The organism is Nitrosospira sp. Nsp1 (genome assembly GCF_900100985.1).
Lineage (GTDB): Bacteria > Pseudomonadota > Gammaproteobacteria > Burkholderiales > Nitrosomonadaceae > Nitrosospira.
The window spans coordinates 1-92,450 of sequence record NZ_FMUF01000013.1; the positions used below are offsets into that span (position 1 = coordinate 1).

A 92,450-nucleotide genomic window follows, 5' to 3' on the forward strand; every position below is an offset into this window, starting at 1 on the left:
TGTCTTCAGGATGGGACGGCTTCCCCAGTGAACTGATGATGTTACTTGCACCTTCAATCAAAATCAGAACAATTTCAATCATACAAGGATGGGTGGAGCAAAGCGCAACCCATCATTTGGGCTTAGCACACTTAACAAGAGCGGCGATATCAGCCGCGAATCGATGTGTATGTTGCCGGTTTTGATGGGTTACGCTTCGCTCCACCCATCCTACGAAATTTGTGGAACGGGATACGCAACCTCACCATCGCTCGCAATGCTGGGCACGGTCCTTCAACCGTGGCAATGGCCCCGGACGCCGCGCTTTTCGAAATAGTGCTGATGATATTCCTCCGCGGGATAGAACTCGGAGGCCGGCAGAATTTCCGTGACGATAGGCTCGCGCCAGCGCCCGCTTTGCTGCAATTTTTCCCTGGACGCTTTGGCCACAATCTCCTGCCCGGGCGTGTAAAAGAAAATCACCGAACGGTATTGCGTACCCACGTCCGGTCCCTGCCGATTGGGCGTGGTAGGATTGTGGCAATTCCAGAACGCATCAAGCAACTCATCGTAACCAACCTGGGATGGATCGTATGCCACCTGCACCACTTCGGCATGGCCGGTCTCACCCGAGCATACATCGCGATAGGCAGGATTCTTGACATGACCGCCGGCGTATCCGCTTATCACCTCATCCACGCCCTTGACTGCCCGAAAAACAGATTCGACGCCCCAGAAACAACCTGCTCCAAAAATTGCTTTTTCTGTTGTCATTCCGGCACCTCCTCAACGTAACCACGCTTAACCACGTAACCGATTTATATGCCCATGCTGATGTCGAACGGATCGCCACCGTAACCGGCGGATAGCTTTCGTTCTCAATCATAAATCCAGAATACCATGCTGGCTGCAAGGCCATCAAACACAATGGAGCAAAATTTAGTGCCAGTGCCGGCCCACTCTGGAGCCCATCATGGATAACATGCAAAAATCACTAAAAAGTCCAACATGGCTACCTCGGCTTCCGTGGCGCGTTGGCGAATAGGCGGTCATAAAGAAAATTTGGGAGGAATCTTAAAACCCGGGCGACGATGGCCATTTGCCAGGGAATCACGGCGAACAGCACCTTATTCTCGATAATGCGCACGATTTTTTCAGCAACCTCTTCTGCTGTCAGAAGGAAAGGCATGCGGAAGGGATTATTCGCCGTCATCGGTGTCGCGACGTAGCCGGGACAAATGGTGATGACCGATACGCCATTGCCGTGCATCTCGACCCGCAGGCTTTCGAGATAGCTGATGGCGGCAGCCTTGGAGGCTGAGTAAGCGCCGCTTCCTGGAAGACCCCGATAACCCGCAACGCTGGCAATGCCAACCAGGCTGCCTTGTCCGGCTGTCCTCATTACAGAAATAAACGGCTGGAAGAGGTTTACCATGCCAATGACATTGGTGGCGAGGATGCTTTCAAAAACTTCACGATCTTCGGCATATTCGGTAAGCGTGCCGCGGCTGATGCCCGCGTTGGCGATGACGACATCGGGGCAACCATGACGGCGCATGAAATCGTGCGCTGCGGCTCGCATTGCCTCGGCATCACGGACATCGGCCGCGTAGATGGATGCACCCGATAATTCTGCCGCAAGCGTTTCCAATAAATCCACGCGCCGTGCGATCAGGCCCAGCGTTGCCCCCAGACCGGCATAGTGCCGTGCCAATGCGCTACCCAAGCCACTGGATGCTCCGCTTATGATTACTTTCAATGGCATCAAACAGCGTCTTGATATCGCACTATTTCTTTACCCGCTCCTTGCGCACCTTCTCAATCAACTCATCCATCGTTCTGATGGTATCGTCGGGCGTGCCACCCATTTTTCCGCTGGTGAGGTATCTACCGTCCACCACTATCGCCGGCACGCCTGTGAGGCTGTAATCCTTGGACATATGTGTTGACCGCGACGCCTGGTTTTGTACGGAGAAAGAGTTGTAGGCATCAATAAATTTCTTCCGGTCTATCCCCTGCTTGGCCATCCAGTCGAACAATACCTCGTCCTTGGTCAAATCGATCTTGTCGCGATGAATGGCCTCGTAGACCTTATCGTGCAGCCGGTCTGTTTCGCCAAGCGCTTCCAGCGCATAGAAGGTTTTTGCGCCGGGAATCCAGTTTGCGCGAAAGATGGCGGGAACGTAACGAAAGTTCACATCTTTAGGCTTCCGCTTCAGCCAGGCTTTGATTCGCGGATGAAGTTCGTAGCAATGCGGGCAACCGTACCAGAAGAATTCTATGACTTCAATCTTGCCATCACTGTCGGTCGGTCGAGGTTGGGGCAGAATAGTGTAATCCGTCCCTTCAACAATTTCGGCGCGAGCGGCCGAAATACCGGTGACACTGATGCCGACCAGAAAGAGGACCGCCGCAAGCAAACGCAATGAATTCATTTTGTTCTCCTGGAAATAGACTGTATATTTATTCGCGCCGAAAGCGAGACTGGAAGTCCCTGTTTTACTGCACCCCTTCATGTATTTTGATGAGACTGCTTTGCACGCCGCTTTGTTGCAGAGATGCGCGCACCCGGTCGCCATCTGCAGCACTGGAAAAAGGGCCTACGCGTACTCTGTGCCAAGTACCTTTTTCCGGCAAATTGGCGGCTTGAACCGACGCTTCTACCCCGAGCATGGCGAGTTTCGCTTTCAAATTATCCGCGTCATCGGCATTCTGGAAAGACCCTGCCTGAAGAAAATACTTATCCTGCGAAGAAGTCCGCTGCGCAGCCTGCTTGATCTGGTGCTCCGGCACAGGCTCCTCGGCATCGGGCAGTATCTTATAGAATTCAAAGCGTGGTTTGGCATCGGCAACGTTGGCCGGTTTGGCTCCCGTGCCGGAGGATTGTGCCGCCCTTTCAGTTTGGGTTGCGGCGCTATCCACCACTTTATCCTGGGATATAAATGGGCTGGGCGCCTGATTGATATACATCCAGGTGCCAATGGCGCTGAGTAGGCCCAACGCATAGCCGATAAATACCCCCAGGAGAAGCGTACTCCTGCTTTTGGCGGAAATTGAAGAGTTGGTGTGGGTTTTATAATCTCGGCTCATGGGAGGCATATTCAATAGAGTGGCTACATCTTGGCCGGCGCGCTTACGCCCAGCAGTTTCAGACCGTTGCTCAATATTTGCCGTATTGCGGCAACCAGCCCTAACCGGGCCAGCCGCAGCGGAATTTCCGGAACGAGAAAACGGGTAGCATTATAGTAACTGTGAAACTCACCCGCCAGTTCCCTGAGATAGAAGGCGATCAGGTGAGGAGAAAGTTCCTTCGCCGCTGCCTCCACCATTTCAGGATAATCGATCAGCTTCTGCAAAAGAGATAATTCAGCGGGGTCTATAAGTGGAGACATATCCGCTGTGCGAAGCACCGCCGGGTCTTCACCCCATTGTTCCAGCACGCTGCAAACCCTTGCATGGGCATACTGCACGTAATAAACGGGATTATCGTTGCTTTGCGATTTAGCCAAGTCCAAGTCAAAATCCAGATGCTGGTCGCTTTTACGCAATACGTAAAAAAAACGTGCTGCGTCGTTTCCTACTTCCTGGCGTAATTCACGCAACGTGACAAACTCCCCCGAACGGGTGGACATGGGTGCTTTTTTTCCGTCGCGGTAGAGCACCGCGAACTGCACCAGCGCAATTTCAAGTTTTCCGGGATCGATAGCCAGCGCTTTCATCGCGCCTTTTACCCGTGGAATATATCCGTGATGGTCGGCCCCCCAGACATCGATGACGCGTTCGAAGCCGCGTTCGAACTTGTTGAGATGATAAGCGATATCTGAAGCGAAATAAGTAAACTGCCCGTTTTCCCGCTGAACCACCCGGTCTTTTTCATCGCCGAAATCGGTTGATCGGAACCACTGGGCGCCATCCTGCTGATATAGATAACGCCCCTGTTCGAGTAATTGGACCGCATGTGCCACGTCACCGTTATCGAACAACGATTGCTCGGAAAACCATGTATCAAAAGCGACACCGAATTCCATCAAGTCATTGCGACAGTCGCCCAATTGCTCGGTCAGGACGAAATTGTGAATGTATGCGTAATCCTGCCCCAGCAGTTTTTTGGCTTTGGCGATCAGCCCGTCGAGGTCTGCTTCGGTACCGGTCTCCGCTTCCTCCGAGATACCTTCGAACAGCAGATCAGGCCGATGAACATACCGCCCTGCATGCGCCTTGTAGATCAGGCGTGCCATATCGCGCACGTACTGGCCTTGGTACGCATTGCCGGGGAAGCGCGAAGTGACCCCATTCAGCTCCAGATAACGCAGCCAGGTGGAAAGCGCAAGAATATCCATCTGACGTCCGGCATCATTGACATAATACTCACGCGCGACGGAATACCCGGCCGCCGCCAGCACATTGGCAAGGCTTGCGCCGAATGCCGCACCTCGCCCATGCCCCACGTGCAAGGGTCCGGTCGGATTGGCCGAGACGAATTCCACTTGTACCTTTTTACCTGCGCCCAGATTAACATGGCCGAACTGCTCGCCACTTTCCAGCACGTAACGGGGAAACTGCTGCTTGGCGGAAGTCGTGAGAAACAAATTAATAAAGCCGGCACCCGCGACCTCTATCTTTTCGAGATAAGGTGAGGCGGAAAGCACGTCGACGAGCAGCGCGGCGATCTCACGCGGACTTTGGCGCAGCGGCTTGGCCAATTGCATCGCCAGGTTACAAGAGTAATCACCATGGCTCGCCTGGCGGGGGCGCGCAAACTCTATATTCGCATCCAACGCCGAGGGTCCCATTTCGCTCAAGGGCGTCCGCAGGAGCTCGGCAAAATGGGATTTAAAGTTGGGCTGGACTGGAGGAATCATGACGATAGCGAAAGGTTGGCAGCGGTTATTATAACGACGTTGGGATGAGTTACGCTGCCAGTTTGCTTGGCGCAGCGATGAATGAAAGAGGAAAAACACCGCTAATTCGCTGTGGCGGCGCGCTCCAGGGGATTGCGCATATTAAGAATAGCGTAAAATTGGCTATTTACCGGGCAAGCGCCGGATCAATTCGGCATAAATCAGCGTATCAGGCAATGAGCCAGGCCGCCCCTTTCACCATTGCAATCTGAGGTAGCCTTCTTTTTCAGCGAAATTGAAGCGTATTATATTAGCGCCACGGTTTATCCGTGGCCGCTGAGCGAGAGCCTTGTACGGACCTACCGCTGAGATGGATCGCTCCATGCGAAGCCGTCGTTGGCGCGGCGAAAAAATGTGCAATTCGAACTGACCCGCACGAATTTCTTTCAGTTCCGGAGCGAACGGCTGGGCCAACGGTTCGCCCACAAACACGCCCTCGCCCGGCCATGCCACGCTCTTCCAGTAAGATTCGATGGCGCTTTCGCCAAGCGCGTAGTGAAACATGGCAACGGCGGGAAAAGGGAACTTCTGCATATGGTTGCATGGCTCGACCACGGTCCCGTAACTTGCGGTGGCGCCCGCTTCCAGCCAGCGCAGGCTGCTCATCTGCATTGAATCGGTAAGCTGGCCGCCGGCTGAAGTCAAATGATCAGCCAACGCGCCCGGCAGAAAATCCAGTGTATGGAGTTGCGGCACGTTGACCAGGCCGGTGAAATAAAAAAGAACATCGTGCCGGCCTGAAATTGCTTCGGTTTTCAGGATTTCGATGGGGAAAACACCGGCCAGTTCTTTTTCGGCCAGCTCGAAATAGCTGGCCCGCACACTGCGTGCCTTGTCGGGCGTTATTACCAGGTAGGCGTGTCCTTTGGGAAAACTGCGATCAGAGGCGACTCCCCGATCGATCAGTGCCTTGACCTGCTCGAAATCGGTGCCGGCCAGCATCATAGCCGGTCGTATATTATGATCGTTGACAGGATGAAGACTGGACGAGTTGAAGTATGGACTGGGTCTGGTAGCACCACACTCGGACGAGCAATAGTGCTCGTCGAAGCCAAAGGCCAGCGCCGAAGTCAGCGACATGCAAGCTACCCGGTAGGGAAGTGTCCACGCGACCGCATAGGCTTGAATGTGAGGGGGCGTGGCCTGATCGATTTCCGCCTTCAGTTGCTGAAACTCATCCCTTGAGAGGGCGTTCCGGCCGGACGGAAAGTTCAGATGAATCATGTTGGCTGCCGGGATATGGCGCGCCTTCTGGTAGTAATCACCCACTTCAAGGGATTGGGGATCGCTGTCGTTAATGATGACAGCAAGCTCATCCGGCGCCAGCCCCGTGCGCGGCAGCTCGATTCTTGCTTGAGCATGGACAGGCAGTGGCCCGGACATCAGAGCGATCAGCAGGACGGGGAGACAGGTCAGAAACTTCCAGCTTGCGAATCGCGGACGGGCAAGGCGTCCCATCGAAGATGCACGTAGAGGCGCCCATTCCCAGGCGAATAACCTCGGCCCTGAAGCCGGGGCCGGCAAATTCCGGTTTTGAGAAACGTCCTTATTCCCCAAGCATATAAAATAAGCAGGCTTCATCCTCGTGCATAATAAACCTAAATCCGGTAATTGACCGCTCATTTGATGGATCAGTATTATGGTTAATAACAATATTTCATATTATTTTACGCTCACCTTCCGGGTGAGGGCGCTACGGGGCGAATTGCACAGTTTTTGGGGCACATGGCTGCGTTGCAACTCCTTGGAATGGAATGGCGCCCCGAAGCGTCGCCCGAGGGGCCCCGCGAAGCGGGGATCGGGCAGCGCAGGGGATGCCGCGATCGCGCTCTACACGCAAGGGGGCGCCCGCATCCCGATTCGGGGTCGCACCTTCCTGCGGAAGGCACTGCTCCGCCCTGCGCGGTCGCATTCCGCGTCGTTGCGCCTTGCCCTGCACCCCAAAAACCGTACACTTCACCCCGTCCAACTACCGGATTTAGGTTAAACGCTCCACGAAAATGCGTCCACTGTCCCATGCTGCCTCTACATGATCTTCTCCGCCAGCGGTTGCCTGGTATTCCCGTTACCAAACTGCTGGTCGCCGTCAATCTGCTGGTCTTCGCCGCCATGCTCGTGGGCGGAGCGGGGTTGTGGCATTCATCCAATAGCGTGCAATTGGCCTGGGGCGCAAATTTTGGTCCGGCTACGCAAGACGGCGAATGGTGGCGCCTGGGTACCGCGCTATTCCTCCACTTTGGCGCCGTCCACCTGACGTTGAATCTCTGGGCGCTCTGGGACGCCGGGCAACTCGTTGAACGGATGTACGGGCACGCCCGCTTTACCTGCATCTATTTCGCCAGCGGCCTGACGGGTAACTTGCTGTCACTCGTTGCCCATAGAGGATTAGCCATTTCCGGGGGCGCTTCAGGCGCCATTTTTGGCCTGTTTGGCGCCCTGCTCATATTTCTCTGGCGCGAGCGCCACAATCTGCATCCGAAGGAATTTCGCTGGTTTTTCTGGGGGGCTGCGGGTTTTGCCCTTGCCAGCCTTGTCCTCGGCCTTTTGATTCCCGGCATCGACAATGCGGCGCATATCGGCGGTTTTTTTTCCGGAATACTCGGCGGAATCATACTTGCACAGCCTGCCGGTAGAACAGAACGTCGATTCCGCCACATCCGCCCGCTTGCCGGAGCCGCTTTTGCACTTGCAATTATCATCCTCGTCAGCCAAGTGCCCGTGCGCACTTATCGCTGGAGCGAAGAGGTGCTGGCGCGCAAGGAGATCGGAGAATTTTTGCGGGACGACGCAGCGATCACGCAGTCCTGGCAGAGCATACTCGATAAGGCCAGGCAAGACGGCATCTCATTCGACGAACTGGCAGGACGTATCGACACATCGGTTGCCGACCGCTATGAAGAAAGCTTTGAGCTGCTCTCCGAGCTTCCGCCCAACCCTGCCCTGCCTTCCGCCGCTACCGTGGAAATACTGCGCCATTACGCCGAGCGCCGCAGGGATGCGTCACGCGCCTTGGCGGAGGGATTGCGCGCCAACAAGCCCGAACAGATCCACGACGCCCTGGAAATGGAAAAACAATCGCGGCAGCTCACTCAACCTGAAAAAGATGAGCTTTCCAGGCCAAGGCGCGCAGAGCAAGATAAAGACAAAAATGCGAACTGAAATGAGCGGGATAACCACTATTGAATTAATTGACCGAATAATTCGGAATTATTTGACCAATCAACTCCAACTGAAATGAGTGGGGTAACCACTATTGAATTGATGCACACGTAGTACCCGGATCAATGTTTCATATGCCTCCATACGGTTTTAGCAGGATGGGTGGAGCGTAGCACAACCCATTATTTGGTTATTCTCACACCAAAGTGAAGGTGATAACGTCATGGTCCTGGTCTATGATAATGAAACATGTAAACGGCAAGCGATAAGCGTTACCGCACCCGGGCACGAGGCAGTGCCGCGCACTACCGGCAACCCGGACTTCAGCCCGCCGGCATGCTTTAATTCCATGAAAAGCTTTTGACATACCTCAAAAAATATTGCACTGTGTGCACTAGTTCTAGTAAAATGTATCCAATCTTGATACTAGATGTAGTGGTTTAAGGATTTATCGATATCCACAGCCACCCGCTTCAGCCATAGGGAAGAAGCCGCTTTCCCAGTATAGATGAGGAGAATCCGACATGCAGCTTGCAACAGATCACATGAACCGTCCGGCAGTAGCGGGGCACGAACTTTCTTCAACCCTTCCCACCCAGGACACCCGGTACTCCCAATACAAAATCATTCGTCGCAATGGTTCTGTGGCCGCGTTCGAGCCGGCCAAGATTTCTATTGCCATGACAAAAGCATTCATCGCCGTCAATGGCGGCCAGGGTGCAGCTTCCGCCAGGGTACGGGAACTGGTGGCACGGCTGACCGATGACGTGGTCAATGCATTGATACGTCGCCAGCCTTCGGGCGGGACTTTTCATATCGAGGACATTCAGGATCAGGTGGAACTCGCGCTGATGCGCTCTGGAGAGCATGATGTGGCGCGCGCTTATGTGCTCTACCGCGAGGATCGCGCACGCAAGCGGGCGAGACAGAAAGAAATGGGCGTGGTGGAAGCACCGGCCAGCGTTCTGAATGTAATCGAGAACGGTATCAGGATCCCCCTGGATACGGCGCGCCTGCTGACGCTGATCGAATCTTCCTGCTCAGGCCTGGGCGAAGTGGTGAACCCGGCGCTGATACTGAAAGCCACATTGAAGGACTTGTACGATGGCGTCCCTCTGGAAGAAGTAAGAAAATCGCTGGTTCTGTCGGCACGCGCGTTAATTGAAAAAGAGCCGGCCTACAGCCATGTCACTGCACGGTTGTTGTTGCATTCCCTCCGTTTCGAAGTGCTGGGCGAAGAAGTCCTGCAACAGGAAATGTCCGATCGCTATGCAGCGTATTTTCCTGAATTCATCAAACGCGGCATCGATGCGGAATTGCTGGATGAGCGTCTGGCGCAGTTTGACCTGCCGCGTTTGGCCAAAGCGCTGGATGCCAACCGCGACCTCAAATTTGGCTATCTCGGTTTGCAAACTTTGTATGACCGTTATTTCCTGCATATACAGGACAGTCGTATCGAGCTGCCGCAGGCATTTTTCATGCGCGTGGCAATGGGGCTTGCGCTGAACGAAATTGACCGGGAGGGACGCGCGTTGGAGTTCTACCACGTGCTTTCGAACTTCGACTTCATGAGCTCCACTCCAACCCTGTTTAATTCGGGAACCCGCCGTTCGCAATTGTCTTCGTGCTACCTCACCACGGTGCCGGATAACCTCGACGGTATTTATGAGGCAATCAAGGAGAACGCCCTGCTCGCCAAGTATGCCGGGGGACTGGGCAATGATTGGACGCCGGTACGGGCCATGGGCTCGCACATCAAGGGTACGAACGGCAAGTCGCAAGGCGTGGTGCCTTTCCTCAAGGTGGTGTCCGACACTGCGGTAGCGGTAAACCAGGGCGGCAAGCGCAAAGGCGCAGTTTGCGCCTACCTGGAATCATGGCACCTGGATGTCGAGGAGTTTCTGGATTTACGCAAGAATACCGGCGATGACCGCCGCCGCACTCATGACATGAATACCGCCAATTGGGTTCCCGACCTGTTCATGAAGCGCGTCATGGAGGGCGGGGAGTGGACACTTTTTTCACCCTCGGACGCGCCCGACCTGCATGAAAAATTCGGCAAGCCGTTCGAGCAGGCTTATCTTGCCTACGAGGAGAAGGCCGCGCGCGGCGAACTCAGCCTGCACAAGAAGATTCCCGCGCAGCAGCTATGGCGCAAAATGCTCAGCATGTTATTTGAAACCGGACACCCATGGATCACTTTCAAGGATGCCTGCAATATTCGCTCGCCGCAAAGCCACATTGGTGTCGTGCATAGCTCCAATCTCTGCACCGAGATAACCCTCAATACCAATGATCACGAAATCGCCGTGTGCAATCTGGGGTCGGTCAATCTGGCGGCACATATTGCCGACGGCGAACTCGATGCCGTCAAGCTCAAGCGCACTATCAGCACCGCCATGCGCATGCTGGACAATGTGATCGATATCAATTTCTACGCCGTCGCCAAGGCGCGGAATGCGAACCTCAAGCATCGTCCGGTGGGACTGGGCATCATGGGCTTCCAGGATTGCCTGCATATGCTGCGCATCCCCTATGCATCAAATGAGGCGGTGGAATTTGCCGATCACACAATGGAAGCGGTTGCTTACCACACCTATTGGGCCTCCACCGAATTGGCCGAAGAGCGCGGACGTTATGCTTCCTATCGCGGCAGCCTGTGGGATCGCGGGATTCTGCCTCAGGACACGCTGGATCTCTTGCGCGAAGAGCGCGGCGGTTACATCGAGGTAGACAGGTCGGCCACGCTTGAATGGGATGCGCTGCGCGAACGTATAAGAGAGCATGGCATGCGCAATTCCAATTGCCTTGCAATTGCCCCAACCGCGACCATTTCCAATATTATCGGCGTATCCGCCAGCATCGAGCCGGCCTTCAAGAACCTTTACGTCAAGTCCAATTTATCGGGTGAGTTCACCATGGCGAACGAATTCCTGGTGAACGACCTGAAAAAACTGGGACTCTGGGACGAAGTCATGATTTCGGACCTGAAGTATTTCGATGGCGCCCTGGGCCAGATAGACCGGGTGCCGGCCGATATTCGCAGGCTATATACCACTGCCTTCGAGTTCGATCCACAGTGGTTGATCGAGGCGGCTGCGCGGCGGCAGAAGTGGATCGATCAGGCACAATCGCTCAATATCTATATGGCGGGGGTGTCCGGAAAAAAACTGGATGAGACTTATAAGCTGGCCTGGCTGCGCGGCTTGAAAACCACCTATTATTTGCGCTCGCTCGGCGCGACTTCAGCGGAAAAATCCACGGGCAGGGCAGGCTCCCTGAACGCGGTGCCAATAGAAGGAAACATGCCAGTGAGTGCAATGGCAACTGACGTGAGTTATTGTGGCATTGATGATCCCGAGTGCGAGTCATGCCAATAATAATTCGCAAGGAATCGGAAAATAAAAGGAGAAGGATATGCTGACATTTGAGGACGATACGGTGCAATCGGGAATGCCACGAATAAATGGTGCGTCGAGCGATGCAAGAGTGCTGGCTGCATCCAGGCTGAGCCCGCAAAGCGCCGGTTCGAATGGATCTGAAGTGCAGAATGGCGAAAATAATGATAGCCCCGTTGCCGGTAATATAAATCGGCGCCTATCGGTTGAAGACAAGCGCATCATCAATTGCAAGGCGGACGTCAATCAACTGGTGCCGTTCAAGTACAAGTGGGCATGGGAGAAGTATCTTTCCGCCTGCGCTAACCATTGGATGCCGCAGGAAATCAACATGAGTGCAGACATCGCCTTATGGAAAGACCCCAATGGGCTGACCGAGGATGAACGCCGCCTGATCAAGCGGAACCTGGGCTTTTTTGTTACCGCTGATTCGCTGGCCGCCAACAATATCGTACTCGGCACCTATCGCCACATCACCAACCCGGAATGCCGGCAGTATCTGTTGCGCCAGGCATTTGAAGAAGCGATCCATACGCATGCTTATCAATACATTGTCGAATCGTTAGGTCTGGACGAGGGGGAAATTTTCAACGCTTATCATGAGGTGGCGTCAATTCGGGAAAAAGACGAGTTCCTGATTCCATTCATCGACACGCTCACTGATCCGGCGTTCGAGACCGGCACACCTGAAGCCGACCAGAAGTTGTTGAGGAGCTTGATCGTATTCGCCTGCATCATGGAAGGACTGTTCTTTTACGTGGGTTTCGTACAAATTCTGGCGCTCGGCAGGCAGAACAAAATGACCGGAGCGGCGGAACAGTATCAATATATTCTGCGCGACGAATCCATGCACTGCAATTTCGGCATAGATGTCGTTAACCAGGTCAAAATGGAAAATCCGCATTTATGGACCAAGGCGTTCCGTGATGAAATCAGCGCGCTGATGCAAAAAGCGGTGGAACTGGAGTACCGTTATGCGGAAGATACGTTGCCGCGTGGTGTCCTCGGATTGAATGCGCCGATGTTCAAGGAATACTTGCGCTATATCGCCAATCGCCGCTGTCAGCAGATCGGTCTGGATATCCTCTATCCGGGCGCCAGCAATCCTTTTCCCTGGATGTCGGAAATGATCGACCTGAAAAAGGAAAAAAACTTTTTTGAAACCCGCGTTACGGAGTACCAGACCGGGGGAGCGCTAAGCTGGGATTAAATAGAGAAACCGAATCAATATGCTTGATCTTTATACTGGCCGGTAACGTTGTGGAATCTGCATATGGCGATAAATGTAGTAGTGTGACATGCTGTAAGCCCTGAGTAATCTTACCTGGAGGTTGAAATGGCGACTACCAAGAAATCCGCTACAAAGAAACCGGCCGTGGCGAAATCCGCAACCGTAAAAAAGCCCGCAACCAGCAAAAAAACGTCAATCAAGAAAGCAGCAGCGGAGGAGTCAGCCGAGAAAGCCGAGAGCAAGACCGCTGCTTCAATCAAGAAACCTGTAGCAAGAGCGACCGCTTCCACAACGGCCTCGGCTGAGCAAGAAAAAACGGCAGCCCCAAAGTCGGTTAAAAAAGCGTCCAAGAAAGCAGTCGAGGAACCCGCGGAGAAAAAAACCGAGAAAAAAGCTGAAAAGAAGGCCGAAAAGAAGGCCGAAAAGAAATCTTCCGCCTCAACCAGCAAGTCGGCAGCAAAGGAAGATACGGCGGAAAAGACAGTCTCTCCAGGCAAAAAAGCCAGCGCGAAAAAATCCGAAGGGAAAGCGGCTTCGGCTAAAACCGGAATTGAGAAAAAGACGAAGAAAGCAACCGGCAAAAAAAAAACGACTAAAATCAGCTAAAACCAACAGCCCAGCTCCGAGCTGGCCATTCCCCTTTTCAGGATCGGACTCCTGAATCTGGGGTTGGCATTGCGGATTAGCCTGCTACGGAGAAGTGATAAGCCGGTCCGGCAGTCATGGATATAAACACTGCCTTCTCTTTTTAGTAGTTCACACATTGCAATACCGAAAATCGATTGCTTTCTGTCGATCGAAAGTAGCTCCCGACTTCCTATTCCCATATGTGCCACCGCGCAACCGACCCGTCAATAATCATTATCTTTTCTCTGCACTGATTATTTACGCTGGTAAAATTTTGCGGACGAGGTTAACATTAAAGCCAGTTCAACCTGTAAATCCTAGTGGAGGTAGTCATGGATTATAAAATTCCACCAGCGTCACGCGATTACGACACCAAGCGTATTGTCGAACGTCCCGATGGTTTTTATTGGCATGATGAGCAGGAGAGCGGCAGGATTTTTGGTCCCTTTCCAACGCTGCTCGAAGCTACGCAGGATATGGAATACAATGCGGAATCCGATTATGAGCCTGGGGAAACCCTGGAGCAGGCGGAGGAAGAGATTGGAATATCCGACTGGATCGATCCTGAAACCGGCCAGCCTGGTGAAGCTTCATTCCGTCTTGAAAATTGACCTGCGCGGTTTTGATTTTGGAGATTGATCGCTGGCTCGGCATGAGTTGGCCGAAAATCCGGAAACAAATCTATCGATTCGGCCAGCCTGGGCGCTCGTGATGGTAAACCTTGGAAAGAGGCCTGAAAACCAATCTCGACCGCTTGTCGTGCGACTTCCCGGCACCGCGCTTTATCCTCTGGCACCGAATCAGCCACTAAATTCGGCTTCCGTTCTGGCCATGTGTTCAGAACTGCCTCACCTGTTTATCTAGCCGAAGGTCTGCATGAGTTACCGCGAAGAACGCGACAGCATGGGCGTGATGCAAGTGCCTGCCAGCGCGCTGTGGGGCGCGCAGACGCAGCGTTCGCTGCAGAACTTCAGAATCTCCTTCGAACGCATCCCTTTCGCACTGCTTCACGCGCTCGCGCTGGTAAAACGTGCAGCAGCCAGCGTCAACCGCGATTTAGGTCTGCTGGATGCCGATGTCGCTGCTGCCATTACACAGGCTGCCGATGAGGTGGTTTCAGGTCGCCATGATGCGGAATTTCCCCTTGTAGTATGGCAGACAGGCTCCGGTACCCAGACCAACATGAACATGAATGAGGTACTGGCGAACCGCGCTTCCGAGTTGCTCGGGGGCGGGCGCGGGGCCGAATGCAAGATCCATCCCAACGACGACGTGAACAAGGGGCAATCGTCCAACGACGTGTTTCCTTCAGCGATGCATGTGGCGGCGGTACGCTCTATCGATCAACGATTGATACCCGCCATCGTTGCGCTGAGGCAGACTTTGGCTGCCAAGGCGGAGGAATTTTCCGGTATCGTCAAAATCGGCCGCACTCATCTGCAGGATGCGACGCCCCTGACATTGGGGCAGGAGTTCTCGGGTTATGTTTCGCAACTGGATCACGGACTGGCGCATGTAAACGCATCGCTTCCCCATTTGCATGAACTGGCCTTGGGTGGGACCGCGGTGGGAACAGGTCTGAACACCCATCCTGAATTTGCCGGCCGCATAGCAGCGGAATTGGCAAGACTGACGAATCTGCCGTTTGTCACCGCGCCCAATAAGTTTGAGGCGCTCGCTGCTAATGATGCGCTGGTTCATGCCCATGGCGCACTGAAGACGCTGGCCGCATCATTGATGAAGATCGCTAATGATATCCGTTGGCTCGCTTCCGGCCCCCGCTGTGGTATCGGGGAATTAAAAATCCCTGAAAATGAGCCGGGCAGTTCCATTATGCCGGGAAAGGTCAATCCTACTCAATCGGAAGCGATGCTCATGATTTGTTGCCAAGTAATGGGTAACGACGTAGCGATTAATTTTGGTGGGTCCATGGGGAATTTTGAGCTAAACGTCATGAAGCCGCTTATCATCCATAACTTTCTGCAAAGCATTCGCCTGCTTGCGGATGGCATAGTGAGTTTCAACGACCATTGCGCGACAGGGATGACAGCCAATATCGAACGTATCGATGAGTTGGTGCATAATTCGTTGATGCTTGTGACAGCGCTCACGCCCTATATCGGCTATGATGTCGCAGCGGAAATCGCCAAGAAAGCGCATCGCGAAGACACGCCGCTGAGAAAAGCGGCGATTGCCTCGGGGTACGTTACAGCCGAGCAATTTGATGGCTGGGTAAGGCCGGAGAATATGATAGGGACAGGTAGGCGGAATTAAAATTACTCCTCCCGAATTTTCCAGAGCGGCCACGGGTCGGGGCATCGTCGGCGTGGATCTACAATCCATATACCGTGAATTGTCCGGGATTCCGGAAGTTATGTGCTGCTGCAGGCTGTCGAATATCAGAAAAATTTTTGCTCGCGGCGATCTTGCATGAAGCGTCATAAACAGGAGCAGGCTGCGGGTGAATGAGTTCAATACGGCCACCGTCGGCGCCGCCTAAGGTCGGCCTTGTGCTGACTGGCGGCGGCGCGCGCGCCGCCTACCAGGTGGGCGTATTGCGGGCCATCGCCGAAATGTTGCCGAAGAAGACGCGCAATCCCTTTCCTGTGATTTGCGGTACTTCCGCCGGGGCATTCAATGCCGCAAGTCTTGCAGTTTCGGCCCGGAATTTTCACGACGGGGTGCGCGATCTGTCGACGGTGTGGGAAAATGCGCATGTCAGCCAGGCTTATCGTTCCGATCCCGTCGGCGTATATGGAAACGCGGCGCGCTGGTTGGCTTCGCTACTGATTGGCCGCTTAAGAAAACGCAGCGTAGTTTCCCTGCTGGACAATTCGCCACTGGCTCAACTACTGGAACACAGCTTGCCGCTTCATGGCATTCAGAGAAGCATCGAAGCAGGCGCTTTGCATGCGCTGGGCATCACCGCCTGGGGCTATACTTCGGGCCAGTCGGTTACGTTCTATGAGGGCGTTGACGGCATAGCACCCTGGAAACGGGAACGCCGCATCGGCATATCGGCGCGTATCGGGGTTGAGCATCTGATGGCGTCCTCCGCTATCCCTATTCTTTTTCCGGCAATGAGGCTCAATCGCGAATATTTCGGCGATGGGTCCATGCGCCAGCTCGCACCCATCAGTCCCGCGCTGCATCTGGGCGCGGAACGGGTGCTCGTAATAGGCGTACGCGCGACGGTCGAAGCTCAACCTGAGCGCGCCAGAGTCGACAGCTACCCTACGTTGGCGCAGGTAGGAGGCCATATTATGGGCAGCCTTTTTCTCGACAGTCTTTACGTCGACCTGGAGCGCCTGCAACGCATCAACAATATTATCGGGATGATCCCGGATGAGAATTTGAAAAATAACGGCTTGCCGCTACGCCAGATCAAATCGATGGTAATTTCTCCCAGCGTGGAAATCAATAAAATCGCCGAACAGCACGCGCACGCCCTACCACGTACCGTACGGCTTTTTTTTCGCAACATCGGCGCAATGCGACGAGACGGCTCTGCGCTGCTGAGCTATGTTCTGTTTGAAGAACCCTTCTGCCGTGCATTGATTGAACTGGGATACCAAGACACCACGCCGCGCAGATCGGAAATTCTTCAATTCATTCACGCAGAGGGCGAGTGAGCGAGACGCTGGTATAATTGCGAGAACGGCCCATTCAAGGAGGACTATATATCTTCTTGCCTAAGTTTTATGTAGCCACCTAATTTTCAGAGATTTACTTATGGACTTCGCCAGTCCGCAATTCTGGGTCGCGGTACTCCAAATCATCGCCATCGATATCGTCCTGGGCGGTGATAACGCAGTCGTCATCGCGCTTGCATGCCGAAGGTTGCCGGAGAAGCAGCGAAATCTCGGGATTTTCTGGGGAGTATTCGGCGCAATCGCGCTGCGAGTATTGCTGGTTTTCTTCGCCCTTAATTTGCTGGCTGTTCCATTCCTGAAGATTTTAGCCGCGCTGTTGCTATTATGGATCGGCACCAAGCTGCTTCAGCCCGAGCCACATGGTAATGGGCATAAAGTTGATGCCAGCACAACGCTATTGGGGGCGATCAGGACTATCATTATCGCCGACGCGGTGATGAGCCTCGATAACGTCATTGCGATTGCAGGCGCAGCCAAGGACAGTATCGAGCTGGTCGTTTTCGGGCTGGTGGTGAGCGTGCCCATCATCGTTCTGGGTAGCAAGCTGGTGATGAAGCTGATGGACCGCTTTCCTGTCACCATCGCCATTGGTGCCGGCTTGCTGGGCTGGATCGCGGGAGATATGGGCGTTACCGACGCGGTCAGCAAGGAATGGGTCAATACGAACGCGGCTTATCTGCACTGGCTTGCCCCTGCCTGTGGCGCACTGCTGGTTGTGGTAACCGGCAAGTGGCTTGCTGCGCGGGCGCAGGCAAAAAGTGTGGCCGGTGTGGATCTGGTGGATGATGTGAACAAACCGTTATAGCTGCCGTTTTGGTGGGGAGAACATATGCTGAAATTCTTGTTGCCGGTGGACGGCTCGGACGCTTCCGATAGAGCGATTGCGGAATTCATCACCCTTATCGATTGGTACAAGGAAAAACCGGAAGTCCATTTGCTGAACGTGCAATTCCCCCAGCGCGGGAATGTACCTCTGTTTATAGACAAAGAGAGTATTGAACTGTATCAGCAGGAAGAAGGGATGAAAGAACTTCGGACAGCACGTGAATTGCTGGATCAGGCGGGCATCGGCTACCAGCTTCATATCACGGTAGGAACTCCGCCGGACATGATCCTGCGTTATGCAAAGGAATTAAACTGCAATCAAATAATCATCGGGCCGCGAGGGCTGGGGGCGGTCAAGGGGATCTTGCTGGGTTCGGTAGCCAGCAAGGTTATTCAGCTATCAACAATACCAGTGCTACTTATTAAATGACAACTGGAGTGAAAAGTACTGGATATGGCATGAGTTCTAACCAAAGGAGCTTTATCAGGATGGCGCTGGACAAGAAGGGTTTGACCTTGATTGAATTGATGATGGTGTTCGCGATTATCGGTATTCTAGTAACCGTTGCGATTCCGCCTGCATATCTGCTTTATCAGGATTCCCAGGCTCGGACTCAAGTTGACGAAGCGGTTGATCTTCTGGATAGTGTAAAAACGCCTGTCTCCGCGTTTCATTCAGATAACGGCGGATGGCCCACAAAAGCGGAGTTTGATACCCTTGTGAAAACACAGGCTGGAAAGTATGTCGCAAGCCTGACACCTGCGACCCTGGCTTCCGGCTTTCAGGTAACGGCAACATTCAAGAATAATGGAGTAAGTCCGGAGCTCTTGAAGGACGGCACTGGCAGAACGCTGGTTTTGGCGACAACCGATGGCGTAAAGTGGATTTGCAACGACAACGCTCACCCCGCTGCCGGCGTACCTGGTCTTACCGCAGGGAACGTACTACCTCAACATCGTCCCCCATCTTGCAAATAGCGCCGCGGTAAATGTTAACCTTGCGCATGACCGATACTCGATAACCAGGTATTGGTGTATTGGTGGCTGTAAAATTATTTTGTATTCTTATGCAAATGCTAACCTGTACGATAGTGGATGAGAGGCATCCCCGCTCGGCAACGGAGCTACCCGTAAAGGGCGGATGTCGATTATTCGAAATAGCTGAATTCATGACGGGCAATTGACCACGACGTCCCAAAGCTTATAATCTTCAGGTAATACCCTCCAAGCAGGATTGAAATCCTGTTGCGGCTCAGTTTATTGAATTTATCATCAGCGCAGCATAAGAGGCAGGGGTAATATCAAGGCGCCTTGAATTGGAAGAAACAGGAAACAAATGGGCAAGCCGTTATGCCCGCTCGAATATTTTTGTAGCAGGACAAGACAACCGGAAAGAATATATGAATGAAGGTAACGACACTATCGCACCGTATGACCAGATAGCGGCATACTTCAATCAAGTACCCATGTGGCCCCTGGTTCTGCTCGCCGCCGCGACCGTTGTTGCGGGGATTTATGAATTATATTATCGCAAACGCCGGAATGAGGCCGCCGAGGAATTTCGTTCAGCTATTCTTCATACGCTTTCCGGCCTGTATCCCGAGCCTGTCAACTGGCCTAGAAGCATAGATACCTATCTTTGCGCCAGATTGCCGGTAATGCAGGACATTATCGATGACTTCAAGCCCAATATCCGCCAGGAGGACATACCGGCCTATAACAGGGATTGGGATAACTACTACCAGTTTTGCCGGACTGAGGTAACGGACGAGAAATGTACCGCAGCGGAGAGGGACGGTCAGGTACCAGACCCAAAAAAAACTTTTCACACGCTTGTTTCCAAACTCTTGCGTTATGGGAAGTGAGTTCTCGACAAGACTTTGTACGTGCCAGCCAGAGAAATTCCAAACACGATGTGCGTCACCACTGTGATCCAGTCGCGCGCTTCTGAAAACCAGGGAAAAAAGGCCGTTGCGCCATACATGTTTACTGTATATATCAGCAACCCGTAGAGGGAACCCGCTAGCAGGGAAAACACCGTTCCGATACGAGAAAGCACGCGGGCCAGAATCAGGCTGTACACAATGGAAATCACGAAGTGAATAACGGTCGCGATTATTATCACTTTCCAGTCGAACGTGGCCGGTGGCGGTAGAACGCTTTGCCCCAGGAGGATAGCCGCGGTAAAGCGTGCATCTCTATAAAAGATGTGCGGCAACGCGTCCGTGAACACCCGCCACAGGAAAATCTGGGCTCCCGTGGCAACCACGCCCGCGACAATGCCGGAACTGACCGCTGCTCTCCAGTTCAATGGCATATGTCGTAAAAAAATTCCGGCTTTTTACCCCTCATATCACTCAAAACTCCCATTATCCATATCATGCGCCAAACCGGAATCTCCGGGCTTGCATTCCCTGATTGAACGACAATTGTCGGGGAAGTAGCGGGTACTACTGATGGGGCGGGTTCGCCGAGTCGGAGCAGCTTCGATTTCTTCAAAACGTACTACTGAAAACGGATTCGTTCTACAATGATAGCAAAGTCGTTTTGCAGGCACAGGCGCGAAATGCCGGCGGGTAATAAATTATATTGTTACCCGAATGCTCGTGAAAAATGACCCTGGCTGCAACTAAACGGGAAAGCCGGCAGTCCATGGATCAGGTGCCGGCAAATTCAAACTCTAGAGATATCTCATAGCGGGATGCAATCAGCCTATCCATGCAAAGCGTCAACTTGACCCATCATTTTCTGATCGCCATGCCCGCCCTGGCAGACCCCTTCTTTTCCAAGACGCTAACGTATATCTGCGAACATAGTGATCAGGGTGCCTTGGGTCTGGTGGTTAACCGGCCCATCGACCTTACTCTCAAGGACCTGCTGGATCAATTGGATATTTCTTCCGATGACCAGGCGGTAAGCGCGTTGCCAATCATGTTTGGCGGACCGATACAACTGGATCGCGGCTTCGTACTGCATCAGCCTGTCGGTGACTGGCAATCCACCATGGTAGTACATGATAAGGTCGGGCTGACTACTTCGCTCGATATTTTGCGAGCGATAGCAAGCGGAGAAAGCCCAAAAGAATTACTCGTTGCATTGGGTTATTCGGGATGGGCTCCGGGCCAGATAGAGCATGAATTATCGCAGAATACATGGCTCACCGTGCCCGCGTCACCCAATATCATTTTCGAATTGCCGGCTGAGGATCGTTTGACGGCAGCAATGCGTCTGCTTGGAGTCGATCTGTCAAGCCTGTCGGATGAAGTGGGGCATTCTTAATAGCCGCATTCTATTCACCGGCAACCCTCCACGGTGGCATGCGGGCTTGTCCAGTGACTCCCGATCATGAATATTGAAACCCATCTTGCCGGGACGGTTTTGGCTTTCGATTTTGGCGAAAGGCGCATCGGCGTGGCGGTGGGGAACCTGGAGTTGGCTTTAGCGCATCCGCTTGCCACAGTGAGCAACAAGAATGCAGCGGAATGCTTCGAAAGCATCGCTCAGCTGATTGATGAGTGGCATCCAGCGCTGCTGGCAGTGGGTTTGCCTACTCATGCAGATGGTACGGAACATGAATTGACCCGGCGGAGCCGGCGCTTTGCGCGGCGTCTTGAAGGTCGTTTCGGCATCAAGACAGTACTGGTGGATGAGCGTTATACTTCAATTGAAGCCGGCGCGGCACTGCAGGAAGCCGGCATTAATAAAAAGAAGCAAAAACCGCTATTGGATCAGGTAGCGGCTCAACTGATATTGCAAACTTATTTTGATGGACGAAATGCAACTACCTGATGCAGAACAATTGCTGGCCGAGCTAACCGGAAGGATACGGCCTGATGTCGAAACGAGCACCGCGCTCGTCGGAATCCACACCGGGGGGGTATGGCTGTCGCAACGGCTGCACCAAGATTTGAAGCTTTCGCTTCCCTTAGGTGCGCTGGATGTTTCGTTCTACCGGGACGACTTTGGTCAGATTGGCCTGCATCCTCAGGTCAAACCCTCGGACATCCCATTCGAGGTGGAAGGCAGCCACATAATTTTGATAGATGACGTGCTTTATACCGGACGCACCATACGTGCCGCTATCAATGAATTATTCGATTATGGCAGACCGGCAAGCGTCCGCCTCGCTGCATTGGTAGACCGGGGCGGCAGGGAACTCCCCATCGCCGCCCAATATGTTGGAGCAGTGCTCGACTTGCCCTCGGATAAAATGCTCGCGCTCGAAAAAGCCGACAACGGAACATTGAGCCTGAGCCTGTATGACAAACGCCGGGATAATGAATAATCCGTGAATAATCCGCAACTGAACAAGAACGGCGAATTGCAACACCTGCTTACCACCGAGGGACTGTCCGCCGCTATTCTGTTGAATATCCTCGATACCGCCGAGTCTTTCGTCGGGGTTACGGAGCGCGATGTCAAGAAGGTGCCCTTGCTACGCGGTAAATCCATATTCAATTTATTCTTCGAACCCAGTACACGCACTCGCACAACCTTTGAAATCGCGGCAAAACGCTTGTCTGCCGACGTGGTCAATCTCAACATTGCCGTTTCCTCGCAATCCAAAGGCGAAACGCTGCTGGATACGGTAAATAATCTCTCCGCGATGCATGCCGACATGTTCGTGGTGCGGCACTCGCAAAGCGGAGCCGCGCACTTGATCGCCCGCCATGTCCGGCCCGAGATTCATGTCATCAATGCCGGGGATGGCCGTCATGCGCATCCTACACAGGGGTTGCTCGATGTATTCACCATTCGCCATTACAAACCCGACTTTCGTAATCTTCGAGTAGCAATAGTCGGCGATATTTTGCACTCGCGCGTGGCACGCTCCCAGATTCATGCGCTTACGACACTCGGTGTGCCGGAAGTGCGGGTCATTGCACCAAAAACACTGCTCCCTTCCAAGGTCGAACGTCTCGGCGTACATGTCTATCACGAGATGGCGCATGGGCTAAAAGATGTGGATGTGCTGATGATGCTGCGTCTGCAAAGCGAGCGCATGTTAAGCGCACGTCTCCCCAGTACCGAGGAATACTTCAAGTATTATGGACTCACGCAGGAGAGACTGGCGCTGGCCAAGCGAGACGCTATTGTTTTACACCCCGGCCCGATGAATCGGGGCGTTGAAATCGATTCCGCGGTTGCCGACGGCAAGCAATCGGTAATTCTGCCGCAAGTGACATTCGGCATTGCGGTACGGATGGCGGTAATGTCGATTTTGGCAGGCAATTGAAAGAGATGAAAAAGATTATCAGGAGCGGCCGTTTCATAGACCCGAAGAGCGGGACCGACGCCATCATGGATGTATTCATTGCGGCAGGAAAAATCGTCGGCCTGGGCGAAAGCCCGCCTGGTTTTCATGCCAATCGGGAAATAGATGCAACGAACATGATAGTGTGCCCGGGCCTGGTGGATTTATCGGCGCGGTTGCGCGAACCGGGTTTTGAATATAAAGCCACCCTCGAATCCGAAATGGCTGCGGCGGTAGCCGGCGGTATCACCAGCCTGGCATGCCCTCCCGATACGGATCCCGTACTGGATGAGCCAGGGCTGGTGGAAATGCTGAAGCACCGTGCCAGGAGTCTCAATCAGGCCCATGTTTATCCGGTCGGCGCACTTACTCAGGGCTTGAAAGGTGAACGGCTGACGGAAATGGCTGAATTACGTGATGCTGGGTGTATCGCTTTTGGCCAGTCGAATATGCCGCTTCCGAACATACGTGTGATGATGCAAGCAATGCAATATGCTTCCACCTTCGGCTTCGTGGTTTGGCTTCGCCCCCAGGATATGAATCTTGCCGACGGTGGCGTGGCGCATGACGGTGAAGTGTCGACGCGATTGGGCTTGCCTCCGGTTCCTGTTTGCGCGGAAACCGTAGCGTTGGCGAATATTATCCTGATGACGAGGGAAACGGGCGCCAGGGTTCATCTATGCCGTATCTCCAGCGCGGAAGGCGTCGCCATGATTCGTGCGGCCCGGCAGCAAGGCCTGCCCATTACCTGCGATGTATCTGCCAACCATATCCATCTTTCCGAAATGGATATCGGCTTCTTCAATTCCAATTGCCATCTCATTCCACCTCTACGGGCGTTGGGAGATCGTGACGCGCTACGGGCCGGGCTTCTCGACGGCACGATAGATGCGATATGTTCGGATCACGCGCCGGTGGATGAAGATCACAAATTATTACCTTTCGCCGAGGCCGAAGCCGGCGCCACAGGCATGGAACTGCTGTTGCCGCTGACCTTGAAATGGGGGGCTGAAAAAAGAGTTCCGCTGGCCCGGGTATTAGCGAAAATCACTGTGGAACCCGCTCGTATACTGGGGGTGGAAGCCGGCTGCCTGTCTCCTGGCGCTACCGCCGATTTGTGCATTTTCGATCCCGAACAATACTGGAAAGTGGAAGCCGCCGCACTGAAAAGCCAGGGCAAGAATACCCCGTTTCTCGGTATGGAACTGCCAGGCAGAGTAAAATACACTCTGATCAACGGTAACATCGTACACGAAGGTTGAGGTTTTGAAGTTGCGCCACAACCATGCGCTGTCATTTTCGTACCCCCGCAACTGAACTGACTACTCTCGACAATATGATGAATCCTCTGCTTGATTTTTCCGGACTGCCGCGCTTTGCGGATATTCGAATCGAACACATCACCCCGGCGCTGAAACAATTACTGGCCGATGGCCGCAGCACTATCGATCGGATACGTGATGATGACGCCATGCCGACCTGGCAGAATTTCGTGCAACCGATAACAGACGCCAATGAACGCCTGTCTCGAGCATGGGGGCAGGTGTCACACTTGAATGCGGTGGCGAATACCCCGGCGTTGCGTGAGACATACAACGCCAACCTGCCATTGATCACGCAATATTATGCGGAGTTGGCACAAGACCCCGCCCTCTTCGAAAAATTCAAACAACTCCGCAACAGCCAGGCGTTCGAAGGCCTGAATCAAGCTCGAAAGAAGATAATCGAAAATGACTTGCGGGATTTCCGCCTGGGTGGGGCGGAGCTACCGCCCGAGAAGAAAAAGCGGTTTCTCCAGATTCAGGAAGAGCTGTCGGCGCTGGGTTCCAGATTCAATGATAACCTGCTGGATTCCACCAATAATTTTGTATTGCATATACAGAACGCGGATGAGCTTTCCGGCATTCCCGATGATGCAGTGCAGGCAGCGCGGGAAATCGCGGAAAAGGATAATACCCCAGGTTGGAAATTTACGCTGCACGCCCCATCATACATGCCCATCATGCAGTATGCCGACAACCGGGCACTGCGCGAAACAATGTATCGCGCATACTCCACGCGCGCCAGCGAGATCAAGTCACCGGCTCCGCAAACCGGAAACGCTGTCGATCTGGATAACACGCCGCTTATCGCGAAAACACTCGAACTGCGCAAGGAAGAGGCGCAACTGCTGGGATTTGATTGCTACGCCGAAGTCTCGCTTGCGACCAAAATGGCCTCGACCCCAAAACAGGTGCTGGATTTTTTGGGTGAACTCGCCGCCAAGGCAAGGCCTTATGCGGAGCGCGATCTCAAAGAATTACGTCAATTTGCCGCCGAAAAAATGGGATTGGAAAATGTCGAATCATGGGATCTGGCTTATGTAAGCGAAAAGCTGCGCCTCGACCGCTATGCATTCTCGGAGCAAGAAGTGAAGCAGTACTTTCCTGAAACCAGCGTGCTGCCGGGCATGTTCAGGGTAGTAGAGAATCTTTATGGCATTACCATTGCCCGGGCAGAGGCTGCCGACATTCAGCTCTGGCACACCGATGTAAAGCTTTTCAATATCACGGGCATTCAGGGAAATCTGATCGGCCGGTTTTATCTTGACCTCTACGCGCGTCCAGGCAAACGGGGCGGAGGATGGATGGATGACGCCATAAGCCGCCGCCGTATCGGCGGCGGTGAAGTACAGGGGGAAGAAAGCATTCAGGTACCGGTTGCATACCTTAACTGTAACTTCTCCGCACCTGTTCATCTTGACGGCCAAGCGCGTCCTGCCTTGTTCACCCATGACGAGGTGATCACGCTATTTCATGAATTCGGTCATGGTCTGCACCATTTGCTTACCCAGGTGGAAGACCTGGGCGTGTCGGGTATCCACGGCGTAGAATGGGATGCAGTGGAACTACCCAGCCAGTTCATGGAAAATTTCTGCTGGGAATGGGAAGTCCTGCGTGACATGACCAGGCGCGTAGACACATTACCGCAAAGCGACAGCTTACAGGAAACGCGCCATGCTCCGTCTCCCGCCCCGGATGGCTTTGCCAACGCCATGTCGGCGGAGCGCGAGGGTAGCAATCAATCTATTCCGCGTGATTTATTCGAAAAGATGCTGGCGGCGAAGAATTTCCAGAGCGGCTTGCAAATGCTTCGCCAGATAGAATTCGCGCTATTCGATATGCACCTTCATGCCGATTTCAGCCCCGGTGGAGAAAAAACGGCACAGCAACTACTCGATGAGATCCGTGAACAGGTTGCGGTAATTATTCCCCCTGAATTCAATCGGTTTCCCAACAGCTTTTCACATATTTTTGGCGGAGGCTACTCTGCCGGCTATTACAGCTACAAGTGGGCGGAAGTGTTGTCTGCCGACGCCTACAGTCTTTTTGAAGAAAATCCTGCCGGGGTTGTAGTCAATCCGGAAGCCGGCGCCCGCTTCTGGAATGAAATTCTCGCAGTGGGTGGAAGCCGCACTGCGCTGGAATCATTTATCGCATTTCGGGGTCGCGAGCCAAAAATAGATGCCCTGTTGCGCCACCACGGAATGGCGCCTGCGTGAAAAATATGCCGGAAAGGCTCGGCCGCGCGTAAGCATTCAGCAATCTTTCAGCTCCCGGGAAATTGGGTGCGGCAGGACAAGTTTGAAGGAATTGGCCGAGGGACCGAGCATTTCCGGATATCGTTATCCGCTGAATGACTCCTGTCGTTTCGAGCGTCCCACCGGTTTTGCGATCCATTTCGATCAGCCGATTATTCTTGCAACAACGTCTCTCCAACGCTAGTATAGAACTCGGGCAGGTTACTCATACTCTTCTATCCGTTGATAAGCCTTTAATACGACTTGTAATCACGGATGGGGGGCCTGTATTAAATTCGATTTTGCAGCCCTTCAGCTAGCAGCCTGTCGGCTTGAAGAATCGCAGCGAAAAAGCGGCGAAATATGAAGCGACCGGCCGCTTTTTCAGCGGATTTCCTTTAAATCCGACAAGCTACTATATCAACCGGACCGGCGGACAGCCCATAAAAACAGCTTATGCGAATTCTTGGCGTCGCTCGACAATAGGAGAAAAAAAGATGAAACATGTTACATGGGGGGCCGTTGCGGCTATGGTGCTGGCTATGGTGTTTGTAGGTTGTGCGCAGGTGCCGCCATCGCCTCAGGTTCAAAAATACTCGGATAGCGAGTTGCCCGTACCCGCGGACTATAAGAGCTGGCCGAAATTTTTATCTGATGTGCAGCGAGCCGACGTCAAGCAAGTCCGCGAAATCTATATCAACCCCACCGGACATAGCACCAAAATGGGCGATGAATTTCCTAACGGGACCATTTCCGTGATGGAGATTTACAAGGTCAGGGAAGCTGCTGACGGTACCCCTCTAAAGGGCGCCGATGGTAAATTTGTCAAGGGTGAGTTGTCGAAAATCGGCGTAATGGGCAAGGGTGCGGGCTGGGGTGAAAGCGTGACGCCTCCGGAACTCAGAAACGGAGATTGGGTATATTCCATGTACATGGCTGATGCAACAACGAAAGCGCCGGACAACACGGCAACCTGCCGCGCATGCCATCTGCCGCTGACAGATAAGGACTACATTTTCCGCTACGACGAATATTTTCAGAAACGCGTAAAATAACAAGCGCTGTTCCGGAACAACCCCCTGCTCGCAAATTACAGCCGGGGGTCTGGAGTACCACGGCCTCTATGCTACTCGCCTCAGGCGCCACGTGCCTGAGGTTGATTTAAGGCTATATCCGTATTGAATGCCCGTTAACTGAGCTTGCCGTGGCATTGTTTATACTTTTTCCCTGATCCACAAGGACATGGATCATTGCGCCCAATCTTCTCCCCTTGGCGCACGAACGGTTGATGCTTCTCCGGGTGATCCTCAGCGTCGCGGTTTGATTCGCCACCTTCGAAAGATTCCTCTTCACCCAGCGCTTCTTCGAAAGGCGCATGGTGATACTGCACGTTTATGGGCGAGCGTTGTGTTTCCGCCACGGCTTCCACCTGCTGCTCGCTTCTTATCTGCACGGTCATCAGCGTTTTGGTAACTTCCGCCTTGATGCCTTCCAGCATGGAAGTGAACAGTTCAAAAGCCTCTCGCTTATACTCCTGTTTGGGGTTTTTCTGGGCATATCCTCGAAGATGGATACCCTGACGCAGATGATCCAGCGCCGAGAGATGCTCCCGCCAGTGTACATCGAGACTTTGTAGCATGACGGCACGCTCGTACTGATGCATGACATTCGCGCTAACCTGATCGACCTTTCCTGAATAGTATTCTTGCGCTGCTGCGCTGATCCGCTGATGCATATTCTCGTCATGCAGGTCGGGTTCCTTCTCCAGCCACTCCTGTAATGGCAATGCCAATTGATACTCGGCGGCCAATGCCTTCTCCAGCCCCGGAATGTCCCATTCCTCCTCTACACTTTGCGCTGGAATATAAAGAGCGACAAGACCGCGCAACACGTCGTCGCGCATTGCGGTAATCGTTTCCGAAATGTCTTGCGACTCCAGAAGCTCACTCCGTTGCTCGTAGATTACCTTGCGCTGATCGTTGGCGACATCGTCGTATTCCAGCAACTGCTTCCGTATGTCGAAATTACGGGCTTCCACCTTGCGCTGGGCGTTTTCAATCGCGCGAGTGACCCAGGGATGCTCAATGGCCTCACCCTCCGGCATGTTGAGCCGCTGCATGATGCTTGCTACGCGATCGGATGCAAAGATACGCAGCAGTGGATCTTCCAGCGAAAGATAAAAACGGCTGGAACCCGCGTCGCCCTGGCGACCTGAACGACCGCGCAGTTGATTATCCACGCGGCGGGATTCATGTCGCTCGGTGCCGATAATATGTAATCCGCCTTTTTTCAGCACCTCATCGTGAAGAAGTTGCCATTGCTGCTGCAACTCCCCGATTCGCTGGAGCTTTTCCGGTTCGCTCATGCTCTCGTCGGCACGAACACGCTCGAGTTCAGGCTCCGGGTTGCCGCCCAGTACAATATCGGTTCCGCGACCCGCCATATTCGTGGCGATCGTGATCATTTCGGGACGTCCGGCCTGGATGACGATCTCCGCTTCTCTGGCATGCTGCTTCGCATTCAATACCTGGTGCGGCAACTTCTCGCGGGTCAATAACCCGGACAGCTCCTCATTATTTTCAATAGAGGTCGTTCCGACGAGAACAGGCTGCCCCCTCTGATGACAATCCCTGATATCTTCGATGATGGCGCGGTTCTTTTCTCCCATGGTGCGGAATACCTGATCCATCCGGTCATTACGGATCATCGGGCGATGGGTTGGAATGATGACGGTTTCGAGCCCGTAAATTTGCTGAAACTCGAAAGCCTCGGTGTCGGCCGTGCCCGTCATGCCGGCCAGTCTCTGATACATGCGGAAATAATTCTGGAAAGTGATCGAGGCGAGTGTCTGGTTCTCCTTCTGGATCGGGACACCTTCCTTTGCTTCCACCGCCTGATGCAATCCCTCCGACCAGCGCCTGCCGGACATGAGCCGTCCGGTGAACTCATCGACGATGACCACCTCGCCATTCTGTATCACGTAGTGCTGGTCAAGATGGAATAACGCGTGTGCACGCAGGCCAGCGTACAGGTGATGAACGAGATTGATGTTGGCCGGATCGTAGAGGCTGGTTCCCGGAGGCAGCAACCCAGCCCCGGCAAGCAGGTTTTCCGCATGCTCGAAACCTTCCTCGCTCAACAGCACCTGCTGGGCTTTTTCGTCTACGCTGAAGTCACCGGCACTTTTCTCGGTTTCCTGGCGAACCAGTTTCGGGATCAACGCATTCATACGCACATATACTTCGGTGTTGCCTTCGGCCTGGCCGGAGATAATCAACGGCGTGCGCGCCTCATCAATCAGAATGGAATCGACTTCGTCGACGATGGCGTAATTAAGCACACGCTGCACCCGCTCGGTAGGGTGGCTCACCATGTTATCGCGCAGGTAGTCGAAACCGTATTCGTTATTGGTGCCGTAGGTTATGTCGGCTGCGTAGGCGGCCTGCTTTTCACCGTGATCCATCTGTGAAAGGATTACGCCCACGCTGATGCCGAGGAATTGATAGAGATGCCCCATCCACTCCGCATCCCGTTTGGCAAGATAATCATTCACGGTAACGAGGTGAACGCCCTTGCCAGCCAATGCATTGAGATAAGCGGGCAGGGTCGCCATCAGCGTTTTACCTTCGCCTGTTCGCATCTCGGCAATCTTGCCGCTGTGCAGGACCATCCCTCCGATCAATTGAACGTCGAAATGGCGCATCCCGAGCACCCGTTTGCCGGTTTCGCGTACTACAGCGAATACCTCGGGCAGTAGAGCGTCAAGGGTTGTCCCGTCGGCAATACGCTGCCTGAATTCCTCGGTCTTTGCACGCAGTTCGGCGTCGGTAAGCGCCGCAATCCTGGTTTCCAGTGCGTTTATCGTCGCCACGGTCTGGAAATACTGCTTGATCAGCCTATCGTTACGGCTCCCGAAAACTTTCTTGAGCAGATTGTTCAGCATGAAATCCCAAAAATTCTGTTAAGCGATGTACAAAAAATAAGGGGTGAGGTTTTTGGCCTCACCCCCACCCGCAGAGTATTGACCCGGCTCAACCGGGCATCTTCAAGAATCGTGACGGGTTTTGCGGCGAGCCCCTGTGCCGGACTTCAAAATGCAGATGAGGACCGGTCGAACGGCCAGTGCTGCCCACTTCCGCGATCTTCTGTCCGCGCACCACAACTTGCCCCAGCCTGACCAAGCGCTTGGAAGCATGAGCATAACGACTGACGAAATCATTGCCGTGGTCAACGTCGATCATATTACCATATTCAGGGTGAAAATCGGAATACACTACCACGCCGCCCGCCGCCGCCACGATGGGTGTACCTGTTGCAGCCGAGAAATCAACCCCTTCATGGAAAATACGTCTTCCCGTAAAAGGATCTATACGCACGCCGAAACCGGAGGAATACCATTTCGTGTTCACGGGCATCACGGATGGGAGCATTTTCTTCTTGAGCCTGTCTTGCATCAGCAATGAATCCAATGCGCCAAGCTTGTCGCTACGGTCATCCAATGCGAGCGACAGCTCCTGGATCTTATTGTTGAACTCTGCAAACGACATATCCTCGGATGGCAGCGTCGATACGGCGCCTCCCTGACCGGGATTCTGATTAAACCGAAATTCCTGAGGTTTGATGCCCGATAATTCCGCCAGACGCGCGCCTACGGAATCCAGCCGCAACAGCTGTGCCTGCATCTGACCCATTCTGACGGCCATGGCATTGAGACTATCGCGCAAGTACGACTGGTTTTTTTTATGTTCCTCCTGCTGTACACTTGAAACCAGCGATCTCAGGGAAGGGCTGTCGATCTTGTCGGCGTACCGAAGAGAAAGATAATTCAACCCCATCGCAAACAATACAGAAGCTAAAACTCCTCCCCCTGCCAGAAGTACAAGATGCACACCGGTCAAGGTCAAGGTTTTCGGTTTTTTCAAATTATTGGAAATTAGAATAATATGCATCTCATTCCCTAAATTATTCTTCAGCTATGACCGTCCACAAGATAAATTTCTACCTTGGAACCCTAAGGCTGACGCCCAAGCATCAGCGATTATTCAGCTACATGGACGAGTTAACCGCGATGCAGCAGGCATTCTCGAAAATCGTTCCGCACCAGTTGGCTCAACACTGCGCGCTAGGCGGATTCTTTGAAGGAAACCTGACGATATGTGCAGGTAACGGTGCAATTGCGGCAAAACTCAGACAGACGTTGCCGTCGTTATTATTAAAGTTTCAAGCGATGGGCTATGAGGTTACTGCAATTCGACTTGCGGTGCAAGCAGATTACCTCAATATTCGCAGGGGTGATTTATCCGGTAGAAAAATGCGGATAGGCCGGGCCGGTATGGAAAAGCTGAGTGAATTGGCCTCGGGATTGTCGCCATCACCTCTAAAAACCGCAGTCGAATCACTGCTGGAAAAACAGCGAATGGAAGGTGAGCAGAACGGCTACGACCCGGATATCATCTAAAATCGTCTACTCGCGGCAATGGTTGGCGACGTCGGTGGATTCCTGGATAGATTCTTATAACGCATGCACATCAGGCGATATCGTGCCTTGCGCGATAAATTCACGATCTGCGGATAAGTGATGACAAACTCGGCACGGAACGCGCAGGACCGCTCGGTCTTCCGTCCTATCGGGCCACAAACCCGCTGGCGATCACAGCTATCGAGAACCGGCCTCGGCCTCCATGAGGCTCATCCCGGTGAACGAGTATTTCATTTATTCATACGCAATGCTTAATCCGCTTGCTTCCTCAGAAACGCGGGAATATCCAAGACGTCCACTCCCGATTGTTTCATGGCCTCAATGGTTGCATCGCGCCGTCTATTCGTACGTAACGCGGCCGGGGCATCCAGATCCTTCCAATTCACACCGTCAGACGACAGGGTATTGTCTGTCCCGGTGCGCGTGTGGATCACGCTTAGCGGCTTGGGTTGCATGCGGTTGACGATGCCGCCCAACCCTGTGGCAACCATGGTCACCCGGAGATTTTCCTCCATATTTTCGTCGATGACCGTACCGACAATCACGGTGGCGTCTTCCGCGGTAAAGTCCTTGATTGTATTCATCACCTCGTGAACCTCGCGCATCTTCATTGCTGAGCTGGCGGTAATGTTTACCAATACTCCTCGCGCACCGGAAAGATCCACATCTTCCAGCAGCGGGCTGGCGACAGCCTGCTCCGCCGCCGCGCGCGCCCGATCCGCTCCTGAAGCAAATGCCGAACCCATCATTGCCATGCCCATTTCCGACATCACTGTTTTTACGTCGGCAAAATCGACATTGACAAGGCCCGGGCAATTGATAACTTCCGCGATGCCGGCAACGGCGCCATACAGTACGTTGTTGGCGGCCTTGAATGCATCGAGCATGCTCACGTCTTCGCCCAGGACCAGCATCAGCTTATCGTTGGGGATTACGATCAGCGAATCGACATATTGCGTCAACGCTTCCATTCCCGCCTGGGCCGCTTTGAGTCGCCTGCCTTCGAATGAAAAGGGCTTGGTAACCACTGCCACGGTAAGAATTCCCATTTCCTTGGCCACTTGCGCCACTACCGGCGCCGCGCCGGTCCCGGTACCGCCGCCCATTCCGGCGGTAATGAACAGCATGTCCGCGCCTTCAATCAGTTCGGCGATCCGGTCGCGGTCTTCCAACGCTGCGTTACGCCCGATTTCAGGATCTGCGCCGGCACCCAGTCCCTTGGTGATCGCTGATCCCATTTGCAGCAGGGTACGCGCCTGATTACGCTTCAATGCCTGGGCATCGGTGTTGGCACAAATGAATTCGACGCCTTGCACGCCGTTCTGGATCATGTGATCCACCGCGTTACCGCCGCAACCACCCACGCCTATGACCTTGATGACGGCTTCCTGTGTTTCTGTATCCATGATTTCAAACATAATGCTCTCCTTTAGGAATTGTATTAACTGAACAGTATTTGTTATTAAGTCTTTCCGCTTTTGAACGCTGCTGCCAGCCGCCCCTTTCGCTGTCGAAAAGGGATCTCCCTCATTTTTGGGTCCTTCGGACAGGAGACCCTCAAAAATTGACTTGAAACCAACTTTTCATCCTTTCCAGAATTCGCTTGAACGAGTTGCCCTGCAGCCGGGTGTGCTGGTGTCGTTGGAGCTGTTCCATGCCGGCCAGTATCAAGCCAATGCCTGTAGAGCATCGCGGCGTAAGCACCACTTCTTCCAGACTGCCGTGATAGTGCGGAAGGCCGAGCCGTACAGGCATATGGAATATCTCTTCGCCGAGCTCCACCATACCTTGAAGGGAGCTGCTGCCGCCGGTAATGACGATCCCGGATGACAGCAGTTCCTCGAAGCCACTGCGGCGCAGTTCGGCCTGTACCAGCGAATAGAGCTCTTCCACGCGGGGCTCGATGACTTCCGCCAGTGTTTGCCTGGAAAGCTGGCGTGTTCCACGGTCGCCTACGCCAGCCACTTCCACCATTTCGTGCGGGTCAGCCATACCGCGCAAGGCGCAACCATAGCGGCACTTGATGTCTTCGGCATCCTTGGTGGGGGTGCGAAGCGCCATTGCGATATCATTCGTAATCTGGTCGCCGGCAATTGGAATCACCGCGGTATGGCGAATGGCGCCATGTGTGAATACCGCAAGGTCGGTTGTACCCCCGCCGATATCCACCAGGCAGACGCCCAGATCCTTTTCGTCTTCCGACAGCACCGCCATGGCCGAGGCCAGCGGCTGCAGCACGAGGTCGCGCACCTCGAGCCCGCAGCGCCGTACGCACTTCATGATATTCTGTGCCGCGGATACGGCACCGGTCACGATATGCACTCTCACTTCCAGCCGTATACCGCTCATGCCGATGGGCTCGCGCACGTCCTCCTGGCCATCTATGATGAACTCCTGATTGAGTACATGGAGAACTTGCTGGTCATTGAGGATATTCACTGCCTTGGCGGTTTCCATCACACGTTCCACATCCAGTCGCGACACTTCCTTATCCTTGATGGCCACCATCCCATGCGAATTGAAACTTTTGATATGGCTACCGGCAATGCCGGTATAAACTTCCCGGATCCTGCAGTCGGCCATCAGCTCAGCTTCTTCCAATGCCCGCTGAATCGCGTTGACCGTGGTCTCGATGTTCACTACGACCCCTTTCTTCAGACCGCGTGAAGGATGGCTACCCATGCCGATGACTTCATACCCGCCTTCGGGTTTCACCTCCGCGACAATAGCCACGATCTTCGAAGTGCCGATATCGAGCCCCACGATCAGATTTTTCGTTTCGTTGCTTCTATTCATCTATCTTACAAACCCTGAATCTGCCGGTATTCCTATCACATCCATTTTGTTTCACCATCGCGCCATGTGCTTAACGGACAGCAAAGCCGCTCGGATAACGCAGGTCGACGTAAGTCAATTGCTGATTCAACTGCGCAAGGCTGCGGTCGTGCACCTGCACGTAACGCTCCAGCCGCATGCCCATCTGCTCGCGTCCGAGCTCGAGCAGCGTTCCATTCTCCAGGCTGATCCGCCAGGCACGACGGTCGGAAAGGCTCATCCGTGCGATGTTCTGCTGCAGGGGTTGCAGCATTTTTTTAAACGCTGCGTACTGTCTGGCCATTTCGCTTGCGCTTTCCTCCGGGCCTTCAAATTCAGGTAATGGTTCATCGGACGCAGCATTGAATACTTCCCCCTGTAAATTGACCAGTGCGCTGCCATTCCAACGCGCCATGGCCGTATGTTCCTCCAGCGTTACTTCCAGGCCCTGCGGCCAGATGCGCCGCACACTGGCCGTCCGCACCCATGGCAACTTGACGAAGGCTTTACGGGTCGTTTCCAGATCAACTGTAAAAAAATTTCCCGCAACAGCGCTGCGGACCGCCCCATCGACCTGTTCTCGCGTCACGTGCTTGAGGCGGCCGCTACTGCCGCCAAGGCTCACCTCCTTCAACGGAAACAAAGGCGAATTGATCGCCAGCTGGCCGATCAGGTAGACCACTATCAGCGCAGCCAGCGCAAACAGCCAGTTCGCCAGCGCAGCGAGCGCCTGATGGTTATCCCACATGGGCCAGTTCCAGTATCCGCAGCACCAGATCGTCAAATGAAATGCCGGCGGCTTTCGCTGCCATGGGGACAAGGCTGTGCGTGGTCATTCCGGGCGATGTATTGGTTTCAAGAAAATATAGCTGGTGCGACGCATCCAGAATCGCGTCCACCCTTCCCCATCCCTCGCAACCCAGGATCTTGTGCGCTTGCAATGCCTGTGCCTGAATCGCGTCCTCCTGAGTAGCGGATAAGCCGCTTGGGCAAAAATACCGGGTAGTATTGGAGACATATTTCGCTTCATAATCGTATAGGCCACTTTCTGCCTGGATGCGGACCAGGGGTAGCGTCCTCTCTCCGAGGATGGCAATGGTAAGCTCCATGCCTTCGATAAATTGCTCCGCCAGCACGGTAGTGTCGTGCTGCGCCGCCAACGCCAATGCTGCCGGCAGGTCCGCTGCCTTGACCACCTTGCTCAGGCCGAGGGTCGACCCTTCCCGCGACGGCTTGACGATCAGCGGTAGCCCGAGCTCCCTGGAAACCAGGTCAAAATCCGTTTGTTCATTAAGCACGACATAGCGGGGCGTGCTGATTCCGGCAGCCTGCCAGAGCAATTTCGTGCGCCATTTATCCATCGCCAGCGCGCTCGCCAGCACACCGCTACCGGTATAAGGCAATCCCATCAGCTCCAACGCGCCTTGCACGGTACCGTCTTCACCATAGCGCCCATGCAGGGCAATATGGGCTCGATCGAACCCCTGTTGCAGAAGCGCTTCCATCGGCTGCTCAGAGGGATCGAACGGATGTGCGTCAACACCTTGACGCCGTAGCGCATCCAGCACGGCTTTGCCGCTCTGGAGCGAAATCTCGCGTTCAGCGGAACGCCCGCCCAGGAGAACGGCAACTTTCCCAAAATCATGGTTACTCACCATCTTGATCTTCCTCGACAGAATAATGAGTTGCAAAATCGGGAATCCCGCTGTGTTCGCTCACAGGCCCGATGATTCGTACTTCTTGCACCAGCTCGATGCCAGTCTGCTCTTTTACCGTTTTACGTACCCTGTTTATCATCGCTTCGATATCCGACGCTACGGCGCCGCCGGTGTTTACGATAAAGTTTGCGTGTGTCGGCGAAACCATCGCGCCCCCGATACGAAAACCTTTCAGTCCGCATGACTCGATCAGTCGCGCGGCCCAATCGCCCGGCGGATTGCGGAATACCGAACCGGCATTGGGCAGGTTCAAAGGCTGGCTATTGATACGTCTTGTCAGCAATTCCTTGATCTTTTGCCGCGACACTGCCTCTTTCTCTTTCGGCAATCGGAACCAGCCGCCTGCGAACCATTCCTCATCCGGGAAATTCGCCGATTTGCGCTCACCCTGTTCCCTATCGCTCGTACCGGGCTTCAAGGCAACGTGCCGATAACCGATCTCGTAGTCTCCAGGCAGGCGTGCTTGCAATTGCCCGGCACGGCCCAGCGTGTGAACCTTGTATACGATTTCCCAGGTTTCGGCGCCGTAGCACCCTGCATTCATTGCCAGCGCGCCACCAACGGTACCAGGTATACCCGCTAGAAACTCTGCCCCGGCCAAGTCGTGCTTGACTGCAAACCGCGCCACTTTTGCGCAGGCCACGCCCGCGCCGGCGTAAATCAGTGCGTCACCCCTATCCCCCTGCTCCAGCCGCAGGTCGTTAAGACGGGCATGCAGCACCACGACGGTTCCCCGCAAACCTCCGTCACGCACCAGAAGATTGCTGCCGAGCCCTATCACATGCACTGGCTCATCCTGGGGCAGGCCACGCAGGAACTGCGCGAGATCAGCCAGATCTGCCGGCAGGTACACACGCTCCGCCACGCCGCCGGTGCGCCATGAAGTATATTTTTTCATTGGCTGATTCACGCGCATCTCGCCGCGAAGTGCACTTGAGCCGTGGTTCAAATTAATTTCCGACATATCCATTCGTGAAACCTGCGCATATTCATGTGCGACGAAAAGCGGCCTGATTTTTATCCTTCCCCTTCCACCGCCAGGTCGACCTCCAGCCCAGCCGTCCATTGATCCTTTGCAAGGTCAGGCGCCACCCTGCCCACCGATCCCGCGCCCATCACGAGTATTACGTCATTGTCCTGCACCACGCTATGTATGGCGGAAGGCAGCTCGTCCACGGTCTCGATAAAAATCGGCTCCACCTTGCCTAGAACCCTCAACGCGCGCGCGAGCGACTTGCTATCCGCCGCTATGAGGGCGGCTTCGCCCGCGGGATAAACTTCCGTCAACAGCAGCACATCGACGGTTGATAACACTTTGACGAAATCCTCGAACAAATCGCGCGTGCGCGTATAGCGGTGCGGCTGAAACGCCAGCACCAACCTGCGACCGGGAAACGCGCCGCGCGCAGCCGCGATGGTGGCCGCCATCTCCACCGGATGATGACCATAGTCGTCGACGAGCGTAAAGCTTCCCGCCCCCGCGTTTCCGTTGCCGGCCAGTTTGATTTCGCCATAACGTTGAAAACGCCGGTCTACGCCCCTGAAGCCGGCCAACGCCCCGATGATGGCGGCGTCGGGCAAACCCACTTCATTGCATACCGCGATCGCTGCGAGCGCATTCTGCACGTTATGCAATCCCGGGAGGTTAAGCATGCATTTGAGCTTGCGCGTCTTGCCGTTCGTTCCTACCAGCGCGGTAAAATGCATCCGCCCTTCACTATGGCGAATATCGACAGCGCGAACTTGTGCGTCATCCGATAAACCGTAAGTTGTAATCGGCTTGGTAATGGTAGCCATGATTTCACGCACGCTTGCATCGTCCACGCACAATACCGCCATACCGTAAAAAGGCAGGTGTTCGATAAATTCCACGAACGCCTGCTTGAGCTTGCTGAAATCGTGACTGTATGTCTCCATGTGATCGACATCTATATTTGTCACCACCGCCAGCACAGGTTGCAAATAAAGAAATGAGGCATCGGATTCGTCGGCTTCGACAACGATGAATTCACCACGGCCCAGCTTCGCGTGGGACCCTGCCGCTTCCAGCCTGCCGCCAATAACGAATGTCGGATCCATGCCCGCTTCGGCGAAAATGCTGGCAATCAGGCTGGTGGTAGTGGTCTTGCCATGGGTGCCAGCAATCGCAATCCCCTGGCGTAATCTCAGCAGTTCCGCCAGCATGATGGCACGAGGAACCACCGGTACCTTACTTTCTCGCGCGGCGAGAACTTCCGGGTTATCCGCCGTTATGGCCGTCGACGTCACCACCGCATCGGCGGACGCTATATGGCTTCTCGAATGACCGACGTGCACGACGGCACCCAGTTTTCTCAGGCGCCGCGTGGTTGCGCTGACGGACAAATCCGAGCCGCTGACCTGATATCCCAGATTAAGCAACACCTCAGCGATTCCGCTCATACCCGAGCCGCCGATGCCTACAAAATGGACATGCTTGACCTTGTGCCTCATGACGGAAGAACGGTGGTTTTATTCATTTCCGATACTTTCATTTTTGTGCTTTTATCATCCCCATGCATGCTTCCGCCACTAATCTGGTTGCATCCGGGTTCGCCAGTTCACGGGCTTTCACAGCCATTTCCATAAGTTCCCCACGGCTGAACCCCATCAATAATTCGGCCAGGCCTTGCGGCGTCAACTCATGTTGCGGCAGCAATACCGCCGCATTCCTGTCACTCAGAAATTTCGCATTGCATGTCTGATGGTCGTCCACGGCATAAGGAAATGGCACCAGGATGCTTGCAACACCCGCCGCGCTCAATTCAGCGATAGTAAGCGCCCCGGCACGGCAGATCACCAGGTCGCAATCGGCGTAGCGGACCGCCATGTCGTCAATGAATGTGACCAACTCGCCTTCCACTTCCGCCTCGGCATAGTTTTTTCTCAGCGCGTCCAGATGCCTTGCGCCTGCCTGGTGCGTTACCAGCGGGCGCAGCTTTTCAGGAATCCGCTTCAACGCCTGCGGCACGACACTATTCAGCGCTTGCGCACCCAGGCTGCCTCCAATGACCAATAACTTCATTGGCCCGTCGCGCCTGGCATATCTTTTTTCCGGCGCTTCCAGCCGGCCAATTTCTTGACGAACAGGATTACCGAAAAACGCTACTTTTTTGCTTTTTTTGATCGCATCCGGAAAACCCAGCAGCACTCTGTCAGCAAGTTTCGCCAATATTCTGTTGGCAAGGCCGGGAATGGAATTCTGTTCGTGTATCAGCAGTGGCTTGTCCAGCAACGAGGCCATCATGCCGCCGGGAAAGGCCGGATAGCCGCCCATACCCAGCACTACGTCCGGGCGCACCCGGAGTATCACTTTGGCGCTCTGCCAGAATGCGATCAACAGGCGTAGCGGTAACATCAGCCAGGTTCGGACGTTCTTCCCGCGAAGACCCGAAAAACGGATAGTCTCCAGGCGGTACCCTTGCCGCGGCGCCAGCGTGGTTTCCATTCCACCTTCGGTTCCCAGCCACACCACATGCCATCCCGCGGTCTTCATATGCTCCGCGACCGCCAACCCCGGAAACACATGCCCCCCCGTTCCACCAGCCATAATGAGAATGGTAGGGATCAAGTCAGTTCCCGCTATCGGAAATCGCCCATAAGCCCACATCGGCCTCATGCGGCAATTCTTCAGGTTTACGATCCAGGTTTTCATCCGCTTTCATACTGTATAACCCTTCATCAACTGCCGATTTTCCCAGTCCACCCGCAGCAGGACCGCCAGCGTAATGCAACTGACGACAATACTGGTGCCGCCAAAGCTCATCAGCGGCAGCGTTAATCCCTTGGTCGGCAGCACACCCATGTTCACCCCCATGTTGATGAATGCCTGCACGCCCAGCCATACGCCGATACCTTGCGCCACCAGGGCCGGGAAGTGCCGCTCCCGCATCGCTGCCTGGCGGCCGATAATGAAGGCGCGTGTTATCAGCCACGCAAACAGCACCACTACCGTCATGACGCCGATAAAACCAAGTTCCTCCGCGATCACCGCAAGCAAAAAATCGGTATGCGCTTCAGGCAGATAAAAAAGCTTCTCGACGCTGCCGCCCAGACCGACACCCAGCCATTCACCCCGCCCGAACGCAATCAGGGCGTGGCTCAACTGATATCCTTTTCCGTAGGGATCGTCCCATGGGTCCATGAATCCAAAGAAACGCTGCATGCGATAAGGCTCGATCCAGACGAGCGCCAACAGCGCAACCATCAGAAAGCCAATCAACCCGGTGAACAGCTTCAGGTTTACCCCCCCCAGGAATAATATCGCCATCATGATGGAGGTAATCACGACGAATGCGCCGAAATCGGGCTCGAGCAGCAGCAGAGCACCTACAACGAGCGTCACGATCAGCATGGGCAGAAAACCTTTACGAAAACTTCCGAGGTAAACTGCCTTGCGAACGGTATAGTTGGCGACATAAAACACCATGAACAATTTCATGAACTCCGACGGTTGAAAATTCACGACCATCAGCGATATCCACCGCCGGCTGCCATTGACTTCGCGGCCTATGCCGGGAACCAGCACCAGCAGCAGCAACACTGCTCCGAACAGAAACAGATGGAAGGAATATTTCTGCCACATCTGCATCGGCACCTGAAATGCGATTAAACCCGCCAGCAAACCCACCACCAGATAAACGCCATGCCGAACAAGGAAATAGGCGGGGTAGCCATCGGTGCCCCGTCCTGCCTCGGCGATCGAGATCGAGGCGGAATACACCATTACCAGCCCCAGGCTCAGCAGTAATATGCCCGACCAGATCAAGGACTGATCAAAGTGGGGTAGTGCTTCCTGGTTCCCGATATGGCTCCGATAGATCATCAGTGGGTGACGTGATTATTCATGACTGGAGTCCTGGCCTGCACCCGTCTCACCGCCGCGATGAATGCCTCGGCGCGATGTGCGTAATTCTTGAACATATCGAAGCTGGCACATGCGGGCGACATCAATACCGCATCGCCTTCCTGCGCCAGCAGAAAACTTTTTTGTACCGCCTCTTCCATTGTCGATGCATGATGCAACGGCACGCCGCAATGATTTATGGCGCTCGCAATTTTGCCTGCATCCCGTCCGATCAGCACCACAGCCCGCGCGTGTTCCGCTATCGGCCTTGCCAAAGGTGCAAAATCCTGTTCTTTGCCAACGCCGCCGGCTATCAAAACGACGCTTTGCGTCATGCCGTCCAGCGCTGCCGCCGTCGCTCCGACATTGGTACCCTTCGAGTCATCGTAGAAAGTGATACCGCCATAGGATCCAACGTTCTCCATTCGATGCGGCAAGCTTCGAAATTCACGCAAGGCCTGCAGTAATGGCTCAAACGGCAATGCAACGGCATTGCATAGCGCTAGCGCAGCCAGCGCATTCGCCGCATTGTGCAGGCCATGAACGCCAAGATCACTGGTCTTCATCAAGCGCGTGGCCCCCTGCACCAACCACGAATTGCCGTCTTCATGCAGCAGGCCGAAATCGCTGTCGCTAACGGGTAAATCCAGGCCGAAGGTTATCTTCTTGCGGCCCCCCAGCGCCATTTCACGCACCATGGAATCATCCCGATTCAATATTTGCGTCCCTGCATCATCGCCTTGGCCAACTGCAGTATCCAGGAATATTCTCGCCTTCGCCGCAGCATATTCCCGCATTCCATCGTAGCGATCAAGATGGTCTTCACTTAAATTCAGCACGGTAGCCACATCCGGACCGAGGTTTTGCATGGTTTCCAACTGAAAACTGGAAACCTCCAATATCCAGGCTTGCGGCAATCCTTCTGAATCTACCCGCCGCATCAGTGCATCAAGCACCGCAGGACCGATGTTTCCCGCCACTTCGACATCCCACCCGGCTTTTTTTACCATTGCCCCTACCATGGCCGTTACGGTTGTCTTGCCATTGGAACCGGTAATAGCCACTATTGTTGGCCTTGAAGCACTGAGCGACCTGATTGCCAAGGCAAAAAGTTCCATGTCCCCCACCACCGGCACGCCATCCTTCATTGCCTGCCGCACAAGCTTCTCCGTCTGAGATACGCCGGGGCTGATAGCAATCAGATCGATACCGGCAAACGCCTCAGCGGTAAATGCCCCGGTGAACATAAGGGCATGAGGCAGAGCCTGTTTTAAATCTTCCATACAAGGGGGAGCTGTACGGCTGTCAGCCACGCGGACGTTTGCTCCCATGCGCGACAGCCACTTGGCCATGGAGAGCCCGGTCTCGCCCATCCCAAGCACCAGCACCGTTTTATTTCGCAAATTCATAAGCTTATGGGTCATCTCAATTTCAGGGTGGACAAGCCGAACAATACCAGCATCATGGTGATAATCCAGAACCGAACCACTACCTGATTTTCTTTCCAGCCCTTCAATTCGTAGTGGTGATGCAGCGGCGCCATACGAAAAATACGTTTCCCGACCAACTTGAACGACGCCACCTGCAGCATCACTGACAAGGTTTCCACCACGAATACGCCGCCCATGATGACCAGCACGATCTCCTGGCGTACTATCACGGTCACGATCCCGAGAGCGGCGCCAAGCGCAAGCGCGCCGACATCCCCCATGAATACTTCCGCCGGGTAGGCGTTGAACCAGAGAAAGGCGAGCCCGGCGCCCGCCAGCGCACCACAGAAGACAGCCAGCTCGCCCGCATGGGGGATATGAGGAATACCCAGATATTTTGCAAATACGGCGTGTCCCGCCACATAGGCAAAAATGGCCAGGGCGCTGCTGATCATGACGGTCGGCATGATGGCGAGGCCGTCAAGACCATCGGTCAGGTTCACCGCATTGCTGGTACCCACTATGACGAAATAGGCAAGCGCGACAAACCCGGTGACACCCAGTGGTATCGCCACTTGCTTGAAGAATGGGACGATCATGGTCGTCTGCGCAGGCAGTTCGGCCGTTAACGCAAGATACAGCGCCACCAGAATCGCTATTGCCGATTGCCAGAAGAGCTTGGCTCTGGCGGAGAGGCCTTTTGGATTGCGATATACCACCTTGCGATAATCATCTATCCAGCCAATGATGCCGAAGCCCAGCGTGGTGATGAGCACCACCCATACGTAGCGATTGCTCAGATCCGCCCACAGTAACGTTGAAAAGGCAATCGATACGAGTATCAGGGCGCCGCCCATCGTGGGTGTGCCCGCTTTGACAAGATGGGTCTGGGGCCCATCGCTGCGTACCGACTGCCCGATTTTGTAAGCGGTCAGCTTACGTATCATGGCAGGGCCTACGATGAACGAAATCGCAAGCGAGGTGAGCGCGGCGAGAACCGTGCGCAATGTGATGTACTGAAACACGTTGAACGCACGGATGTCCTTCGCAAGCCATTGAGCGAGTTCTAGCAGCATCGCACCCGCCACAACAGGATATCGTTCGGGACTCGTGGAAAGACCAATTGGACCAGCTTGCTCATGATTTCAACATAACCACGAGTTATCGCTCATACGTCATGAGTCATAACTCGATACTCTTGACCACGCGCTCCATTTGCATGAAGCGCGACCCCTTTATCAGCAGCGTGACGCCAGGCTTCAGTAGACTCTCTACCTCGGCCAGTAATTCCTCGATTTTGGTAAAATGCCGACCGCCGGGACCAAATTTATTTGCGGCATGGACGCTCAACTCGCCCAGGGCCAGTAATCCATCAATCCCGGCTATTCTTGCCTCTGTACCAATGCTTTCATGGAAATCCCTCGCGCTGCCGCCGAGTTCACCCATGTCACCCAATACCAGAATCCTTGTCCCGGCCGCTTTTGCCAGAACCGCCAAAGCGGCCCGTACCGAATCGGGGTTGGCATTATAACTATCGTCTATCAATGTTGCCCCGTGCCGGCCGTACTTTTTCTGCATACGTCCCTTCACGCCGTGAAATGCATTTAATCCTGACACTATTGCTTCCATGCCGATACCCATGGCTACCGCAACCGCTGCCGCCGCAAGCGCGTTTCGCACGTTATGCTCGCCTGGAACCTGTAATTGCACCTCTTTAACCCCGCCAGGCAGGACTAGCGTCATGCTGCTGCCGAAAAAATCGGATTGATAGCGCGCGCTCACTTTTGGCTTGCCCGTAAGGCCGAAATCAACGACTCTTCTATTGCCTGCCAGCTTGCGCCAGAGCGGAGCGTTCGAATCATTGGCGTTGATGACAGCTATTCCGTCCTGATCGAGTCCCTCGAAAATCTCGCCCTTTGCCCGTGCCACTGCTTCCACCGAACCCAGCCCCTCGACATGCGCCATCCCCGCATTGGTGATCAGCGCGATGGTAGGCTTTACCAGACTGGTCAAATATGAAATCTCGCCGGAATGATTCATTCCCATCTCGATCACCGCATAACCATGCCGCTCGCGCATCCGCAAGAGCATCAGGGGCACACCGATATCATTGTTGAGATTGCCCTCCGTCGCCAGTACCGTATCCGGGTCGCTCATCTGCCCACCCGGCCCGGCCACCCGCCGTAAAATCGATGCGATCATTTCCTTGACCGTAGTCTTGCCATTGCTGCCGGTCACCGCAACCACCGGTATCCTGAAATGCCCGCGCCAGTATGCTGCGAGTCGCCCCAATGCCAAGCGGGTATTCTCCACCCGTATCAGAGGAATTCCAGGCTCCTGCGCTTTGGCCTCGAACTCCCGATCGATCATTGCCGCCGCGGCACCTTTGTCCTTCACCGCGGCAATAAAATCATGGCCATTAAAATTCGGCCCTACCAGCGCAACGAACAGATCCCCGCACCCTACGGTACGGCTATCGGTGCTGACTCCGCTAAAGCAGGCATCTCCACCTGACTGTTTGCCGTTCAGGGCGCTGGCTGCGTCATGCACGGTCATCATGCCTGTACCTGCGCCCTTTCCATCAGTACCCGCCTGGCGACCTCGACATCGCTGAATGGAAGGTTTTGTCCATCTATTTCCTGGTAGGCTTCGTGTCCCTTCCCCGCGATTAATATAACGTCTCCCTTCCGCGCATCATGAATCGCCCCGAAAATAGCCTTCGCCCTATCCTTTTCGATGTGATGATTGACGCCCGCACCCGCCACGATCTCGCTGATAATGACATTGGGGTCTTCCCGCCGTGGATTGTCATTTGTGACGATGACTTCGTCAGCCAACCGTGTCGCCACTTCGCCCAGTAGAGGCCGTTTGCCGCGGTCGCGCTCGCCCCCGCAGCCAAACACGCAGATCAATTTCGGGTTTCGGGCTTCCGATCCAGTACTGGATGCGGGACTGGAATGAAGAATTTCACGCAACGTAGTCAATACTTTTTCCATGGCGTCGGGCGTATGGGCATAATCCACAACGACAAGGGGCTGATCGCCGCCCCCTATTTGCTGCATTCTGCCTGCGACAGGGCGAATTCCCCGCAAGGCTAGCACTGCATCGACCAGCCTGATGCCGCTGGCCAGCAGGGTAGCGAGTACTCCCAATAAATTTGACGCATTGAAGCGTCCTGCCACTTCAGTTTTAAGCTCCAGATATTCGGCTTCAAATTCAATATCAAACTCCAGGCCTTGAGAGGTTGACTTGAGATTGTGTCCACGCAATATCCTGAATTTCGTCGTGTCGCGAATCCGGGTCGCTGCTTCCGTGAACCCATACCCTATTATTTGCGTGTCCGTTTCCAGAAGGTGATCTGACAAGCCTACGCCAAACGCGTCATCAAGATTAAGGACGGCATACCTGAGCCCGGGCCAGCGGAATAACCGCGCCTTGGCGGCAGCATACGCTTCCATGCTGCCGTGGTAATCGAGATGGTCGCGCGACAGATTCGTAAACAAGGCCACCGAGAATGTCGAGCCGTTGATGCGCTCTTGCACAATCCCGTGCGACGATACCTCCATTGCCACGCAACAAGCGCCACGCCGTAATAGATCCGCCATTTTCTGCTGCAAGAACACCGCATCCGGCGTGGTGTTGGCGGTGAACTCCAGTTCTTCAGGAAAACCGATACCCAGCGTGCCGATAACCGCGGTTTTCTTGCCCAGCGCAGCCAGGGCCTGGGCGATCCAATGGCTGCAGGAAGTCTTGCCATTCGTTCCTGTAATACCGATGAGCCATAATTTTTGCGATGGATGGCCATATACGTGAGCGGCAATAATGCCTGTCTTGGCTCGCAGCCCGGAGATCGGCAAATTCGGCGTTTTCCATACTGGATCCCATACAAAACCTTCAGGTTCCCACAATACCGCGTTGGCTCCCGCTGCGATGGCCTGGCGAATGAAGTTCCGGCCGTCGCTCCTTTCTCCGGCATAGGCCAGAAATGTGTCTCCCTGTTTTACCACGCGGCTATCTGTGGCAAGACTGCTGATTTTGACGTTCAAATCCTCGAAAATACGAAAATCAAAATGCACCGGCGATCTTTCTGAAAACCTGTTGCCTCCAGCGTCAGGGCTTGAACTCATACATCACCATTCAATCCTGGTGCTGCAGTGAGAGACATTACCTTATCTGCGGGTGCATCATGCGGTACATTCAACATGCGCAGCGTGCCATCCATGAGCCGGCTGAACACGGGTGCCGCTACCACGCCGCCGAAATATTTCCCGGCGGACGGCTCATCCAGCATTACCGCGATAACGAACCGGGGATTGGAAGCCGGGGCATAACCCACGAATGTCGACAGGTAACGGTTTTTTGCATAACCATTACCTTCCAGTTTATGCGCGGTACCCGTTTTCCCCGCCACCCGATAACCGCTGACCTGCGCTTGCGGCGCGGTGCCCCCCGGCTGCGCCACCATTTCCAGCATGCGGCTCACGGCCAAAGCAGTGTCGCGCGATATGACGCGTTTGCCCGGCGAGGGTGATTCAAGCTTCAATAGCGAAATCGGCTTCAATTCTCCCTCCGCGGAGAACAACGTATAAGCGCGTGCCAGCTGCAGCAGGCTCACCGCGATGCCGTGCCCGTATGACATCGTCGCCTGCTCGATGGGGCGCCATGTACGGTAGGGACGTAGCTTACCGCCGGCTTCTCCGGGGAACCCCGAGCCCGTTGACGTACCAAACCCCGCATCGTTCAACATTCCCCACAACGTTTGTGGCGGCAGCGACAGGGCAATCTTTGCGGAACCGACATTACTGGACTTCTGGATCACCTGCGTGACCGTCAACGCGTCTTCCTTATGCGAATCGCGTATTGTCGCCTTGCCTATGGAGAACGTACCGGGCGCTGTTTCAAAAATAGTGTCGGGCTTGATTCCGCCTGCCTCCAGCGCTGCCGCGATGGTGAATGGCTTCAGCGTCGAGCCTGGCTCGAAGACGTCGGTAAAGGCCCTGTTACGGGCACGCCAGCCGTTCAGGCTGGTCCGGTTGTTGGGGTTATACGCCGGCAGGTTGACCAGCGCCAGCACCTCGCCCGTCTGCGCATCCAATACTACGACTCCCCCTGCCTTGGCTTTATGCGTTTCCATCGCCTGTTTCAATTCACGATAAGCGAAATATTGGATTTTGCTGTCTATCGACAGGGCAATATCCTGTCCTGACCTGGGCGCCCGGATACTCTTCACATCCTCGACGATACGTCCTTTGCGATCCTTGATCACGCGGCGGCTTCCAGGTTTGCCCGCAAGCTCTTCCTGCCATGCCAGTTCCAATCCCTCCTGCCCCTTGTCATCCACGTCAGTGAACCCGAGCACATGAGCGGTCAACTCGCCCGCTGGGTAATATCGCCGGAACTCACGTTTTAGAAATATGCCGGGCATGTCAAGTTCGACTATCCTGGCGGCGACCTCGGGTGACAAGTGCCGTTTCAAGTATACGAAATCGCGCTGCGGCCCATCGATGCGACGGCGAATTTCCTTGATATCCACATCGATCAGGTTGGCCAGTTTTCTCAGTTGCTCGGGTGTGGCGTGCATATCCTGGGGGCTCGACCATACCGATTCTACCGGCGTACTGATCGCGAGCGGTTTGCCATGCCGATCTGTAATCATGCCGCGGTGTGCGCTCATTTCGAGTACGCGGCTATAGCGTGACTCGCCTTTTTGTTGCAGGAATCCGTTGTTCATTCCCTGCAGATAAGCAGCACGCCCCGCCAAGGCCGCCAACCCCAGCAGCAGCAATGCCAGCAACAGGCGCGAACGCCCTGCAGGCAACACGAGATATATTGCATGATCAAACTTCATGGTTCCGGTGCTTCCACGGGATCGGCTCGACCGAATGGAATCCCAAACGGAACAATCTGGATGCGAGATGCATCGGGCATACGCATGCGCAACTGCCCGGTAGCGATTTTTTCAACACGCGTATGCATTGCCCAGGTACTCTGCTCAAGCTGAAGCTGGTCCCATTCCACCGCCAGTTGTCGTGCCGATTCCTGCTCTTTTTCGAGCTCTACAAAAAGCTTGCGCGCTTTGTGCTGTGAAGTCACAACACTCAACGCGCAGGCGATGAGAATTAAGGTCAACAGAATATTCAGTCTGGCCACATCAGTCTCTCATTAACCGGGAACGCCGTTGTGGCTGTTCCCCTATGTCGTATTTATTCGCTCCGCCACGCGCATTATTGCGCTCCTGGCCCTGGGATTGCCGGCGACTTCCTTCGTATCCGGACGTATCGCCTTGCCTATCAAACGCAATTTTTGGCGACTCAAAAGTTGCACTTCCTTTTCACGTAGCGGCAATTCCTTCGGCAGCCTGTCCGAATCTGCCAATTCACGCATAAAACGTTTCACTGTCCGGTCTTCCAGCGAGTGAAAACTGATCACGACGAGCCGGCCGCCGGCGTTCAGCATCTCCACGCATTTCGGCAAGGCAAGCGACAGCTTCTCAAGCTCCTGATTGAGGTAAATCCGTATAGCCTGAAAAGTGCGCGTCGCCGGATTCTGCTTATCTTCCCGCCCGCGCGAGCGCACGGTCGATGCCACGATCGAGGCAAGCTGATGTGTAGTGACGATGGGCTGCCGACCTCTAGCCGCAACAATCGCTCTTGCAACCTGTTTAGCAAACCGCTCTTCGCCATAGTTCCTGATCACCTCTTCCAAATGGGTTTCGGGAGCGGAAGCGAGCCACTCCGCAGCCGTCGGCCCCTGGCTTGTGTCCATGCGCATATCGAGCGGACCATCCAGGCGAAAACTGAAGCCGCGCCGGGCTTCTTCAAGCTGCGGCGAAGATATCCCCAAATCCAGCAATATCCCATCCACCCGATCCACATCCAATTGCCGCAAGATCTCCTGCATCGTCGAAAAGCTGCCCTGAATCATATGGAACCGCTCGTCTTCGAGAGCCTGCCCAGCTTCAAATGCGGAAGGATCCTGATCGAACGCTATCAGCCTTCCATTTTTTCCTAACTGCTCCAGTATCAGCCGGCTGTGCCCACCACGACCGAAGGTTCCATCCACGTATATTCCGTCCGGCTTGATGGCCAGCGCATCCACCGCCTCATGCAGCAAAACTGCGGTATGCATATATTTCTCAACCACAGCATTAGAGCGAAAAACCATCGAGCTCCGGCGGAATGCCGTCTTTGAAAACGAGCGCACTTTCGATCTGGAGCCTCCATTTTTCGTCGTCCCACAACTCGAATTTAGCGCCTTGCCCCACCAAAACCACGTCTTTACTTAAACCAGCAAACTGACGCAAGGGAGGCGGCACCAAAATGCGACCCGCGCCATCCATCTCCACGTCACTTGCGTTGCCAACGAGAAGACGTTGCAGACTACGCGTTTGTGGATTGAAGCTGGAAAGACTGTTGAGTTTTTGCTCTATCGGTTCCCACACGGGCTGGGGATAAACCAGCAAACAACTGGAAGGATCAGCGGTGATAACCAAACGACCGGCGCAAAGAGATATCAGACCTTCGCGATATTTCGCGGGCACCGCAAGTCTACCTTTGTTATCCAGGCTGATAGGTGTCCCACCGCGAAACATTTTGCCCCTTTATTTGCCGAAAGAAATGCGGAAATTTTCTCCACTTTTACCCACTTTTGCCCACTGTAATTAAAACGATAGGCAAAGTCAAGGAAAAGAATAGGGTTTTTTGCAAGGGTGCCAAAGGTCTGGATCGTGCGGTGCTCAGGAAGCCTGCGAGGAAATTAAACAAATAAAATCAGGTAATTATAGGATTAATCCGATATATGTAATACGCAGCAATTGCCATTGCAAGCGTCAATGGCTTACATAACTGCTTCGAGGAATTGTCCTGCCGGAGAAGCCGCAAGATATGCAGTCATATAAGCACGTGGAATCGAACTGAATTGAATTGCTTACCGACTCATTAGCCAACTTGATCACGAAGCATTCAACTGGACGACATGAAAGTGAGTAATTCGATGCTGCGGCCGGGCTCCAGCAGCCTGTCGGGCTTGAAGAATCGCAGCGAAAAAGTGGCTGGGCGAGGGCGGATCTTGAGGATTTTGGAGGCCAATAGTTATTCTATTGGCCAAAAAAGCGGTGAAACATGGACCGTCCAGGCGCTTTCGGAGACGCTTTTGCAGCCCGATTTCCTTTAAGTCCGACAGGCTGCTAGCGTTACGCTCTATTTCCGCCAGGCGGATATCACCCCTCGAACATGCTGTATCAACCCGAGAACACGGTTAAGCTGCGCCAGGCCGCTGATTTTCACGGTGAATTGCATCGCTGCGAGATCCCGGCTTTGGGTTCGGGTGGCGGTAACGTCGATTCTCTCGCGCAGAAGGATATTGGAGATATCACGTAGCAATCCTTGCCTGTCCTGCGCCTCGACCTCGATATCGACCTCATAGCGCTCGCCTTTCGCTTTCGTTGTATCGTCCGATACATCCCAGTCCGCCGCAATGACGCGTTTGGCACTTTCTTCACTTAGACGGGATAAACTGGCGCACTGCTGACGGTGTATCGTAATGCCGCGTCCGCGGGTGACAAATCCAATGATGGGATCAGGCGGAGCAGGCTTGCAACATTTTGCCAACACAGTGAGCAGCTTGTCGACACCCGCAACAAGGATACCGCCGCTGGATGGTGCAACGGTCTTGCTACCCTCGGTCAACTCCAGGTCCGGAGCGACTGTTCCGGTCACACCGCTTAGATACGCACCCAATTGACGGCTACTGATATCGCCCCGGGCAACGGCGGCCAGAAACCCGTCAAGTTTGGGAAACTTGAACTCACCCGCCAGCTTATCCAGCGATAGCGCTGTCATACCGTAGCGCTGCAATTCCTTTTCCACGAGCACCCGGCCCTGCGCCAACGAGGCTTCGCGCTCCAGATAGCCAAACCACTGCCTGACCTTCGATCTCGCCCGATGGCTTTTCAGATAGCCCAGGACAGGATTGAGCCAATCACGGCTCGGCCCACCCTGCTTGCCTGAAATGATTTCCACTTTCTGCGCATTTTGCAGTGGATAATCAAGCGGCACCATGACACCATCGATTTTTGCGCCACGGCAGCGGTGACCGAGATCGGTGTGCACGTGGTAGGCGAAATCCACTGGCGTGGCACCCTTGGGCAAGGCAATGACCCTGCCCTGCGGCGTCAATACATAGACCGAGTCCTCAAACAGCGCGACTTTAAAATGCGCCGCCAGTTCTCCCGCGTCCTCGACATCATTCTTCCATTCCAGTATCTGCCGCAACCAGGCAATTTTCTCTTCATACCTGGCGTCACGCTTCGCCCCTTCCTTGTAGCGCCAATGCGCGGCTACACCCATCTCGGAATGGCGATGCATTTCGTGTGTACGGATCTGCACCTCAACCACCTTATCTTCCGGACCAATGACGGCGGTATGCAGAGACCGGTAATCGTTGCCTTTTGGTCTGGCAATATAATCGTCGAATTCCTTCGGGATCGGTATCCAGAGATTATGCACCACGCCCAGCGCGGCATAGCAGTCCTTCACATCGTCCACAAGAATCCTTACTGCACGAGCATCATGGATTTCCTTGAAGTCCACACCCTTGCGTTTCATTTTTTTGTGGATGCTGTAGATATGCTTCGGGCGGCCCGTAACCTCAGCCTTGATTCCCGCCTGTTGCAATTCGTTCTGCAGGTTATCCACCATCAGGGCGATATACTGTTCCCGAACGCGACGCGTATCCTCGAGCAATGTGGCGATTTTTTTATAGCGTTCCGGCTCTACGATCCGAAATGAAAAGTCTTCCAACTCCCACTTCACCTGCCACAACCCCAGGCGATTCGCCAGCGGTGCGAATATATCCATCGTCTCGTGCGCAATCTCCGTGCTTGTCGGAACGTTATTCGCAGCGATATACCGCATCGTCTGCACGCGATCCGCAAGGGCAATGATAACGACACGAATGTCCTCCACCATCGCCAGCAGCATCTTGCGCAATGCCTCGACTTGCGCATTGCGGTCTCCCGCGGTCGAGGCACCTTCGGGCCCCAGCGTTCGGATGCGGCCCATCCGTGCCACCCCTTCCACAAGGTGAGCTATGGTGGGATTGAACGCAGCATGCAATTTTTCCTCGTATCCATCCAGATAATCCGGTACCGCATGAAGTATTCCAGCGGCCAACGTATCGCTATCGACCCGTAACGACGCCAGGATCCATGCTGCGCCCTGTATGTGCTGAGTAACCAGCTCGCCGGTAGGCAGGTATTTATCTGTATAAAGTGAATGGCAAAAATGCAGCGCGCGCCCCAGCATTTCGATTTCATCGGGGGAAAACATGGTCGCGGCGGCTTCCGGCCAGCAAAACCCATCCCAACCTCCGCTGCTGGAAGCAGGTGTTGTGGAAAGAGAAGCCGGAGAAATCCTTGAACCCTTATCTATTAGCTCATCGCGCATTTTTCAGTTTTTGCAGTTGTCCGGGGAACGGGTTTAAAGGAATATCGTCCCACGAAGGTGGAATCCAGAGATATTATCCTGCCAATGTAATAATGCCTTAAGTCAATATTGCGGGATATCCTGCCAATAGCGGCGTCGCAGCATGCGCGAAGTTTCCACGGCGAAATCATTATCCGCAAAGCGCAACAGTATCGCGCCATCGGCGTCACTGCGCAGCAGTCTGCTTCCAAGAGACCGGTAGCGTTCCATCACTTCATCTCTGGGGTGCCCGAAGCGGTTGCGATAACCTACGGTGAATATTACCAGCCTGGGATTCACCTGGCGTATAAACCCCTCCGTTGAAGAGGTTTTACTGCCGTGATGGGGTGCGATGAGCACCGTCGAGGAGAGCGCGTCGCCGTCCCGGGCGAGTAACTGATACTCGGATTTTTTCTCGATGTCGGCGGGCAGCAATACGCTGCCGTGGGCGGTGGTGATCTTCAGCACACAGCTCAATGCGTTGGTTTTGGGCTTGGGCTCACTGTAATTCTGCTCCAGCGGATGGAGCATATCGAAGCGAACCCCATCCCACTGCCACGATTGCCCGGCACGACATCGGTATCCCGAGGAAGCGGCTCGCTGTATCGGGTGGTCGTCTCTCAAAGACGAGACCAGCCATTCCACCGGCACCGCTTCCAGCACCGACAATGCGCCGCCGCTGTGGTCCATGTCGGCATGTGTCACGATCATGCCGTCAAGCTGCTTTATACCTTCGCCCCTCAGGAAAGGGACGATAGTGCGGCTTCCGCTATCCGCCTCGGCGCTGAACCCCGGACCCGTATCGTAGAGTAGCGCGTGATTTTCCGTGCGCGCCACTACCGCGAGTCCCTGGCCGACATCCAGCACCGTCAACCATAATTCCCCCGATGCTGGTTTGGGGGGAAGAACCAGAAATAGCGGCAGCAGCGCTATCATCCCCAGCCAGCGAGCGGGAAAACCTGTGGTAAGCCCCAGCCTTCCCGGCAGCAGCATCCATAGAATTCCGGCCACGCCGGCTGCCACTGCCCAGGCGGGCGGCGCATGCTGGCTCCAGACCGCCTGGGGTACATCGCTCATCCACCGCATTGCCTCCATGCAACCGCTTAGCACCCAGTGCGCGGGCAACAGCATGAAGTCGAGCGGCGGGAAGGTAGCCAGCAGTGTCAAGGGAACCACCACCAGGCTCACCAGGGGGATCGCTATGGCATTGGCAATAGGCGAAACCAGCGATATCTGTTGGAACATGGCCAGAAGGAGGGGTATCAGGCCGAGCGTTATCGCCCATTGCACCCGGGCCCAACCGGATAACCAGTGGATTCTGCCGATGCGCCCGGCCGATATCAGCATGATGACTGCTATTGCACCAAACGATAACCAGAAGCCCGCTGAAAGTACCGCCAACGGATCAAGAAGTATCACTGCCAGCAATGCCCAGGCCAGTACCGCCGTGGCGGAGGTGAAGCGACCCAGCCACAAAGCGATGGCGACTACCCCGAGCATATACACGGTACGCTGCGCCGGTACGGCGAAGCCTGCAAGCAGCGCGTAACCCAGCGCTGCCGCCAACCCCGCGACGACTGCCGCCTTGCGCGCCGGCAACCACAGCGTCAAATGGTGGCTCCTGCGCCACAGCCAGTACACCAGCGCAAAAATGAGTCCGGATACCATGGTAACGTGCAGCCCGGATATGCTCATGAGATGATTTACCCCGGTGCGGGTAAATACTTGCCACTGTTCGCGTGGAATGGCGCGCTGATCGCCGACCGCCAGCGCCACCAGGACACCGGTATAGGCATGGTCGGGCAATACCTGGATGAAACGCTGTCGGATATCCTGGCGCAGGCGCTCAACCCGGTAAGCCGGACGATCGACCATTTCATCCAAGCGCATATTCTCGTCATCTTTGCGCACGTAGCCTGTGGCGCGAAGATCCCGCTCCAGAGCCCACTGCTCAAAGTCGAAGCCGTGGGGGTTGACACTGCCATGCGGACGCCTGAGCCGGACCGTGATGCGCCAGCGCTCGCCGGCATTGACCTGCGGTGGCGCGGTCTCGGAAATCGTCACCTGCTTTCCCCGCTCCTCATACCAGGCGAGCGAGACGCGCGAAGGAACGATGGCCTCTTCGGTCAGCACGCGCTCCACTTCGAAAGCAAAACGGACACTGTTCTCATTGACTTGCGGCAATTCCGCAACCACCCCGATCAACTGGATATCGCGTCCTTCCCATTCGTGCGGGAGCGCATCGGCCAAGCGCCACTGGGCGAAAGCAGTGGCCCAGAAAAACCCCATACCCAACAAGACACCAGCCAATAATACTTTGCCCGTTACGGTAAAAATGTTGGCCCGGCAGCGCGAGAGCAGGAGCGCGCACACCGCGCCAGGCAGGAGCGCCCATGCCCATCGAATATTCGGCAGTTCCGCCTGCTGTTGCAGCAGCCATACTCCAAGGGCAAATGCCAGAATATATGCTCGCATCAGTAATTTCCGCGATTAGAATCGTACAATAAGAAGGAAGGCTGAACTACTGACAAGGTAATGCCGGGCTAGATCGGATCGCGGCTTCAGGTTATACGATAAGCGTCGGTTTGTTGAGTGCTAGGCGTCGCGAAGAGCCGCGGCAGCGGCAGCTGTTTTCTTTAAGTTGGATGGGTTTCTGGTCAGGATTGTCTCCTGTCGACAAGTTATTATGTTTGCATGGCCCGCCGGTATTTCCGTACACTCATTCCATGGTTCGAAAATTCATCAAAAAATATCTGCCTTCTCACGAGACCATTCGGCAGAACCGATTTGTCGGACTATTCGGAGAACGGTTGCATCATCACAATCTATGGCATCTGCACCGGCGTTCAGTTGCGGGTGGCGTCGCGGTTGGATTGTTCACCGGCCTGATTCCCGGCAGCAATCCGATACAATTCTTTTTTGCCGCTTTGTTTGCCATCATTTTCGAGGTGAATCTGCCGGTAGCGGTGGTTACCACGCTCTATTCCAACCCCTTCACTATCCTGCCCATCTATATGGCCGCGTACGCCATTGGCGCGTTCGTCACGGGGAATGGTACCGGCAACATGCCCCAAACAGAACTGCACCTGATGGATAAGGGTATTGGCGAGTGGATACCGGCATTGATGGACTGGGTGGTCTCGCTCGGAAAGCCTCTACTTCTGGGTATGTTCCTGCTGGCGCTGTTGCTCTCTCTCGCGGGCTATTTCCTCGTGCGCGGAGGATGGCGGCTATACACTATTCATGAATGGCGCAAGCGGGCAAAACGACGTGCGGGTATAAAGCGCAGCGACCACGTGGAATGAATGCTGATGAATCCACCAGCGTGTTCAGGCAGATCAAGATAGCGATATATATTGAAGCGGTACATTGCCGTGTTACTCGGCCAATATACCATCCTCCAGGTGCAGTATCCTGCCAGCCTTCCTGGCCAATTCCGGATCGTGGGTGACAATGACAAGGCTTGCGCCCACGTCGTGATTAAGGTCCATCATCAGGTCGAAAACCCCTGCCGCGGTGCGCCGGTCGAGATTGCCGGTAGGCTCATCCGCAAGAACACAGGCAGGCCGGGTGACCAGCGCACGCGCCACCGCCGCACGCTGGCGCTCACCACCCGAGAGTTCTCCCGGCGTATGGGAAACGCGGTGCCCCAAGCCCACCTGTGCCAGAACTTTCGCCGCATTCTCATATGCTTCAGTATTCTTCATGCGTCGAATGAGCAATGGCATGGCGACATTCTCCAGCGCACTGAATTCGGGCAGCAAATGATGAAACTGATATATGAAACCGAGTGACCTATTACGTAAGCGGCATCTTTCTTCTTCATCGATGGCGGCAATTTCCTGCCCCATGATGCGTATGTCGCCTCCCGTGGGTGCGTCCAACCCCCCTAACAGATGCAATAGTGTACTTTTTCCGGAACCCGACGTGCCGACGATCGCAACCGTTTCTCCTGCTTTCACATTCAGATCTATTCCCAAAAGTACCGGCACTTCAAGTTTGCCTTGATAATAACTTTTGCGCAGATTGCGGCAGGCAATAATCGTTTTATTCATACCGCAGCGCTTCTGCGGGGTTGACCCTGGAAGCTCGATAGCTCGGATAAAGCGTCGCCAGCAATGTCAACACAAACGATACCGCAGCCACGGTTATCACGTCGGCGAAGTGCAGGTCCGACGGAATCTCGCTGATGTAATACACCTCCCGCGAAAGGAATTGCACGCTGAACAGGCGCTCGATAGTCGCTATCACCGCCTCTACGTTGTATGCCAGCAGCACGCCGCCGATCACGCCCAATGTGGTACCGAGGATACCGATCAACGTACCCTGAACGATGAAAACCTTCATTATGCTTCGCGGGCTGGCGCCCAGCGTGCGCAGTATCGCGATATCGGACTGTTTGTCGGTTACGGCCATGACCAGGGTGGAAACGATATTAAATGCGGCAACCGCGATGATGAGGGCGAGAATGAGCGACAGCATGCGCTTCTCAATCTGGATTGCGCGGAAATAATTAGCATGCTGACGGCTCCAATCGGTGATGTAAACATCCGCGGAAATCAGTGGTGCAAGCTCTCGCGCTACTTGCGGCGCCTGGAACAGATCATCCAGCTTCAACCGTACACCCGATACCTGATCCTCCTCCATGCGATACAGCTTTTGTGCATCCGCCAAATGGATCAGTACTAGGCCCGAGTCATACTCGAAATGTCCTGCTTCGAAGATACCGACAATTGTGAATTGCTTGAGGCGCGGCAATATACCTGCCGGGGTGACCTGTCCTTGCGGCGAAATGAGGACAATCTTGTCACCCGTGAATACGCCCAGGGTGCGCGATAATTCCCGGCCGATGACAATGCCAAATCTTCCCGGCACGAGATCTTCGAGCTTGCCGTCTATCATCATTCGCCCCAGATCGGCTACGCGGTCCTCCATGTCCGGCAAGACACCTCTAACCACCACGCCACTGACAATCTGATCAAACGAAACCATGCCTTGCGCACTGACATAAGGTGCGGCAGCCTCTACTTCGGGATGCTTGAGTGCCTCATCGGCGACCTTGCGCCAGTCGGTCAATGAGCCGTTGATGCCGCTCACCTGAATATGGGACGCCACACCGAGGATGCGCGTCCGGACCTCTTTCTGAAAACCGTTCATGACCGACATGACCGTAATAAGGGCTGTCATGCCGAGCGTGATACCCATCAGGGAAATCAGGGAAATGAAAGAGATGAAGTGATTACGGCGTTTGGCGCGGGTGTAGCGCAAACCAATAAAAAGTTCGTACGAAGGCACGGATCAACATACCGAGTATGGGGTAACCTGATAGTTTGCCACATTCCGTCATGTCTTAATAGATAAACGCATATCGCGGTGATGGTACCGGCAAATTTTTTAACCGGAAATAGCGCTCCAGGGCTTTAGTCATATTTCGGATCGGATACAGCCATTTTTGCGATGCAATGGCGAGCAGCCTGTCGGATCTAAAAGAAATCGGCTGCAAAAGCTCTGATTCTTCAAGTCAGACAGGCTGCTAGAATTCGCCTCTCAGGCCCACTACGAGCGACCTTCCCGGCAACGGCGCGAAATCCTTCAGGAAAGAGGTATGCACGCGCATCTCTTCATTAAGCAAATTCTTGCCCTGAACGAAGATTTTGATACCGTTCGATTTCGTTTCCTTGATACGGTAAGTCACCTCGACATTCACCAGGGTGTATCCTGGAGTGTTGGTTTCAAGCGCCGCGCGGCGGCTTTGACGCATCACGCGAGTGGCGCTGACGTTCATTGTCAAGGGCCCGGTCCTGTGGTTGAATTCCAGTCCAAACCGTGGTGGAGTGATACGGGGAACGTTGCCTCCATTATTCAGTTTTCCGCGCACATAATCGGCAAACAACCGCAAGTCGATGGTGTCGGGCTTCAATGTGAAGATGGCTTCTGCTTCCGCGCCATAAAATCTCGCTCCGGTCTGCGCGAAATTCTGTACCAGAAAATCGCCAGCGGGATCCAGTGTTCCGGTATCGTCGACGCGATCCGCCACGCCATCCCCATTGGTGTCGGCACTGCGTACGAAAATGTAATTCTCGATCCAGTTATGAAACACATTGACCTTCCATTTCACCATGCCGGTGGTCTTGCGTAGCGCAAGATCGATATTGTTGGTTGTCTCGCTGGATAAGGTGCTGTCACCGGTCTGGAATGTGGCCGTGCCGCGGTGAGCCCCGTGCATGTACAGTTCCTCGGTAGACGGTGCACGTTGCCCTCGCGTGCCAGTCAGGCCCAGCCCATAGCCATCCATGAATTTCCACAAGGTGCCCGCGGAGACGTTATAAAGGCTGAATGCGCGTGACGGATTGATATTGTTCTGCGGATCCTGCGTCGCACGCTCGATCCGGCCGCCGAGTTCCAGCCGCCAACGATCCCAGTTCCGCTCTTCGACCAGGAATAGACCGGCGGAATTGGATTTTGTAACCGGCACTATGGCTTCCTCGCCCAAGGCAGAAAAATTACGATCCTGAAATTGGAAACCGAATGCTCCCTGCCACTTCGCTATCGGTGCATGCAGAAGCTCGGCGCGGCTTTCCAATCCCTGGTTTTTAAATCGGGTCGCAATTTCGCCGGTACTCTCTATTTCATTATGCTTGTAATCGTTATAGCCTACGCGCACCTTAAGCCGATCAAAGCCGCGGAGCGGCTCATTCAGCTCACCTGACATATCATAACGGGTCTGTTTGAGATCGATCTTTGAGCCTTCAGGGCTGGGTATGCCATATTTGCTCTCCAGATGCGAGACCGATATACCCAAAAATCCTTTCTCTCCAATGTAAGAACCACCCGCATAACCACTGGCCGAATTGACTGCGCTGTTTTCAACGATTCCCTTTTTACTGTGGGGGTCGCTTTCATTCGCTCGTCCAGGAATGTGATAATCATCGGTTTTGCGCCTGAACCCTCCTACGCTCCAGGACACCTTCCCAACGCTGCCGGATGCGTTTAAAGCGCCACTACGTTCCGCTGTTGCAGTATTGCCGCGTATCTCGACATCCCCCTTGGGAGATTTGAACAGTTGACTGGGGATTCGGCCGCTTACGACATTGACCACACCGCCGGATGCGCCGCTGCCGTAGAGCAGTGTCGCCGGACCTCGCAGTATCTCGATTTGGGAGGCATTGAACGACTCAACCGTTACCGCATGGTCCGGGCTGATGGTAGAGAGATCGAGCGTACCGATGCCGTTCTCCAATACTCGGATACGAGGGCCGTCAAGGCCGCGAATGATCGGACGGCCTGCGCCCGGACCGAAGGAAGAGGATGCCACACCCAACTCGCGCGAAAGTGTATCGCCCAGGCTCGCTTCCCGCTTGCGGCGCAAATCGTCACCCTGCAATACTGAAACAGGCTGAGCCACATCAAGCTCGCTCCGATTATCAAATGGCGTCGCAGTCACAACGACCGGTTGCAATACCTTGTCCTGGTTGCTCTCCTTGTCCTGGCTTCCCTGCTGAGCCTGAGCATAGGGCATGCTGAATATGGCAAGCACCGTCATAGTGACGATTAATCTCGATAATTTCTGCGCACTTTGTAGAAATGCGTCCAAACCACAACTCGAACCGTTCATGCTGACTTTCTGAAAAGGGGAACCTGGGGTTTTAATCACCCCAGTTACGCCGCGCCCTATTCGATAGCCATCAGCCTCGATGAGCACGAAATGGGCACGACGTGAATGGATCGGCAACGTCAAAATGACGAGTGCCGTTCAAGATCAACTATTAACGAAAAACGAAAGGGAAATTACGCTTGCGGGGGCCCGCGGGTGAAATAAGGGGAAGAGAAACGGGGGAGGACAGGCGCCGATATCGGATACGGCGGAGGCTGGCGCCTCATCTGATCAAAAAAGAAAACGGGCAGAACGGCAACAGCAATACTGAATCCTGTCAGCGCCAGGCAGTCAAGACAGATCTTGTCTCCGTCGAGGCCGCTGTCGGGATGGAGCCCGCTCTCTTCCTGACCACCATCAGCATAAACGTTGCCGATGAGATCGGCGTCGCCAACGTGAGTGAGGGCATGCGCCGCCTGAAGGACCGGCACGAGCGACAACGCCACCACTAAAATCAAAAATAATATCTTACGCAAAATCATCTGACAGCATTTATGCCAATACTCACCGCGCCGGACATTCAGCGTGACGCTCCATGCATAGCAGGAAATCCGGTTATGCGCACTCTGCACATAATCCTTTGACCCTTAATTCAATTTCCCGAGATTGATAACCGGCCGGCAGCGGAGAATCATACTCGGCCTTTATATCATCAAGACAAACTACCCTGGTGCAGCGCATGCATTCAAAATGCGCATGCTGATGATGCGCTACTTGACTATTTGCTCGAAAATGCCATATTCGGTCGTCGCCCACCACCTTATGCACGAAACATTTTTCGTCCAGCCATTCAAGTATGCGATAGAGCGTCACCCGGTTCAGCCTGGGCTTGTCGGGTAAGGATTTTTCGATTTCTTGATGCGTAACCGCTCGCTGTTCCGCAAGCAAAATGGCGAAAACCCGAACCCTGCCGGGCGTCACGCGCTCTCCGCGACGGCGGATCATCTCTTCTGCCTGCTTTTGTAGACTAAACATAAATGCTAGTATTGCAACATAGTTGCATTTAATATAACTGAATAATTGTGCAGGCGCAACCGCGGTTGGGGTGATACTTTCAAAAAAGGAATGCGTCGTTCGGCAAATCGACGCCTGCGGTTCATCGATCTCGCTGATATCCATGTAAATGATCAAATCAAGCCATATTCTTTTTTTCCACTTTCTCCTGGCGCTAACTGGCGTTATCGTCGGGTCGACATCTGCTTCCGCAGGGGCAAGCTATACGGCCAATCCGGATAATTATCTCGCCAGACTGAAGATGCTGGAACCAGGTGCTTACCTGCGGTTACTACCAGGAGAGTATAAAAACGGCCTGCCGATACACTATCTACGCGGCGCCGCACAAGCGCCGATTATGATTTCGGGGCCGGAAAGAGGTCCGCGCGCGGTTTTTGTGGCGCGTCCTGGACATAACACGATCAGCATCATCAATTCGAGCTACGTCGCTATTCGTAATCTGGATCTCGATGGCCGCCATCTGCCGGTCGACGGCGTGAAATGCGAAGGGCATGCGAACTGGGCGCACCACATTACCCTCGATGGGTTACGCGTGATCGGCCACGGCAATAATCAGCAAACGGTAGGCATTTCCACCAAATGCCCGGCCTGGGGCTGGATAATTCGCAACAATGTGATCGAGGGCGCCGGGACCGGCCTCTATCTTGGAAATTCGGATGGGCACGCGCCGTTCATTGCCGGGTTGATCGAGCACAATCTGGTAGTCGATACGCTCGGTTATAACTTGCAGATCAAACATCAGCAATCTCGCCCGCTATTGCCGGAGATGCCGGATGGACGCAATGCAACGATTATTCGTCACAATGTTTTCAGCAAGGCGAATGGAGGGTCCTCCCAGAAGATGGCGAGACCCAACGTACTGGTCGGGCACTGGCCGCTTACAGGATCGGGTGCAGATGATCGTTATCTCGTCTATGGTAATTTTTTCTATCAGAATCCGCATGAATCGCTGTTCCAGGGGGAAGGCAATATCGCGTTGTACAATAATCTGTTCGTAAATCATTTCGGCAATGCGATACGGATTCAACCGCATAACGATACCGCACGCATAATAAGTGTGTTCTACAATACAGTGATAGCCAACGGGTCCGGCATAACACTTTCACAGCGCGAACACGATCCGGCCTATCCACAACTCGTCACTGCCAATATGGTGTTCGCCAGGTCACGTATGCGTGATGCTTTCCTGGAAGGGAACCTGGTCGGCGAGCTCAACGAGGCTTCGGATTTTCTTTCTCGGCCGTTTGCGCCTTTAGGTGAAATGAACCTGGCACCGGCAGGCGGCAATGTGCGGGAGCATGTGGAAGGCAATGTGCATTTCGATATATATCCGGATGCCGATCTGGATTTCGATGGCGATTTACATGGTAAAGGCGGGATAGGCGCCTATGCACTCGACAAAGTCAGGCCTCGCTGGGCTCCAATGCTGGAAATCAAGCCAGCGCCCGTCGCGCAATAATGGAGTGTCATCCGTTGCGCTCAGTTTAATTTCATCCGGCTATGGCTAGGAAAAATGCGCGTTCTGTCCGTTATCGTCGTACTGATTGCCTATGGATCGCTATATCCCGGCGATTTTTCCGAACCTGGCGCGGGGGCTGTAAAGCAATTCCTTACCGATTGGCATTTATTTACTTCCCGGGGAGATATGCTGGGTAATATTGCACTGTTTTTCCCGCTGGGAATGGTGGGAATATTATTTACCCGAAAAAGATTCGATAGCAGGATCGGTGTCGCCACGTTACTCTTTCTGGCACTGATATATTCCTTCAGCCTTCAGTTAGCTCAAATTTGGCTGCCTTCCCGCTCCGCGGCGCTGGCGGATGTGGCATGGAATATGGTGGGTGTGGCAGGAGGTATGGCAACAGCACACCTGATGGCAACGCGCTCATCCGTAAGAGGACAGCCATTTGATGTCGCCTTGCTTGTACCTCTGGTGGTATTGGTATTATGGCTGCTCACCGAATTGTTGCCGCTGGTGCCATCGCTGGATATACAAAAATTCAAGGATGCACTGAAGCCGCTTTTCCTCGAATTCAGCTTTTCTTTCCCGACAATCTTGATGCATGCGGCCGGTGTAGCTGTCGCGGGTAGCGCGTTTGCAGCATTGGGGCAGCGGGCGACTTGGTGGTTGGGGGTCGCGATCCTGCTGGTCTGGGTCGGCAAGGTCGTTATCGTGAATTTGACTCTGGACGCATCGCTTCTCCTGGGGACATTGGCGGGTTATGGCGGATATTGGATCGCGTCGCGCGCCGGTGTCAAAAAGCCGTTTGGAGTGGCGTTCTGGCTGCTGCTGGTCGCCTGGACCATTACCGCGCTAACACCTTTTTCTTCCGCTCCGGGCGGAACCTTCAATGGCATTCCTTTCGCAACCATGCTTCAGGGATCGCTGGAGGTTGGAGTCCGCGGCCTGGTCCAATCGTTGTTTATTTATACTGCGCTGACATGGCTTGCGCACAGAACGGGGCTGAGCATTGGTAAAGCAGTGCTGGGGCTGGCTATCTGGTCTTCTTTTATAGAACTGATGCAGATGGGGTTGCTGGGCCGCACAGCGGATATAACGGAACTTATTTTATTATTGCTGGTTGGCTGGGTCTTGTCGACGGCGCAGGCCCGCCAGCCGGCAACAAAGCTGCAAGCTGGCACGCCAGCGGCCCAATCGCAGCGTGTTGTCGCGCTCAGCGCAGAGGTGAGCGGGAAACGGACCCTCGGTTCAGTAGCAATCGGAGTTGGGATAGGTGCGGCTATGGGTTGGCTGATTACGCAGTCCCCCTTGACGCCGTATAACGTTCGTGAACTGATATACGAGGGTCATCCTGTCCGGTCACTGATATTGCTTGCGGCGCTGTTATATTGGGCGATAGGTTTTCCCATACTGATTGCACAATGGCTGGCTCGGGGTGAGCTGTACCTGCTCAGCTTCCTGCCTCTGGTATTGCTGCATGGGTTAATCGCATGGCTGCTGCTGTGGTCTTCGGTGCCAAGCGAAAGTATCCATGACATTGTTGGATCTCCTGTTTTGGGATGGCCCTGGGAATGGGAATTACTGGGCCGCTTTCTGGCATTATTCAGTTTATGGAGTGTAGCAGCCACGGCGGGGTGCCTTATCGCCGCGTGGCATATCCTTCCAGACCCAAAGTCAGCGCTATTGGGATGGTCGATTGGCGCCTTTCTGCTGATTCCACTTTCATACTACATTGTGGTTTCGGAAGCATCGACAGATAACCTGGTCGAGCTGATAGCGAACAATGGCAGCGTGGGCGCATTTTTGTTCATTGGCCTGGCCATGGCCGAGATTGCGTTTGGTGGAACGAAGGCGGTGTTGGCATCGAGCCCCGGGTTGGCGCACCGGACAAGAGCGACCGCATGGGTGTTTGCTTGCGGCATTTTAGCCTATTTTGCACTCTCTTTTGGTACGGAACAAGTAATCGTCAAGTATGGTCAGGTGTTTTCTGCAATGCAGTTTTTGCTGAGCAGCGATCGTTCGAATCTGGCCGGACCGGGTGAACTGATAGCTCGATACACCGTGCTTTATGGCCTTCTTATCGCAGCAATCATGGTGGTGCAATATCCGCTGTGGCGCTGGATCATATCGGCACTGCCCCGGTCAGGCCGGCATATGGGTGAGTACACGCCCCATCCGCAGCCGAACAATAAGTGCTGAAATCTTTAGCTATGAGCACTGCCATCCGGTGAGCCTCGGTCATATCTGAACCGGGCCTCGAACGCAATCGTGTAACCGGCGCGAACTCCGCACTGTCAACTGGTAGCCAATTCAAGCGTGGCATAGACATTTACAGATAAACGACAGACAATTTCTGGTTTTTGCGCTTTACTTATGATATAAAAAACCAAAGGCTAAACTTGCCGGAAGGAAGAATGCAATGGCAGAGACTGTACGCAATGGTCATTAAAGCTTGAGGTCACGCCGATGAAGCATGAAATCTTGTTATTTGATCGAGTAGCTCGTGCCTGGCGCCGCCGCTCAATCGCAGAGTTCAGCAGATTGCTCATTTACAACCTGGGGTTGATAGTGACGGGCAAGTACTGGAAGGCAAGCCATGCCTTTGATCGGTCGTTCGACCTGCGATGCAATGTAGAAACTGCAGGCACTGAGGAGCCGGAGTTTTTGACCGCGGAAGACGACCTCAAAACACATGCCAAGGCATATGAACCGGTAACGGAACAATCGATACAAGTGCTGCTCGGGATGCTGCCCCCCCTTGACCTTGGTGCCTTTATTTTTATCGATCTCGGCTCGGGGAAGGGACGCGCACTATTCGTGGCGGCAGAGCATCCATTCCGGCGAATTATAGGCGTGGAATATAGCCGGGAGCTCCACGAAGCGGCGATGCGCAATGTCGGCACCTATCGGAATCCTGCAAGAAAGTGCTTTGATATCGAACCGGTCTGTGCAGATGCCACGACCTTCAGCTTGCCTGAGTACCCGACAATCTGCTTTATGAATAATCCGTTTGATGCATCGATGATTGCCAGAGCTGTCCAACATATCGACCAGTCAGTTCGGTCAGCCCCACGCCCCTTTTTCATCGTCTACATTCATTCATATTACACCGACCCCATCGACGCTATGCCTGGATGGTTGCGGCTATGCGCTGGCTCGTTGGGACCCTCGCCTTATGTAATCTGGCAGTGGGATTCCGGCAGCAGCAGGTCCCCATGAACGTACTACACTGAATTAAGTTATAGCCATTTCAGGCTGAGGTGAACTCAACCGGCGAATGAAAACGCTACTGGGTACTGGGCAAAATGAGAATTATCCAGTGTTCCTCATATTTCAATCTCTTATGGTACCGGTCTAATCTTTACCCTTGGAATGCTTTACAGTGCTCGTACGAACCAAATGCTTGATACGCTCCTTCAATCCGCTTTTATCCAGCCACCGCCCAATCGTTTCGGACAGGCAATTCGCTGCAACCAGGCTGTGTGCATAAGCTGTACCGGGCCAGCCGCGCGGAATCAGATAATAATGCCTTTCCTCTCGAAATTTGTTTGACATTCTTTGCTTGTACAAGTTGTCACCCGCCAGGAAATCGAAGCGGCAAATGCCGTCCGCCAACAGATCAGCCATGACTTCTGTATGCAGGTAAATACCCGGTTGCAACTTGGATATATCCGGATCGTACCCCACCTGATGTCCGAAATAGGTACGACCGTCATGGTAACCAAGCCCGAAGGCAACCGGCGTGTCGCCGATCCAGAGAATGTATGCCCGAAGCCAGCGGCAAGTTGCCGCCGCGCGAAGTTGCCTGATTTGCTCGGGAGTATTTTCAAGCCCGAGACCAAGCAAGTGGTACTGGTAAGTCTTGCGGGATATTTGCGCCAGGGCATCAGCCAACTCGTCAACCTGCTCGGGTTCTGTGTAACGAATCATCCTGACCGGGTTTTTCGCTTTCACGCTGAAATTCTTGCGCGTGCGGCGAATATCTTCACGGGTCTTGCTCCCGAGCGTGTGCAAATAATCTTCGAATTGCGCTCCCGCTGAAAGTTCGATAAGACGTCGCGTATAGGCTGGCCCATAAGGAACCACATGGAATAAATCGCGGACCGGACTGTCCGGCGATAGCAATAGCTCAGCAAGCGGAGAGCCTGCCTGCACACCCTCAAAAAATACGACACCGCGCCTGCCTATCGCTTCCTGAAGCGGCTTGAACAATCCGGCCAGCAACGCCTGATTTTCACATAGTGGCGCTGCCTGCAGCGCATACCTCAGCACGGGAATATGAAATACAGTGCTTTCACCTAGGCAGTATGACAATGCGCCCGGATGAACAAAAAAAGGCGCATAACCGCTAGGATATTGTTTATCACCGACCAGAAAATACTGTACATATTTGTCCGCATTGTCGATACGGCTGCTCAGCCAGCGCGGATCCAGCTCAAGCGGTACCGGCCCCAGGGCGGAGAGGTCCATTGCCTCGTCTGAACTGCCAGCAGAATACCAGAGGATCATAATGTAAGGGTTATCTTGGCATTTGGGATACCGCACGTTAACTGATAACTCATCCCGGGAAACAGCATCAGGGCTTTCCATCGACTTCAATCGAACTCTACACTCTCATTCGTATCCTTATATATAGCAGAAGAAATAGTATCGAAACAAAACTTTGAGCCGGATCCACTGATAAATTTGTCCCAGGATAAAAAATATCAGATCCCGAATCGCATCATTTTTTTTACTTTCGACTTGAGCCCCAGCTGATCCAGCTTGTCGCCAGTCAATTTGCTGAAATTATTGACGACTCTCTGACTATGCAACAACAACCTATTGCGCAGGTTGCTACGTAGAAAAAAAACGTTAGCGCACTGGATATGATGGGTGGCAAATAGCTTTTTATGTTCTGATTGTCCTTCGGTAAAATCAAAAAAGCGAAAACAACCCTCCGCGAATAAATGCTCCAGGGCGAGCCACTGCAGGATCGTGCCTACCGAAAAATTCATGTAGCTGGGGTTGTATCCAAGAAAGGCGTAAATCAGGACGTCGTTGACAATCGGGCAGTAGAGATACGAGACAGGTATATCCTGATAAAAAAGAATGAAACCACGAACATGCCCCTGCTGAGCAAGCTGATCCATTTCACGACGAAACTCCTCAGAATCGGGCAGCCCCGCATCAAGGAGTTTTTCCTGATAGGTTACTTGGGAAACGGCGCGCGCCAGCTGAAAGAATTCCGGCATTTCCCCGGCAGACTTGTAGATCTTCCACGAAATGCTGCCACCGCAATGCTCCGTATATTTCCGGATTTTACGGTTGAGAGTCGAGCGCGTCTTGGAGGAAAATTTGCCTTTGTACTCTTCGAACGGCTGGCGCATATCGATGTAGTATCGCTGGTGCCGGGAAGATATATAGCAGAGGTAACCGTCCCGCTCTCTCAGTACTGGCTGCTCACCGATGACGCGCAGCGATCGTATCAGGAAACCCTGGCTATTCGCCTGCAGAGGGTCGGCTGGCGGCATCGGTTCCGCCACTGGGAGAGTTTCATCATCAATCCCCACTTCGCGAACTTGCAACCATAATTCAGGCGCGAGCAGTGTCTTATCGCCAAGCTGAAGCTTTATGGGAACTTCATGATAATGCCATTTTTGATTCAACGATACCTCCGCCGTATCCCCTGTTCCAGCATTCTTAGCCCGGTTTTCCAGATTGGCGAGGTAAGCGGAGCCGGTTGTGAGAACGTCGAAGCGGGTGTCAAACCATGAAACCCGCGGACATGAAAGCAATCCCGATGGCGATCCAGAAATGAACAAAGCTTGCGAAAGCGAGCCACTACGATATCATCCGGCCGGTTCATACTGCTGTTAAGCAACTCGAAATTATGGGAGAGGATAACAAAAGCTTTACGCCCGGCTTCCAGTGCTTGCCAGAGCAAGCCCTCCATTTCCCTATATGAACAAGCGGTCACCTGTGCATGCCGCAGTGAACGTGTGCCTCCATCAAAAACTGTCATGGGATACTCATAAACACCCTCGCACTCAATCGGCTCGACAAGCGTAACATCTGGATAAACTCCACTGTCCAACCCAAACATGCTGGCGTTGTAGCTGCTATCGAAAGCAATGCGATTTGCGGCAAGCGCACGAAGCGTGTCCCTGTTGAAGCCGAAGCCACCAGCGCGAAATGCACTTACATCCTGCCCGCCAGCTAATTCAATTAACTTTGCGCCTGCACAAATCAAAATTATCTGTTCTTGTAAAGAGAAATATCGTAAGAACTGCTTTTTGCCGGTTATATTATCGAGCAAGGGTTCGCTGGACTCATCAACCCATTCGGTATGCAAGTGAAGCTGTATTTCATGCCCTCGTTCCCGAACAAGACCGACGATTTCGGCTAGTGGTTCCAGCCCGAACCGGGTTGAGAAAAGAGGTTCAACAAAAAATACGCCTTTCAGGCCATGCTCCTGCAATTGATGGAATTGATGTGGCAAGCCGTAATTACCCCTGGATGTGGGGCCGTATATATACCGCTGAAATGCGGCGGGAAACTTGGCGTCGATATCGTCCCAGCCATCACACCAAACCTCTACGTCAACGGTAAGAAATACGTCCATCATTTTATTGCACCTTCCAGGATCTGTACTCAATCAGCAGGAGAAACGCGGCTGTTAGACGTTAGCAGCTATCGGCTTGATGAAATGATCAGATCGGCTGATCACGTGAGAGATAAATGAGAAGCCCGATATTGCTATTTTGCAGTTACTTGGATGATCCTGGGAGTGGGCGATTTGCCGGGTTTCGGTCATAAAATGTCATGCCACCTTGAGATCATTCTTTCGTACGCGTGGCTGCTCTGCGTCGAGCACATTACGCAAAAATGATTCGAACATCAGCAGTGACCAGAGTGAAGCGCTGTAGTCGCGCCGTCCCGATTGATGCTGTTCAAGCATTTCCTTTAGAAACGCCTTATTGAAGAATCCCGTGTCGGCCAAAGTCGGACCCATTAATGCATCGTTTAGCCTTTGGCGAAGCGGGCCGCGAAACCAGCTTGCCAGCGGTACCGAAAATCCCATTTTGTCCCTGTAAAGGATGTCATCGGAAAGATAGGGTTCCAGCGCTTTCTTGAACACGTATTTGCCTTCCTGGCCGCGCAGCTTAAGCGAAACTGGAAGACCGGATATCCACTCGACCAGCTTATGATCCAGCAGCGGGACACGTACTTCCAGTGCATGTGCCATGCTCGCCCGGTCCACTTTGGTAAGGATATCGCCAACGAGGTAAGTCTTCATGTCCAGGTATTGCACAAGGGAAAGGGGATCCTGTACAGGGCATTTTCCCGCATGCATGCGTAGCACTTCCACTGCGTCGTATCCCTGGAGACTGCGTTTGAAAGAAGCACTGAACAGGCGTTGGCGCATTCGATCCTTCATGATGGAAACACCATGGAAGTATCCTTCGACGGAGTCGCGGGCGAGCGCTTCAAAGGTGGATTTTGCACGCAAGACCCTGGGCGCCCAATCAGCCTTGGGATATACATTTCCCAGCACGCCGAACAAGGGTTTACGAAATCCCAGCGGCAACATGGACCTCATCCGTTCCTCATAGAGGTGCCAACGGTAGCGGCGGTAGCCGGCAAGATTTTCATCGCCGCCGTCTCCCGACAAGGCAACGGTGACACGTTTCCTGGCCAGTTCGCACACCCGATAGGTAGGCATGGCCGAACTGTCCGCGAATGGTTCGTCATATAGAGAAGCCAGCTTGTCTATAAGGTCGAAATCGTCTGCGTCTACCTGCTCCATATTATGCTGCGTCTGATAGCGATCTGCTACCTTTTGCGCATATTGGGATTCATTGAATGCGGGGTCGCCAAAGGAGATGGAGCACGTATTAATCGGTTCTTCCATAAGATTGGCCATCATTGCCACCACCGCGCTGGAGTCGACTCCACCCGACAGGAACGCTCCCAGCGGCACTTCGGTCATAAGGTGGATCTTTACCGATTCACGTAACCGGACAATCAGCTCTTCCTGCGCCTCTTGCACACTGGTGCATTCGTTCGGGGTGAATGGTATCTCCCAGTACTGGCGCGGGCGCAGCGTACTCTGGCCGCGATGAAGCTTCAGTGTATGAGCTGGCGGCAGCTTGAGACCCTGCGTGAATATGGTTTTTGGTTCAGGAACATAGCCATAAGCGAAATAATCTTCGATGGCGTGGGGATCCATGTCCCGGCGAAAATCCGGGTGCGCAAGCAGAGCCTTCAGCTCGGAAGCGAACATGAATGTACCATCGTTCAGCAGGCTATAATAAAGCGGCTTGATACCCAGCCGGTCGCGAGCAAGAAACAGCACCTCACGGTTACGATCCCACAAACCGAACGCAAACATGCCACGAAACCGGTCTACGCAAAGCTCACCCCACTCTTCCCAGGCATGGACGATAACTTCCGTATCGCAATGGGTGCGAAAATCATGTCCCAGGGCGACAAGTTCCTTGGCGAGTTCCTGAAAATTATAGATTTCACCGTTGAAAACGACGACAACGGTGCCGTCTTCGTTAAAAAGGGGCTGCTGTCCGCTGGAAACGTCCATTATTGAAAGGCGGCGGTGGCCAAGACCTATCCCTGCCTCTGTATATAGTTGCCCTTCATCCGGTCCGCGGTGAACCTGCGTCTGGTTCATGCGCCCGAGCAATTGCCGGTCGATTTCTCTCTGGCCACGGGTATCAAACAGTCCGACGATTCCACACATGCTTTTTTCCTTAATCCGATCGCAGGCGTAAAGCCTTGTCGTAGACCCGCAGATAGCCTTGGGTCATGGCATCCATGCTGAAGCTTGTCTCGATTTGTTGCCGGGCTGCTTTGCCGTGATTAGCAATCAGATCCGGGTTTCGATAGTATTTTGATATCGCTTCCATCATCGCGGCCGGCGCGTCCGGCGAAATGAGCATTCCTGTAACGCCCTCGCTCACAAGCTCCACATTGCCACCAACGCGAGTTGCCACCGTCGGCAAGCCGGTGGACATGGCTTCCAATATCGTATTCGAAATGCCTTCGCCCAAGGAAGGCAGCACAAACAGGTCCATGGCCCGCATCAACTCCGGAATGTCGGCACGTTCACCAGGGAGCCAGGCGAGGGTTTCCGCTCCGGCTTCGCGCAACATTCCGATGCATTCCGACCGCGAATTTCCGTCACCCACAATCAGAAGCCGAAGTCTTTCCCGAGCGGCGGGCATTTCTTCCAGCAGCATCAGAAAAGCCCGAACCAGACAGGGGAAATTTTTTACATCCGTCATCCTGCCGACACTACCAATGACAAAAGTACTCTCCGTAAAAAATCCTTCCCGCAGCTCGGGGAAATTCGCGACTCCCGAGTCCGTGCGATTGCGCGGACGAAAACGCAAACTGTCGACTCCATTGTAGACCTGGCTGATGCGATCCGGTGCGGCCCCCACGGTGTTGGCGAGCCAACTCTCCAGATCCCTGCTGACAGCGATGAAATGATTCACAAAAGGTCGAATTGCTTTTCTCAGGAGGTTGTATTTACGGTTCTTTCCGTACAAATCAAACATATCCCGGCCATGTTCCCCGTGCACCCGTGCTTGCGTACCGGCGAATGCCGCAATCACCTGACCCTCCAGCGTGCCGAGATTGCGGGTATGTACAATATCCGGCTTCAGCCGCTTGAAGGTTTTGAAGAGATTGATATAAACACTGAAATCGTTTCCCTCGCGCTTATGCAACGCCACGATTTCCACATTCTCCGTCATGATCCGTTGGCTAAAATCGGAGTAGCCCTTCAAACAAACGATGGCATGCCGATAACGCTGGGACGGAATATGATTGATCAGGTTCACAAGCCCGTTCTCCAGGCCCCCGACACCCAAGTGGTAAATTACATGAACAATAAGCGGAGGCTGCTCAGCGCTACCAGCGGATTTTATCCGATCGCTGCGGCCGCTAGCGATTGTCTGCATTCTCGAGCGCGTTAGTGATAGCAGGCAACATATCGTCGAGAAAACCCTGAAGTACTGGAATCGCTTCCTCTCGTGTATCTTCATAACGGGTAGCGATAATAATCTCAGCCCCATCATCGCCCCTTTGCAGCAGCCTATTCCTGGCTAAAATGAATTTGGCCAGATAAGGGTCGGCCGTACTCTCCCCGCGCAGCCAATACCACCGCCATATCAGCAACCGTGCTGAGGAAGATCGCAACTCGCCCTGGTTGATGACCTCTTGCCGGGAGCCCAAGGCTATGCTGCGCGTTTCCTGTCTGATGTTATGCCAACCTGGCTCAGCTTCCGATACCAGTATATTCCGAGAGTTGATCAACTCCGAATCCTGTTTCTGATTACGGTAATAACTGATGTAAAGATCCACCGACGTTCCATCTTTCTGATAGCTCCGCAACAATTGGGCCGTGGCGCCGACGTATTCAGGCTTCCAGTCAGAGGTTTGGCTTGAACTGATCTGCCACTTTCCCGCAATATCCGGAATGTCAATTACTGGCCCTGTGCCAGGGAAGGAAGCGTGTTCCAGGTGCCCGGCATATATTGGCCAGATGAAGGCCACCGCAAGGACTGCACCGGCGGCGGAAACTGTACTCTTTAGCGAAATCGTCCTGTCGGTACGGAGTCCCGTTTCTGTTTCTTCTGTTTCTGTAGCGGGCCCGGCACTGTCGTTAGCATATGTATTGTCATCCTCCCGCCAGAAAGAACCGATCCAGAATAATAACAACATCACGAAGCCGAAGAAAACCCAACCGTAGATTAGATGGTCGACTCCTACAGCCAGTTGCATATCGCTCAGATGGCCGGTCATTACAATCATATAGGCGCGGATGCCATTCGCAACGATGGGAACGATCAACGAGAGGGCAATGAATATCAGGCGGCGCTTCAGGCTATGATACGTAAGATACGCGTAAAGGGTGCCCAATGTAAACGATGCGATCAGGTACCGTATGCCGCTGCAGGCCTCCACCACGGACCAATTCCCGCTTGGTATGGAAAAAAAGCTGCCCTCCCGGTAAACCGGTATGCCGGTCAATTGAAGTGCCTTTACGGTAAAGTCGGCGGTAAAGTCTATGAGCGGCGGGATCAGCGCTTCCCCGAATGGAACCGCAAGCACGAGATAAGCCAACGGAAAGGCAAGCGCCCAGACCATCCGGCGACCCAGAATTGCCCAAACCGCAGCCGGAATCATTGCGATCAACAAAAACTGCTTAAATACCTGAACACTGGCAAGCGTTGCCAGCAGCCAACTGAAACCCAGGCCTGCAAGCACCAACAGAGCAAACGGACTTGGCTGGGAGAATGCCTTACCGAGGTGCTTGCGCTGCCCCCAGATCAGGTAGGCGCTGAAGGGAAAGATCAGAAAGCCATGTGCGAATGTCTCGGATCGCATCCAGATTGAAATCATGGATCCGGTAGTCTCATGATAGCCCGCGAGAATTCCGGCAATGGCCGCGAGCGTCAGCAGCGCGGCTGCCTTCAGCTTTTGCTGATCTGGCGCTACAGTGTAATCATGCGTAATGTGTTGGGGCGTTTGAGCATTCATACCATACATTCGAAGGCGTTTCCCGCAGCTCGAATATCGTTTTGCAAGATATGCAAATGATCCTCGTTAAATTGTCTGCGGCTGAGACAAGAGTGCGTCGATTCGTCCCAGATTTTTTTTCCAATTATAATCTTCCAGAACACGCGTTCTGGCGGCATGCCCAATGGCACGACTTGATCCATTCTGCAGGAGTTCGATAATTCGATTAATGAAGTCGCTTTCGTCGTTGGCAACCACCATATCCCGATCAGGGTTTGCATTGATTCCCTCTATCGCTTGTGGAGAAGCAACAACCGTTTTTCCCATCGCCATGGCTTCCAAAACTTTATTCTGTATCCCGCGTGCGATACGTAACGGCGCCACAGCGATGGATGCATGGGCAAGGTAGGGCCTGATATCCGGCACTGCCCCGGTAACGATGATGCCGGGAAGGTCGGCTAAAGCCATTACCGCCGCCGAGGGACGGGTGCCAACGATATAAAACTCGACCTTGGGCAGTTGCAGACGAATAGCGGGAAAAATATTGCTTGCAAACCACTGCACGGCATCGACATTTGCCCAGTAATCCATGGCGCCGGTGAAGACCAGGGTATCGATCCCGGCCAAGTAAGGATTAGGGTAAATATTTTGCGGGGAAAAATAATCCGCATCGACTCCGTTATTAAAGTAGGTGATTTTTTCCGCAACCTCGGGCGCAAGACGCTTGAATAGGTCGGCCTCGGCCTCGGAAACGAAGGTCGCACTATCGAAGAGCCTGGCGACCTGTTTTTCATAATTCAGCAGCAATTTCGACTCGCGCCGATATATCCAGCTCATCGGCCAGGCGATGGTCGCCGCATACTGCATCCATTTGTCCGAATCGATATCTACAAAATCCATTACCCGGCGGATATTCATGGCATGGCTGACATATTGAGCCATGGCTGCCGAGAAAACCAGAATGGTTCCGACAGGCCTTGTTTCCAGCAAATTGCTGACCCATGCCTGCAGACGCTTATCGTGATAATAGGGCAAGGTGAGCGGCTGTCCCGAAAGCAGGCCCGACAGGCTACGAATTCGCGCTGACTTCGGGTAGAGATCAAGGAAACACGTTTCCCCGCACATACCTCTGACTCTCTCAAGATGCTTATGATCCATCTCATCATCGATAAAAGTGCCGAGATGAATGCGATAGCGCTGGCTCAGATGCTTGAGCAAATGAAAGGACCGAATTTTGTCTCCCTTGTCGGGCGGATAGGGAAAGCGATGGACGAGATAAAGCAGTTCCTGCACTGATCTAGCCCAGATTCTTCACTATGTGAGGACCGACGAAATTGGCGACCGAAATGGGGAGGTTTCGCCAAGCCTTGATGAAAAACTGATATTTGGGATTAAGCGGATTATGGTCGGGCATCGCCCCAGACCGGTGTAGCTGGTATTGGTAGTAAAGCGGTTGCGGCTCAAATCCCCAATTCTTCTTGAAATCGAAAGATCCGGTGTTATGTTTACTGCGTCCGAAATCAAAGATTTTATAACCTCTTTCACAGGCACGCCGCATAAGCTCCCAGTACATAAAATCGTTGCCCGCCAAATCCCGCGCCTCACCGGTTCCCCCTCCATAATAAGGCGAGACCTCGTCACGAAAATAAAAACTCATCACGCCGCTGACGGTGCGTCCTTCCTTGACGATGATCATTAGTTCGCAGTCATCTGCGAAAACCTCTTTGAGTATGCGAAAATATTTTTTCGAGAAAACCGGGGTGCCAAGGCGATGCAGGCTTGCCGAATAGGCGGAGAAAAAACGCTCGACACCCTCATCTACGACACTTTCCAGCCCAAACTTGATACCCTTGCGCACCATTGCACGCTGCTTGCGTGGAATTTCCCGCATGTTCTGCTCTGTTTCCGGCGAAATTTCTTTTCGAAACGTCGCATAGAGATCCTTGGTTGGCCAGTCCGAATGCAGCATTTTCAAGTTCCGGTATTCGAGATAATCCACTTGCAGCTGTGAAGCGAGCGTCTGGGCAGCTTGGTCAAGCACTTCCCGGCCGGGCTCGGAAATTGCAGCGATACCGCCGTAGACGCAAAATGGCAGGGAGCTCAGGGAATGACCAAAAAGGCGGCTCTTGACCTCTGCCAGTGGCAGCACACCTTGAATTTCACCATCCAACTCGGAGTAAAGAAACCAGGTTCTATGCCCGAAGGCACGCTCGATAACGGTTTGCCAACCCGCACGATGGAAAAAAGTAGCTTCGGGACAAGCCGATACGAATTCATCCCATTTTTTTGCTTCTTCCGGTCTCAGCAAGTGTACGGATGGCGCATCGGCCTGAAGAGAGGCGTTTTCTTGATCCTCCCGGAACGCGTCTACGATGCAGCTCATATGGCTTAACTCAGGAAAATCCGATCCATGCGGTCCCACTCGAAGTCACGAGTGAGGGCTTTGACACGGTCTTCCATTCGATGGAGATTATAATAGTGGCGGAAGCGGGTTTTCATACTGAGACCCTCCTGGCGCGGCTGCTGATGATCTATCTCCCAAGGATGGAAATAAAAGATTGCGGATTGATGCTCGATGTGATTCAGCCTCTGCAGGAACCATTTCGAAACCGGATAAGGCCAAAGTCGGAAATAGCCGCCTCCCCCCGCGGGGATGTTCCGCTTGAATAGACGCATCGTGGTGATAGGCAATTCCAGTAATCGGTTATTGCTGCGCGGATAATAGGCGAAACGGGGGGCATCCGGCATGCCGTAGTGGTCGTGTTTGATGGGATAAATACTGGAACTGTAGCGATAGCCTGCTTCTTCAAGCAAATCCAGCGCCCATTGATTATGGCTGCCTATGGAAAAGCTCGGCGCTCTGTAGCCAAGTACTGCCTGCCCACCGATATCCTCGAGAATGGCCTTGCTTTGAATAATGTCGTTTCGAAACTCATGGGGTTCCTGATCCGAAACACGGTAGTGACTCCAACCATGGCTGGCAAGTTCGTGTCCGCCGGCGATAATCCGTTTTACCATGGCGGGGTAGCGATCGGCGATCCATCCAAGGGTAAAAAAAGTTGCTTTTGTGCGATCCTCGTCCAGCAAAGCAAGAATACGGTCGATATTCATCTCTACACGGCAAGATAAAGATGCCCATGAGTCCCGTGAAATATGATTAGCGAAGGCGGAAACCTGGAAGTAATCCTCCACGTCGACAGTCATCGCATTACGTATACGTGTTGCCGTCATTTTTGGAAATCCTTCATCGCCTATCTCCCGATAACGTCGGCAGTTGGCCAGTTTTGGATGTCATTCTCAAATTGTCCACGAATACCTGCAGTTCCTGGATCCGCCTGGGCGGAGGAGCAGTACTCGCATATGGGTAGCATTATGTGTCTTTTGGCGGGCTCTTGTTTGAGCGAGCCAGCGAGAGTACCTGTTTGAGCAGTTGCGCCAACGATACGACAGAATTCTCCAGCTTGACAATTCTGGCACTCATGCTTTGCAGGTGGGAAAGAGATTCTTCTCGAACCAAGCCCAGGTCGCTTATATCTGGCACATTGGCTGCCGCTATCGGGATCTCAAATTCTTGCTGAATATCCCGAATCACCTCATCGACTTCCGTACTGCCGAAGTTGTGCAATTTCTCTAAACAGCCCATCAATAAAAGGCGATCACACAGCGCATTGATTCTTCGCGGAATGCCGGCCGCATGGTTGTGTATGGTTTCAAAAGTATCGTCTTCAAACGATGGGTCACCACACCAGCCTGCGGTCTTTAATCTATGTTCGATATACAATCGTGTTTCTGATAAATCCATGGGTCCAAGGTGGTAGGTTGCAATCACTCTTTGCCGCAATTGCTCCATATCGCTACCAAGTAAAGTTTTTCTGAACTCCGGTTGGCCGAGCAGGAATGTCTGGAGCAGAGGCCTGTCATCCGTTTGAAAATTGGAAAGCATCCTCAACTCTTCAACGGTCCGCCGGGAGAGGTTCTGCGCCTCGTCCACAACCAGAAGCGTGCGTTTTCCTTGCTGATCGCATTGGCGAAAGAACTGCTCGAGGCGAATGAGTAAAGAAGCCTTATCCGAATTTTCGTAGGGTAGTCCAAACGCCGCAGCGACCATTCTCAATGTATCGGTGGACTCTAGATCGGTATTGACGATTTGAGCGGCAAGAATTTTCTCGGACTCCAGCTTGCGGAAAAGATTGCGTACCAAGGTGGTCTTTCCCGCACCGACTTCTCCAGTGATCACGATAAAACCTTCTCTCTGGGAAAGTCCATATTCGAGGTAAGCCATGGCGCGTTTATGACCCTTGCTTCCAAAGAAAAAACTGGGATCAGGTTTCAGTTGAAAGGGCTTGACTCTGAAGCCGTAGAAGGGTACGTACATTCGTCTATTTCCGCTAGAAACTCATACTCAGGGTTGCGATCGCGGCATTCTCTTGATAATTTGCCCCAGCTTGGCTGGAAGTTCGCCGATTATGTCGCACTTGAAGCGTGCCTACGAGATCAGGCAAGATCTCCGGAATACGCCTCATCAGCCCGGTGCTGAATAACATCATATCGTCTTGCCTGTCGGCTCCGAGATAGCTGAATCTTGTAAATCCAAAATTTAGATTGGCGCTGGTTAACTGCGAAATTCGGTAGCTCCACAACCCGTTGCCACCGCTCTGTCTAGTATGGTTGAGCAACGACAAGTCTGCGGCATTTCCCAGCCCGACATCCACCGATTCTGGCGAAAACGCCCGGCGCGTCATATTGAATAATCTGAATACAAGCGTATTTCTTGTACCATTCATAGCAACAGAAGCCTGGAAGCGCTTCTGCAGAAAAAGCCGGTTCGATAAAAAATTGCTGGGATTAGCAAAAGCACCTGAAGTTCCAAGTCCAAGAATGGCGCCGGTGTTTTGCTGAATGACATCGGGGCTGAGGCCTGGATTTTGCGCTGTAAGAAGCTGGCTCAGAGAGCCCCCCATAGTGAGCATTGAGCCAAACTGAGCCTGTTGATTGAATGTCGTAAGGCCTTCATCATAACTCACTTCCCATGCAGTCAAGCGAGTGCGATGGGTAGCAAGGGCTGAATAGGTGTCGCCGAAAAATCTTTGGCCGCCACTGATCGCTATACTGGTTCTTTCGGTCGGCGTCCACAAAAAGCCTACTGACCAGGTAGGACTCGATGGGCTTCCGCGGATCGAAAGAAAACTATTCTTTTCGTAGCCTCCCGTAGTTATCAAGCCAAATTGCGGCGTAACGCGGTAACGAAGTGTGGCGATGTAGCGTTCGAACTCGGCGTTCCGGTTTGAACGGTCAAAATGAACCGTTTGATTGCTATAATTAAAACCCCAACCAAGCGTCCTGAACGCGCTACCGCTGTTCAAACCAAATAAATAGCCGGTTCCCTGGCTATTGGAAAGGGCATTGGCGTTTGAGGTAACCTGGCTCAAGCTATACCGCACCTCGGCGGTTGCAAAGTCCTTGAAGCGGTGGCGGAGATAAGGACTGATACTATATGTTCTTACGTCAGCTCTGTTACCTGTGACGTTGACGTTGTCCATTGATTGCGGTCCCGTTAGCGAGAGATTTTGCTGCGCCATCGTGGCTCGTCCATCCACAAAAAACAGGTCTTCAATCAGCTCGGCATTTCCAATTGCGTTCAATTGATGCCTGGTTCGGGTCAGGTTGCTGTTCTGAGCGTAGAGAAGATTATTCATCGTATAATCCAATCTCAGGTTAAAGCGGGGCCCTAACCCATTCATAGACATACCCGGATTGATCTGGGTAATGAAGTCGCCTGATCCTGACGCGCTCGATGCTGTTCCTAATCTAACATTATCAGAATAAACTTCGACCAAACTCAACCGGGGAACTACCCGCCATTCGGCAGCGTCAGAGGAAGGCGACAAAAATAACAACACCGTCGCAGCAGAACAAGCAGCCGGGAATAAAATCCTATGGTAGCGCTTATTCTCAGGCACTCTCATGATAGTAGTAACCGTAATATTCACCACCAGAGAAAGATCTGGCCTTGTTATAGATCAAATTCACGACATCGCAGGATTCGATCTGTCGAAGGGTTTCCTTAACAGCCTGTTGTGATGTCGTTTCGGCCTCTACTACCAGGACGATTTGTCCCATCTGGCTCGCCAGAACGCGGGCCTCGCTAGTCAATAGCAGCGGCGGCGAATCAAAAATAACAACGCGATCGGCGTAGCGTTCCGCGAGCTCCTTTAGCAATTCGCCCATGCTCTGGCTTGCCAGTAGCTCCGTGGAATGAGAATGGCGCGTTCCGGCGGTGAGGAGAGTCAGCTTCTCAACATTGGTTTTAATCAGAACGTCGGCCAAATCAAGTTTTTCATCAAGCAGAATATCGAGCAAGCCTCTCTCTTTTCCAACACCAAGGATTCTGGGAACCGTAGGACGCGCCACATCGGCGTCGACCAGCAATACCGTGCGGTCCATTTCCATAGCTATGCTCATAGCCAGATTGACAGTACAAAAACTTTTCCCTTCTCCAGCGAGGGCGCTGGTCACCATGATCAGATTTCCGTTCTTGACCCTGGTCGGCCCCTTGCCAAAAGCGTTAGTGAGCAATGGCCGCTTGATCACACGGAATTGCTCGGCTATCTGTGTTCTTCCCTCATCTGGCGTGACGATGCCATGCTGGCGCATTTTTGCGAGATTTAGCGTAATTCGTTTCGATGCCGAACCAGGGTTTGGCAGACGATTCTGACTGGGTTCTTCCCTGGAAGCATCATTTTTGGGAACATCATTTTCAATCAAGTGTTCTTTAACGGGATTTATGGAAGCGGCTGATGGCGTATGCTGGACATTGGGTTCCGCTTCTTTTTCGAGTTTAGCTGCCGCTTTTTCAATAATGCTCACGCTTTCTCCAATATTCTGATTTGGACTTGCCAGGTGTCGCTCTGTATTTAATTGCGAACTGCCTGTTCTAAACTAAGAACAGGAGGGGTAGATTGGAGATTCAACGGCTAATGCGCCGATCACGGTGAATTCTGCAATTCCGGTACCCTGCAGTTGTATTCGAAAAATAAGCGTTTTCCCGAGAGCCCGCTGCCACAAAATATACCGTGCTATAAAGGCTTATCTCTTGAAAGATCGCTATAAGGCGAAGCACTGAAAGGCAAACCTTCCTGCACCGGCAAAATGTTCATACTGATCAGTAACAAGCAAGAGAATCTCTAATTCCCGGGCCTCGGGTTAAGCAATTTTTACCATTAATGTTCCGTATAGACCCAGCAAAGACAGCAGGGAAAAACCAAACGCATAAAGCCGCTTTTTGCGCTTACTTTTTTCCTGATCGGTCCAGATCATGGGAATAGAACCCAATATCGGCTTACCGGAGATTTCACGCAGGCTGGCTTGACTATGGAACGTCGGCCGTACCTGACTGATAACAAACGCTATGCCGATCCCCGCCAATAAGGCGCCTAGGAAAACAATAGAAAAAAACTTGCCGCGGTCTGGGCCTACTGGTCGATCCGAAACCGTCGGTGGATCAATAATCCTGAACGACACCAAATCGGTAGCGGAACCCAGATCTCCCGATATCTTTGCAGATTCACGGCGTTCGAGAAGTTTTTCATAATTGGATTTATTTACCTGATAGTCGCGGTTAAGTTGCGTAAGCTCCGCTTCCACTTGAGGCACGGCATTGCTGAGGGATTTCATCCGGTCATACCGGGAAGTATATTCCTCCACACGTGCTCTCATTGAAGCGACGTCAGCCTCGGCTTCCGCTAAGGCCACGTTGAGCTGCTGCAGCATGGGACTATAATTCTTGCCAGGGTCAGCGCCAGGTTTGGTCAGCTTTGCTTCTTCCTTTTTACGCTCCTCAAGCTGCGCAATAAGACGCTTCGTCGATATGATGTCGGGGTGCAGTTCCGTAAAGTTGAGCCTGAGCGCATCCAGATTCTTGTCCAGCGCATCAATTCGGGAATCAAGCTCCACATTGACTATGGACGAGATCGAATCATCCTGATCCACCAGAAGAACGGGCTCATCACCGGTAATTTGTCTTTTGATTGCGTCGCGTGCCTGCTCGGCCTCCCGCAACTCCAGCCTTGTTTTATTAAGATCCTCCACAGCCTGAGATAGCTGGGAGTAATAATCACCGCCCTGCTGAGGCATCAGTCCGATGTTCTTCTGCTTGAACGCCTTAAGATTATTTTCTCCCGCGATCAATTTCTCCTCATAACTGCGGATCTGCTCATCAATAAAGCGAATCGCAGACGAGGAGTCCTGTGTCTTGTCTCCAAGACCGCCCTCGACAAAAATAGTGAGTAGAGATTGAACGATGTCCTTGGCGAGTTTTGGATTTTGATTGTTATAGTGAATGGTAAAAAGGTTATCACGTCCGGCTGCCCCGAGCTGGATCTTACTCATGAGGTCTTTGACGAGATTTTCCTGTTCCTTTACGTTTTTTGCCTTTATGTCCAGATCCACCATTCGAATGACTCTTTCCACATTTGGCCGGCTGATCAAAGTACGACTCATAATGGAAACCTGCTGCTGAAGATCGGGAGACACGGTCATGCCCGCCATCAAAGGCTTCAATACATTTTGAGTATCGACGTATATCCTTGCGGTAGACTGATAATCATCAGGCAGCTTATAAACAATAGTCCATCCGGCCGTAGCAACGACCCAGGCGGCGATTACCGCAGCCCAACGATATTTCCAGACCCCTTTCAGGTAAACGAGTAGTTGGGCTGTAAGTTCCTCCATATGTCAAACGGCCCGTAAGAGTGCTATTGTCGACGTTATTGCAGAAAAATTATTTCTGTCGTCTTTGGGTTGATAGTCCGGAAATCGGTCTATTTTTTCTTCGTCGTTATATTTTTGCGTCTTCATCCTGAAGGTGAAACCAGTCTGCTTTCTCATAATAAATGCCGGCTTGGCAAAAAGACGCATATTGCCAACCAAATGTCTGCAATGAAGCCAATAGCAGAGTTATCGCCATACCTCAATAAGCTCTTTGCCGCGCTAACCCAGGCAACCCAACTTCATCAGAAGAAACTTTCCGGTATGACAAGAACGTCCCCCTGTTGCATGGGTACATTGGCCGAGATATCGCCATCCCTGATCAAATCATCCAATCGGACGCTAAATTGGTGTTGTTTTCCGTTTATGTTACGGACGATCCTGGCCTTGTTGCCCGCGGCAAAATCCGTTATGCCCCCAACCTCGATCAGAACATCCATCAGTGTCATTTCTTCACGATATGGAAGTGCTTGAGGCTTCGCCGCCTCCCCTATAACTCGGATTTGTTCAGTGTAGGGGCCGACAAATTCCGTTACGACGACGGTCACAACCGGCTGCTGAATATACTTCGACAAAGCTTCTTCGATATCTCGCGCCAACTGCGTTGACGTTTTTCCGCTGGCCGGTAAATCCTCCACCAGAGGCGTCGTGATTTTCCCGTCCGGCCGAACCGGTACCGCCATGGAAACTTCCGGATTGCGCCAAACGATGATGTCCACATTGTCTCCTGGACCGATAAGGTAATCATGCGCGAGATGCTTGTCGTCCGGAGAAAGCGATGGATATGATTTGCAGCCGATGAGAAGGACAGGAAAAACAATAGCAAAACAAGCAAGGCATTTCCTGATATTGATATACGAAGCGCTCACTGAACTTCCTTTTCTTGTTTATTGATTATTAAAGTCTGCTGGGGCCGCTGGAAGAGGATTTTTAGTAAAAATATGAGACGATAAATCAACTTCTCTTTTGAAGGCGGCTTTGACTCAAGCACAAGGGCTAACCGACTATTTGTAGCACGTTATTCCACATATTCAAGGTTCGCATAATAGCATTTTACGTGATCACAAGCGCCCAACATGACGCTATCTTTCGGAATTCACAAAGTTTGTCCCATTCAACAAGCTACAGAAGGAGTTCACTTAATTCGCCAGTTGAACGATATTTGAATCTTATCAATTTCAGTGGCATGATCAAATTGGACTTTGGTACACCCCATACAGACAAGGTTATTAATAGCGGGTATAGCTTACCTCGGATTCAAGCTATCGCGATCCATGGAACTGAGGGCTAAACACCCTCGAGATCACACACAGCATGCCGGGAAGGAGTTCCACCGGATGGGTACGCCGTGCACCCTGCTTTGCCATATAATCCATCTCGCCGTGATAACCTTTGCTCAGCCATTCCAGCAAACCTGATTCGACCTTCGTCATCTCCGGGCCTGCATCGGAAATATCCTGAAAACCGGGTTCATTACCCCAGGCTTTGATCGGCTCGGCGAGCTGGGTAAAATCAACCGCTGGATCCTTGAAAATCTGCAGCGGATCTTTGGAGATTTTTTCTTGCATAGTGCGCATCATACCTTTCCTGACAGTCATGCATCACACTAGCCGTCATCACGCCAATTGCGATCTTCCCGATGAAGCCGCAACGCTGGCACTCGGCGCGGAAGTCGCAACCATATTGCATCCTGGCCTGATTATTTTCCTGAATGGTGATCTCGGTGCCGGCAAGACGACGCTGGCACGTGGAATCCTCCGAGGTCTAGGTTATCAGGCAAAAGTAAAAAGCCCCACATACAATTTGGTTGAACTTTATAAAATTTCTAGGTTATACTTCTATCACTTTGATTTTTATCGATTCAAAGATCCCTTTGAATGTGAAGAAGCAGGTTTCCGGGAATATTTCAACGCAAACTCAATCTGCCTGGTGGAATGGCCTGAAAAGGCAGCTGGCCTATTGCCTAAGGCCGATTTGAGTTTTCTGTTCCATATTGCTGAGACTGGCCGCAATGTGGAAATTCAGGCAGACACGGAGGCCGGTAGACTGTGTTTGAAACATTGGCAATCCCTGAAAAACCCTTGAACGCGGCAATGTCCGATTGTCGCAATGTTCGTACCCACTCCATATTCGTCACCTGGTTGTTCGTGGCGGCTGTATTCCTGTTTCTGCCGCTCTGCAATTCCGCCTTCGCTGATATCAAGGTCAGTTCGGTCCGTGTCTGGCCGGCGCCGGAGTATACCCGCCTCACGCTGGAATCAGCCCTGCCTATACAGTATTCGCTCAGCATCGTAAAAAATCCGGATCGCGTTGCGATCGATCTGGAACAAGTCGTGCTAACGCCCGAACTGGAAAAGCTCGCGGATAGAATTGACGCCGCCGACCCCTATATCCAGGCAGTGCGGATCGGCCGCTTCAAACCGGGCATATTGCGCCTGGTTCTGGACCTCAAAACCCAAGCAGTGCCGCAAGCTTTCGCGCTCAAACCCGTGGGCGACTACGGGCACCGGTTGGTGCTGGATCTTTATCCCGTTGTTCCGCCCGATCCGCTGATGGCGCTTCTTAACGAAAATACCACGGCGACATTACAAACTGATGCCAATCCCGACACTAACATAAATTCAAAAGCGGAAACCAGGTCCGCGCGCACTTCGGTGTCCAAAAAGCATAAGCCGGAGATGATACGTCTCATAACCGTCGCCATCGACCCTGGACATGGTGGGGAGGATCCTGGGGCAATAAGCCAACGTGGCACACATGAGAAAAATATCACGCTGGCGATCGCCAAAAAACTCAAAGCCAAGATAGATAAAGAACCCAATATGCGGGCCGCGCTGACGCGGGAAGGGGATTACTTTATTTCGCTGCCGATGCGTTTGGTAAAAGCTCGCCAGGTGAACGCCGATTTGTTCGTATCCGTTCATGCCGACGCCTTCATCAAGCCGCATGCACGCGGCTCCTCCGTATTTGCACTGTCCGAACGTGGCGCAACCTCGGCCGCTGCGCGCTGGCTGGCAAAAAAAGAAAACGACGCGGACTTGATCGGCGGAGTCAATCTGGATATCAAGGACCCCTATCTCAAGCAAACTTTGCTTGATTTGTCACAAACAGCAACCATCAACGACAGCCTTAAGCTCGGCAGGGAAGTGCTTTCAGAAATCGGCGATATCAACCACCTGCATAAAACCAGCGTGGAACAGGCCGGCTTCGCTGTCCTCAAATCGCCTGACATCCCTTCAATCCTGGTTGAAACAGCCTTCATCAGTAACCCGGATGAGGAAAAGAAACTGAAGGATAGCGCGTATCAGGACAAACTGGCCGACGCCATACTCGCCGGCATCAAGCGATATTTCGCAAACAATCCTCCGCTTTCCCGTTCAAGGATGGTGTTGCTTGAGTAAGACCTTTCCACTGCCCGAAATTACGCGTCATTCTCATTGCTGACAGGTTTCCACGAAACCACTGTCACAATCAAGGAGGATAGCGCCTGCCATTCGCCTGCTCGTCCTTCTCATCCTGCCCCTGAATTGCCGTCATGCTCGCGTAGGGCTGAGCCAGAGGCTTCTAGCCGTGACAATGCTTCTACTTCATAATCGCGGCGTTGAATTATCCGAGATGTTGCCGTGACCAATGAAGACCTTTCCAGGCTGAAGATAGACCGGGGCAGCACCGTAACGGGGCGTACGCGCAAGACGCGCTTCCCCCTCGCAGCCTGGCTCGCGATCACTGCAATGCTTGTGGTACCCGGGTTTCTCTATTTCCGAAGCGGCATGGCGGTAGAGGTGGAGTCGACCACGATCACCACTGCGTATCCGTCACAATCATTCACATTGCTCAACGCCACCGGTTACGTGGTTGCGCAGCGGAAGGCAGCAGTGGCATCCAAGGCGACCGGACGGGTGGAATGGTTGGGGGTAACAGAAGGCAGCAAGGTAACGGAAGGCGAAATCATTGCGCGACTGGAGAATGCCGATGTTACCGCAGCGATGGACCAAGCTGCGGCCAGCGTCAACGTAGCGAAGGCGAACCTGCAGCAGGCACAAGCAGAATTGGTCGATGCCCTGGCAGCGTTCAACCGGAATGGAGAGTTGCTCGACAAGGGTTTCATTTCGCCGTTCGCATACGATACTGTCACTGCCCGTTATCACAAGGCTCAGGCTGCCCTTCGGGGTTTCGGCGCCGAGGTCGCCGTAGCCGAGGCAAATCACCGCGCAGCCCGGATAGCGGTGGAGCAAACGCTGATCCGTGCACCGTTCGATGGAGTGGTACTGACGAAAAGCGCGAACATCGGGGACGTCGTCACTCCCTTCTCTTCCGCGCTTGACGCCAAAGGCGCAGTGGTAACGATGGCAGACATGGATACGCTCGAAGTAGAAGCCGATGTATCCGAATCCAACTTGCCAAAAGTAAAGCTGGGGCAACCCTGCGAAATTCAGCTGGATGCACTTCCCGATCTGCGTTTGCGCGGCGTGGTACAGCGCATCGTACCAACGGTGGACCGTGCTAAAGCGACTGTGTTGGTAAAAATACGATTTGTCGACCATGATCCCAAGGTACTGCCGGAAATGAGCGCCAAGGTCGCCTTCCTGGAAAAAGAAATGGCGGCTGGTCAGCGCACTGCGCGCGTTGCTGTATTATCCGGCGCGATTACACAGAGAAATGGCAAAAACGTCATATTCCTTTTAAGGGACGGAAAGGCGGTTGAGACGTCCATTGACACCGGCGAAAAAATTGGCGATATGGTTGAAGTCCTGAAAGGCGCCAGGGCTGGCGACAAGGTAATACTGAGACCGGGAGATGGGCTCGACAACGGCGATAAGGTCAAAACGGCGGCTAAATAAAAGGCAGCAAGGTTTGCATGGAAAACGCTTCCAAATCGATTGTCGAGATCCGGCAGCTCACCAAATCCTACCGCCGTGGCGGACAAACGGTGCCTGTTCTCACCAACATCTCTTTCGACATCATGCCGGGCGATTTCATCGCATTGATGGGCCCTTCCGGCTCCGGCAAAAGTACATTGCTCAACCTTATCGCGGGTATCGACAAGCCCGACAGCGGTTCGCTGAAAGTTAACGGAATCGATATCGCCGCGCTTTCCGAAGCGGAACTAGCGGACTGGCGAGCTGCCAATGTCGGGTTCATTTTCCAGTTCTATAACCTGATGCCCGTGCTGACCGCGTTTGAGAACGTTGAACTGCCGTTGTTATTGACAACACTTTCGCGCAGCCAAAGACAGGAGCGCGTCGAACTTGCGTTGTCGATGGTAGGTCTGACTGACCGTATGGCGCACTACCCTTCGGAACTGTCCGGCGGTCAGCAGCAACGCGTGGCAATTGCCCGCGCCTTTATCACCGATCCGCTCATCCTGGTGGCGGACGAACCCACGGGGGATCTCGACCGGGTATCGGCGGACGATATTCTCCGTATGCTTGCGCGCCTGAACAGCGAGATGGGCAAGACGATCATCATGGTGACGCATGACCCGCATGCGGCCAAATCAGCGCATTCGATTCGTCATCTCGAAAAAGGCGAACTGGATGTAACATCCGAGCGGTAAGCGGCGGTATCGCGCGTTTTCCTTTGTTTTTTACAACGTCTCTTCCACGACGCGCTATAGCGCGATTGCTGCAGAAATGCATTTCCTGAAGCTTATTTCAAGAAATACGCTGCGCCATAAGCTGCGCACCGGGCTGACCGTGCTGGGCCTGGTGGTGGCAATACTCGCCTTTGGACTGCTACGAACAGTGGTTGATGCCTGGTATGCGGGGGCGGAAAATGCTTCCTCCACTCGCCTGGTGACGCGAAGTTCGATTTCGCTGGTGTTTCAGCTACCAATCAATTATCAGGAGCGGATTCGCAAAATTCCGGGCGTGTCGGCGATCAGTCATGCGAACTGGTTTGGCGGAGTCTATATTACCGAGAAAAACTTTTTCCCGCAGTTCGCGGTAGATGGAAAAACCTATTTCGATCTTTATCCGGAATACCTCATCCTGCCGGCGGAAATGAAAGCATTCCGCATCGACCGCAAGGGCTGTGTGATCGGCCGCAAGCTGGCAGATACGTATGGCTTCAAGGTCGGCGATACAATCCCTCTTCGGGGGACAATTTACCCAGGCGCATGGAGTTTCACGGTGCGCGCTATTTATGACGGCGCCGAAGCGGGAACGGACACCTCGCAACTTTTCTTTCACTGGGATTACCTCAATGAAACGTTGAAAAAGACTATAGCCCGTCGATCCAATCATGTGGGTGTATACATAATCCAGATCTCGGATGCCGACAGGGCTGCGGAAATCTCGACCGAGATCGACGCATTGTTCAGAAACTCTCTCGCGGAAACCCTTACCGAAACAGAGAAGGCGTTCCAGCTGGGTTTTGTCGCCATGACCGAAGCCATCGTCGTGGCGATACGCATCGTTTCGTTCGTGGTGATATTCATCATCCTTGCGGTAATGGCGAACACCATGGCAATGACTGCGCGCGAACGCATCCGCGAGTACGCCACGCTCAAAGCATTGGGTTTTGGCCCGCGCTTCCTGACCGGATTGATTTATGGCGAGTCACTGGCTATTGCGCTCGCGGGTGCGGTAATCGGGATTCTGCTTACTTTCCCGATCGCCCATGCATTCAGCAAACAGGTGGGTACATTGTTTCCGGTATTCAGCGTCTCGCTGGAAACGGTCTTCATGCAAGTTGCCGCCGCAATCGCGGTCGGATTTATTGCAGCAGTGATGCCTGCATTGCGCGCGTCGCAAGTGTCTATTGTGGAAGGACTTCGCCACATCGGGTAGCTTTAACCTAAATCCGGTAGTTGACCACTCATTTAATAGATTAGTGTTATGATTAATAACATTATTTCATATTATTTGACGCTCACCTTCTGAGTGAGGTCGCTACGAGGTGAATTGCACAGTTTTTGCGGCACATGGCTGCGTTGCAACTCCTTGGAATGGAACGGCGCCCCGAAGCGTCGCCCGAGGGACCCCGCGCAGCGGGGATCGGGCAGCGCAGGGGATGCCGCGATCGCGTTCCACACGCAAGGGGGCGCCCGCATCCCGCTTCGGGGTCGCACCTTCCTGCGGAAGGCACTGCTCCGCCCTGCGCGGTCGCATTCCGCGTCGTTGCGCCTTGCCCTGCACCTCAAAAACCGTACACTTCTCCCCGTCCAACTACCGGATTTAGGTTCAAATTGATTATGTCGGTCCCTCTTTCATACACGTGGCGCAATCTCGCCGCACGCAAATTGACTACACTGCTCACCGCCTGCGGAATGGCCCTCGTGGTTTTCGTATTCGCTACCGTGTTGATGCTGGAGGAGGGTCTCAGAAAAACCATGGTGGAAACAGGGTCTCCCGATAATGTAATCGTTACGCGTCGTTCTGCCGGGACGGAGGTGCAGAGTCTCGTTGAGCGCGACCAGGCCGCCATTGTGGAAAACCAGCCGGAAGTTGCCTACGGCATAGACGGCGCGCGCCTCGCATCGAAGGAAACCATCGTATTGATCGCTCTTGCCAAACGCGACTCCAATAAAGCCTCAAACGTATTGATACGCGGCGTCGGACAAAAGGGGGTCGAACTCCGCCCCCAGGTGGAAATCACGGAGGGGCGCATGTTTTATCCTGGCTCGACGGAAATTATTGCAGGCAAGAATATTGCGGAACGCTATAAAGGCGCAGGCGTGGGTGAAATGTTGCGCTTCGCGCAACGTGAATGGACCGTGGTCGGCATTATGGATGCGGGTAAAAGCGGCTTCGATTCGGAGATCTGGGGAGACGTGGATCAGTTGATGCAGGCATTTCGCAGACCAGTCTATTCCTCAGTGATACTGAAGCTGAATGACGCGGCAACGTTTCCTCAACTCAAGTCCCGCATTGAAGATGATCCCCGCCTTACCCTGGAAGCCAAGCGGGAAAGCGTTTTCTATGCGGAGCAATCGCAAGTGCTGGCAAACTTCATCCGCTATCTGGGGATGATGTTGTCGATCATTTTTTCCGCAGGCGCGATCATCGGTGCAATGATCACCATGTACGCCTCGGTTGCTAATCGCGCCACGGAAATCGGCACCCTGCGCGCATTGGGGTTTCGCCGCGGAAATATTCTCGCTGCATTTCTTGTGGAAGCATTGATGCTCGGTGCGGCGGGCGGCGTCATCGGTTTGACAATGGCGTCTTTCATGCAGTTCTTTACCATTTCCACCATGAACTGGCAGTCCTTCTCGGAACTGGCGTTCAGCTTTATCCTGAATCTGGAAATTATCCTTAAATCATTTGCGTTCGCCCTGATCATGGGCGTGGTCGGCGGCTTTCTCCCGGCCGTACGCGCCGCACGCCTGAATATCGTGGACTCGCTGCGGGCGGTGTAATCGCAGGTATGAAGCGCGTTTACACCGCTTCATTTCTAGGGTCTGTTAACACAATCTAAGTGCTTCGACGATCAAAGCGAAGTGGATGAAGCCAGTGAACATTACATCAAGTTTCTCGAAGCGGGAGAAGATACGGCGGAATCCTTTCAGCCTCCTGAACAGTCGCTCAATCTCGTTACGCCGCCGATACATAACCTTGTCGTATTCCCAAGGCTCAACCCGGTTGGCCTTGGGCGGGACTACCGGAATGAAACCAAGATCCAACGCCAGTTGCCGTGTTTCATTCCCCTCGTAGGCGCGATCCATTACCAGATG

The 92,450-nt window shown here is 53.5% G+C and carries 76 protein-coding genes and 1 pseudogene; 29 read left to right on the top strand and 48 right to left on the bottom strand.

The features are described from left to right. Positions 1-273: 273 nt before the first annotated feature. The 6 genes from msrA to BLP78_RS09435 all read right to left on the bottom strand — a co-directional run bounded on the left by msrA (position 274) and on the right by BLP78_RS09435 (position 6,338). Positions 274-753: a peptide-methionine (S)-S-oxide reductase MsrA gene (msrA, locus tag BLP78_RS09405; RefSeq protein WP_090458682.1), complete on the bottom strand. Its 480-nt coding sequence runs from the start codon at positions 751-753 to the stop codon at positions 274-276. Positions 754-991: 238 nt separating this feature from the next. Then, positions 992-1,744 carry an SDR family oxidoreductase gene (locus tag BLP78_RS09410; RefSeq protein WP_090458684.1) on the bottom strand — a complete coding sequence of 251 codons (753 nt, stop codon included), beginning with the start codon at positions 1,742-1,744 and terminating at the stop codon, positions 992-994. 22 nt (positions 1,745-1,766) lie between these two features. Further along, positions 1,767-2,414, bottom strand: coding sequence for a thiol:disulfide interchange protein DsbA/DsbL (locus BLP78_RS09415; protein WP_090458686.1), 648 nt, complete (start codon positions 2,412-2,414; stop codon positions 1,767-1,769). A gap of 64 nt (positions 2,415-2,478) precedes the next feature. Further along, positions 2,479-3,069, bottom strand: coding sequence for an SPOR domain-containing protein (locus BLP78_RS09420; protein WP_090458687.1), 591 nt, complete (start codon positions 3,067-3,069; stop codon positions 2,479-2,481). A 23-nt stretch (positions 3,070-3,092) separates the two neighbouring features. Next, positions 3,093-4,841 (bottom strand): arginine--tRNA ligase, encoded by a 1,749-nt coding sequence (gene argS, locus BLP78_RS09425; protein ID WP_090458689.1) that lies wholly within the window; start codon positions 4,839-4,841, stop codon positions 3,093-3,095. A gap of 234 nt (positions 4,842-5,075) precedes the next feature. After that, positions 5,076-6,338, bottom strand: coding sequence for a TIGR03790 family protein (locus BLP78_RS09435; RefSeq protein ID WP_090458692.1), 1,263 nt, complete (start codon positions 6,336-6,338; stop codon positions 5,076-5,078). A gap of 558 nt (positions 6,339-6,896) precedes the next feature. On the opposite strand from BLP78_RS09435, the gene BLP78_RS09445 reads away from it, so the two are divergent. The 3 genes from BLP78_RS09445 to BLP78_RS09455 all read left to right on the top strand — a co-directional run bounded on the left by BLP78_RS09445 (position 6,897) and on the right by BLP78_RS09455 (position 12,647). Next, positions 6,897-8,039 carry a rhomboid family intramembrane serine protease gene (locus BLP78_RS09445; protein ID WP_090458697.1) on the top strand — a complete coding sequence of 381 codons (1,143 nt, stop codon included), beginning with the start codon at positions 6,897-6,899 and terminating at the stop codon, positions 8,037-8,039. A gap of 524 nt (positions 8,040-8,563) precedes the next feature. After that, positions 8,564-11,419: a ribonucleoside-diphosphate reductase subunit alpha gene (locus tag BLP78_RS09450; RefSeq protein ID WP_090458699.1), complete on the top strand. Its 2,856-nt coding sequence runs from the start codon at positions 8,564-8,566 to the stop codon at positions 11,417-11,419. Positions 11,420-11,456: 37 nt separating this feature from the next. Further along, positions 11,457-12,647, top strand: coding sequence for a ribonucleotide-diphosphate reductase subunit beta (locus BLP78_RS09455; RefSeq protein WP_090458701.1), 1,191 nt, complete (start codon positions 11,457-11,459; stop codon positions 12,645-12,647). A 110-nt stretch (positions 12,648-12,757) separates the two neighbouring features. Here BLP78_RS09455 and BLP78_RS15290 read toward each other — a convergent pair whose 3' ends face one another. After that, positions 12,758-13,249: a hypothetical protein gene (locus BLP78_RS15290; RefSeq protein WP_143002932.1), complete on the bottom strand. Its 492-nt coding sequence runs from the start codon at positions 13,247-13,249 to the stop codon at positions 12,758-12,760. A gap of 378 nt (positions 13,250-13,627) precedes the next feature. On the opposite strand from BLP78_RS15290, the gene BLP78_RS09465 reads away from it, so the two are divergent. The 7 genes from BLP78_RS09465 (at position 13,628) to BLP78_RS09500 (ending at position 19,638) form a co-directional block, all read left to right on the top strand. Beyond that, a complete protein-coding gene (locus BLP78_RS09465) occupies positions 13,628-13,906 on the top strand; it encodes a hypothetical protein (RefSeq protein ID WP_025040793.1) in 279 nt (92 codons plus the stop codon). Between the two features lie 265 nt (positions 13,907-14,171). Further along, positions 14,172-15,569, top strand: coding sequence for a class II fumarate hydratase (gene fumC / locus BLP78_RS09475; RefSeq protein ID WP_090458706.1), 1,398 nt, complete (start codon positions 14,172-14,174; stop codon positions 15,567-15,569). Between the two features lie 191 nt (positions 15,570-15,760). Then, positions 15,761-16,927: a patatin-like phospholipase family protein gene (locus tag BLP78_RS09480; RefSeq protein ID WP_090458707.1), complete on the top strand. Its 1,167-nt coding sequence runs from the start codon at positions 15,761-15,763 to the stop codon at positions 16,925-16,927. A 100-nt stretch (positions 16,928-17,027) separates the two neighbouring features. After that, positions 17,028-17,753, top strand: a complete 726-nt coding sequence (locus BLP78_RS09485; RefSeq protein ID WP_090458709.1) for a TerC family protein — start codon at positions 17,028-17,030, stop codon at positions 17,751-17,753. Between the two features lie 24 nt (positions 17,754-17,777). Further along, on the top strand, positions 17,778-18,203 hold the full coding sequence (locus BLP78_RS09490) for a universal stress protein (protein ID WP_090458711.1): 426 nt from the start codon (positions 17,778-17,780) through the stop codon (positions 18,201-18,203). Positions 18,204-18,232: 29 nt separating this feature from the next. After that, positions 18,233-18,751: a pilin gene (locus BLP78_RS09495; protein WP_256330192.1), complete on the top strand. Its 519-nt coding sequence runs from the start codon at positions 18,233-18,235 to the stop codon at positions 18,749-18,751. A gap of 422 nt (positions 18,752-19,173) precedes the next feature. Continuing rightward, the gene (locus BLP78_RS09500) at positions 19,174-19,638 is read left to right on the top strand and encodes a hypothetical protein (protein WP_090458714.1); all 465 of its coding nucleotides are present in this window, start codon (positions 19,174-19,176) and stop codon (positions 19,636-19,638) included. Here the strand turns inward: BLP78_RS09500 and BLP78_RS09505 are convergent. Beyond that, on the bottom strand, positions 19,626-20,090 hold the full coding sequence (locus BLP78_RS09505) for a sodium:proline symporter (protein ID WP_090458716.1): 465 nt from the start codon (positions 20,088-20,090) through the stop codon (positions 19,626-19,628). The genes BLP78_RS09500 and BLP78_RS09505 overlap by 13 nt on opposite strands. A gap of 401 nt (positions 20,091-20,491) precedes the next feature. On the opposite strand from BLP78_RS09505, the gene BLP78_RS09510 reads away from it, so the two are divergent. The 7 genes from BLP78_RS09510 (at position 20,492) to BLP78_RS09545 (ending at position 27,641) form a co-directional block, all read left to right on the top strand. Continuing rightward, positions 20,492-21,052 (top strand): YqgE/AlgH family protein, encoded by a 561-nt coding sequence (locus tag BLP78_RS09510; RefSeq protein ID WP_090458718.1) that lies wholly within the window; start codon positions 20,492-20,494, stop codon positions 21,050-21,052. Positions 21,053-21,118: 66 nt separating this feature from the next. After that, entirely contained in the window at positions 21,119-21,562 is a 444-nt protein-coding gene (gene ruvX / locus BLP78_RS09515; protein WP_090458720.1) for a Holliday junction resolvase RuvX, read from the top strand. Continuing rightward, positions 21,549-22,058: a bifunctional pyr operon transcriptional regulator/uracil phosphoribosyltransferase PyrR gene (pyrR, locus tag BLP78_RS09520; RefSeq protein WP_090458801.1), complete on the top strand. Its 510-nt coding sequence runs from the start codon at positions 21,549-21,551 to the stop codon at positions 22,056-22,058. The genes ruvX and pyrR overlap by 14 nt, the downstream gene beginning before the upstream one ends. Positions 22,059-22,061: 3 nt before the next feature. Continuing rightward, positions 22,062-23,009, top strand: a complete 948-nt coding sequence (locus BLP78_RS09525) for an aspartate carbamoyltransferase catalytic subunit (protein WP_025040804.1) — start codon at positions 22,062-22,064, stop codon at positions 23,007-23,009. A 5-nt stretch (positions 23,010-23,014) separates the two neighbouring features. Continuing rightward, complete coding sequence (locus BLP78_RS09530; protein ID WP_090458722.1) at positions 23,015-24,289, top strand: dihydroorotase; 1,275 nt, start codon at positions 23,015-23,017, stop codon at positions 24,287-24,289. A 74-nt stretch (positions 24,290-24,363) separates the two neighbouring features. Beyond that, the gene (locus BLP78_RS09535) at positions 24,364-26,568 is read left to right on the top strand and encodes a M3 family metallopeptidase (RefSeq protein ID WP_090458723.1); all 2,205 of its coding nucleotides are present in this window, start codon (positions 24,364-24,366) and stop codon (positions 26,566-26,568) included. 515 nt (positions 26,569-27,083) lie between these two features. Next, complete coding sequence (locus BLP78_RS09545) at positions 27,084-27,641, top strand: cytochrome P460 family protein (RefSeq protein ID WP_090458803.1); 558 nt, start codon at positions 27,084-27,086, stop codon at positions 27,639-27,641. 134 nt (positions 27,642-27,775) lie between these two features. On the opposite strand, the gene secA is transcribed toward BLP78_RS09545, so the two are convergent. Together secA and BLP78_RS09555 are read right to left on the bottom strand one after the other, a co-directional pair. After that, on the bottom strand, positions 27,776-30,529 hold the full coding sequence (gene secA / locus BLP78_RS09550; RefSeq protein ID WP_090458727.1) for a preprotein translocase subunit SecA: 2,754 nt from the start codon (positions 30,527-30,529) through the stop codon (positions 27,776-27,778). 88 nt (positions 30,530-30,617) lie between these two features. Further along, complete coding sequence (locus BLP78_RS09555) at positions 30,618-31,535, bottom strand: M23 family metallopeptidase (protein WP_090458729.1); 918 nt, start codon at positions 31,533-31,535, stop codon at positions 30,618-30,620. Between the two features lie 26 nt (positions 31,536-31,561). On the opposite strand from BLP78_RS09555, the gene BLP78_RS09560 reads away from it, so the two are divergent. After that, a complete protein-coding gene (locus tag BLP78_RS09560) occupies positions 31,562-32,044 on the top strand; it encodes a DciA family protein (RefSeq protein WP_090458730.1) in 483 nt (160 codons plus the stop codon). Positions 32,045-32,316: 272 nt separating this feature from the next. Here BLP78_RS09560 and ftsZ read toward each other — a convergent pair whose 3' ends face one another. From ftsZ to BLP78_RS09655, 18 genes are all read right to left on the bottom strand, one after another. Next, on the bottom strand, positions 32,317-33,483 hold the full coding sequence (ftsZ, locus tag BLP78_RS09565; RefSeq protein ID WP_090458732.1) for a cell division protein FtsZ: 1,167 nt from the start codon (positions 33,481-33,483) through the stop codon (positions 32,317-32,319). Between the two features lie 139 nt (positions 33,484-33,622). Beyond that, positions 33,623-34,861, bottom strand: a complete 1,239-nt coding sequence (ftsA, locus tag BLP78_RS09570; RefSeq protein WP_090458734.1) for a cell division protein FtsA — start codon at positions 34,859-34,861, stop codon at positions 33,623-33,625. 70 nt (positions 34,862-34,931) lie between these two features. Next, a complete protein-coding gene (locus BLP78_RS09575) occupies positions 34,932-35,627 on the bottom strand; it encodes a cell division protein FtsQ/DivIB (RefSeq protein WP_090458736.1) in 696 nt (231 codons plus the stop codon). Further along, the gene (locus BLP78_RS09580) at positions 35,617-36,537 is read right to left on the bottom strand and encodes a D-alanine--D-alanine ligase (RefSeq protein ID WP_090458737.1); all 921 of its coding nucleotides are present in this window, start codon (positions 36,535-36,537) and stop codon (positions 35,617-35,619) included. Before BLP78_RS09580 ends, BLP78_RS09575 begins: the two co-directional genes overlap by 11 nt. Beyond that, positions 36,527-37,567, bottom strand: a complete 1,041-nt coding sequence (murB, locus tag BLP78_RS09585) for a UDP-N-acetylmuramate dehydrogenase (RefSeq protein WP_090458739.1) — start codon at positions 37,565-37,567, stop codon at positions 36,527-36,529. Before murB ends, BLP78_RS09580 begins: the two co-directional genes overlap by 11 nt. Before the next feature lie 47 nt (positions 37,568-37,614). After that, positions 37,615-39,069: a UDP-N-acetylmuramate--L-alanine ligase gene (murC, locus tag BLP78_RS09590; RefSeq protein ID WP_090458741.1), complete on the bottom strand. Its 1,455-nt coding sequence runs from the start codon at positions 39,067-39,069 to the stop codon at positions 37,615-37,617. A 37-nt stretch (positions 39,070-39,106) separates the two neighbouring features. After that, positions 39,107-40,225 carry an undecaprenyldiphospho-muramoylpentapeptide beta-N-acetylglucosaminyltransferase gene (gene murG, locus BLP78_RS09595; RefSeq protein WP_090458805.1) on the bottom strand — a complete coding sequence of 373 codons (1,119 nt, stop codon included), beginning with the start codon at positions 40,223-40,225 and terminating at the stop codon, positions 39,107-39,109. Positions 40,226-40,276: 51 nt separating this feature from the next. Beyond that, complete coding sequence (ftsW, locus tag BLP78_RS09600; protein ID WP_090458743.1) at positions 40,277-41,440, bottom strand: putative lipid II flippase FtsW; 1,164 nt, start codon at positions 41,438-41,440, stop codon at positions 40,277-40,279. After that, positions 41,440-42,870, bottom strand: coding sequence for a UDP-N-acetylmuramoyl-L-alanine--D-glutamate ligase (gene murD / locus BLP78_RS09605; RefSeq protein ID WP_090458807.1), 1,431 nt, complete (start codon positions 42,868-42,870; stop codon positions 41,440-41,442). The genes ftsW and murD overlap by 1 nt, the downstream gene beginning before the upstream one ends. 11 nt (positions 42,871-42,881) lie before the next feature. Next, complete coding sequence (gene mraY / locus BLP78_RS09610; RefSeq protein WP_025040820.1) at positions 42,882-43,967, bottom strand: phospho-N-acetylmuramoyl-pentapeptide-transferase; 1,086 nt, start codon at positions 43,965-43,967, stop codon at positions 42,882-42,884. Positions 43,968-44,073: 106 nt separating this feature from the next. After that, positions 44,074-45,450 carry a UDP-N-acetylmuramoyl-tripeptide--D-alanyl-D-alanine ligase gene (murF, locus tag BLP78_RS09615; RefSeq protein WP_176752834.1) on the bottom strand — a complete coding sequence of 459 codons (1,377 nt, stop codon included), beginning with the start codon at positions 45,448-45,450 and terminating at the stop codon, positions 44,074-44,076. Continuing rightward, positions 45,447-47,018 carry a UDP-N-acetylmuramoyl-L-alanyl-D-glutamate--2,6-diaminopimelate ligase gene (locus BLP78_RS09620; protein ID WP_090458744.1) on the bottom strand — a complete coding sequence of 524 codons (1,572 nt, stop codon included), beginning with the start codon at positions 47,016-47,018 and terminating at the stop codon, positions 45,447-45,449. Before BLP78_RS09620 ends, murF begins: the two co-directional genes overlap by 4 nt. Then, on the bottom strand, positions 47,015-48,739 hold the full coding sequence (locus BLP78_RS09625) for a peptidoglycan D,D-transpeptidase FtsI family protein (protein ID WP_090458746.1): 1,725 nt from the start codon (positions 48,737-48,739) through the stop codon (positions 47,015-47,017). Before BLP78_RS09625 ends, BLP78_RS09620 begins: the two co-directional genes overlap by 4 nt. After that, positions 48,736-49,041 (bottom strand): cell division protein FtsL, encoded by a 306-nt coding sequence (ftsL, locus tag BLP78_RS09630; protein WP_090458748.1) that lies wholly within the window; start codon positions 49,039-49,041, stop codon positions 48,736-48,738. Before ftsL ends, BLP78_RS09625 begins: the two co-directional genes overlap by 4 nt. A 42-nt stretch (positions 49,042-49,083) precedes the next feature. Continuing rightward, positions 49,084-50,019, bottom strand: coding sequence for a 16S rRNA (cytosine(1402)-N(4))-methyltransferase RsmH (gene rsmH, locus BLP78_RS09635; RefSeq protein WP_090458750.1), 936 nt, complete (start codon positions 50,017-50,019; stop codon positions 49,084-49,086). Positions 50,020-50,038: 19 nt separating this feature from the next. Next, positions 50,039-50,482 (bottom strand): division/cell wall cluster transcriptional repressor MraZ, encoded by a 444-nt coding sequence (mraZ, locus tag BLP78_RS09640; protein WP_025040826.1) that lies wholly within the window; start codon positions 50,480-50,482, stop codon positions 50,039-50,041. A 607-nt stretch (positions 50,483-51,089) separates the two neighbouring features. After that, positions 51,090-53,336, bottom strand: coding sequence for a RelA/SpoT family protein (locus tag BLP78_RS09650; RefSeq protein WP_090458753.1), 2,247 nt, complete (start codon positions 53,334-53,336; stop codon positions 51,090-51,092). A gap of 102 nt (positions 53,337-53,438) precedes the next feature. Continuing rightward, entirely contained in the window at positions 53,439-55,829 is a 2,391-nt protein-coding gene (locus tag BLP78_RS09655) for a DNA internalization-related competence protein ComEC/Rec2 (protein WP_090458755.1), read from the bottom strand. A gap of 335 nt (positions 55,830-56,164) precedes the next feature. Here BLP78_RS09655 and BLP78_RS09660 point away from each other — a divergent pair, with 335 nt between their 5' ends. Further along, positions 56,165-56,659 (top strand): DUF2062 domain-containing protein, encoded by a 495-nt coding sequence (locus tag BLP78_RS09660; RefSeq protein ID WP_256330193.1) that lies wholly within the window; start codon positions 56,165-56,167, stop codon positions 56,657-56,659. A gap of 72 nt (positions 56,660-56,731) precedes the next feature. Here BLP78_RS09660 and lolD read toward each other — a convergent pair whose 3' ends face one another. From lolD to BLP78_RS09675, 3 genes are all read right to left on the bottom strand, one after another. Next, positions 56,732-57,409, bottom strand: coding sequence for a lipoprotein-releasing ABC transporter ATP-binding protein LolD (gene lolD / locus BLP78_RS09665; protein WP_090458759.1), 678 nt, complete (start codon positions 57,407-57,409; stop codon positions 56,732-56,734). Continuing rightward, positions 57,402-58,649, bottom strand: coding sequence for a lipoprotein-releasing ABC transporter permease subunit (locus BLP78_RS09670; RefSeq protein ID WP_090458761.1), 1,248 nt, complete (start codon positions 58,647-58,649; stop codon positions 57,402-57,404). Before BLP78_RS09670 ends, lolD begins: the two co-directional genes overlap by 8 nt. Before the next feature lie 238 nt (positions 58,650-58,887). After that, positions 58,888-60,948, bottom strand: coding sequence for a TonB-dependent receptor (locus BLP78_RS09675; protein ID WP_256330194.1), 2,061 nt, complete (start codon positions 60,946-60,948; stop codon positions 58,888-58,890). A gap of 200 nt (positions 60,949-61,148) precedes the next feature. Between BLP78_RS09675 and BLP78_RS15295 the strand changes: the two genes are divergently transcribed. Then, on the top strand, positions 61,149-61,460 hold the full coding sequence (locus BLP78_RS15295; RefSeq protein WP_143002933.1) for a hypothetical protein: 312 nt from the start codon (positions 61,149-61,151) through the stop codon (positions 61,458-61,460). Between the two features lie 103 nt (positions 61,461-61,563). On the opposite strand, the gene BLP78_RS09685 is transcribed toward BLP78_RS15295, so the two are convergent. Further along, on the bottom strand, positions 61,564-62,127 hold the full coding sequence (locus BLP78_RS09685; RefSeq protein WP_256330195.1) for a Fur family transcriptional regulator: 564 nt from the start codon (positions 62,125-62,127) through the stop codon (positions 61,564-61,566). Between the two features lie 4 nt (positions 62,128-62,131). On the opposite strand from BLP78_RS09685, the gene BLP78_RS09690 reads away from it, so the two are divergent. From BLP78_RS09690 to BLP78_RS09700, 3 genes are all read left to right on the top strand, one after another. Next, positions 62,132-63,481 (top strand): right-handed parallel beta-helix repeat-containing protein, encoded by a 1,350-nt coding sequence (locus tag BLP78_RS09690; protein WP_256330196.1) that lies wholly within the window; start codon positions 62,132-62,134, stop codon positions 63,479-63,481. Between the two features lie 54 nt (positions 63,482-63,535). Then, entirely contained in the window at positions 63,536-65,683 is a 2,148-nt protein-coding gene (locus BLP78_RS09695) for a VanZ family protein (protein WP_090458766.1), read from the top strand. A 267-nt stretch (positions 65,684-65,950) separates the two neighbouring features. Continuing rightward, on the top strand, positions 65,951-66,703 hold the full coding sequence (locus BLP78_RS09700) for a class I SAM-dependent methyltransferase (RefSeq protein WP_090458768.1): 753 nt from the start codon (positions 65,951-65,953) through the stop codon (positions 66,701-66,703). A gap of 135 nt (positions 66,704-66,838) precedes the next feature. Here the strand turns inward: BLP78_RS09700 and BLP78_RS09705 are convergent, their stop codons facing one another. From BLP78_RS09705 to BLP78_RS09780, 15 genes are all read right to left on the bottom strand, one after another. Beyond that, the gene (locus BLP78_RS09705; RefSeq protein WP_176752835.1) at positions 66,839-67,954 is read right to left on the bottom strand and encodes a GNAT family N-acetyltransferase; all 1,116 of its coding nucleotides are present in this window, start codon (positions 67,952-67,954) and stop codon (positions 66,839-66,841) included. A gap of 236 nt (positions 67,955-68,190) precedes the next feature. Then, positions 68,191-69,132 (bottom strand): GNAT family N-acetyltransferase, encoded by a 942-nt coding sequence (locus BLP78_RS09710; RefSeq protein ID WP_090458771.1) that lies wholly within the window; start codon positions 69,130-69,132, stop codon positions 68,191-68,193. After that, positions 69,129-70,091, bottom strand: a complete 963-nt coding sequence (locus BLP78_RS09715; RefSeq protein WP_090458772.1) for a polysaccharide deacetylase family protein — start codon at positions 70,089-70,091, stop codon at positions 69,129-69,131. The genes BLP78_RS09710 and BLP78_RS09715 overlap by 4 nt, the downstream gene beginning before the upstream one ends. Positions 70,092-70,286: 195 nt before the next feature. Then, positions 70,287-72,221: an XrtA/PEP-CTERM system amidotransferase gene (locus tag BLP78_RS09720; RefSeq protein WP_090458774.1), complete on the bottom strand. Its 1,935-nt coding sequence runs from the start codon at positions 72,219-72,221 to the stop codon at positions 70,287-70,289. 10 nt (positions 72,222-72,231) lie between these two features. Beyond that, a complete protein-coding gene (locus tag BLP78_RS09725) occupies positions 72,232-73,446 on the bottom strand; it encodes a TIGR03088 family PEP-CTERM/XrtA system glycosyltransferase (protein ID WP_090458775.1) in 1,215 nt (404 codons plus the stop codon). Further along, the gene (gene xrtA / locus BLP78_RS09730; protein ID WP_090458814.1) at positions 73,430-75,028 is read right to left on the bottom strand and encodes an exosortase A; all 1,599 of its coding nucleotides are present in this window, start codon (positions 75,026-75,028) and stop codon (positions 73,430-73,432) included. Before xrtA ends, BLP78_RS09725 begins: the two co-directional genes overlap by 17 nt. A 66-nt stretch (positions 75,029-75,094) precedes the next feature. Further along, entirely contained in the window at positions 75,095-76,300 is a 1,206-nt protein-coding gene (locus tag BLP78_RS09735) for a TIGR03087 family PEP-CTERM/XrtA system glycosyltransferase (protein ID WP_090458777.1), read from the bottom strand. Positions 76,301-76,304: 4 nt separating this feature from the next. Further along, complete coding sequence (locus BLP78_RS09740; protein ID WP_090458778.1) at positions 76,305-77,390, bottom strand: FemAB family XrtA/PEP-CTERM system-associated protein; 1,086 nt, start codon at positions 77,388-77,390, stop codon at positions 76,305-76,307. A gap of 5 nt (positions 77,391-77,395) precedes the next feature. Further along, a complete protein-coding gene (locus tag BLP78_RS09745) occupies positions 77,396-78,238 on the bottom strand; it encodes an XrtA system polysaccharide deacetylase (RefSeq protein ID WP_090458780.1) in 843 nt (280 codons plus the stop codon). Between the two features lie 139 nt (positions 78,239-78,377). Beyond that, positions 78,378-79,382, bottom strand: coding sequence for an XrtA/PEP-CTERM system-associated ATPase (locus BLP78_RS09750; protein WP_090458781.1), 1,005 nt, complete (start codon positions 79,380-79,382; stop codon positions 78,378-78,380). Between the two features lie 13 nt (positions 79,383-79,395). Beyond that, entirely contained in the window at positions 79,396-81,000 is a 1,605-nt protein-coding gene (locus BLP78_RS09755) for a TIGR03016 family PEP-CTERM system-associated outer membrane protein (protein WP_256330198.1), read from the bottom strand. Next, positions 80,960-81,874 (bottom strand): XrtA-associated tyrosine autokinase, encoded by a 915-nt coding sequence (locus BLP78_RS09760; RefSeq protein ID WP_090458784.1) that lies wholly within the window; start codon positions 81,872-81,874, stop codon positions 80,960-80,962. The genes BLP78_RS09755 and BLP78_RS09760 overlap by 41 nt, the downstream gene beginning before the upstream one ends. Positions 81,875-82,210: 336 nt before the next feature. Beyond that, positions 82,211-83,737, bottom strand: coding sequence for an XrtA system polysaccharide chain length determinant (locus BLP78_RS09765; protein WP_090458786.1), 1,527 nt, complete (start codon positions 83,735-83,737; stop codon positions 82,211-82,213). Between the two features lie 281 nt (positions 83,738-84,018). Beyond that, a complete protein-coding gene (locus BLP78_RS09775) occupies positions 84,019-84,642 on the bottom strand; it encodes an XrtA/PEP-CTERM system exopolysaccharide export protein (protein WP_090458790.1) in 624 nt (207 codons plus the stop codon). Positions 84,643-85,035: 393 nt separating this feature from the next. Then, complete coding sequence (locus tag BLP78_RS09780; RefSeq protein WP_143002934.1) at positions 85,036-85,353, bottom strand: hypothetical protein; 318 nt, start codon at positions 85,351-85,353, stop codon at positions 85,036-85,038. Between the two features lie 16 nt (positions 85,354-85,369). On the opposite strand from BLP78_RS09780, the gene tsaE reads away from it, so the two are divergent. The 6 genes from tsaE to BLP78_RS09815 all read left to right on the top strand — a co-directional run bounded on the left by tsaE (position 85,370) and on the right by BLP78_RS09815 (position 92,135). Then, positions 85,370-85,858: a tRNA (adenosine(37)-N6)-threonylcarbamoyltransferase complex ATPase subunit type 1 TsaE gene (gene tsaE, locus BLP78_RS09785; protein WP_090458816.1), complete on the top strand. Its 489-nt coding sequence runs from the start codon at positions 85,370-85,372 to the stop codon at positions 85,856-85,858. An 8-nt stretch (positions 85,859-85,866) separates the two neighbouring features. Next, entirely contained in the window at positions 85,867-87,174 is a 1,308-nt protein-coding gene (locus tag BLP78_RS09790) for an N-acetylmuramoyl-L-alanine amidase (RefSeq protein ID WP_090458817.1), read from the top strand. 222 nt (positions 87,175-87,396) lie between these two features. Further along, positions 87,397-88,614 carry an efflux RND transporter periplasmic adaptor subunit gene (locus BLP78_RS09795; RefSeq protein WP_090458793.1) on the top strand — a complete coding sequence of 406 codons (1,218 nt, stop codon included), beginning with the start codon at positions 87,397-87,399 and terminating at the stop codon, positions 88,612-88,614. Between the two features lie 17 nt (positions 88,615-88,631). Next, complete coding sequence (locus tag BLP78_RS09800) at positions 88,632-89,330, top strand: ABC transporter ATP-binding protein (RefSeq protein ID WP_090458794.1); 699 nt, start codon at positions 88,632-88,634, stop codon at positions 89,328-89,330. 76 nt (positions 89,331-89,406) lie between these two features. After that, complete coding sequence (locus BLP78_RS09805) at positions 89,407-90,564, top strand: ABC transporter permease (protein WP_090458796.1); 1,158 nt, start codon at positions 89,407-89,409, stop codon at positions 90,562-90,564. Positions 90,565-90,968: 404 nt separating this feature from the next. Next, positions 90,969-92,135 carry an ABC transporter permease gene (locus tag BLP78_RS09815; RefSeq protein WP_090458799.1) on the top strand — a complete coding sequence of 389 codons (1,167 nt, stop codon included), beginning with the start codon at positions 90,969-90,971 and terminating at the stop codon, positions 92,133-92,135. A 45-nt stretch (positions 92,136-92,180) separates the two neighbouring features. Here BLP78_RS09815 and BLP78_RS09820 read toward each other — a convergent pair. After that, positions 92,181-92,450, bottom strand: a pseudogene (locus BLP78_RS09820) (IS5/IS1182 family transposase); the annotation flags it as partial.

Bases quoted from the DNA above. Each gene is read 5' to 3' on its own strand.
- msrA (WP_090458682.1), bottom strand. From the start codon at position 753: ATGACAACAGAAAAAGCAATTTTTGGAGCAGGTTGTTTCTGGGGCGTC.
- BLP78_RS09705 (WP_176752835.1), bottom strand. From the start codon at position 67,954: ATGGACCTCTCCGCCCTGGGGCCGGTACCGCTTGAGCTGGATCCGCGC.
- BLP78_RS09580 (WP_090458737.1), bottom strand. From the start codon at position 36,537: ATGGTGAGTAACCATGATTTTGGGAAAGTTGCCGTTCTCCTGGGCGGG.
- lolD (WP_090458759.1), bottom strand. From the start codon at position 57,409: ATGAATAAAACGATTATTGCCTGCCGCAATCTGCGCAAAAGTTATTAT.
- BLP78_RS09485 (WP_090458709.1), top strand. From the start codon at position 17,028: ATGGACTTCGCCAGTCCGCAATTCTGGGTCGCGGTACTCCAAATCATC.
- BLP78_RS09715 (WP_090458772.1), bottom strand. From the start codon at position 70,091: ATGATGGACGTATTTCTTACCGTTGACGTAGAGGTTTGGTGTGATGGC.
- mraY (WP_025040820.1), bottom strand. From the start codon at position 43,967: ATGCTGCTAGAACTCGCTCAATGGCTTGCGAAGGACATCCGTGCGTTC.
- BLP78_RS09505 (WP_090458716.1), bottom strand. From the start codon at position 20,090: ATGCCATTGAACTGGAGAGCAGCGGTCAGTTCCGGCATTGTCGCGGGC.
- BLP78_RS09720 (WP_090458774.1), bottom strand. From the start codon at position 72,221: ATGTGTGGAATCGTCGGACTGTTTGATACCCGTGGCCAGAGAGAAATC.
- BLP78_RS09410 (WP_090458684.1), bottom strand. From the start codon at position 1,744: ATGCCATTGAAAGTAATCATAAGCGGAGCATCCAGTGGCTTGGGTAGC.
- BLP78_RS09415 (WP_090458686.1), bottom strand. From the start codon at position 2,414: ATGAATTCATTGCGTTTGCTTGCGGCGGTCCTCTTTCTGGTCGGCATC.
- BLP78_RS09535 (WP_090458723.1), top strand. From the start codon at position 24,364: ATGATGAATCCTCTGCTTGATTTTTCCGGACTGCCGCGCTTTGCGGAT.
- BLP78_RS09445 (WP_090458697.1), top strand. From the start codon at position 6,897: ATGCTGCCTCTACATGATCTTCTCCGCCAGCGGTTGCCTGGTATTCCC.
- BLP78_RS09805 (WP_090458796.1), top strand. From the start codon at position 89,407: ATGCATTTCCTGAAGCTTATTTCAAGAAATACGCTGCGCCATAAGCTG.
- BLP78_RS09480 (WP_090458707.1), top strand. From the start codon at position 15,761: ATGAGTTCAATACGGCCACCGTCGGCGCCGCCTAAGGTCGGCCTTGTG.
- ftsA (WP_090458734.1), bottom strand. From the start codon at position 34,861: ATGAATAGAAGCAACGAAACGAAAAATCTGATCGTGGGGCTCGATATC.
- murC (WP_090458741.1), bottom strand. From the start codon at position 39,069: ATGAGGCACAAGGTCAAGCATGTCCATTTTGTAGGCATCGGCGGCTCG.
- BLP78_RS09815 (WP_090458799.1), top strand. From the start codon at position 90,969: ATGTCGGTCCCTCTTTCATACACGTGGCGCAATCTCGCCGCACGCAAA.
- BLP78_RS09510 (WP_090458718.1), top strand. From the start codon at position 20,492: ATGCAAAGCGTCAACTTGACCCATCATTTTCTGATCGCCATGCCCGCC.
- BLP78_RS09700 (WP_090458768.1), top strand. From the start codon at position 65,951: ATGAAGCATGAAATCTTGTTATTTGATCGAGTAGCTCGTGCCTGGCGC.
- fumC (WP_090458706.1), top strand. From the start codon at position 14,172: ATGAGTTACCGCGAAGAACGCGACAGCATGGGCGTGATGCAAGTGCCT.
- BLP78_RS09690 (WP_256330196.1), top strand. From the start codon at position 62,132: ATGATCAAATCAAGCCATATTCTTTTTTTCCACTTTCTCCTGGCGCTA.
- BLP78_RS09745 (WP_090458780.1), bottom strand. From the start codon at position 78,238: ATGACGGCAACACGTATACGTAATGCGATGACTGTCGACGTGGAGGAT.
- BLP78_RS09420 (WP_090458687.1), bottom strand. From the start codon at position 3,069: ATGAGCCGAGATTATAAAACCCACACCAACTCTTCAATTTCCGCCAAA.
- BLP78_RS09545 (WP_090458803.1), top strand. From the start codon at position 27,084: ATGAAACATGTTACATGGGGGGCCGTTGCGGCTATGGTGCTGGCTATG.
- murD (WP_090458807.1), bottom strand. From the start codon at position 42,870: ATGAATTTGCGAAATAAAACGGTGCTGGTGCTTGGGATGGGCGAGACC.
- BLP78_RS09685 (WP_256330195.1), bottom strand. From the start codon at position 62,127: ATGGATATCAGCGAGATCGATGAACCGCAGGCGTCGATTTGCCGAACG.
- BLP78_RS09620 (WP_090458744.1), bottom strand. From the start codon at position 47,018: ATGAGTTCAAGCCCTGACGCTGGAGGCAACAGGTTTTCAGAAAGATCG.
- BLP78_RS09495 (WP_256330192.1), top strand. From the start codon at position 18,233: ATGAGTTCTAACCAAAGGAGCTTTATCAGGATGGCGCTGGACAAGAAG.
- BLP78_RS09555 (WP_090458729.1), bottom strand. From the start codon at position 31,535: ATGCATATTATTCTAATTTCCAATAATTTGAAAAAACCGAAAACCTTG.
- ftsZ (WP_090458732.1), bottom strand. From the start codon at position 33,483: ATGTTTGAAATCATGGATACAGAAACACAGGAAGCCGTCATCAAGGTC.
- BLP78_RS09530 (WP_090458722.1), top strand. From the start codon at position 23,015: ATGAAAAAGATTATCAGGAGCGGCCGTTTCATAGACCCGAAGAGCGGG.
- ftsW (WP_090458743.1), bottom strand. From the start codon at position 41,440: ATGATCTATCGGAGCCATATCGGGAACCAGGAAGCACTACCCCACTTT.
- BLP78_RS09780 (WP_143002934.1), bottom strand. From the start codon at position 85,353: ATGATGCGCACTATGCAAGAAAAAATCTCCAAAGATCCGCTGCAGATT.
- BLP78_RS09500 (WP_090458714.1), top strand. From the start codon at position 19,174: ATGAATGAAGGTAACGACACTATCGCACCGTATGACCAGATAGCGGCA.
- BLP78_RS09625 (WP_090458746.1), bottom strand. From the start codon at position 48,739: ATGAAGTTTGATCATGCAATATATCTCGTGTTGCCTGCAGGGCGTTCG.
- BLP78_RS09655 (WP_090458755.1), bottom strand. From the start codon at position 55,829: ATGCGAGCATATATTCTGGCATTTGCCCTTGGAGTATGGCTGCTGCAA.
- tsaE (WP_090458816.1), top strand. From the start codon at position 85,370: ATGCATCACACTAGCCGTCATCACGCCAATTGCGATCTTCCCGATGAA.
- BLP78_RS09455 (WP_090458701.1), top strand. From the start codon at position 11,457: ATGCTGACATTTGAGGACGATACGGTGCAATCGGGAATGCCACGAATA.
- argS (WP_090458689.1), bottom strand. From the start codon at position 4,841: ATGATTCCTCCAGTCCAGCCCAACTTTAAATCCCATTTTGCCGAGCTC.
- BLP78_RS09450 (WP_090458699.1), top strand. From the start codon at position 8,564: ATGCAGCTTGCAACAGATCACATGAACCGTCCGGCAGTAGCGGGGCAC.
- BLP78_RS09750 (WP_090458781.1), bottom strand. From the start codon at position 79,382: ATGTACGTACCCTTCTACGGCTTCAGAGTCAAGCCCTTTCAACTGAAA.
- BLP78_RS09725 (WP_090458775.1), bottom strand. From the start codon at position 73,446: ATGCAGACAATCGCTAGCGGCCGCAGCGATCGGATAAAATCCGCTGGT.
- BLP78_RS09800 (WP_090458794.1), top strand. From the start codon at position 88,632: ATGGAAAACGCTTCCAAATCGATTGTCGAGATCCGGCAGCTCACCAAA.
- BLP78_RS09465 (WP_025040793.1), top strand. From the start codon at position 13,628: ATGGATTATAAAATTCCACCAGCGTCACGCGATTACGACACCAAGCGT.
- BLP78_RS09790 (WP_090458817.1), top strand. From the start codon at position 85,867: ATGTCCGATTGTCGCAATGTTCGTACCCACTCCATATTCGTCACCTGG.
- BLP78_RS09740 (WP_090458778.1), bottom strand. From the start codon at position 77,390: ATGAGCTGCATCGTAGACGCGTTCCGGGAGGATCAAGAAAACGCCTCT.
- BLP78_RS09765 (WP_090458786.1), bottom strand. From the start codon at position 83,737: ATGGAGGAACTTACAGCCCAACTACTCGTTTACCTGAAAGGGGTCTGG.
- xrtA (WP_090458814.1), bottom strand. From the start codon at position 75,028: ATGAATGCTCAAACGCCCCAACACATTACGCATGATTACACTGTAGCG.
- secA (WP_090458727.1), bottom strand. From the start codon at position 30,529: ATGCTGAACAATCTGCTCAAGAAAGTTTTCGGGAGCCGTAACGATAGG.
- BLP78_RS09560 (WP_090458730.1), top strand. From the start codon at position 31,562: ATGACCGTCCACAAGATAAATTTCTACCTTGGAACCCTAAGGCTGACG.
- murG (WP_090458805.1), bottom strand. From the start codon at position 40,225: ATGTGGGCTTATGGGCGATTTCCGATAGCGGGAACTGACTTGATCCCT.
- murB (WP_090458739.1), bottom strand. From the start codon at position 37,567: ATGGATATGTCGGAAATTAATTTGAACCACGGCTCAAGTGCACTTCGC.
- ruvX (WP_090458720.1), top strand. From the start codon at position 21,119: ATGAATATTGAAACCCATCTTGCCGGGACGGTTTTGGCTTTCGATTTT.
- BLP78_RS09650 (WP_090458753.1), bottom strand. From the start codon at position 53,336: ATGCGCGATGAGCTAATAGATAAGGGTTCAAGGATTTCTCCGGCTTCT.
- BLP78_RS09435 (WP_090458692.1), bottom strand. From the start codon at position 6,338: ATGGGACGCCTTGCCCGTCCGCGATTCGCAAGCTGGAAGTTTCTGACC.
- rsmH (WP_090458750.1), bottom strand. From the start codon at position 50,019: ATGCATACCGCAGTTTTGCTGCATGAGGCGGTGGATGCGCTGGCCATC.
- mraZ (WP_025040826.1), bottom strand. From the start codon at position 50,482: ATGTTTCGCGGTGGGACACCTATCAGCCTGGATAACAAAGGTAGACTT.
- BLP78_RS09575 (WP_090458736.1), bottom strand. From the start codon at position 35,627: ATGTGGGATAACCATCAGGCGCTCGCTGCGCTGGCGAACTGGCTGTTT.
- BLP78_RS09490 (WP_090458711.1), top strand. From the start codon at position 17,778: ATGCTGAAATTCTTGTTGCCGGTGGACGGCTCGGACGCTTCCGATAGA.
- murF (WP_176752834.1), bottom strand. From the start codon at position 45,450: ATGATGACCGTGCATGACGCAGCCAGCGCCCTGAACGGCAAACAGTCA.
- pyrR (WP_090458801.1), top strand. From the start codon at position 21,549: ATGCAACTACCTGATGCAGAACAATTGCTGGCCGAGCTAACCGGAAGG.
- BLP78_RS09695 (WP_090458766.1), top strand. From the start codon at position 63,536: ATGCGCGTTCTGTCCGTTATCGTCGTACTGATTGCCTATGGATCGCTA.